Origin of the sequence: Guyparkeria hydrothermalis, assembly GCF_023555375.1 — a bacterium.
GTDB lineage: Bacteria > Pseudomonadota > Gammaproteobacteria > Halothiobacillales > Halothiobacillaceae > Guyparkeria > Guyparkeria hydrothermalis.
The window spans coordinates 378,649-492,047 of the sequence record NZ_JAJSEE010000002.1 but is presented as its reverse complement, the minus strand read 5'-3'; the positions used below and the strand labels follow the sequence as shown (position 1 = coordinate 492,047).

Genomic DNA, 113,399 nt, shown 5'->3' with positions numbered 1-113,399 from the left:
CGTGCAGGTGTGCAACGAGCGCGCCCCGGAAATCGCCGCGGACATGAGCCAGGAAAGCGGTTACACCCTGCGTCGCACCAGCCTCAAGCCGCGCGCCACGCCACCCACCGACTGGGAGCGCGCGGTGCTCGAGGAATTCGAGGCACGCAAGGCCAACGGGACGCCAGTCGCCGAGATTGCCTGGCACGAGGTCAAGGAGATCGACGGCGAGCAGCAACTGCGCTTCATGAAGGCGATTCCCACCGAGGGCGTCTGCCTGACCTGCCACGGTCAGGACGTCGACCCGAAGCTCAAGGCCGAGATCGACCGCCTCTACCCGGACGACCAGGCGACCGGGTTTGCCGAGGGTGACATCCGCGGCGCCTTCTCGATCAGTGCGGCGCTCGAGCAGTAACCCCCCTAGGGTAGGTCTGCACCAGCGGCCCAACGACAAACGCCCCGGCGTGGCCAACCACGCCGGGGCGTTTTTCATGGCGAAGGCCAAGTGGCGGGTCAGTCTTCCGGCGTCTCGACGTCGTCCTGTGCCGGCACCTTGCCACCCGGTCCGTCGGGCTTCTGGCCGCGACGGGAGTTGCGTTCCGATTCGGTCTCGTAGTCCTCCGCCACGCGCTCGTCCTTGAGCAGGTGCACGTTGGCCGGGGGCGAGGTGCCGTCCTTGTCCACGCCGAAGTACAGCGTGGTGTGCGGGAACGGGATCTCGATGCCGGCCTTGTCGAAATACATCTTGACCAGGCGGTTGTAGGCCCGCCCGACGGCCCACTGGTCGCCCGGCGTGGTCTTGATCATCACCCGGATATTGACCGAGCTGTCGGCCAGCGCGGTGACCCCGGGGATCTCGACCGGCTCGAGGATGTGGTCCTTCCAGTCGGGATCAGCGGCGAGTTCGTCGAACGCCGCCTTGAGCTGGGCAATCGCGTCGTCGATGTTCTCGCGGTAGGCGATGCCGTACTCGCCCTTGTGGTAGGCGTACTCGCGCATGTAGTTCGAGACGATATCCACCGACGAGAACGGGATGACGTGCACGGTGCCCGACAGGTCACGCAGCGACACCGAGCGAATCGACAGGCGCTCGGCCGTGCCGGTCACGCCGGCGGCGGTGATCACGTCGCCGGTGTTGATGGCGTTCTCGATCTGGATGAACACCCCGGTGATCACGTCCTGAACCATCTTCTGCGCGCCGAAGCCGATCGCCAGGCCCAGCACGCCGGCACCGGCGAGCAGCGGGCCGATGTTCACTCCGAGCTCCGAGAGGATGATCATCGCCGTGATGGTGATCAGGGCAATGGCAATCGCGTTGCGGAACAGGGACAGCAACGTCTGCAAGCGCGCCGAGGGCATGCCGGCATCGCTGTTGAGCTTCGCCTCGATCAGGCCGGTGGCCACCAGCCAGACCATCAACGCGATGATCAGCACGATCGAGATATCGATCACGGCGGCGAGCATCCAGCGTCCGCTGTCGCTGGCCAGCCAGGCGAACATGTCGACCAGGTTCCAGACCGAGAGCACGCCGAACAGCGCGACGATCCCGATCACCACCCGGACGATGCGCAGGATCAGCGGCACGTAGGTGTTCAGGCGCAGTTGCAGGGTCGGCATCCGGTGCAGCCATCGTTCGGGCACGCGCACCCCTCGGCCGATCCACTGGGTCAGCATGGCGGCAATGAAGATGGATGCACCGACGATGATCGCGGTGTTGAAGGTCGCCAGGGCGACGAACGGCAGCGATTCGCCGGGCCGGGTGATCGCCACGACGAACACGCCGGTGGCATAGATCATCGCCAGCCAGTGCCAACTGACGGCCAGCAGGCGAAAGGCCCAGGAGGCCACCGGCTGACGGCTGCGCTCGGCGCGCGTCAGCAGCGCGCCGCCCACCATTCCACGCGCCTTCCACAAGCGGCTCCAGGTATAGGCGAGCGCCAGGACGGCCACGCCCCAGCCGACCGCGCTGGCGAGATCGTCGCGCTCGGCAAGCTCGATGGCCGGCACGAGCAGGATGCCGGCGTAGCCGGTGAACCAGATCACGCGTGACAGCCAACCCGACCAGAACCGCGAATCATCCTCCGACAGGCGGAACAGGCGCAGGCCGGGCGATGCCGGGGCGAAGGCCGTGCCGATCAACAGCCGGGCCGCCTCGACCACGACGAACGCCTGCAGGGCCAGCCCCAGGACCGCGCCGGTGGTCTTGTCGCCGTCGGCCAGCCACCACACGCTGGCCTGGGCAGCCACGTAGGCGATGGCGAGCAGGACGACGCCGAGCGCGAGACTCGCGAGCACCGCGACACCGGTGCGGAACAGGCGATGCCGGGAGTTCGCCGACCGCGCGTAGGCATCCAGGCGGCGCCACACGCCGCCCAGCAGCCGTCGGCCGATCGCGAGCACCAGGTAGGCGATCACGAGCGCGGCCAGCACCCGCCAGGCAATCTGGCCGACCGCCACCCAATCGACGTCGACCCCGCCCTTGACCAGCCGCGAGCCCGCCCCGGCCATGTCGGCCACGGTACTGGAGACCACGCCCACCAGCCCCGAAGCGATGCCGTCGGCAATACCGGAGGCGTCCGCCGCCTGTTCGGCGTCGCTCGCCGCCCCATCGTTCGAGGATTCACCCTCGCCGGCGGACAATCGTTCGAGCTCCGCGATCAGCTCGTCGCGCTTGGCCGGATCCTTGAGCAGTTCGAGCAGACCGGCGTAGGGCCCTTCCGCGCTCGAGTCGGAACTGGAGTCGGCACTTGCCGTCCCATCGCTGGCCGCGGCCCCGGCTTGGCCACCCGCCTGCTGAGCGAGCGCGGGCCCGGCAACGATCAGCAGCAGCGAAACCACGAGGGCGCGCCACGTGGACAGCCTCGTCGACAGCCAGGCAGACACGTGGCGTCCGGGACGCTTGGCTTGTGGAACGGGGGCAGATGGCATGTAGGACGTCTCCGGCATGGGTCAAGGATCGTTGGACGATAACGGCAGCAAGCCTAGCAAAGGAATGCACCGGCAGCCGGCCGGGGCCGTGAAGGGGCTCAGCCGGCCCCACCCTCGTGGAACCACTCGTGGATGCGGGCGGCCAGCGTCGGCGAGATGCCCGGCACCTTGGCCAGCTCGGTGACACTGGCGCCCTTGAGCCCGCGGATACCGCCGAAATGCTTCAACAACGCCTGGCGACGCTTGCCGCCCACGCCGGGAATGCGCTCGAGGTCGGACTGCGTGCGCGCCTTCTGGCGGCGGGCCCGGTGACCGGTGATCGCGAAGCGATGCGCCTCGTCGCGCACCTGCTGGATCAGGTGCAGGGCCGGATCGTGCGGACTCAGGTGATCCTCGGTGTAGAGCCCCGGCGAGCCGAGCAGCGGCTGGACCAGGGTTTCCTCGCCGGGGCGTCGCTCCGGGCCCTTGGCGACCCCGATCACTCGCACGCGCCCGGCAAGCTCGCGTTCGGCCAGCACGTCGACCGCCTGGGCGAGCTGCCCCTTGCCGCCGTCGATCAGGAGCACGTCCGGCAACACGCCGGACTCGCGCACGGCGCGGTCGAAGCGGCGCGTCAGTGCCTGACGCATGGCGGCGTAGTCGTCGCCCGGCGCGATCCCCTCGATGTGGTAGCGACGGTACTGGTCCTTGCGTGGCCCATCCGGGCCGAACACGACGCAGGAGGCGACCGTCAGCTCGCCCTGGGTGTGGGAGATGTCGAAGCACTCGATGCGCTCGATCCGGTCCATGGCCAACCATTCGCCCAAAGCCTCGAAGCGACGCGTCAGCCCGCGACGACTGACCAGTCGTTCGTTGAGCGCGATGCGGGCGTTCTCCCGCGTGTCCTCGAGCCAGGCACGCGCCTTGCCCCGCCGGGGCACCAGCAGATCGACCCGGTGCCCGGCCTGTTCGGCGAACACGCCGGCCAGCCATTCCGCGTCCTCGGGCAGGTGATCGCACAGGATCCGCCGGGGCAGGTCGCGGTCGCTGTAGTAAAGACCCAGGAACCCGCTGATCACCTCGGCGGGATCGGCGTCGGCGGGCACGTCGGGGAAGAAGTGCCGCGTGCCCAGGTGTCGGCCGTCGCGAATGGTGGCCACGCCCACCGCCGAGATCCCCTGCTCGCTGACCAGCGCGATCACGTCGGCATCCCCGGACATGCCGGTGATCCCCTGCTGCTGGCTGACCGCGCGCAGCATGCCGATCTGGTCGCGCAGGGCGGCCGCCTTCTCGAAATCGAGATCGGCGGCTGCTTTCTCCATACGCGCGACCAGGTCGTCGATCAGCTTCTGGCTGCGCCCGGAGAGGAAGGCCATCGTGTCCTCGACGTCCTGGCGGTATTCGGCCTCGTCGACGTAGTCCACGCAGGGCGCCTTGCAGCGCTCGATCTGGTATTGCAGGCAGGGGCGCGAGCGGTTCTTGAACACGCTGTCCTCGCACTGTCGCACCTTGAAGACCTTTTCGAGCAGGTTGAGGGTCTCGCGCACCGCACCGGCCGAGGGATAGGGCCCGAAATACCGCCCCGGACGCTTGCGCGAGCCACGGTGGTAGGCCAGACGCGGGAACCGGTCGTTGGTGGAGACGTAGATCCAGGGATAGCTCTTGTCGTCACGCAGCAGGACGTTGTAGCGCGGCCGATGGGCCTTGATCAGGTTGCTCTCCAGGAGCAGCGCCTCGGCCTCGGTCTGGGTGGTGGTGATCTCGACGTCGGCGACCTGCTCGACCAGACGGCGCGTCTTGATCGCCGCGGGCGTGCCGCGGAAATAGCTGGAAAGACGATTCTTGAGGTTGCGCGCCTTGCCGACGTAGAGGATCTCGCCATCGGCATTCAGGAAGCGATAGACGCCGGGGCGCTCGGTCACGGAGGCCAGGAAGGCCTTGGCATCGAACCGGTCGGTCATCGAAACGGGACCGGTATCAGGCGGAGAGAACGGTGCGGCCGGCCTTGACCGCCAGTCGCAGCAGGTCGATATCGGTGCTGACGCCGAGTTTCTCGTGGATGCGGGCGCGGTAGGTGCTGATCGTCTTGGGGCTGACGCAGAGTGCCTCGGAGATCAGGGTGTTGTTCTTGCCCTCGAGGATCATGCGCAGCACCTGCTGCTCGCGGCTGGAGAGCACCTCGAAGGGATCTTCCTCGGGCCGACCGTTCTGCAGGGCGATTTCCTGGGCGATGCGGCTGGAGACATAGCGCTTGCCGTCGGCCGCCTTGCGGATGGCGCTGATCAGCTCGTCCGGGTCGGCGTCCTTGGTGACGTAGGCGTGCACGCCACAGTCGAGCACCTGGCGCGCCAGGGTCACGTCGGCCTCGGCGGTCAGGGCGACCAGGCCGAGGCGGGGATGGGCCTGGTGGGCCCGCTTGAGGCACTCGTAGCCGCCCATCCCGGGCATATGGATGTCGCAGAGGATCGCGTCGATCGCCTCCGTGCGCAGCTTGTCGAGCGCCCGCTCGCCGCTGTCGGCCTCGGCGACCACCTCGATGTCACGCACCCCGCCGATCAGGTGACTGATCGCGGCACGCACCATCGTGTGATCATCAACAATCATGACCCGAATCATCGGCAACCCTTCGTCTTGGTACGGACCAGCCCGTGTCGATTCCTCACCGTGCCTGGACTTCCGGCAGACGACCAGACCGGCCGCCTTCCCGCGCCCGGCTCCCACTCTCCCGCCACGCGCCACCCGGGGTGACGCCGACCAACCGGCAATTTACCACTGACTGTAGGGATTTTTAACCAGCGAGACGTTGTAGTACCTGGCATCGTGCGAGACCTCCTCGCCCAGCCAGGCCGGTCGGGCGAACGGCTGGTCGACGTGGTCGAGCTCCACCTCGGCGACGATCAAACCGTCGTTCTCGCCGTGAAACTCGTCGATCTCCCACAGGTGCTCGCCGTAGGTGACGAAATGCCGGGTCTTGTCGATCACCGGCCCGGTGGTCAGGTGATCGAGCATCCGTTCGGCGTCCGCCAGCGGGATCTCGTACTCGAACTCGTCGCGCGAGATGCCGAGCGTGCGGCTCTTGATGTTGAGCCAGGCCCGATCGCCGGCAATCCGTGCGCGCACGGAGACCGGCCCCTGGTCGTTGAGGTAACCCTGCACCATGCGCTCGGAGCGCTCGATCTGGTTACGCCAGGCCTCATCGGTCAGCAGGAACTTGCGTTCGATTTCCTTGGCCATGCGCGTCTCCGGGACGTGACTTGTGACGTGGTGGGCGCTCAGTAACGCAGCAGCGCCGACCCCCAGGTAAACCCGCCACCGAAGGCCTCGGTGAGGATGACGTCGCCGCGCTTGATGCGTCCGTCGCGCACCGCGGCGTCCAGCGCCAGCGGCACGGAGGCCGCCGAGGTGTTGCCGTGCCGGTCGACGGTCACCACCACCCGGTCCATCGACATGCCCAGCTTGCGGGCCGTCGCCTGGATGATGCGGATGTTGGCCTGGTGCGGCACCAGCCAGTCGATCTCGTCCGGGCTCATGCCGGCGGCCTCGACGGTCTGGTCGACGATGCGCCCGAGGGTGTTGACCGCCATGCGGAAGACCTCGTTGCCACGCATCTCGATGAAGGCGGTGCCGTCGGCCAGCCGCTCGGGATCGGTGGTCTCGGGGTCGGGCTTGGCGGTGGTCAGCAGCGACTCGTAACTGCCGTCGGCGTGGATGTCGGTGCGGATGATGCCGGGCTCGTCCGAGGCCTCCAGGACCACCGCGCCGGCGCCGTCGGCGAACAGCACACAGGTGTTGCGGTCCGACCAGTTGACGATGCGCGAGAGCGTCTCGGCACCCACGACCAGCGCGCAGCGGGCCGCGCCGGTCTTGATGAACTTGTCCGCCACCGACAGGGCGTAGACGAAGCCGGTGCAGACCGCCTGCACGTCGAAGGCCGGCGGGCCGTGGATGCCGAGCTTCTGCTGCAGCAGGCAGGCGGTCGAGGGGAAGGTGCGATCGGGCGTGGTGGTCGCCACGATGATCAGGTCGACCTCTTCCGGCACCCGGCCGGCGGCCTCCAGCGCCCGGCGGGCGGCCGGCTCGGCCAGGTCGGAGGTCAGCTGGCCGTCGGCGGCGATGTGGCGCTGCTCGATGCCGGTGCGTTCGCGGATCCAGCTGTCGGAGGTATCCACGATCTGCTCGAGATCGTGGTTGGTCATGACCCGTTCCGGGAGGTAGCTACCGGTACCGGTGATGCGCGAATACGTCATGCCTGGGAACGCTCCTGCAGCAGTGTCTCCAGGCGCTGGTCGATGCGTCGCGGCACGTCCTTCTCGATCTCCCTCAGCGCGACGTCCAGCGCATTGCCGAAGGCATCCACGTTGGCCCCGCCGTGGCTCTTGATCACGATGCCCTGCAGGCCGAGCAGGCTCGCGCCATTGTAGCGGCCCGGGTCGACCCGCTTCTTCAGCCGGGCCAGTACCGGCATCGCCATCAGGGCGGCCAGCCGCGAGAACACGCCACGCTTGAACTCCTGGCGCAGGAAGTGGCTGATCATCTTGGCCACGCCCTCGCTGCTCTTGAGCGCGACGTTGCCGACGAACCCGTCACAGACCACCACGTCGACGCCACCCTTGTAGATGTCGTCGCCCTCGACGAAGCCGATGTAGTTGACCGGCCCCGCCTCGAGCCGCTCGGCAGCGCTCTTGACGGTATCGTTGCCCTTGATCGCCTCGGCGCCGACGTTGAGCAGGCCGACCCGCGGCGAGGGGTTGTCGTCAAAGGCCTCGACCAGCACCGAGCCCATCACCGCGAACTGGAACAGGTGTTCGGCATCGCAGTCGACGTTGGCGCCCAGGTCGAGCACGTGGGTGTGGCCGGATTCGTTGGGCAGCGCGGTGCAGATCGCCGGGCGTTCGATGCCCGGCAGGGTCTTGAGGACGAACTTGGCGGTCGCCATCAACGCGCCGGTGTTGCCGGCGCTGACCGCGGCCTGGGCGCGGCCGTCCTTGACCAGGTCGATCGCCAGCCGCATCGAGGAGGACTTCTTGGTCCGCAGCGCGATCGCCGGCGATTCGTCCATCGCGACCACCTGGTCGGCGTGAACGATCTCGACCCGGTCGCGGTCGACGCCGCCCTGCTCGGCGAGGTGCTGCTCGATGGTGGCCTGGTCGCCGACCAGCAGCAACGCCGCCGACGGATGGCGCGACAGGAAACGGGCGGCGGCACGAACCGTGACCTCCGGTCCGTGATCGCCGCCCATGACATCAATTGCGATCTGGCTGGTCATCGACACCCCTTGCCCACGAAAGGACCGCGCATGACGACGCTACCCGAGTCACCGGCACGAAGCCGGCGCGGGCAGGCGCTGCCGCCCGACTGGCGGGCGGCACGCGGGCAGTCGGCGAAGGAAATCAGGCGTTGTCGCCGGACTTGGTGACCACGCGACGGCCACGGTAGAAACCGTCCGGAGTGACGTGGTGACGGCGATGGGTCTCGCCGCTGGTCGGATCGATGGACAGCTGGGTGTTCTTCAGGCTGTCGTGGGCGCGGCGGGAGTCGCGCTTGGCGCGGCTGACCTTGTTCTGCTGTACGGCCATGGTTTTCTACCTCCAAAATGATCAAGACGCGCCGGGGCGCGCCTGCTAGCTTTCACGTTTTCCCTTTCCGTCACGGCGAGTCCACCGTGACACGAATTCAGTCTTTCCCGCCGGGACCCTTCTTCAGGGCGGCCAGCGCGGCGAACGGATTGTCGCCCTCGTCCTCGGCCGGCTCGGCCAGCTGCCCCGACTCGTAGGGCCGATCGGACGAGATCGGCCCGCAGGGCGCGTCGTGCACCGGCATCAGGGGCACGGCCATCAGCAGCTCGTCCTCGATCAGGTCGAGCACCTTGACGCGCCCCTCGCGCCCCAGGATCACCGGCTCGGCATCCGTTTCCACGTGCTCGGCCTGCTCCTCGCTGAACACGAAGCTCAACCGGGAGGTCGAGGCGACCGGCTGCACCACCGTCTCGCGACAGCGGGCGCACTCGAGCGCAAGCGAGGCCTTGATCGACAGCTCGGCGGCCAGCGGGTGCACCCCCTGCCCCTCGAAGAAACGCAGCCGGTAGGCGAGCCGACCGGCCTCGGGGGCCAGGTCGCGGCAGCGCGGCAGCGCCGCGATCGGCACCTCGCCAACCCGCTCGTCGCCCGACCGGCAGGCGGCGCGCACGTCGAGCGGCACGCTCAGCTGCTTGGCATCGGTCTGGCTGTCGTCAGTCGACATCGGCAACGTCCTGCGCTGGCAGACCGGGACGCACCACGGCGCCAACGGCCTTGCAAGCGGGAATCTTAATCCGCTAAGTTTACCGGCTTCTTATGCTTTCGCCAAACACTATGCCGCAGCACAAACCCAGCCTCGTCCTCGCCTCCGGGTCGGCCACCCGCCGTCAGCTGCTCGACCGACTGCAGCTGCCCTACTCGGTCGATCCCGCCGACATCGACGAGACCATCGCGGCGGACGAACCGGCGGCAGACGCCTGTCGCCGACTGGCCCGCGCCAAGGCCGACCGGGTCGCCGGGCGCCACCCGGATGCGGTGGTGCTGGGCTCCGACCAGCTGCTGGCCTGGCGCGGCGGCATCCTGGGCAAGCCCGGCGATGCCGAAACCGCTCGCCGTCAGCTCGCCGAGATCGCCGGCCAGACCATCGCCTTCCACGTCGCGGTCAGCCTGGCCTGCCCCGACGGGCGGCACCTCGACTGGCACGAGACCGTCGAGGCCCGCATGCGCGAGCTTTCCGAGGCGGAAATCGCCCGCTACGTCGAGATCGAACAGCCCGTCGACTGTGCTGGCAGCATGCGATCCGAGGGCCTGGGCGTCTGCCTGGTCGAGCGCATGGACAGCCACGATCCGAGCACGATCCTTGGCATGCCGCTGATCGCCGCCGCGCGCCTGCTGCGCGAGGCCGGCCTCGACCCGTTGCGGCGCTGAGCCCGGCTCACCCGCACCCCACCCAGCCGCTGGCAACGTCCGTTTGACGACCCCGCCCCCTTGCAGTAAAACCAGCGCTCCCCCAACCCACCAAGGATGCCGACGTGACTCTGCTTATCGCCGCCCTGCTGGGCGTCATTCAGGGCGTCTTCATGTTCCTGCCGGTCAGCTCGACCGCCCACCTGGTGCTCACCCAGCACTGGCTGATCGAGAAGGGCCACGACCTGCCGCCGCCGGATAGCCCGGAGATGATCCTGTTCGACCTGGTGGTGCACGTCGGCACCCTGGTCTCGATCGTGGTGGTCTTCTGGCCGAGCCTGTGGCGCTTCACGCAGAACACGGCGAACGGTGCCCTGCACTGGGCATCGGCCGAGGGGCGTCACGAGGGCATGCCGCTGTACGTGCGGCTGTTCCTGCTCGGGATGCTGTCGGTACTGGCGACCGCGGCGATCGGCTTGGCCCTCAAGGCGACCTTCGAGCACGTCTTCGCCACCCCGATCATGATCGCCTTCACGCTGATCCTGACCGGCATCCTCTTGTGGTGGACGGACAAACTCGGGCCACGGCGGCGCGGGCTCAAGGGCATCAACGCCAAGGTGGCGACGGTGATCGGCGTGGCCCAGGGCTTTGCCCTGGTCCCGGGGCTGTCGCGCAGCGCGATGACCATCGTGTTCTCGCTGTTCACCGGCCTCAAGCGCCGCTGGGCCGCCGAATACAGCTTCTTTCTCGCCATCCCCACCATCCTGGCCGCTACCCTGGTGCAGAGCCTGGAGGTCTGGGGCGAATTCGGACTCAACGGCGTCAGCCTGGCCGCACTGGCCGTGGGCTTCGTCGTCGCGGCCCTCGTGGGCATCGTCTTCCTCAAACTGGTGATCTACTTCCTCTACCGCGCGCAGCTCAAGGTCTTCTCCTTCTACGTCTGGCTGCTGGCCGCGGCCATCCTCACCGGCTGGATCGACCTGCCGGCCTGATCACAGCAGACGCCAGCCGGTTACCGAGGCGTCCTTGCCTCAACCCGGACCAATCCGTTGGCCCGACAAACCACCGGCCTGACGGGCCACGATCCAACTCCCACTCCGGGGACCAGGACGTGAGGTTCAGTACCCCAGCCGCTTTCGGGCGATCTGGTGCAACTCCGGGGTCGCCGCCGCGCAGACGGTAGTGGTATCCAGCCCCACGCCATTGCCCTCGAGATCGGTGAACACGCCACCGGCCTCCTGGACGATCACCGACAGCGCCGCGATGTCGAGCACGTTGACGTCGGATTCGACGATCAGGTCGATCGCTCCGCGGGCCAGCAGGTGGTAGTGGTAGAAGTCGCCGTAACCGCGGGTGCGGTTGACCTCGGCGACCAGCGTCGCCAGACCCGCCCAGCCGACCGGCTGCTTGGCCAGCGTCGACAGGTTGCCCACCGACAGCGTCGCGTCGGCAAGCGTGTCGATCTGGCTGACGCGCGCGGCGCGATCCTTGAAGAACGCCCCGCCGCCCTTCTCGGCGTAGGCGTACTCGCCGAACACCGGCGCGCTGGAGACACCCAGGATGATCTCGTCGCCCTGCATCAGTGCGATCTGCGTGGAGAAGAACGGGTACTCGCGCACGAAGCTCTTGGTGCCGTCGATCGGGTCGACCAGCCAGGTGAACTCCGCCTCGGGGCGCGTCTTGCCGGTCTCCTCGCCGTAGAAGCCGTGGTCCGGGAAGGCATCCAGGATCACCGCCTTGATCGCCTTCTCGGTCTCCACGTCCGCCACCGTCACCGGCGTGGCATCTTCCTTGATCTCGATCTCGACGTTCTGCTGCCAGTAGCGACGGACGACGGTTTCGGCGGCGCGGGCGGCAGCCAGCGCGGTTTCGAGGTATTGGCTCTGCATGACGCGTTTCCTGGTTTTCTTCTGGATTTCGTGCCGGATACCGGCGTGATGGGCGGCATTGTACCCGAGCTCCCATCCCGCGCGAGTCAGCGCCGCATGCCGCGCAGCCACTTGAAGACATTGATCAGGGAGGACAGCGCCTGGGCGACGTAGGTGAAGGCCGCCGCGCGCAGGATACGGCGCGCCGGGCGGCGGTCGGCCCGTTTCAACAGCCCCGCCTCCTTGAGCATCGGCAGGGCGCGGTTGAAGCTGGCATCCAGTTCGGTGGGCAGGGTCGCCAGATGGGCGAAAACCGGCACGGCCATGGTCATCACGCCGGCGGCGAACATGATCAGACCGGCGAGTGGCCCCTTCTGGATCACCGAGACCACGGGGATGGCGACCAGGATCCAGCCGGCGATGCGCTGCGCCCACTGGGTGCGCTCGACCACCTCCTGGCGACGCAGGAACGGCGGGTACTTCTCGGCGTCCTGCAAGGCGTGCCCGACCTCGTGGGCGGCCACGGTGATCGCCGTGAGCGACCGGCCCGAGAAGTGGGTCGGCGACAGGCGCACGGCCCGGTCGGCAGGGTCGTAGTGATCCCCCGATTTGGTCTGCTCGACCAAAACGTACTCGAGGTGGTGCCGGTCGAGCAGGTAGCGGGCCAGATCGGCGCCGCTGAAGTCGAAGCGATCCGCCGGCTCGCTGTGACGCCGCATCACCTGCCCCACCCACCAGCCGGGCAGGTAGGAGAGCGCGGCCATCAGGCCCAGGCCAATGAGCAGACCGATACCCATCAGCGCTCGGGCCGCCCGCGATCGATCTGATAGATCAGGTCGCCCGACTGCGACTCGGCACCGCTGGAGAGCTCCAGGTGCAGGAACTTGTTGATGCGATAGCGCGTGATCACCTCACCGACCCCGTCGAAAACGCCCACGGCATAGCGGACCAGCAGATTCTCCCCGATGCGCTTGCCCACGCTCAAGCGCGTGCCACCAACCCCGTCGTCGGAGGTCAGCCCGATCTCGTCGAAACCGAACACGCTGTTGATCTGCTGGGCCAGGTCATCGCCCTGGCGAATGCCGAGCCCGGCGATGGCATTGAGCAACAGCGAGGCATCGGCATCGCTGCCCGCCGACAGGCGTCGTCCGGTCAGCAGCAGCGAGAGGGCATCGCTGGGCGAGGTCGGCGGGCGCGAGAACACCTCGGTCTCGGGGGATTCCAGCTCGCCGGCGATCGACAGGCCCACCACGGTGCCATCCTCGTCGTCGATCTCGCGGGTGGCCACCACGTCCAGGCCGGGCGCGGTCAACGGTCCCGTGAATATCAATCGGCCGCGCTCGACCGAAAGCGTTTGCCCATAGGCCTCGTAGCGCCCGTCCTCGAGGCGGATCTCGCCGAACGCCCCCGGTGATTCGCCCGGTCGCAGGCGCATGTCCAGCCCGCCGGTCAGGCGCGTGGCGAAGCCCTGGCCGCGCAGGCTGACCTCGTCACCGAGGATTACCTCGATATCGCCGGTGAGCGGATACGCCGCGCCTTGCGCCTCGGTCTCCTCGCCCACGATCACCAGGTCCTCGGAATTGCCGCGGGCGTTCTCGGGCAACTCCCCCAGGTTGGCGATCGCCAGCGGCACATGGATCGCCCCGCCGATACGACCGCCATCGGGGGCCAGGTCCAGGGAGATATCCGGGCGCGCGTCTACGGCCAGGGTCGGCAGACGCAGCACCGGGATGGCCTCGCCGGCCAACGTGGCCGCCAGCTGCCAATCATCCAGCGCCGACAGCCGACCGCCGCCATCCAGCGTGATCCGTCCGCGGCTTCGGGGCGACTCGGTCTCGTCGACCCGTCGCGCCGAGAACACCGGCCGGGGCGGAGTCTCGGCCTCGCCCAGCAATTCCCCGTCAAGCGACAGTGCACCGTCCGGGTCGACGGTGAGCTCGAGACGTCCGTCACGGTATTCCGTGCCGGTCGGGATCGAGGCAAAGGCCAGCTTCTCGGCCCGCAATCGACCGGACAACCGCGGGGCATCCAACCGCCCGGCGGCGACCAAGCGCCCGCTCAGCGTGCCCGCCAGGTCACTGACCGGCACGTCGAGCGGCCCGAACAGTCGGTCGGCCAGGTCGAACAGGCGCGCCAGGTCCGCCTCGTCGATCGCCATCTCGCCGTCCAGCGTGCCGTCATCCAGGCGGGCCTCGCCCTGCCCCTCGAGCACGAGCCAGTCCTCGATGCCTGCCTGCAGGGAGGCGTCCACCCGCTCGTCGGCGAGACGGACCGACAGCTCGGCGTCGTCATAGGCGATCACCGCGTCATTCCCATCGCCATCCGGTGTGGCATCTGCAGCCTCGAGATCGTCTCGACCGGCAAACCGGATCTCGCTGGCCGGCAGACGCAACGCCACGTTCACCGAGCGCCCGGCCTCGTCCAGGCGGCCTTCGGCGTCGACCGAGACGCGTCCCGGCCAGTCGACCGCGTCCGTCGCCGCGGGCCACTGTTGCAACAGGGCCGCCAGCGCGAGATCACCCTCGAGCCGGGCGCTGAGCTGCGGCCCGGCACGCTCGCCGGTCAGGCACAACGCGCCGGCCTGCTCGGCGTCGAGGCCGGGCACGTCGGGCCGCAGGCACAGCGACTCGAGCCGCTGCGCCGCCGGGCTCACCGACAGGTCGGCCGGCGCACGCAGTCGCCAGGGGTGCCCGGCGGACAACCCCAGATCCAGCCGGGTCAACTGGCCCTGCCAGCCCATGGCGTCTGCGGCCTCTCCATCGCCGGCCTGCTGCCAACCGCCTCGCGCGCCCAGCCTCAACTCGACCGGACCATCAATCGCCAGCGTGGCCCGATGCGCGGACGGACTGCCCTCCGCCGTGAACGCCACTCGATCGAACAGCGTCTCACCGCCGGCCGGGGCAAGCGCGCCGGTATCCAGCGAGACCTGCATGCGCCGCTCGACCAATGCGGACTGCCCGTCGGCCGGGTCGATCACCGCCGAGGCTCTTGCCCGATCGAGGGCGTAGCCCGCCAGTCGCAACCCGTCGATGCGGGCATCGAGCCGGCCCGCCGGGGCGAGTATCGGCCCCGAGGCAGCCACCTCGACGTCGATCGCACCGCGGGCCGTTCCGGGCTGCAGGGGCGACAGGTCCACCCCGGGCAGCTGCTCGACGAGATCCCAGGGCAGTACCGCCAGATCGGGCACGGCAAGCCTGCCCTGCACGCCATCGAGTTGCCATTGCGCCCAATCGGGGTCGAGGTCCACTGCCCCGGAGGCATCCAGCACTGCACCCGGCGCGTTGAGGGTCAGCGACTCGAGCGCGAGACGACCGGCGTCGAGCTCGGCGCCAAGCTCAAGGGTCACGGCCCGCCGCGGGCGGTCATCCCGACGCTCGACCAGCTCCAGCCGGCCGTCCTCGAGCCGTGCGCGAACGGCCGACAGCCACTCGGCGCCGGTCAGGGGTTGGTTCCAGTCCGGCAACTCGGCCTCCAGTCGCCCGCCACTGGCCAGGTGAACCGGGTACGTCCCGTCCGCCCCGCCGGCCAGCGGCAAGGCGTCGATCTGCCAATCGGCGCGCAAACGACGGTCGGCATCGAGACGACCATCCAGGCGCAGCTCACCACCCCCGGCCCGGCCCGACACCCGTGCCTCGGCCTGCGTGTCGTCGAGGCGCAGCTCGATATCGACGGTCTCGATCGACTCGCCTGCCAGATCGCCTGACAGGTCGTCCACCGACACCGATCCCTCGACCGGCAACCAGCCATCGACCATCTCGAGCGCGGTGGCAAAATCAAACGAAAGCGACCCCGGTGTCCCCGGTGCCGCCCAGGCCGGGTTGAGCGACTCGCCCCGACCGGTCAACTCGAGCCGTGCGGTCGGCGACCACTCGGCCGAGCCGGAGAACGCCAGTCGCCCACCCAGCCCGTCGGCGACCAGCTGCTCGATCGTCAGCCGGTCTTGATCCAGTTGCAGGCGACCACAGAGCGCGGCCGGCAGGCCGTCCGCCCCCATCCAGACCAATCGGGGATGGAGATCGAGTTCCCCCAGCAGATCGCCATTGGCGTCGATCTGGCCGGACAGCCAGCCCTGCGGGTGATCGAGCAAGACATCGGCATGGCCGATCAGGGCCATGTCGCCGGCCGGCTCCAGCGCCACGGCGGCGCGCGCATCCAGCCGGATGCCGTCGGGCAGGCGCAGGTCCAGTTCGTCGAGGTCCACTTCCAGGCGCGGACGTTCGGCACGGGCATCCAGCAACGCCGCCAGTCGTCCGCGCGGCACCTCGTAGCGCCGCTCGCCCTGCACGACCACCAGCCGATCGACGAGCACCCGCTCGAGCACCAACGACAGCGGGGGCAGGGACAGGTCGGCCGGATCGAACGGCTCGCCGGCAGGGGCCGCAGGATCGGATGGCGGCAGCTCAAGGTGGACGTCGCGCACGGCAAGTTCCGGCAGCCGCAGCCCGCCGCGCCACAAGGCCGCGGGATCGATCTGCACACGGGCCTCGCCGATCGTGGTGCTGGCGCCCTGCTCCGGTGCCCACTGGATCTCGTCGAGCGCCAGCCCGCGCCAGAGGGTGCCGCGGGAGGCGCCGACCGACAGCGCCGGCAGGTGGCGCTCGGCCTGGGTCAGTGCCCACTGCACCCCGCCGGGGGTCGCGGTCAGCCACCAGCCGGCAACGGCCGCGAGGATGACCAACAGCACGGCGGACCAGCCGGCGATCAGCACCAGCCGCCGCAGCCAGGCCAGCGATGTCAGGAAGGCCGATGCCGTGCTCAAAACGCCGCCCCCAACCCGAGGTGCAGCATCGGCAGGCCATCGGTGCCGTCGAGCGGCTGGGCAAGATCGACCCGCAGGATGCCCACCGGCGAGCGCCAGCGCACCCCCACCCCGGCCCCGGTCTTGAGCTCGGCCTCGGGGTCGGTGTAGGCGTTGCCGGTGTCGACGAAGGCGGCGACGTACCAGTCATCGCCGACCACCGGGACCATGGCCTCCAGGCTGCCGGCCAGCAGGTACTTGCCGCCGGTGCGCGTGCCGTCCTCGTCGCGGGGCGAGAGCGACTCGTACTCGTAACCGCGCACCGAGCGGTCGCCGCCGGTGAAGAAGCGCAGCGAGCGCGGCATCTTGTCGAACTCGTCGGTCACGATCACGCCGGCCTCGCCCCGGGCAGCGAGGATCCAGTCGCCCACCGGCAGGTAGCCGCCGGCAAAGACCCGACCGCGGACGAAGCTCGCCGCCGAGGCGACCGGCTCGGCCGCCCCCTGCAGGGAGACATCGAACACCACGCCCTCGGTGGGAAACAGCGGGTCGTCGAGCCCCTGGTACCCTAACCGGCCACCTACGATGGCAAAGCCGTTCGATTCGGCTGGGTCGTCACCGTAGCGGGTGCGATCGAGCAGGTACTCGGTGAACAGCGAGCGCGTCCACGGATCGGTCTCGCGCACCCACTGCACGCCGGTGGCCGCCGCGGTTGTGAGGATGTCGTTGTTGTCCTCGCGGGTGACCCGCGCGTAGATGTCGAACCGCTCGCGCAGCGGGTCGGTGGCCCGCGGGATGGTGTAGCTGGTGTCGAGGCGCTGCTCGATCGCGGAGAGCTCGGTGCGCGCCGACCACTGGTGACCGCGCTTGTTGACGTAACGGCGCGTGACCTTGGCTCCCACGCGCGGGCCGACGTCGGTGGCGTAGCCGGCGCGCAGCTCGTAGGAGGTGCGCGGGTTGCGGTAGGTGGTGATCTCGACCGGCACCTCGCGATTCTCGCGCTCGTCGAGTTTCGGGCGCACCGCGACAGACTCGAAGTACGCCGTGCCGGTGAGGTTCTGGTTCATCGCGAGCAGGTCGCGGCTGGTGTAGGGCGCGCCCTCGGGCACCCCGGTCAGGCGCCGGGCCAATTCGGGCTCGAGGATCGACTGCTCGATCGTCACCTCGCCGAAGCGATAGCGCGGCCCCGCCTCGAGCGTGAGCGCGATGCGTGCCGATTGCGTGGCCGGGTCGACCGCCAGTTCGCGGCGCGTGTAGCGCGCGTCGAGGTACCCCGCCTTCTGCACCCGACCGAGGATGCCGTCGCGCAGGGCGTCGTAGCCGGCCTGATCGAGGGGGTCCCCGGTCGAGGGGCGCCGCTCGGCGACGAACTCGCTGACCGACTCGATCTCCTCGATCGCCTCGGGCAGCTCAATGCTCACCGACTCGACGGTGGTTACCGGCCCGGCGTCGATGTCGAGCGCCGGATCGCGGCAATCCTCACGCGACTGGATCGACGGGCGGATGGTGGCGTTGAAGTGCCCGTAGGCCTGCAGGGCCTCCTCGGCCGCCTGACTGGCGGCATCGAGGTAACGCCGGATATGCGCGGTGCTGGCCTGGCAGGAAAAACCGATGCGCGGCACCGACAGGCCGACGTTGGTGACCAGGCGGGTCTCCGACAGGCCGGTGAGCTGCAGCTGGGGGCTGGCCGCGGCGACAAGGCCGGGCAGGAGCAGCAACGCCGCGGCCAACCCGCGGGTGACCCGCCTGTCGACCGCTCGCCCGTTGCCGCCCCGGCTTCCCTGGCCACCTGACCGGACCCCGTGGTCCGACATGGCGGGCTACACCACCTCGGCGAGATCGCCGTTGCGTTCCAGCCAGGCGCGGCGGTCGGCGGCGCGCTTCTTGGCGAGCAGCATGTCGAACACCTCGATGGTGTCGTCGCCCTCGACCTTCAACTGCACCAGCCGGCGGGTGGCCGGGGCCAGCGTCGACTCGCGCAGCTGCACCGGGTTCATCTCACCCAGGCCCTTGAAGCGGGTGACCTGGATCTTGCCGCGGCGCTTTTCCGCCTCGAGGCGATCGATGATGCCGTCGCGCTCGTGTTCGTCGAGCGCGTAGAAGGTCTCCTTGCCGATGTCGATGCGATACAGCGGCGGCATGGCGACGAAGACGTGCCCGGCATCCACCAGCGAGGGGAAGTGGCGCAGGAACAGCGCCGAGAGCAATGTGGCGATGTGCAGACCGTCGGAGTCCGCGTCGGCGAGGATGCAGACCTTGCCGTAACGCAGCTTGGAGAGATCGTCCGAACCCGGCTCCAGGCCCAGTGCCACGGCGATGTCGTGCACCTCCTGGCTGGCCAGCACCTGGGAGGGATCGGTCTCCCAGGTGTTCAGGATCTTGCCACGCAGCGGCATGATCGCCTGGAAATCGCGGTCGCGGGCCTGCTTGGCCGAGCCGCCGGCCGAATCGCCCTCGACCAGGAACAGCTCGGTGCGCGAGAGATCGGTGGAGGCGCAATCGGCCAGCTTGCCCGGCAGCGCCGGACCGCTGGTGACCCGCTTGCGGGCGACCTTCTTCTCGCTCTTGATGCGGCTCTGGGCCGACTCGATCGCGATCTGGGCGATCTTCTCACCCGTCTCCGGGTGCTGGTTGAGGTAGAGCGACAACGCGTCCTTGACGACGCCGCTGATGAAGGTGGCCGATTCGCGCGAAGACAAGCGCTCCTTGGTCTGGCCGGCAAACTGCGGGTCGTGCAGCTTGGCCGAGAGCACGAAACGCACCCGCTCGAAGACGTCCTCCGGCGACAGGCGCACCCCTCGCGGCAGCAGGCTGCGGAACTCGCAGAACTCGCGGATCGCCTCGGTCAGCCCCTGGCGCAGCCCGTTGACGTGCGTGCCGCCCTGCAGGGTGGGGATCAGGTTGACGTAGCTCTCGGTCAGGCCCTCGCCCGGTTCGGTGGCCCAGACCACGGCCCAGGCCACCTCTTGCGCACGACCGCCGTCGGGGGCCTTCATGTGACCGATGAACCCTTCGGCCGGCAGCACCTCCTGGCCGGCGACGCTCTCGAGCAGGTAGTCGCGCAGGCCGTCGGCGTAACACCAGTCCTCGCGCTCGCCGGAGGCCTGGTCGGTGAGACTGACCTTGAGGCCCGGGCAGAGCACCGCCTTGGCCCGCAGCACGTGGCGCAGGCGGGCCATGTTCATCCGTGGCTGGTCGAAATAGCTGGTGTCCGGCCAGAAGGTGAGCGTGGTGCCGGTGTTGCGCTTGCCGACCGTGTCGATCACCTCCAGCGGCCGGGTGACCTCGCCGTGGGCAAACTCGATGCGATGCAGCTTGCCGTCACGCTTGATCTCGACCACCAGGCGATTCGACAGGGCGTTGACCACCGACACGCCCACGCCGTGCAGACCACCGGAGAATTGGTAGGACTTGTCCGAGAACTTGCCGCCGGCGTGCAGGCGCGTGAGGATCAGCTCCACCCCGGAGATGCCGTGTTCGGGATGCACGTCCACCGGCATGCCACGACCGTCGTCCGACACCGTCAGCGCGCCGTCTTCGTGCACGATCACGTCGATCGAACCGGCGTGGCCGCTGATCGCCTCGTCGACGCTGTTGTCGATCACCTCCTGAGCCAGGTGGTTGGGCCGCGAGGTGTCGGTGTACATGCCCGGGCGCTTTCGTACCGGATCGAGGCCGGTGAGCACCTCGATCGAGCCGGCGGTGTAATCGGATCGTTCAGCCATAATCAACCGTGCATTCCCTGGGTGGTCGACGCCATGGCGGCCTGGCTGGCCGCCGACGTGCTGCCACGGACCACCCGTCGTGGCCCGTCGCATGAGGGGTCAAAGTGTACACGCCCGCCCGGGGCCTGACACCGGCGCCGTGGCCGATCCCGGCGGCAACCTTGAAAACCCGCCCGGCCATCACCATGTCGGGGCGCAGTCGAACCAACACCCACGAGGATCATCCGACCATGAGCGAAAGCGCGCACGTCTTTTCCGTCACGGCCCAGACATTCCACGAGCAGGTGGTGGAAGCCTCGCGGGAAACCCCCGTGCTGGTCGATTTCTGGGCGGAATGGTGCGGCCCCTGTCGCCAGTTGATGCCGTTGCTCTCGCAGGTCGTCGAGGGCATGGCCGGCCAGGTAAAGCTTGCCAAGGTCGACACCGAGGCCGAGCAGGAGCTGGCCCAGCAGTTCGGCGTGCGCAGCCTGCCCACGGTGATGATGTTCGTCGGCGGCCGGCCGGTCGACCAGTTCCAGGGTGCCCTGCCCGAGGGGCAGATCCGCGAGTTCATCGGCCGCCACGTGCTCTCCGAGATCGACAAACTGCGCCGCGAGGCCCAGCAGGTGCGCGCCGCGGGCGCCATCGACCAGGCCATGGACCTGCTCAAGCAGGCCAACCGGCAGGAGCCGGGCAACGTCGAGGTGCTGCTCGACATCGCCGACGTGATCGCCGAGCAGGGCGACCTCGACCAGGCCTGGGAGATCCTCGAGTCGCTGCCGGTCGACGCGGCCAACCGCGAGGACGTGAAGTCGTTCAAGGCCCGCATCGGCATGGCGCGCTCGGCCCAGTCCGGCCCGCCGGAAGACGAACTGCGCACCCGCATCGAGAAGGACCCCAAGGATTGCGAGGCCCGCGAGGCGCTGGCCGCCAAGCTCGCCATGCGCAACGACATCGAGGAGGCGCTGGAGCAGTACTACCAGATGATGCTGCGCGACCGCGGCTACAACGACGATGCCGGCCGGCGCGGGATGATCGACCTGTTCGAGCTCCTGGGCAACGAACACCCGCTCACGCGCCAGTACCGCCGCAAGATGTTCGGCCTGCTGCACTGACGTCGAGCTTGCACAGCGCTTGGTGACCAACGTGGGAGCGCCTTCAGGCGCGAAACCATACGCAGGCACCATTGCGTATCGCGGCTAAAGCCGCTCCTACGGGATACGCGGCGCGCAAGGTGGCCGGCGGATTTCCACGATCCCCCCGCTCGTTCTCTTCCAGCTTCTGCTTCCGGCTGTCGTCTCCAAGCGTCGGCCGACAGGCCGCGCCCCTGCTAAGGTCCGTCCATGCACGCCCATCACCACCATGACGTCAGCGATGCCGCCGGGCGGGCCCTGGGCATCGGCATCGTTCTCAACCTCGGTTTTGTCGTCATCGAGGCGATCGCCGGGGTGCTCGGGCAATCCATGGCGCTGCTGGCCGACGCGGCCCACAACCTCGGCGACGTGCTGGGGCTCTTGCTTGCCTGGGGCGCCAATCGCCTGACTCGACGGATCGCCTCGCCCCAGTTCAGTTACGGGCTGGGCAGCAGCACGCTGCTCGCCGCGCTGATCAACGGGGTAACGCTGGCGCTGGTCTCGCTGTGGATCCTCTGGGAGGCGGGCATGCGCTTGGCCGACCCGCCGGCCGTGCATGGGCTGCTCGTGATTGGCGTTGCGCTTGCCGGGGTCGTGGTCAACACCACCACCGCCTGGCTGCTGATCTCGGGGCAGAAACACGACCTCAACCTGCGCGGCGCCTTCCTGCACATGGCCGCCGACGCGGCCGTCTCGGTGGCCGTGGCGGTTTCCGGCCTGATCGTGCTGCTGACCGGCTTTGCGTTGATCGACCCGCTGCTGAGCATCCTGGTCAGTCTGGTCATCCTCGTTCCGGCCATCGGCCTGGTGCGCCACTCGCTGCAACTGGTGCTGCACGGCGTGCCCGAGGACGTCGACCTGGCCGAGGTCGAACGTCACCTCGCCGCCCTGCCCGGCGTGACCGATCACCACCATCTGCACGTCTGGGCCCTGTCCACCCGCGAGACCGCGTTGAGTGTTCACCTGGTGATGTCCGATCCGCCCGCCGACGGCGATGCGTTCCTGCACGAACTCCAGTTGGACCTGCGGCAGCGCTTCGGCATCCAGCACGCCACGGTGCAGATCGAGCGAGGCAGCTGCCCCTGCCCGATCGACGCTTAAACCGAAGGACACTCGGTAATCGTGCAGAGATTCCCTAACGCAGCTGCAGCCGGTCGAAGTGCGCCTCCAGTGACTCGCGGGCGCACTCGGCGTCCTTGTCTCCGCCGGGTGCCCCACTGACGCCCAGCGCACCGATGGTCGAGCCCGCCGATTCGATCGCCACCGCCCCGTCGAGCACGAGGATGCCGTCGACGTGATTCATCTCCATGCGGATGTCCTCGCGGTTGGCGCGAAACGCCCCGGAATCGATCCCCGACAGGATCACGGCACGGGCCTTGTCGGTGGCGATCTGGCGGGTAAACCGCGGCGCGTGCGTGGCGCGCATCATCACCTGCGGATCGCCCGACGGGTCGACCACCACCGCGGTGACCGAATAGCCATTGCGCGTGCAGGCGGCAACGGCCTCCTCGGCGATGTCCGCGGCCAGTCCCATCCCGATCCGATCGCTCGTGACCACGTCACCGACGCCGTCGGCGTGCTCCTCGGCGGGGACGGCGGTGGCGACTGACATCAGCGCGGGCATCAGCACCGGCACCAGCACTCGACCTATCGACACTCCCCTCATGGCAAAACCTCCGCTATGGTTGTGACACTCGTACCCGTTCGAGCGTAGGGGAGATCTGTACGAATGCCATGCCACTCTGGCTTGGCGAGTCGTTCGTGATCAAGGCGCGAGGTCGCCGGCGTGCCGGTGGCCACGTCAAGACATCGCAACGCGGAGCACGGGCGACTCGCCAAGCCCCGCAGGGCGCGTCTTGAGCGCAGAGCGATATGGCATTCGTGCAGACCTTCCCTACCCGTCCAGCCCAACCCCGGAGTGACCATGGGCGATCACGATCCGACCAACCTCCCCGAAGACGCCCGCGAGGCCCTCGTCGCCCTGCGCGAGATCGCGCCCTTCGACCGCATCGACCCCGGCGTGCTGTCGCGGTCGATGCGTCGCGGTCGAATCCGTCGGCTCGAGCGGGGCGAGGTACTGCTCGAGCCGCGCATGGGCCCGCCGAAGACGTTCTTCGTGCTGCTCTCGGGGCGGGTGGACGGCCTGGTCGACGGCTCCGACGGCCATCCGGTCTGGTCGCTGGGCCGGGGCGACAGCTTCCCGCTCGGGGCACTGATGGAACGCCGACCGGTCAGCACCCGCCAGGTGGTCGCCGACGCCGGCCAGGCCGTGGCCCTGCCGGCCGACGCCTTCGAACGGCTTCGGCGCGAGAGCGAGGCCTTCGACGATTTCTGTACCCGACGCATCGGCCACCTGCTCACCCGCGGCCCGGTGGCCGAGGAGATCGAGGGCGACGCCGGCGGATCGGGCGCCCTGCTCGACCCGGCCACCCCCATTCGCGCCCGCATGGAGGCCCGCACGCTGACACTCGATGGTGGCACCACCCTCGCCGAGGCGGCCCGCGAGCTCGAGTCCCACGGCGGCGAGGCGATCCTGGTGCGCCTGTCCGACGGTTTCGGCATCGCCACGCTGCGCGATCTGGCCTTCCGCGGCCTGACCCGGCCGGCCGACACCACGCTGGCCGAGATCGCCACGCGCGACCCGGTCGGCATCGATGCCGACACCTCGCTGCTCGAGGCGGCCGTGAGCCTGGCCGAGCACGGCTTTCATCACCTGCTGGTAACCGAGCGGGGCCGCGACGAGCCCCTGGGCGTGCTCGACGAGGGCGCACTCTACCGCGTCAACGCCATGACCCCGGGCCTGCTGCACCAGCGGATCGGACGCGCGCGCGATATCGAGGCGCTGGCCGACATCCGCCACGAGGTGCCGGGTATCGTCGGCGCGCTGCTCGAATCCGGCTCGGGATTCGCGCCGATCAGCCGGATCGTGTCCGGGATCAACGATGCCATCGCCCGGCGGGTGATCGGGCTGACCTTCGAGGACGCCCCCCTGCCGGCGGAGCTGGAGTGGTGCTGGCTCACCTTTGGCAGCGAGGCGCGCTCGGAACAGACGCTGGCCACCGACCAGGACAACGGGCTGGTCTTCGATGGGCCGCTCGACCCGCAGACCGCGCGCGACCACCTGCTGCCACTCGCCCGCCGCGTCAACGAGGCCCTGGATCAACTCGGCTACCCGCTGTGCCCGGGCAACATCATGGCGGGCAACCCGGATCTCTGCCTGTCGGTCGACGAATGGGGCACGCGCTTTCGCGGCTGGATCGACCAGGGCACGCCGGAGCACCTGCTCAAGGCCAGTATCTTCTTCGACGCGCGCGGACTGGCGGGCAGCCAATCATTGTTCGAGCAATGGGCGAGCGCCTGGCGCGAACCGGCCAGGAAGAACAGCCGTTTCCGTCGCCAGCTTGCCGCCAACGCCCTGCGCAACCAGCCACCGCTGACCCTGTTCGGCGGGTTCCGCACTCGCTCGCGCGGCGGTCAGCGGGGCATCGACATCAAGACCGAAGGCGCGACGCCGTTCGTCGATGCCGCCCGCATCGAGGCGCTGGCCGAGGGCGCACAAGCGACCCGGACCGACCAGCGCCTGGCGCTGGTGCCCGAACGTGCCTTGCCGGCCGACGACCTGACCGCCGCCTACGACTTTATCCAGCGCCTGCGACTGCGCCACCAGTACGCGCAGATCCAGCGCGGCGAGTCGCCGGACAACCTGATCGACCCGGATCGACTCGACGGGCTGACCCAGCGGCTACTCAAGGAGTCCTTCCGTATCGCCCGCAAGCTCCAGCAACACCTCGCCATCGCCTACCAGCTCTGAGCCGGACGCGGGCCTTGTCGGCCACCCGGTCGGCACCGCATTTCCCTATGCCCCATCACGAAAACTGAGGTTCCCTTTTGCCTCACGGTTCCAGTAGGCTTACCTTGCTCCGGGGTCCGGGCGTGGTGGGTGCGTGATACCCGCCAGGCCCCGACCTCGGCGGGCGGGGAACCTCTGCACGAATGCCATGCCGCTCTGGCTTGGCGAATCGTGCGTGATCAAGGCGCGATGTCGCCGGCGTGCCGGTGGCCACGACAAGGCATCGCAACGCGGAGCACGGGCGACTCGCCAAGCCCCGCAGGGCGCGTCTTGAGCCGAGCACCTGCTGCGTTGCCGTCCTTGACAAGGGGACACCCTTGCGCGGCGGACGGTCGCCTTGCATCTGCCCGGCTCAAGGCGCGCAGAGCGGTATGGCATTCGTGCAGAGGTTCCCAGGGAAGACATAAAACGTTCGGACTCAACCGAAACTCGAGGAGCCACTTATGGAGCAACGTTCCAACCGCGCCGATTACTGGCGCGCCAACCTGAAGGTACTGTTCGGCTGTCTGGTCGTCTGGTTCCTGGTGTCCTACGTATTCGGCATTCTGCTGGTCGATACGCTCAACCAGATCTCGCTGGGCGGCTACCCGCTGGGCTTCTGGTTCGCGCAGCAAGGCTCGATCTTCACCTTCGTGGTGCTGATCTTCTTCTACGCCTGGCGCATGAACGCCATCGACAAGAAATTCGGCGTCGCCGAAGACTGATAACGCAGGAGCCCAAGACACATGGAACTTCAGACCCTGATTTACCTGGTGGTTGGCGCCACCTTCTTGCTTTACTTCATCCTCGCGATCGTCGCCCGCGCGGGCACCACCAGCGAGTTCTACGTCGCCGGCAAGGGGATCAACCCCGTCGCCAACGGCATGGCCACGGCCGCCGACTGGATGTCCGCCGCGTCGTTCATCTCGATGGCGGGCCTGATCGCCTTCAATGGCTACTCGGCCTCGGCCTACCTGATGGGCTGGACCGGCGGCTACGTGCTGCTGGCGATGCTGCTCGCGCCGTACCTGCGCAAGTTCGGCAAGTTCACGGTGCCGGAATTCATCGGTGACCGCTTCTACTCGAACACCGCGCGCGTCATCGCCGTCATCGCCCTGCTGGTCATTTCCCTGACCTACGTCATCGGCCAGATGAAGGGTGTCGGCGTGGCCTTCTCGCGCTTCCTCGAGACCTCGGTGGAAGTGGGCCTGTTCGCGGGCATGGGCATCGTGTTCGTCTACGCGGTTCTCGGCGGCATGAAGGGCATCACCTACACGCAGATCGCGCAGTACGTGATCATGATCTTCGCCTACACCGTCCCGGCGATCTTCATCTCGCTGCAGCTGACCGGCCACTTCCTGCCGCAGACCGGTACCGGCGCCGAGCTGGCCGACGGCTCCAACCAGTACCTGCTGCAGAAGCTGGACATGGTCCTGGTCGACCTGGGCTTCGCCGAGTACACCGGCACGCCGGACCTGATGAACACCTTCCTGCTGACCCTGGCACTGATGATCGGTACCGCCGGTCTGCCGCACGTGCTGGTGCGCTTCTTCACCGTCCCGCGTGTGCGTGACGCCCGGAAGTCGGCTGGCTGGACCCTGCTGTTCATCGCCATCCTGTACACCACTGCCCCGGCCGTCGGCGCCATGGCGATGTGGAACACCCTCAAGACCGTGCAGGACACCGACCAGATCGGCTCACCGGAGGGCAACCTGCTCTACGCCGAGCGTCCGGAGTGGATGAAGAGCTGGGAGACCACGGGCCTGCTGTCCTGGGAAGACAAGAACGGCGATGGCCGCATCCAGTACTACAACGACAAGAACGAAGAATTCGCGGCCATGGCCGAGGAAGAGTACGGCTGGGAAGGCAGCGAGCTGACCGTCGACCGCGACATCATGGTGCTGGCCAACCCGGAAATCGCCAACCTGCCGAACTGGGTCATCGCCCTGATCGCCGCCGGTGGTATCGCGGCCGCCCTGTCGACCGCGGCCGGCCTCCTGCTGGCGATCTCCTCGGCGATCTCGCATGACCTGCTCAAGGGCGTGATCAAGCCGGACATCTCCGAGAAGGGCGAGCTGATGGCCGGCCGGATCGCGATGACCGTCGCGATCATCATCGCCGGCTACCTGGGTCTGAACCCGCCGGGCTTCGCCGCCCAGGTGGTGGCACTGGCCTTCGGTCTGGCGGCGAGCTCCCTGTTCCCGGCGCTGATGATGGGGATCTTCTCCAAGCGCATGAACAAGCAGGGCGCCATCGCGGGCATGCTGGCCGGTCTGACCATCACCCTCGTGTACATCTTCTGGTACAAGGGCTGGTTCTTCATCCCGGGCACCAACATGCTGCCGGACAACGCCGACAACTGGCTGTTCGGCATCAACCCGACCTCGTTCGGTGCCATCGGCGCGGCCATCAACTTTATCGTGGCAATCATCGTCGCGAAGATGACCACCCCGCCGCCGCACGAGATCCAGGAGCTGGTCGAGGACGTCCGCGTCCCGCGCGCTTCCTGATCCAGGCGCCTGCCGACCGGTCCAGCCGGTCGGCCCCAAACGACAAAACCCCGGGCCTGGCCCGGGGTTTTTTTATGTCTGCCAACGTCCGAGGTGGGCGAGGACGGTCAGCGCCCGCCGGCGATCACCCAGCCGGTGATACCGGCAAACATCAGGATCACGCCCGCCGGTGCCAGCATCAGCAGGTCCATGAACTGGCGCTTGTCTTCCTCGCTGGTAAAGACGATCGGACCGAGGCCACCAACCACCCCGACCGTCGACAGGATCGCGCCGAGCACCAGCATCGCCTTCGACAACCGGGCGAAGCCAGGTTGGCGGGACGGCGCCTCGAAACGGTAGGGGTCACCAATGCCCGGCTCGAATTCGTCCTCGGGCGGATTGGCGGGTTTCTTCTCGGAAGGATCGGTCATCGTGGCACCCTGGTGCGGCGTTGGGAAAATTCGGGGACGCGGCTGGCGCCGCCATTTTCCCCGGAAGGGAATCCTAGCAGGCCCGATGCGCCGCGCCGAGTCTCGCGAGGCCACGGCGGGCTTTTTGCTAGACTGCCCACCTGGCTTTGTCCGGCCGGGTCCGCCACGCGGGCAACCGCCGGTCGTGGACACCTCCCGGCCAACCGTACATCAGACACGAGGAACAACACCGTGCTCGAATTCTCCGTAAAGAGTGGCGCCCCGGAAAAGCAGCGTACCGCCTGCCTGATCGTGGGCGTCTTCGAATCCCGTCGCCTGACGGCCGCGGCGGAGACCATCGATCAGGTCAGTGACGGCTTCATCACGGCCATCACCCGGCGCGGTGACATGGACGGCGAGCTGGGCGACACCCTGCTCCTGCACGGCGTACCGAACATCCAGGCCGACCGGGTGATGCTCGTCGGCCTGGGCAAGGAACGCGAGCTCGATACCCGTGGGCTGGTGAAGGCGACGCGTGCGGCCGTCGAGGCGCTGCATCACCGCGGTACGGCCGAGTGCGTCAGCCACCTCTCCGAGATCGACGTGCGCGGCAGCAGCATGGAACAGGTGCTTCGCCAGAGCATCATCGCCATCGACGATGCCCTGTACCGCTTCGACGAACTCAAATCGGAGCGCGACCTCGGTCCGCGCCGCCCGCTGCGCAAGGTGACCTTCATCCTGCCGACCCGGCGCGAGTTGATGGAGGCCGAACGCTACGTCCGCGAGGCCACCGCGATCAGCAACGGCATGCGCATGGCCAAGAACCTCGCCAACATGCCGGGCAACCTGCTCACGCCCACCACCATGGCCGAACACGCGCGCAAGATGACCGAGACCCACCTGCACCTGTCGGTGGAAGTGCTCGACGCCTCTCGGATGGAGTCACTGGGCATGAACGCCCTGCTCGCCGTGGCCAAAGGGAGCAGCGAGCCGCCCAAGATGATCGTGATGGAGCACATGGGCGCGGATGCCGACACGCCGCCGATCGTGCTGGTCGGCAAGGGCGTGACCTTCGACACCGGCGGCATCTCGCTCAAGCCCGGCCCGGACATGGACCAGATGAAGTTCGACATGGGCGGTGCCGCGGCCACCATCGGCGTGATGTCGGCGGTCGCCGAGATGCAGCTGCCGATCAACGTGGTCGGCATCGTCCCTACCGTGGAGAACATGCCCGACGGCGCGGCATTGAAGCCCGGCGACGTGATCCGCAGCATGTCGGGCCAGACCATCGAGGTACTCAACACCGACGCCGAGGGTCGGTTGATCCTCTGCGACGCCCTGACCTACGCGGCACGCTACAAGCCGGCGGCGATCGTCGATATTGCCACCCTGACCGGCGCCTGCATCATCGCTCTGGGCCGCCACCCGAGCGGGCTGCTGGCGAACCACGACCCGCTGGCCAAGGAACTGCTCCGCGCCGGCGAGACAGCCAACGACCGCGCCTGGCAGCTGCCACTGTGGGACGAGTACCAGGACCAGCTGAAGAGCAACTTCGCCGACATGGCGAACATCGGCGGGCGCGAGGGCGGCAGCATCACCGCCGCGGCCTTCCTGTCGCGTTTCGTCAAGGAGCACCACTGGGCGCACCTCGACATCGCCGGTACGGCCTGGAAGGTTGGTGATGCCAAGGGCGCCACCGGCCGGCCGGTCCCGCTGCTGGCCGAATTCCTGATGCAGCGAGCGCGCCAGCACCAGGAAGGCAACAACGGCGGCGGAGCCGCCTGAGCCGCCAACCTCGCCCCCGGAATGGCAAACACCCCCGGCATGGCCCAAGCCATGATCGGGGGTGTTTTTCGTTATCGCCCGGATCGATCGCTCGACCCGGCACGCGGATTCGGGCCGTTCAGCCCTCCGAAGCGGCCCGCGCCAGGTTGCGACGACGCTGCTGGCGCTTTTTCTCGGGCAGGTTGTCGAACAGGCGATCGCGCAGGGCGACGAAGAAACGCTCGACGTCCGGGATGCTCACGCCGGGCACGTCCACCTCGGCGAAGGTGCGGGCGTAGAGCTTCTCGGCGCTTGCCCGGATCTCGTCGATCAGCGGCAGGGAACGCTCGGTCAGGCGAATGATCTTGCACCGTCGGTCGGTCCCGCACTGCACCCGCTCGACCCATTCGTCGCGCGAGAGGCGATCGATCATCGCCACCAGCGACGGTCCCTCGATACCGAGTTCCTCGGCCAGTTCCGACTGGATCAGGCCTTCCGGGTACAGCGACAGGATGGCCATGGTGCGCCACTTGGCCTGACTCAGGCCATGATGGGCAAGCTCATGGTCGAGTAATTGCCGCCAGAGTTGGTCGACCCGATGCAGCAGCACGGGCACCCGATCCTCGGCGCAGATGTCGAATTCCGTTTTCGTATCGCTCATGCGGGACCCCTTGATTGTCTCGCCGACCTAGGTCGATCAGCGTCCGCTCATTTTGCCAGCCCCGCCACCCACCTCCAACTATTAGCCAGTGAATCCATATGCCCTGAAGGACGGTCTGCACGCATGCGATACCGCTCTGCGCGCCTTGATCACGAACGGCTCGCCAAGCCAGAGTGTCATGGCATTCGCGCAGACCTGTCCTAAGCAGATACAAAAAGACCGCCGGCTGCCGAGCGGCAGGGCGGTCAAAAGCAATCGAGGGGCGAATCGAATCCCCCCTCACCGCAGGGATCAGGCACGTCGGGTGGTCACTCGCTGAAGATCACGTCCGCCGTCACGCCTTCGCTGGCGGCGAACTGCTTGAGGCGACGCACGGCCTCGAGCTGGATCTGGCGTACCCGTTCGCGGGTGCAGCCCAGGAGACTACCCACCTGCTCGAGTGTGGCCGGCTCGTGACCACGCAGCCCGTAGCGGCGCATGAGCACCTCGCGCTGCTTGCCGTCGAGCTTGTCGATCAGCCGATCGAGCAGGTGCATGACGCCATCGTCCTGCAGCTCGTCTTCGGGCAACTGGCTGTTCTCGTCGGGCACCATGTCCAGCAGGGAGAACTCGCCGTCGCCCTTGAGCGGGCTGTCGAACGAGGATTCGCGCTCGTTGTAGGACATGACCTTGAGCACGTCCTTGACCGGCTTGTCGAGGTGCTCGGCGATCTGCTCGGGGCGCACGTCGCCGTTCTGGCTCTGGGCGATCTTGCGGGCGGCCCGGTTGTAGGAATGCACTTCTTTGACCACGTGGACCGGCAAACGCACCGTGCGTGCCTGGTTCATGAGCGCGCGCTCGATGGTCTGGCGGATCCACCAGGTGGCGTAGGTGGAAAAACGGAACCCGCGCTCGGGGTCGAACTTCTCCACCGCCCGCATCAGGCCGAGGTTACCTTCCTCGATTAGGTCGAGCAGGTCGAGACCGCGATTGATGTAGCGGCGGGCAAGCTTGATCACCAGACGCAGGTTGCAGACGATCATCTTCTGACGCGCCCACTCCTCGCCGGCCTGTGCGCGGCGGGCGAAGTCGACTTCCTCGGCGGGCGTCAGCAGGCGTTCGGTCTCGACGTCCTTCAGGTAGAGGCGAACCGGATCGGGGGCCTCGGAGTCGGCCACGTTGAAATTGCGCGCAAACTCCGACGATTCGCTCGCACCCGCCTTCTTCGCCTCGCGAGGGTCGATCGTGGATTCCGCCGGAGCGGCAGCCAGCTCATCCACCTTGGCGGGATCGACCTGGGTAATGCTGTCGTTGACGATTGCCTGTGCCATGTCCTGCTCCCTCGTTTGGTTGCGATTGTCGTTGAGCCAATCTGTGTACAACCTTTGCACAATCGTTTGGGGCGATCAATCCCTATGGAATCGAATAAAACAACATTACAATTTCGATTTATTGAGATTTAAGCCAGACAAGCAGCTGGATCGGGCGTCTGCAAGTGCGCATGCCGCACGCGATGGGGCGCATAGGTGTACAAGACATGTACACAGGTTTACACCCCTCCGATCAATCCATCGATCGCGTCCCTGATGATTGCGACATGGGAACCCGGTCAAAGTTTTTCAAGCCGTCGCGGTGTCACGGCGACGAAGGCCGGTGGACGATCGGCGTGAACGCTAGTGGCGGGTATCACGACACGAACGGCGGCGACGAGAAACGCAAACCGAAGGAGGGCTGGACGCCCCGCGGGAGACGAACCGCATTGGCGGTCGACAGCCAACCGATCGAGGGGGCCCGTCCAACCGGCGCTGGATAGGGCTTATGGCAGGTAACGCTCGGGATCGACCGGCTTGCCCTGCCGCCGGATCTGGAACAACAGGTGACCGCCCCGCTCCGGCTTGCGGTGATCCCGCGCGCCGACCCGGGCGATGGTCTGGCCGGAACGGACCTCGTCACCCTCGGCGACGGCAAGGCTCTTGTTGTAGGCATAGGCCGAGAGCCAATCGGCGTTGTGCTTGACGATCACCAAGTTGCCGTAACCCGGCAGCCCATCACCGGAATAGACCACTCGACCGCCAGCCGCCGCCCGCACCGGGGTGTCGATGGCCGCCGCCAGGATCACGCCTTTCTGGGCCGGCGCTCCCTCGGGGAAACGGTGCAGCACCCGGCCTTCCAAGGGCCACTTCCAGCTTACCGGCGAGGCGGCCGGCGTCGAGCTTCTCGGCTTGGTCGCGTTGGACGCCGTCTTGACCGGCGTCCTCGAGGCGGCGGGGGCACTGCTGCGCCCGGCACTGATCGCACCGCCTCCACCGGGCGGGCTCAGCCGCAGGCGCTGGCCGATCTTTAGGTGGCGAGGGTTGGAAATGCCGTTCCAGCGGGCCAGGCGTTGCCAGTCGAGATCGTTGGCCACGGCAATCGAATAGAGGGTGTCACCCCCCTTGACGTAATACACCGGCTGGCCACGCTCCCAGCTGCGGTAGTCGGTGGGCGTGGCGCAGCCCTGCAGCAGAAACAGCCCTGACAGCAAGCCCACCGCCGCCAGTCGGCGCAGACGCGAGGATGCGAGGACGGGGCCAGCGATACGCATGCGCTACATCAACTGCCAGATACCGATGGCGACCAGCAACGCGGCCACGAACAGCCAGCCCAGCCACTCGATGTAGCGGCGCAGCGTGGGCGCAATGCGGGGCCCCGCCCAAGCCACCAGGCCGGAGACGAGAAAGAAGCGGGAGCCGCGACCAACAAAGGACGCGACCACGAAACCCAACGGATTCATCGTCAAGGCCCCGGCGGCGATGGTGAACACCTTGTAGGGGATCGGCGAGAAGCCGGCCACCAGCACCGCCCAGAAGCCCCACTCGGCGAACCAGTCGCGGGCCCGGTCGAACCCCTCGGCGTAATGCGACTCGGCCAGCCAGGGCTCGATCGCCTCGATCGCCCAGAAGCCGATCAGGTAGCCCAGCACCCCACCGAGCACGCTGCCGAGCGTCGCGATCAGGGCGAATCCCCACCAGCAGCGCGGCCGCGCCAGCGCCATCGGCATGAGCATCACGTCCGGCGGGATGGGGAAGAACGAGGATTCCGCGAAGCTCAACGCGCCAAGCAACGCCGGCCCCCGGCGATGGGCCGACCAGGCCAGGACACGGTCATACAGGGGGCCGAACAGCCTCATGGACACCTCGGGTCGACAGGTTGATGCGCCGGGACGATGCGGTTGGTCATGCAAGCGAACCCGGCAGGAGTGGCACGAACGACACCAGATCGTACCAGCGCGTCTGGTACTCGTTGTCGGCCAGTCGAGTGATCACGGTCAGCTTCTGCCCCCCGCCCTGCGCACCGACCGGGATCACCAGCCGCCCCCCGATGGCGAGCTGCTCCTTGAGCTCCGGGGGCACGGCATCGGGTGCGGCCGTCACCACGATGGCCTCGAACGGCGCCTGCGAAGGCCAGCCCTTGAAACCATCACGATGCATGTAGCGGATATTGAGCAGCCCCAGCGCGCGATGCCGAGCCTTGGCCTGCTCGAGAAAGGCACCGATACGCTCGACGGTGAACACCGATTGGCACAGCTGGGCGAGCACCGCCGCCTGGTAGCCCGAGCCGGTGCCCACCTCCAGCACGCGCCTGAGACGCGGCTCGCCGGCCATGACCAGCTCGGTCATGCGCGCCACGATGTAGGGCTGCGACAGGGTCTGTCCCTGGCCGATGGGCAGGGAACAGTCCTCGTAGGCCCGCACGCTCTGCACCTCGTCGACAAACGCCTCACGCGGCACGGCCGCCATCGCATCGAGCACCGGCTGGGCACGAATCCCCTGCGAGACCAGCCGGTCGAGCATGGCCTGGCGCGCCCACTGGTAGTTGCGTCGAATCACGACCCCCGCCCTCAGGCCAGCCACTGCTCGACAGCCGGCATGGCCTCGTGGCGGGTCATATCGAAATGAATCGGCGTTACCGACACCCAGCCCGCCGACAGGGCGTGGAAATCCGTGCCCTCGCCGGCATCCTCTGCTTCGCCGGCCGCGCCGATCCAGACGATCTCGCGCCCGCGCGGGTCGGTGTCCTTGACCAGCTGGCCGGAGGGGTGGCGCCGACCCAGCCGCGTGGCTCGCACCCCGTGGATTTGCTCCAGCGGCGCATCGGGCACGTTGACGTTGAGCAAGGTGTAGGCCGGCAACGGGTGGTTGCCGAGCCGACGAATCAGCCACTCGACCCAGTGGGCGGCGGACTCGAGGTATTCGGGCGCGAAGGACTGGCAGGAGGCCGCGATCGCCGGCAGACCCAGTGCCCGCCCCTCGCTGGCCGCCGCGACCGTGCCGGAATACAGCACGTCGTCACCGAGGTTCGCGCCGTGGTTGATGCCGGAGACCACCAGGTCGGGCATCTCGGGCAGCAAGCCCTTGATGCCCAGGTGAACGCAATCCGAGGGCGTGCCGTCGATCACCCACAGCCGCTCCTCGAGCTGGCGCGGGCGCAACGGCCGGGAGAGCGTGAGGCTGTTCGACGCCCCGCTGCGATCTCGATCCGGCGCGACGATCGTCACCGTGGCGAAACGAGCCAGGCGTTCGGCCAGCACGTTCAGGCCGGGGGAGAGGTAACCGTCGTCGTTGCTCAACAGGATGTGCATCGATTGCTCGTCTTAGGAATGGGATAGCGACAAGGATACCGCCTGCCGGGCACCAATTCAGCAGGCACCCGCGGTTCGAAGGCGTGCAGGCCGCCCGCGGTGGAGGCTATGATGCGCGCATGAACGACGAGTCCCGCATCGATCCGGAAGATCGCGCCCTGTTCCTCGACGCCGTCGGCCCGGTCGACCCGATCGAGGACGAGCGGGTCGAGCCCGAGCGCCCGCGGGTCAGCGCCCGCCCGCGGCCCGAGGCCGACTTCGACCAGATGGTCGACGCCTTCGGCGTCAGCGACCTGGCAGACGCCCCCGAGCAGGGCGAGCAGGTGCAGTACGTCCGTCCCGGGGTGCAGAAGGCCATCCTGCGCAAGCTCAAACGCGGCGGCTACAGCGTCTCCGCCTCGCTCGACCTGCATGGACTGACCGTCGAGCAGGCGCGTCAGGAAGTCGGTGACTTTATCCGCAGCGAACGCGGCCAGATGCGTCGCTGCGTGCGTATCGTTCATGGCAAGGGCTACCGTTCGGCCGACGGCCAGCCGGTCTTGAAGACCCTGCTCAATCGCTGGCTACCCCAGCGCGACGACGTGGTCGCCTTCTGCTCGGCGCCACCGCACGACGGTGGCACCGGCGCACTCTACGTGCTGCTGCGGCGCCTCAGCCCGGGCGACTGACGCTCGACCGACTCCGGCTCAGTCGTCGCCGGACGGTCGGGACCGGTCGACCTGGAACGGCAGGCGCAGCAGATAGGCGCCCTCGGTACTGCGAATGCTCAGATTGGCGAGCCAGTCGCTGCGATCGGTGGTGCAGACCGGCAGGATCACCTCCGCGCGGTACTGCCCGTCGGCCAGTCGATCCAGCCGGTAGGCATTGATGCCCATGTCCATGCCGACCATCTTGAAATCGACCCGGATCTCGCCGACCGCCTTGCCGGTCTCGCCTTGCGGCACGACGCGGAACACCGCCTTTTCCAGCGGCACGACGGTTTCCGGCAGGCTAACGAGGAACGAACCCAGCCCCTCGATCGCGACCTCGCACCCCTCGCCCTTGAGCTCGCAATCGGTCGGTACCGCCACCTCGGTCAACGACCCGCTCACCGGGGTGTCGGTGGTCAGCTTGCCCGGTGCGCGCCCCCACAGGTAGGTCAGCACGCCGAGGACCAGCAGCGTGGCCACCAGCCATTTCGCCTGTTTCATGCTCATTGGGTCTCTCCTCTCTCCGCGAACCGCGCACACCAGAAGGCCGAGATCGAGGCCACGCCGAACCCGCCACGCCGCCAGATGCGCGGCAGGTCATCCGGCCCGACCCCGCCGAGCGCGTACACCGGCATGGGGGCGGCCGCCGCGAGGCCCGCGAACGCCGCCCAGCCCATGCCCGACGCCCCCGGGTGCGTTGCGGTCTCCCGCAGTGGCGAGACGGTGATCAGGTCGACGGCCAATTCGATGGCCCGTTCGAGGGTGGCGCGATCGTGTACCGCGGCGCTCACCAGGTGACCGCGCGCCTGCCTCTCCCGCACGGCGTGGGCAGACATCGAAAGCAGCCGGGCGTGGTTGAGATGCAGCCCGACACGCGGGTCCAGTCCCTCGGGCCACGGCCGGTCACCAGGCGGGTTGACCACCGGCCAGTGCCCGGCCGCCAGCACGGCCCGGGCCAATGCCGGCCACGGCAGGTCGGCGTTGGCGGCATCACCGGGCCGCAGGTTGACCAGCATCGGCGCCGGCAGTGACGGCAGGCGGGATTCGACGCCCGCCTGCCAGACAGTCACCCCGTCGGCGCCAACCGGGGGCGTAATGGCAAGGCAGCGCGGCAGGACCAGGGCGTTGACCAGGCCACGATTGGCCGGCGGCATGGCCGCCAGCCAATCGGCGCGCGCGTCACGATCGAGCGGCTCGGCCGCCAGCTGCTGTCCCTCGACCGAGCGCGGCTGTCCCGTCCAGCGGGTGACCTCGAAGCCGATCAAGCGCAGATGGCGGTCGGGGTAATCCCAGTTGAGCGTGATCACCCGCCGGGCGCGCTGCACCCGGATGCCGATTTCCTCGTCGAGCTCCCGAGCAAGTGCGTCCCGCAGCGCTTCGCCTGCCCGACGCTTGCCCCCGGGGAAGGCGCGCAACCCGGCCAGGTGCTTGCCGTCGGGGCGGACCTCGGTCCAGACGCGGCCGTCCGGCTCGCGCAGCAATCCCAGGACGATGTCGGTCCGCGGCCGGTCCATCGCGCTCAGGAGCGGTACTCGGCGTTGATCTTGACGTAGTCGTAGGAGAAGTCGCAGGTCCAGACCTGATCGACGGCCGTGCCGCGGCCGAGATCGACATGCATGGTGATCTCGGGCTCGGCCATCACGGCAGCCGCCTCGGCCTCGACGTATTCGGGGTCGCGCCCGCCGTCGACCACCACGCGCACGTCGCCCAGCCACAGGCTGACGTTGCCGACGTCGAGGTCGTCAATGCCGGCGTAACCGACCGCCGCGAGAATGCGGCCCAGATTGGGGTCGGAGGCGAACAGCGCGGTCTTGACCAGCGGGCTGTGCGCGATCGCCTTGCCCACCAGGCGGCACTCGGCCCGGTCGCGCCCGCCACTGACCTCGATGGTGACGAACTTGGTCGCCCCCTCGCCGTCACGCGCCAGGGCCTGGGCGAGAAAGACCGCCACCTCGGCGACCGCGTCACGCAGCGGCGCGTAGTTCGGGTCGTCGATGCCGGTGACCTCGAGGCTGCCCTCCCGACCGTTGGCAATCAGCATGAAGGCATCGTTGGTGGAGGTGTCGCCGTCGACGGTCACCCGGTTGAAGCTCTCCTCGGTCACCTCGTCGAGGATCGACTGCAGTACCGATTTCGGCACCCGGGCGTCGATACCCATGTAGCCGAGCATGGTGGCCATGTTGGGATGGATCATCCCCGAGCCCTTGGCGATGCCGGTGATCGTCACCGACGCCCCGCCGATCAGGCGGGTCAGCGAGCGCCCCTTGGGGATGGTGTCGGTGGTCATGATCGCCGAGGCGGCGCGCAGCCAGTTGTCCTCGACCGCCTCGGCCACCGCCTGGGGCAGCGCGTCGATGAGCTTCTCGGAGGGCAGCGTCTCCATGATCACGCCGGTGGAAAACGGCCAGACGGCCCGATCGTCGCAGCCCAGGCGATGGGCCAGCGCGTGGCAGACGGACTCGGCACGCGCCATGCCGTCGGCGCCCGTGCCGGCGTTGGCATTGCCGGTGTTGATCACCAGTGCCCTCGGGGCGACATCGCTCTCGCGCCGCTCGCGGCACATGATGACCGGCGCGGCGCAATAGCGGTTCTGGGTGAACACGCCCGCCATGGTCGCCCCCTCGGGCAACAGCATCACGGCCAGATCGTCACGGTTGGCCTTGCGCACGCCGGCCTGGGCGATACCGATGCGGATGCCGGGAATCGGACGCAGCTCCCCGGCGGCCGGGGCGGTCAATCCAACGCTCATGCCTTGCTCTCCTGACTTGCTGTGCTTTTCAGCCGCCGAAGGCCATGTTCAGCAACTGGTTGGCCGACGTGCCGTTGAGTTCGAGATTGCCCTGACGGAAATCGACGGTGGTCGCGACCACGCCGTCCTCGACGCGGACCCAGCCCTGCGCGACCAGCGGCGCGAGCTGCTCCTCGACCACGCCGACACGCTGACCACGCGCTGCCGCGGATTTTTCCAGCAGCGCAATCGGCATCTCAAGACTGCCCTCGATCACCAGGGCGCTGACCATGGCCATCCACATCATCGGATTGGGCTCGCCCTTGCTCATGCCGGCGGGCAATTCCGCGGCCAGCCGGATCTCGGTGTCACCCTCGGCGGTCGTCGCCCGCAACGGCTCGAGCGCAATCCGGGGACCGTGCTGCATCAGGGCGGGCAGTTCGGCCATCACGGCATCCGTGAATGCCTCGTCGATCGCCGCCCCTCGCGCGGCCAACGCCTGCAAGGTCTCCATGCGTTCGACCAGCGCACGCACCGCGCCGGCATCGAGCCGCTCGACCGCCAGTCGCATCTGCGCATCGCTAAACGACTCGTCCTGGATGACCGCGTCACCGACCTGGTAGTCGACCGCAAACCCCCAGCGGTCCTCCTCGCGCGCCGAGTCGAATCGCAGGACGAAGTCCTCGACCCAGCCCTGCTCGCTGTCCTGGTCGATCTCGAGGCGATCGAGCTCGAAACGCCCCTCGCTGTCCCAGACGAACCCGTCCTCGGCAACCTGGCCGGAGGCGATCAGGCGCAAGCCCTCGGAGACGACGGCCGAACCGGCCTCCACGCCCTCGGCCTCGTCGTCGATCGCCAGTCGTTCGCCCTCGAGGCGATAGTCGAAGCGGCCATCGGCCTTGGTGTCGAGCCGAATGTCGGCCCCGGAGAAATCGACCCCGTCCCGTTCGACCGACGGGATACGACCGGTCGAATGGCTCGCGCCGGTCGGGTACAGGGCCGTGGCGAGGGTGAACTCGGCATCGTCACCGAACACCTCGGCCAGCTCGTCGCGCAGCTCCGGGTCGGCCGGCTCCCAGGTCGTGTGAACGGTGGCGTAGCGCCCGTCGATGCCGGGCAGCTGGTCGATGCGATGGGTCAACATCACGCGCACCGGCTCCTGCTCCGGCAGACGCAACCACAACTCGGACTCGGCACGGGACTCGAGATAGCCACGCTGGTAGTCGGTCACCTCCAACTCCAGCGCATCACGCGTCCCCGGGAAGCGCTCGACCTCGGCCAGCGTGTTTTCCATGACGTGGCCGGTAACGAACGGCGCCGCGGCCAACACCGCCACGAGCACGACCAGCACGGCAACAATCAGACGTTTCATTCCCTGTCTCCTGAGCAGACGTTGTTACCGGCAGGCGCCCGCCGGCTTGATCAGAGCTTGCCGCAGCAGTGCTTGTACTTCTTGCCCGACCCGCAGTGACACGGATCGTTGCGACCGATCTTGGGGTTCTCGCGGCGCACCGGGCGCGTGGGGGGCTCGTTGCCGCCCTCGGCCTGCCCGGACGGACGGGCGGGTGCGGCCGGCTCCTCGGGCTCGGCGAAGGTCGACACCGACTCGTGGCGGGTGCGCAGCTGGCTCGGGTCGACGCGCGGGTTGTCGACCAGCTCATCGAGCATGGAGTTGATGTCCTCCTGCTCCATGCCCTCGGGGGCGGCGATCTGCAAGCGGGTGAGCGTGCGGACGATCTCGTAGTTCATGTCGTCGAGCATCTTGCCGAACATCTCGAACGCCTCGCGCTTGTACTCCTGCGTCGGGTTCTTCTGCGCGTAGCCGCGCAGCCCGATGCTCTGGCGCAGGTAGTCCATCGCCGCGAGATGCTCCTTCCACTGGGCATCGAGCACCTGCAGCAGCACGCCCTTCTCGAACTGGCGCATGTTGTCTTCGCCGACCAGCTTTTCCTTGGCCTCGTAGTGGCGCTGGGCGGTGTCGATGATCTTGTCGAGCAGGGTCTCGTCGTGCAGATCGTCGTCCTCGTCCAGCCACTTCTGGATCGGCAGGTCGAGGCCGAAGTCGTCCTTGAGGTGGGCGGTCAGACCCTCGATGTCCCACATCTCCTCGAGCGCACCGAACGGCACGTAGCGACGGAAGCGCTCGGCGAGCACCTCGCGTCGCATCGACTCGATGATCGGGCGGGTGTCGGTGGTTGCCATGACCGCGCGACGCTGCTCGTAGATGACCTTGCGCTGCTCGTTGGCGACGTTGTCGTAGTCGAGCAGGTGCTTGCGCATGTCGAAGTTGTGACCCTCGACCTTGCGCTGGGCGTTCTCGATCGCGCGCGAGACCCAGGGGTGCTCGATGGCCTCGCCCGGCTTCATGCCGAGCCGCTTCATCAACCCGGAGACGCGATCGGACGCGAACACCCGCATCAGGCTGTCCTCGAGCGACAGGAAGAAGCGGGTCGAACCCGGATCCCCCTGACGACCGGCACGGCCGCGCAACTGGTTGTCGATCCGGCGCGATTCGTGACGCTCGGTGCCCACGACGTGCAGGCCACCGGATTCCAGCACCTGCTCGTGGCGCTTTTCCCACTCGCGACGCACGCGGTCGCGCTCCTCGTCGGAGGCGTCCGGGCCGAGCTCGAGCAGTTCCTGCTCCAGATTGCCGCCCAGCACGATGTCGGTGCCGCGGCCAGCCATGTTGGTGGCGATGGTCACGGCACCGGGTCGACCGGCCTCGGCGATGATCTCGGCCTCACTCATGTGGTTCTTGGCGTTGAGCACGTTGTGCGGCACGCCGGCCTTCTGCAGTGCCTCGGAGACAAGCTCGGAGGCCTCGATCGAGGCGGTGCCGACCAGCGTGGGCTGCCCGCGTTCGCGCGCGGCCTGCACGTCCTTGGTGATGGCCTCGAACTTCTCCTGCGCGGTGAGGAAGACGAGATCGCCATGGTCGATGCGCTGAATCGGACGGTTGGTCGGGATCTGCACCACGTCCAGGCCGTAGATCTCGCCCAGCTCGCGCGCCTCGGTCTCGGCGGTACCGGTCATGCCGGCCAGCTTCGGGTACAGGCGGAAGTAGTTCTGGAAGGTGATCGAGGCGAGCGTCTGGTTCTCGGGCTTGATCGTCACGCCCTCCTTCGCCTCGATGGCCTGGTGCAGGCCCTCGGACCAGCGCCGCCCGGCCAGCGTGCGGCCGGTGAACTCGTCGACGATGATCACGTCGTCACCCTTGACGATGTAGTCGACGTTGCGCTTGTAGATCGCGTGCGCCCGCAGCGCCGAGGTCAGGTGCGAGAGGAGCATGATGTTGTGCGAATCGTAGAGCGACTCGCCTTCCTCCAGCAGCCCGGCCTGGACCAGCAGTTCCTCGGCCTTGTCGAAGCCCTGCTCGGTGAGGAAGACCTGCTTGTTCTTCTCGTCGACGGTGAAGTCGCCGCGCTCCTCGTCGGTCAGCGGCGGCTCGTCGTCCTTGGGCTCTTCGCGCGCCTGACGCTTGAGCTCGGGGATCAGGCCGTTGATGGTGTGATAGGTCGCCGAGGAATCGGCCGCGGGGCCGGAGATGATCAACGGGGTGCGCGCCTCGTCGATCAGGATCGAATCGACCTCGTCGACGATCGCGTAGACCGGATCGCGCTGCATGATCTGCTCGGACGAGAACGCCATGTTGTCGCGCAGGTAATCGAAGCCGAGCTCGTTGTTGGTGGCGTAGGTGACGTCACACTGATAGGCATCGCGCTTGGCGCGTGCATCCATCCCCGGCACCACCGTCCCAACGGTCAGCCCCAGCGCGGTGTAGATGCGCCCCATCCACTCGGCGTCACGCTTGGCGAGGTAGTCGTTGACCGTGACGACGTGCACGCCCTTTTTGGTGATCGCGTTGAGGTAGACGGCGAGCGTCGCGACCAGGGTCTTGCCCTCGCCGGTCTTCATCTCGGCGACCTTGCCCTCGTGCAGGACCATGCCACCGATCAGCTGGACGTCGAAGTGCCGCATGCCCATCACGCGGCGGCTCATCTCCCGGCAGACCGCGAAGGCCTCGGGCAGCAGCGAATCGAGGCTCTCGCCGTCGGACCAGCGCTGGTGGAATTCCTCGGTGCGTCCCTTCAGCTCCTCGTCGGACAGGGCCTGCGTCGCCTCCTCGAGGGCGTTGATCTCCGTGACGCGTTTCCTGAGCTTCTTGACCTGACGGTCATTGCGCGTACCGAAAACCTTGGCTGCAAACGATGCAATCATGTCCTATCCCATGTTTCGACAAACCGCGCCGAGCCGGCGCGCGAAAAGTGAGGAACCGACGGGGTCGGCAGGGCCGGATGACCGGCCGAAAAGGCGGCCGCTCGGCGGTCGGTCCGACGAGAAAAATCACCGGACCGGGACCGCGCGCAGAACCCGAACGATTCCTTGGCAAATGCGCTGAATCTTACGGCAGATGCGTGGATAATGATAGGCGGCGGGCCGTTGCTGGCGCCCGTCACAACCCCGTCACGAAGGCCGCGCGATGAATCTCGAACGCTACCGCCTGAACAACCCCGCCCTGGCCGGCATTCTCGACCGGGTCGCGCTCATCCGGGCCTACCAGGCCATCATCGATGGCCTGGTCTCCGGGCGCTCGGGTCAGGCGGTACAGGTCATCAACGTCGATGAACACACCCTGACGCTGGGCGTGGGCAGTGCCGCGATGGCAAGCCGGATGCGTTTCGAGGCCCCCGACCTGTTGGCCCGCCTGCATCGCGCGCTCGACGCGCATCCCGGCGCCCCCCGGCCAGCCTCGATCCGGGTGCGCGTGGCCCCGGCCAACGCCCCGACGCGACGTGAACGCCCCCGGGTCGAGCGCGAGCCGTCACGCACCGGCAGCCAGGCCCTGGACGTGCTTGCCTCGGTGCACGAAGGCGAGGAGCTCGCCCGCGCGCTGCAGCGTCTGTCCCGCGCCATCAACCCCGACGACGCGAACCACTGACCCGCCGAACGACGGGGCCGAAAAGCCGGAGCCTGGCGACCCCGTCGAAACGACTCAATCGCGTCGACAGTCGGCGCTCAGCAGGATCACCCCGCCGCACGGCAACCACGCCGGCCAGTGTCGCTCCAGCCAGCGGGCGAAGCGACCACCGCCCGGCAGGACGATCGCGGTTTGCACGCGTATGCGCGCAACCGGCAAGCCCTCGAACAGTCGCCGGGCGTCGGCCGGTGTGTACCAGCGTGCCCCGGCGTAACCGCCACGACCGCCATCCCAGCCCTTCTGACACCAGAGCAGGCTGTTGCGGTTGAGCACCCCGATGACCACCCGGCGGCGCGCGACACGGACCATCTCGGCCACCGCCGCGGCGTCCTCGTCGATGAAGTCGAGCACCGTAATCGCCGTAACCAGGTCGACGGCCTTGTCGGCATGCGGCAGGGCCCGGGCATCGGCGCGCTCGTAGCAGGCACCCGTTCGATCCTGGTCACGGGCATACGCCAACCAGTCGGCATCGATGTCCGCGCCGACCACCAACCCGTCGATCGACGCGCCCAGCGCCCGGGTGAAGAAACCGGTGCCGCAACCGACGTCGAGCAACGACTCCCCCGACCGGGGCGAGAGACAACCCCGGATCAGGGCCGTCTCGCGCTCACCGATCCACTGCCCGTGACCGGATCGATACCACTGGTCGTAGTCGGCGGCATTCACGGCACACCCCCTCCGGTCGCGACGGCAGCCGGGTCGATCAGATCGCCTGGCGATCGAATGCCGAGGGATTGAGTCGTTGCGGCAATCGCCCGTTGCGTACCAGCCCCTCGATCCGGGTGAATACCTCGGCGCGCCCGAAGGGCTTTTTCATGAAGTCGTCCGACCCGAGCCGGTCGAGCACCATGCGGGCCATCGACTGCTCGTCGCCACTGATCATGATCACGGGCACGTCCGCGGTCGCCGGGTCCTGGCGCAGTCGGCGCAGGGCGGCAAAGCCGTTCATGCCGGGCAATAGGATATCGAGGAAGATCAGGTCGGGCGGGTACTGGCGGGCGAGTTCCAGGCCGGTCTCGGCATCGCCGGCGACGATCGGCTCGAACTCGTTCTGGCTGAGCATCCGGCTGAGTATCTTGACCACCGTCTTGGAATCATCGATGACCAGGATGCGCAGACCGCGCGAGGCCTCGTAACGACGACCGCGACGACGGTCCGCAGACTTGGTACGCAGCCCCAGCAGGCTGCCCAGGCGAGGCATGTAGCCCATGGCACTTCTCCTTGTGGTTGGTTGCTACCGCCGGTCTTCCCGACCGGCGAGCGTTCGACGATCCTGTCGATACAAATCGCGAGGTAGTTTTACCCAAGCGGCCGCCCCTGTCCACCGGGCGACCGCATCCGGCCGGGGCAAAAAAGAAGACCCGGCATCAGCCGGGTCTCGTCGGTCGCACTTCACGCCCTGATTTGCGTGGCCCTGGTTTGCGTCGCGCTGGTTTCGGCCAACGTGGCCTCACTCAGCAATCTGTGCCGCCGGGCGGGAGAACGACACCGGGGGCGGCTCCTCGTTCTCGAAGGTGACCACCTCGTAGGCCGACTCCCGGGCCAGCAGCGCGCGCAGCAGCTGGTTGTTCAGCGCATGGCCCGACTTGTGGCCGGTGAAGCTGCCGATCACGCTGCAGCCGAGCAGGTAGAGATCGCCGATGGCATCGAGGATCTTGTGCTTGACGAACTCGTCGCCGTAACGCAGGCCGTCCTCGTTGAGGATGTGCTCCTCGCCGACCACGATGGCGTTGTCGACCGAGCCGCCCAGCGCCAGGTTGCGCGAGCGCATCATCTCGAGATCGCTCATGAAACCGAAGGTCCGCGCCCGGGCGACTTCCTTGACGAAGCTGGTCGAGGAGAAGTCGATTTCCGCCAGGCGAGCGGACTTGTCCAGCACCGGATGGTTGAAGTCGATCGACATGGCCACGCGGAACCCCTCGTGCGGATCAAAGCGCACCCAGCGGTCACCGTCGACCACCTCCACCGGCTCGAGGATGCGGATGAATCGCTTGTGGGCGTCCTGCTCCTCGATGCCCGCCGACTGGATCAGGAAGACGAACGGACTGGCGCTGCCGTCCATGATCGGCATTTCCGGGCCGTCGATCTCGACCACGCAGTTATCGATCCCCAGACCGGCCAGCGCCGACATCAGGTGCTCGACGGTGGAAATCTTGACGCCATCCTTGACCAGCGTCGTCGACAGCTGGGTTTCACCAACATTGAAGGCGTGACCCGGGATCGTCGCATCGTTGCCGAGATCGACCCGGTGAAAGACGATGCCGCTGTCCACGGGCGCCGGGCGCAGCGTCAGGCGGACCTGCTCGCCGGTGTGCAGACCGATCCCCGTGGCGCGGATGGTGTTTCGAAGTGTGCGTTGCTGAACCAAGATCGTGAGAACCCAAGCCGGTAAATCGGATAATTATCGCACGCTTGTGATGGGATAAAAACCGTGCGGGTCACGGCGTGACCAGCGGTCCGACGGGGGCGCAAAAAAGAACCCCGGCATGGCCGGGGTCTCGGTTACGTCACGCACCCGTCGACGGGTCTGACTGTCAGGCGAGCAGCCGGTTCAATCGACTGACGAAGTCGGCCGAATCGGCTAGCTTGCCGCCTTCGGCGAGCATCGCCTGCCCGTAAAGCACGTGCGCGAGGTCGGCGAAGCGCGCCTCGTCGGACTCGCCCTCGGCCTGCTGGAGCAGCCGGTGGTCGGGATTGATCTCGAGGATCGGCTTGGTCTCGGGCATCGCTTGCCCGGCCTGCTCGAGGATGCGCTGCAGGTGCAGGCTGACGTCGCCCTCGTCGGTCACCAGGCACGCCGGGGATTCGACCAGGCGACGCGAGCGGCGCACGTCCTTCACTTCCTCGCCCAGGGTGTCCTTGAGTCGCTTGATCAGCGCCTCGTGCTCCCGCTTCTCCTCCTCGGACTCGTCCTCGTCTTCCTCGTCGACGTCGATCTTGGCCTTGGTGACCGACTTGAGAGTCTTGCCGTCGAACTCGGTCAGGTGGGCCATCACCCACTCATCGACGCGGTCGGAGAGCAGCAGCACCTCGATGCCCTTCTTGCGGAAGATCTCCAGGTGCGGCGAGGCAAGTGCGGCCTGGTAGGAGTCGGCGATGATGTAGTAGATCTCGTCCTGGTCCTCGGGCATGCGCTCGATGTAGTCGGCCAACGAGACCGTCTCCGCGTCACTCGCACCCTCGTCCTGCCCCTTGGTGGAGGCGAAGCGCAGCAGGCCGGCGATCTTCTCCTTGTTGGCGACGTCCTCGCCGACGCCCTCCTTCAAGACGCGGCCGAAGGTCTGCCAGAAGTCGGCGTACTTCTCGGGCTCGTTCTTGGCCATCTTCTCGAGCAGCGAGAGCACGCGCTTAACCGAACCGGAACGGATGGTGTCGAGCACGCGGTTGGACTGCAGGATCTCGCGCGAGACGTTCAGCGGCAGATCGGCCGAGTCGATCACACCACGGACGAAGCGCAGGTAGCGCGGCATCAGCTTGTCGGCGTCGTCCATGATGAACACGCGCTTGACGTACAGCTTGACGCCATGGCTCTGCTCGGGCTCGAACAGGTCGAACGGCGCGCGCTTGGGGACGTAAAGCAAGGAGGTGTATTCGACCTTGCCCTCGACCTGGTTGTGCGCCCAGGCGAGCGGCGGCTCCCAGTCGTGGGAGACGTGCTTGTAGAACTCGGTGTACTCCTCGTCCGTGATCTCGCTCTTCGGCCGGGTCCAGAGCGCATTGGCGTCGTTGACCGTCTCCCAGCGCCCCGGGATCTCGGTCTCGTTGCCGTCCTCGTCCGTGTCGGTCTTGGGTGGCACCCACATCTGCACCGGGAAGTTGATGTGATCCGAGTACTTGCGGATCACCGAGCGCAGGCGGAAGTCGTCGGCGAATTCCTGCTGGTCCTCGCGCAGGTGCAGCACGATGCGGGTGCCCCGCTCGGGCTTGTCGACCGTCTCGATGGTGTATTCGCCCTCGCCGGTGGAGGTCCAGCGCACGCCGTGCTCGGCACCGACGCCGGCGCGGCGGGTGATCAGCTCGACGTGGTCGGCGACGATGAAGGCCGAGTAGAAGCCCACGCCGAACTGGCCGATCTGGTTTGCATCCTTCTGCTTGTCCGCCTCGAGCTGCTCGAGGAAGGCCTTGGTGCCCGAGTGGGCGATGGTGCCGATGTGCTCGACCACTTCCTCGTGGTTCATGCCGATGCCGTTGTCATCGATGGTGACGGTCTTCTTCTCGGCATCGAAGGAGACCCGCACGCGCAGGTCCTTGTCGTCCTCGTAGAGGCCGTCATCGGCCAACGCCTCGAAACGCAGCTTGTCGCAGGCATCCGAGGCATTCGAGATCAGCTCGCGGAGAAAGACCTCGGGATTGGAGTACAGCGAGTGGATCATCAGACGAAGCAGCTGCTTCACCTCGGTCTGGAAGGCATGCGTCTGGGCTTGACTCATGGAAGCGGTTCTCCGTGTTGTCGCTCGGTTTCGAATACGGCGGACGGTCGCACCAGGCGGTCGCCGTCAACGCGGTGGAGATAGGGACGTCGGGCGGGATTTCAAGGCCATCGCGGTGACCCACTCGGACGAACGCAGCTCAGTAGACGATCCGCATGGGCAGACCGCAGGCATCGCGCGGCGGGTCGCTCGGCAGGCAGGCGCCCGCACCGGCCGCGTGTCGACGCGCACTCCAGAGCACGGCAAAGGCATCGAGCATGTCGTCCTCCTTCACCCGGGTGCCGGCCAGCTGGGTCACGGCCGAGTCGATCGCCGGCGAGCCGAAGGCCTCGGCGATCAATGCCCGACGGCGATAGATGCCTTCGATACGGTGCTTGGAAGCCGGCAGCGGTTCGCCCCGGTTCATGGCGAGGAAGGAAAGCTCGGGGTGCACCTCGACCACACGCTCGCGCCAGGCGAGGTCACGGCTCAACAGCTCGTCGAGTTCGCGAACCTTCGCGAAGAGGTTCCAGGCCTGCGCGGACACGCCCTTTCCACCCGATTGCCGGGAGAGCGAAGAGGCCTCGGCGTGCGTGGTGGCCGCCAGGGCCGGGCGCAACGGGGCGGGAAAGACCGATGAGCCCCTCGCGCCGAGCAATCCCCTCGCCTCTCGGTCGCATGCGCGCGGCTCGTCGTCCGACAAGCCGATCGGCATGTCGATGCCCACCCGGCGCAAGTCGGCAAACTTGCCCAGCAGGTCATCGAGGCGCGGGGCGACCAGCGCACGCACCGTTGACGTGGAGCCCCTTTCATCGACCTGCTCCTCTACCTGGGCGATTGCCACCCACCCGCCGGGGCAACCGTCGATCCCGACGATCCACTGCTCACTCATGGCTTCTCCGGTCGACGCAGGCCGCTTTTACCACGCCTGAAAAAGCGAAACCCCCGTCACCGATGGTGCGGGGGTTTCTGGTCAGCCCTGGGGCTGGGTCGGCCGAAACGGTCAGCCCAGACGCTCGCGGATACGAGCGGCCTTGCCGGTACGACCACGCAGGTAGTACAGCTTGGCGCGACGGACGTCGCCGCGACGCTTGACCGTGATCGAGGCGATCTGCGGGCTGTAGGTCTGGAAGACACGCTCCAGGCCCTCGCCGTAGGAGATCTTGCGCAGGGTGAACGAGGAGTTCAGGCCGCGGTTGCGCTTGGCAATCACGACACCCTCGAACGCCTGCAGACGCTCACGGTCACCCTCGGTTACCCGAACGTCGACGGAAACCGTGTCGCCGGGGCCGAACTCCGGCACCTCGCGGGTCATTTGATCGGCTTCGATTTTCTTGATGATCTCGCTCATTTTCCGCCACCTGTTATCAATCGCGTGTCTGTTGGCCGGGGTCGTCATCGCTGCCCGCGAGCCAGTGTCTTTCCAGTGCCGCCCGCTCGTTGTCGGTCGGCCCGTGTTGCAAAAATAGGTCCGGTCGCCGCCGGGCCGTGGTCATCAGGGCCTGCTCGGCCCGCCACTCGGCAATCCGCCGGTGATCGCCGCTGGAGAGCACCGCCGGCACCCCGCGGCCCTCCCACTCCGGCGGCCGCGTGTAGTGCGGGTGATCCAGCCGGTCGGCCTCGAACGAGTCCTCGACCACCGACTGCGCGTCCCCGACCACGTCGGGCAGGCGACGGGCGATCGCATCGACCACCACCATTGCCGCCAGCTCGCCCCCGGAGAGCACCAGGTCGCCGAGGGAGTACTCGACGTCCACCCGGGAGTCGAGTATCCGCTGATCGAAGCCCTCGTAGCGGCCACAGACCAGCACCAGTGGCTGTTCCCTCTCGGCCCAGTCGGCGATCACGTGACGATCGAGCCGCTGCCCCTGGGGCGAGAGCGCCACGACCAGCGGCCGCGCCGCGTCGGTCTCGGCCACCGCCGCGTCGATCGCCCCACTGATCGGGCCAGGCTGCAACAGCATGCCCGGCCCGCCGCCGAATGGACGATCGTCGACCCGACGGTTGCGATCGGTCGACCAGTCGCGCGGGTTGTAACCCGCCACGGTCAGCCTTTCCTTCTCGATCGCGGAGCGGACCATGCCGCAGCGGTTCCCCGCGTCCACCAGTTCGGGGAACAGGGTCACCACCGAAATCCGCATCAGAAGTCGGGGTCCCAGTCGACCTCGATCCGACGCTCGTCGAGGTCGACCGCGTGGATGACCTCGTCGGGGAGAAAGGGAATCAATCGTTCCCGATCCCCCTGGACGACCAGCACGTCGTTCGCGCCGGTCTCCATCATGTCCTTCACCTCACCCAGCACCTGGCCGGAGAGGTGCACCACCTCGCAACCGATCAGGTCGCGCCAGTAGTACTCGTTCGGGCCGGCCGGCGGCAGTGCCTCGCGGTCGACCACCACCTCGGCCCGTCCCAGCGTCTCGACCGCCGTGCGGTCGTCGAAGCCGGCGATCTTGACGGTCACGCCCTTGGGGTGGACCGTCAGCTTCTCGAACTGCGCCGGGCGCGTCTCGCCGCGCTCGGTGCGCAGGGTGACGTCACGGTACCGCTTGATGTTCTCGATCGGTCGAGTGAACACCTGCAGCCACACCCAGCCCTTGATCCCGTAGGGACGACCGAGCTGGGCGATGACGACCGGATCGACCGGTTCCGTCGACGCCGTCACCGCTTACTCGGCGGCAGCAGTCGCCTGCTTCTTGCTCTGGCGGACCAGGGAAGCAACGCGCTCGCTGGTCTGCGCACCGCGATCCTGCCAGAAGGCGAGGCGGTCGAGGTCCAAGCGCAGACGCTCTTCCTGACCACGGGCGACCGGGTTGAAGAACCCGAGACGCTCGACGTACGAGCCGCTGTCACGCGCGTTGCGCTTGTCGGTGACGACGACGTGGTAGAAGGGCTTCTTTTTGGCACCAGTACGAGCCAGACGAATCTTGACCATAACGCTTAACGATTCCTGTTGGAGTAGTGACTGCCAGACTGCGTCGACGACGACGCCGGCCAGCCATCTGACCGATCTCGCAGCCTCGGCAATTCACCGAGGGAAATTCAAGTGGCGCGATTTTACGGATTTTTGCGCAGAAATAAAGACCTGCGACCCACCGATTTTTCGGCGGGCGGGTCGAAACGAGGCCGGGACCGACGCTCAGGCGTCGTACGGGTCCCGCAACACGATGGTTTCCTCGCGGTCCGGCCCGGTCGAGATCAGGTCGACCGGCACGCCGGTCAGCTCCTCGATGCGGCGGATGTAGGCGCGCGCCTCGGCCGGCAGGCCGTCGACGTCCTTCACGCCGACGGTGGTCTGCGACCAGCCTGGCATCGACTCGTAGATCGGCACGCAGCGCGAGTAGGTGTCGGCCGAGAACGGCGCGCTCTCGATGCGCTGCCCCTCGATCTCATAGCCGATGCATATCCGCACCTCTTCCATGCCGTCGAGCACGTCGAGCTTGGTCAGGCACAGGCCCGAGAGGCTGTTGATCTGCACCGCCCGGCGCAGTGCCACGGCATCGAACCAGCCGCAGCGACGCGCCCGACCGGTGGTCGAGCCGAACTCGTGGCCACGCTTGGCCAGCCGCTCGCCGATCTCGTCCTCGAGCTCGGTCGGGAACGGCCCGCCGCCTACGCGCGTGGTGTAGGCCTTGGTGATGCCCAGCACGTAGTCGAGCTCCAGCGGCCCCACGCCACTGCCGGTGGAGGCCCCGCCGGCGGTGGTGTTCGAGGAGGTGACGTACGGGTAGGTGCCGTGATCGATGTCCAGCAAGGTGCCCTGGGCGCCCTCGAACATCAGGTTGCGGCCTTGCGCTCGCATCTGCGCGAGCGTGCCCGGCACGTCGCCGACCATCGGCGCGAGGATCTCGGCCTGGGCCAGCAGGCGATCGAGCGTCTGCTGGAAGTCGATCGCCTCGGCGCCGAAGTACTGGCGCAGCACGAAATTGTGGTAATCGAGCACCTCGCCCAGCTTCGCGGCCAGGCGCTCGCGGTGGAAGATGTCCTCGAGGCGGATGCCGCGCCGCGCCACCTTGTCCTCGTAGGCCGGACCGATACCGCGGCCGGTGGTGCCGATCTTCTGCTCGCCGCGGGCGTGTTCGCGCGCCTTATCGAGCGCGACGTGATGCGGCAGGATCAGCGGGCAGGCCTCGGAAAGCATCAGGCGATCGGAGGCCGGCACGCCGCGCGACTCGAGCTGCTCGATCTCCTCGATCAGCGCGTCCGGGGCCAGCACCACGCCGTTACCGATCAGGCACTTGACGCCTTCGCGCAGGATGCCCGAGGGAATCAGGTGCAGGACGGTCTTCTCGCCGTCGATCACCAGGGTGTGACCGGCGTTGTGCCCGCCCTGGAAGCGTACGACCGCGCCGACGTTCTCCGTCAGCAGGTCGACGACCTTGCCCTTGCCCTCGTCGCCCCACTGGGACCCGAGGACGACCACACTCTTACCCATGGTCCTATTCACCCGTTAGCTGCCAAGTTTGTGTTTGTCCGTCATCGACGGCGACCAGCTGCGCGGCGCCGTCGGGAATCGATTTCGTCGTGATCACGCGGTAGCCCTTGCCGCGCAGGTCGGCCACCGCCCGGTCGAGGGCCGCGTCGTTGAGGCGCGCCGGTGCGTAGACCGTCGGGCCCGCCGGCGCCTCGTCATCGTCCTCGCCCAACAGGTCGCGCAGGTCGAGCGAGAAGCCCAACGCCGGACGCGAACGGCCGAACACCTGGCCGATATCGTCGTAGCGACCGCCGCGGGCAATCTCGCGCCCCATGCGCGGCGAGTAGGCCGCGTAAACCAGCCCGGTCTGGTAGTGGTAGCCGTGCAATTCGGACAGGTCGACCAGCACCTCGCCGTCGACACGGGCATCGATGGCCTCGGCCACGGTGGCCAGGCGATCCAGCGCGGCCCGCCCCTCGGCATCCAGCAGCCCGTTCAGGCGCTGTACGGCGGACTCGAGCGTGGCCTGCCAGGGGCCGTGCAGGTCGCAGAGTGCCTCGATCGCCTCGACGAGCGATGCCTCCAGCGACCAGCCGGCGAGCGTCTGGCGAATCTCGGGCACGGCCTTGCGGGTCAGCGCGTCACGCAGCTGATCCTCGCGCGCCTCGTCGAGGCCCGCGGCGCGCACCAGCGCGCGGAAGACGCCCACGTGCCCGAGATCCAGCGTCATCTGCCGGCAGCCGCCGACCGCCAGCGCCTCGGTCATCAGCGAGATGACCTCGACGTCCGCCTCCGGGCCGTCGCTGCCGAACAGCTCGGCACCCACCTGCATCGGCGCGCGCGAGCCGCCCAGCCCGTCCGTCTTGGCACGGATCACCGTGCCGATGTAGCACAGCCGGCGCTCGTCGACCGACGGCAGGCTGTGGGCATCCATCCGCGCGACCTGCGGGGTCATGTCGGCACGCACGCCGAGCTGGCGACCGGACAGGCCGTCGGTGACCTTGAGCGTCTCGAGGTCGAGGTCCTCGCCGGTGCCGACCAACAGGGTGTCGATGAACTCCACCATCGGCGGAACGACCAGCTCGTACCCCCAGCGATCGAAGGTTTCGAGCATCCGGGTGCGAACGCGCTCAATGCGGCGTGCCTGCGCGGGCAGGACCTCGTCGATGCCGGCCGGCAGAATCCAGGGGGACTGATTGCTCATTGCTGTTGCAGGGTGTCGAGTGTGTCGTGGACGAAGGGCCGAGGCGGGACACGGCACGGGGCAAAACCCGCGTATTGTAAACGCGGCACACAAAAAACCCCAGCCCGGGCTGGGGTTCTTCTATCGGGACGGGGTGCGGACTACCCCCAGACCCAGAGCGCAAGCCCGAGCAGGAGGATCACCAACGCGATGATCCGCATGCGCGAATCCGGCGTCAGGGCGATCTGCGCGACCGCCTGGCGGTAGGTCCGCGGGCTGATGAACGGCAGCAGCGCCTCGATGATCAGCACCAGGCCGAGCACCCGCAGCAGGTCGTCCATCATGGCCGCTTACCGCGCCGGCAGCGCGGCGTCGCCCGACTCGCCCGTGCCGTTCGGCGACTCGAAATAGCGGAAGAACGGGCTGTCCGGGCTGAGCACGAAGGTGTCGCTGCCGTTGGCAAAGACCTTCTGGTAGGCCTGGATGCTGCGATAGAAGGCGAAGAATTCCTCGTCCTGGCCGAACGACTCGGCGTAGATGCGCGCCGCCTCGGCATCGCCCTCGCCTCGGATCTCGTCGGCCTCGCGCTCGGCCTCCGAGATGATCACCACGCGCTGGCGATCGGCATCGGAGGTGATGCGCTTGGCCTGCTCCTCACCGCGCGAGCGGATCGCCTTGGCCACCGTCGAGCGCTCCTTCTCCATCCGCGAGTAGACCGACTCGCGCACTTCCTGCGGCAGCTCGATGCGCATGATCCGCACGTCGACGATCTCCAGACCCAGCCCGGAGATGTCCTCGTTGGTGGTCTCGATCACGTTGCGCATGAACAGGTCGCGATCCCCGGACACCACCTCGGCGATGGTCCGGCTGGAGATCTGGCTCTTCATGCTGTCCTTGACGATCTGGTTCAGACGGCTCTCGGCCACCGACTCCTGACCGCGGGTCGCCCGGTAGAAGTCGGCCGGGTTCGTGATGCGCCACTTGATGTAGTAGTCGACGATCAGGTTCTTCTTCTCGCTGGTCAAGAACCGCTCCGGCGGCGTGGACAGCGACAGGATGCGCGTGTCGAACAGGCGCACCGAGTTCACGAACGGCAGCTTGAAGTGCAGGCCGGGCTCGAAGTCGGTCTCGACGATTTCACCCAGGCGGAACTTCACGCCCTCCTGGTATTCGGCCACCTGGAAGGTCGCGGTCGCGTAGAGGAACACGATCACGACGATGATCGGCAGCAGCAGGCGCGTCACCCAGTTCATTCGGACCCCCTGGTACGCAGACCGGAACGGTTGTTGTTGGAACTGCCCGAATTACCTTCGAACGAGGTGCTAGTCGAGAGCGACGGCACCGCCAGCGGCGCGCCACCGCGCAGGTCGGAATCCTGCATGACGTTGCCCTTGGTACCGGACGGCAGGTTCAGGATGTTGTTGGCGTTGTCCGGGTCGACCACGATCTTGTTGCCCTTGGCGTAGATCTCGCCGAGCGTGTCGATGTAGATCCGCTCGCGGATGATCGACGGGGCGATCCGGTAGGACGCCAGCAGCGCATCGAATCGCGCGGCCTCACCCTGGGCCTGGTTGATGACGCGGGACTGGTAGCCCTTTGCCTGCTCGAGGATCTGGGCGGCGTCACCACGGGCGCGCGGCACCACCTGGTTGGCGTAGGCCAGCGCCTCGTTGATGTAACGCTGCTCGTCTTCGCGGGCGCGAATGGCGTCCTCGAAGGCCGGCTGGACCGGCTCGGGCGGCTGGACGTCCTGCAGGTTGACCGAGCGGACGTTCAGGCCGGTCTGGTAGGACTCGAGCAACTCCTGCATGCGGGTGCGCACCGCGTCGACGATCTCGACCCGGCCGTCGGTCAGCACGTAGTCCATGCGGCTCGAGCCGATGACCTCGCGGATCGCGCTCTGCATGACGTCCTGCAGCGTGCCGTTGGGATCGCGGACGTTGAACAGGAACTCGACCGGATCACGCACGGTGAACTGGCTGGAGAGATCGACGTCGACGATGTTCTCGTCGTTCGTCAGCACCGTCATGCTGAGCTCGCGGTCGCGGTATTCGTCGACGTTGACGGTGATCACGTCCGAGATCGGGTACGGCGGATGCCAGTGCGGCCCCGGACCGGCGGTGCTGGTGTACTTGCCGAAGGTCAGCACGACGCCGCGCTGGCCTTCGTCGACGATGTAGATACCGGAGATCAGCCAACCGATCAGCACGATGCCGATGATCGCCAGGATCCCCTTGGACCCACCGGCATTGCCCATGCCGCCACCGCCGCCGAAGCGGTCCTTCAGGCGTCCGAGGGCATCGTCGATGTTGGGCGGCTTACCGCCCCGGCCGCGGGGATTCGACCAGGGATCTTTACCGCCACCCGGCTCGTTCCAGGCCATGGGCTTCTCCAGTGATTGCCGCCGGCGAATCCGGCGGGCAGTGGGTATGCGTGAGGTTTCGTGACATCCACCCCGCCCGACGGGCGGAAAGCAGCGCCAAAGTGTAGTGGCCGTGGCCGGACGTGGCAACCGCCGTCAGTGTCCGGGCTCGCGGTCGGCCAGGACCACCTCGAAGGGCTCGGGCGGCGCCGGCTCGGGGGCATCGAGCACCATGTCGGCCAGTGCCGGTTCCTTTTTGAGCAACTGCCCCCAGCGGGCCACCGGCAGATTGATCTCCAGGTGCCAGCCATCCTCGTCGACCGATTCCTCGAGCACGGCGCCCTCCCCCTGCAGCTGGGCGTAGAGGCGGCCGTCGGCCATGGGGATGAACAGCCGTCGCGTGACGCTGCTCGGCTCGAGTCGCTCGGCCAGGGCCTCGCGCAGCTCGTCGAGCCCGAGCGATTCCTTGGCCGACACCCAGACGCGGCTGGGCAGGCCGGCGGCATCGCGATCGACCCGCACGGCACCGTCTTCGAGCTGATCGATCTTGTTCATGACGGTCAGGCGCGGCATCTTGCCCGCGCCGATCTCCTCGAGCACGACCTCGACGTCCTCGATCTGCCGATCGCGCTCCGGCGAGGCGGCATCGACCACGTGCAGGAGCAGGTCGGCCTCCAGCGTCTCCTCGAGGGTGGAACGAAACGCGGAGACCAGCTCGTGCGGCAGGTGACGGATGAAGCCGACCGTGTCGGCGAACACCACCGTCAGTTGCGGGTTCATCTCCACCCGGCGCAGCGTGGTGTCGAGCGTGGCAAACAACTGGTCGGCGGCGAAGGACTCGGCCACGGTCAGGGCGTTGAACAGGGTGGACTTGCCGGCGTTGGTGTAGCCGACCAGGGCCACGGTGGGCACGTCCGACTGCTGACGCCCCTTGCGCCCCTCGGCCCGCTGGCGACGCACCCGCGCGATACGCTCCTTGAGCTGCTTGATGCGTCCGCCGAGCAGGCGACGGTCCATCTCGAGCTGGGTTTCACCCGGCCCGCGCAGACCGATCGACCCGCCGCGCTGGCGCTCGAGGTGGGTCCAGCCCCGCACCAGGCGCGTGGCCAGGTGGTTCAACTGGGCCAGCTCGACCTGCAGCTTGCCCTCGTGCGAGCGGGCGCGCTGGGCGAAGATGTCCAGGATCAACCCCGTCCGATCCAGGACGCGGCACTTGACCAGCCTCTCGAGGTTGCGCTCCTGGGAGGGCGAGAGCTGGGCGTTGACGATCACCAGTTCGGCCTCGTGCGCGGCGACCAGCTCGGCCAGCTCTTCGGCCTTGCCCTTGCCGATGAACAGGCGCGGGTCCGGGGTCTGACGGTTGACCGTGCTCTCGGCGAGGATCTCGGCGCCGGCCGAACTGACCAGCTCGCGGAACTCGGTCAGGTCCTCGTTGGAATCCACCGCGCGCTGCTCGACGTGCAGCAACACGGCCCGTTCACCGCCCTGGTGGCGCTCGAAGAACTCCATCGGGGTTATTCGTCGCCCCCGCCGTCACGCCCCTCGCCCTTGGGCTCGGCATCGATGGTCACCGGCCGGGTCGGCACGATGGTGCTGATCGCGTGCTTGTAGACCAGCTGGGAGACGTTGTTCTTCAGCAGCACGACGAAGTTGTCGAACGAATCGATCTGGCCCTGCAACTTGATGCCGTTGCGCAGGTAGATGGATACCGGAATGTGCTCTCGGCGCAGGGTATTGAGAAACGGTTCTTGCAGTGACTGGCTTTTGGCCATGGTGATTCCTCTTGTTGGTTATCCGGCCTCTCAGGCCGGTCGGCCGTTCTCGGCGGCCTGTGGACCCCGTTGACACGACCGCCGCGACGAGCGGGCAATGGCCGGAACGATGGGGACGCCTGTCGGCAATTCAATCAATGAGAAGTGTAGGGGGAATTATCCACCGGTGACAGACCGGCCGGTCCTGGGGCGCGCCGCCACGTCTCGCGCCCCCTTCAAGATGCCTTCCCGGCGATAAAGTTCATTATGCGTGATTCGACCCGATCGACCGCCTGGGCGTCCACCGCCTCCCAGTGCGGGGCCGAACGCAACCAGGTGCGCTGGCGCTTGGCCAACTGGCGGGTGGCCGTGATCGCCCGCTCGCGCATCGGGTCGAAGCCCCATTCGCCGGCCAGGTGTGCCCAGGCCTGCCGATAGCCGACCGCGCGCATCGAGGGCATCCCGGGGTGCAGGTCACCCCGGGCATACAGGGCCTCGACCTCGGCGAGAAAACCGGCCTCGAGCATGGCATCGAAGCGCTCGGCCACCGCCCGGCGGGTGTGCGCGGTGCTCGGCGGCCACAGCGCCACCGCCAGCAGCCGCTCGTCGGCCAACGGCGAGACCGGCGGGTGTTCCTGCTGCCAGTCGCTCAGGCTCTTGCCGGTGGCACGAAAGACCTCCAGCGCCCGGCCGATGCGCTGCGGGTCGGTCGCGTGGATGCGCGCGGCGGCCACCGGATCGACTTCGGCGAGCTGGCGATGCATGGCCGGCCAACCGCTTGCCGCCGCCTCCTCGGCCACCGCCTCGCGAATGGCCACATCGGTCGGCGGCAGGCGGGAAATCCCCTGCAGCAGCGCCTGGAAATACATCATCGTTCCGCCGACCAGCAGGGGCACGCGCCCGGCATCCCGGGCCGTGGCAATCGCGGCCAAGGCATCGCGGCAGAACTGCTCGACGCTGTAGGTCTCGGCCGGGTCGCGGATATCCACCAGCGCATGCGGGTAGCGCGCCAGCAGCCCGGCCTCCGGCTTGGCGGTGCCGATGTCCATGTCGCGATAGATCATCACCGAGTCGACCGAGATGATCGACACGGGAAGCCGGTCGGCCAGACGCATGGCCAGCGCGGTCTTGCCCGAGGCGGTCGGCCCGGCGATGGCCACGATCGGCAGCACGTTCGCGTCCACCGTCACTGCCCCCGCATGAACCAGCGATCGAGCTCCTCGATCGTCAGTCGACGCCAGGTCGGCCGACCGTGGTTGCACTGGTCACTGCGCTCGGTGCGCTCCATGTCGCGCAGCAGGGTATTCATCTCGGGGACCGTCAGACGGCGATTGGCCCGCACCGAGCCGTGACAGGCCATGGTGGAAAGGATCTCGTCGATGCGGTCGCCCACCAGCGCGCGCGGCACGTCGTCACCGGCCAGCGGCACGCGGCGCATCTCGGCGAGCATCTCGCGCACCAACGTTTCGATGTCCGCCTCGCGCAGCATCACCGGCACCTCACGCACCCGGACCCGCTCGGGCCCGATCCGATCGAGCACCACCCCGGCGGCGGCAAAGGCCTCCTGCCAGGTCTCGAAGGCCTCCGCCTCGGCGGGTGAAACCGCGATATCCACCGGCAAGAGCAACGGGGCGACCGACAGCGCCCGCTCGCGCCAACCCTGCTTGAGACGTTCGTAGGTGACCCGCTCGGCGGCGGCATGGGCGTCCACGATGATCAGCCCGTCGCGGTTGCGCGCCAGGATGTAGATCTCGCCCAGGTGGGCGATGGCATACCCCAACGGGGGGATTTCGGCATCCGCCGGCAACGGTTCGGCGACCCGGTCGCCCGCGCCCTCACCAGCCCGGCCCTGTTCGAGTAGGGAGAAGTAACCCTGTGCCGAGCGCCCGCCAAGTGATCCGCTAGACGATCGGCCGGGCGCCCCACCAGTCGCAAACGACGGCGCGGCACTGGGACCCGGCGCGCCGCCGGCGATGGGCATGGCGGACGCCATCGCTTCGCCCGCGCCCGGGGAGACGGCGCCGCCGGGGGTCGCCAGCGCCCGATGCACGGACTGGAACAGGAAGTCGTGCACCCCGCGGGCATCGCGAAAGCGCACCTCCGCCTTGGTCGGATGTACGTTGACGTCCACCGTCGCCGGGTCGAGGCGCAGCGAGAGCACGTAGGCCGGGTGTCGCGCGTGGTGCAATACGTCGCTGTAGGCGCGGCGGATCGCGTGGGCGACCAGTCGATCCCGGACCACCCGGCCGTTGACGAAGAACAGCTGCTGATCGGTCGACGCGCGGGCGTACTGGGGACTGGCGACCAGCCCCTGCAGCGCAAACCCCGAGGCGGCGGCATCGATCTCGCGCGCCTCGTCGAGAAAGCCGCGCCCGAGCACCGCGGCAATGCGCTGCTCGATCGAATCGAGGTCGACCGCCGGCAGATCGAACACCACCCGGTCGTTGTGACTCAGGCGAAACGCGACCTCGGGGTTGGCGAGCGCGAGCTTACGCAGCAGCTGGTCGACGTGGCCGAACTCGGTGCGCTCGGTGCGCAGAAACTTGCGGCGCGCGGGCACGTTGAAGAAAAGATCGCGCACGTCGACCAGCGTGCCGGGTTTCGCCGGCGTGGGGCGGGGCTCGTCGAACACGCCGGGGGCCAGCTCCCAGCCGTGCTCGTGATCGGCAGTGCGCGAGACCAGCCGCAGGCGGGAAATGGACTGGATGCTGGCCAACGCCTCGCCGCGGAAGCCGAAGCTGGCGACCGCCTCGAGATCATCGAGATCGCGGATCTTGCTGGTCGCGTGGGGCGAGATCGCCAGGGGAAGCTGCTCGGGCGGCATGCCGTGGCCGTTGTCGCGCACGGACAGCTGCTTGACCCCGCCGGCGACGACCTGCACCTCGATCCGGTCGGCACCGGCATCGAGGGCGTTTTCCACCAGTTCCTTGATCACGCTGGCCGGCCGCTCGACCACCTCGCCGGCGGCGATCTGGTTGACCAGGGACTGTGGCAGTTGGCGGATCTCGGCCATGGGGCTCCGGGCAAAGCCGCCATTGTCACCCCGTGTCTCAGCTCAAGACAAGGAGAACACCGACTCGGCCTCAGAGCATCGCGTAGCGGGTGCCTTGCGGGGCGTGCGCCGTGTAGTAGCTGTTCACGCCCTCGAGGATCGACTGGGCGATCTGGCGCTGGTAGCTCGACGAGCGCAGACGCTGCTCTTCCTGCGGATTGCTGATGAAGGCGCTCTCGACCAGGATCGAGGGGATATCCGGCGACTTGAGCACGGCAAACCCGGCCTGCTGCACGTCGTGCTTGTGCAGCTTGGCGATGTTGCCGATGCGCTGGAGCACCCGGTCGGCGAAGTCGAGACTCGATTCCAGCGTCTTGGTCTGGGCCAGGTCGAGCAGTACCGAGGCGACGTCCTCGTCGTGACCGGACAGCGACGCCCCGCCGACGAAGTCCGCGCTGTTCTCCTTGGCCGCCAGCCAACGGGCGGCCTCGGAACTGGCCCCGTTCTGGCTCAGGCAGTAGACCGAGGCCCCCTTCGCCGAGGCGAGACGGAAGGCATCGGCGTGCACGGAAATAAACAGGTCCGCCTCGTGCCGACGGGCGATCTCGGTGCGTTGGCGCAGCGGGATGAAACGGTCGTCGTCACGGGTCATCACCGGGGTCAGGCCCGGCGTGGCCGCGATCAGGTCGCGCAGCTGCAGGCCGATGTTGAGCACGATGTCCTTTTCCCGCGTGCCACGGCGGCCGATGGCGCCGGGGTCCTTGCCGCCGTGGCCGGGATCGATCGCCACGACCAGGTCGCGGAACGCGCCCGACCCGGACTGCAACGTGGACTCCTGGCGGGGGACGTCCGGGCGCTCGGCGATCACGGTATCCGCGCCGCCGCCGTGAGGCAGGTCGACCACCAGTCGGTGCGACCCGCCACCCGTGGGCGGCAGGATGATGATCTGCGGGCGGGCCCGTTTCTTGAGATCGAACACGAGGCGCAGGTCGTGGCCGTTGCGTACGCCCACGCGCAGCCCCTTGACCACCGGCGAGTCCGGCGTCGACGGCAGGGAGACATCCTTCAGCCGGGTCGAATGGATGTCGATGACCGCGCGTGCCGGGTTGTCCAGCAGCAACGTATCGAAGTCGACCGGGTTGGAAATGGCGAAGACGTAGCGGGTAAAGCCCTCGTGGCGGCCCGCCTCGACGCGGGAAACCTCGGCGGCCCGGCCGGCCAGCGCCGGACCGGCCAGGGGAAGGCCGAACGCCGCCGCGCCGGTGCCAAGCGCCATGCGCAGGAAGCGGCGGCGGTCGGCAGCAAGCAAGGCAAGCGCGTCACGGGCAGATTGGGATGAGTTGTTCATGCTCCACCTCTGGCAACACAGCCCCAAGAACGTGTCGTGCAACACGGTTCCTACAGTGTGCGCCAAAAGGGATTTTTTTCAACAATTGCAAGAAGATAGCGCGTACTTCTTAACCCGATACGAGGAGCGGGCTTACCAAATATGGCACCCGGGCCAGGAGATAAGCACAAGATGATGTGCTTTTGGCTGGCGTTGAAAAAACACCACACCCGGCGATAACGCCGACTCAATCGGCCGCAAGTCGCGCCAGCCAGGCCTCGCCCAGCGGGGTCGCCGCCCGGCAGACAAGATCACGTCGGTCCGGACGACTCGCCTCACCCGACAGCGATAGCTCGAGGTCCGCCTCGAGCTCGCCGACGGCCTGGCTGAGCCACTCGACCAGGAACAGCGCCTGGTCCGCCTCGTCGCGCACGCCGAGGTAGTCGAGCTCCTCGGGGTCGGCCAGCCGGTAGAGATCGAGATGCAGCACGCGGCCGGGTCCCCCCGGCGGCGCGGTCACGTCGTAGGGCTCGACCAGCGTGTAGGTGGGGCTGCGAATGGTGCCGCTCACCCCCAGCGCACGCAGGAACGCCCGGGCGAAGGTGGACTTGCCCGCGCCCAGCTCGCCGCGCAGTGACAACAGGCCCGCCGCGGGCGCCACCGCGGCCAGGCGCGCGGCAAATGCCTCGACCGCCGCTTGATCGAGCGCGTGGTGGCGTTGCTCGGCCATGGACGCCGTCATTGTCCGCCCTGCCCCGGTGGCGCGCCATTCGCGCAGCGGGCCCGGCGCCAGCCCGACCCGGGCGACACGATGCGCCCCTGCTCGCCCGAGCGGCCGTTGAGGCGGTCGCGGATTGCGCCGAACAGGTCACTGGCGGCCATGCCCCACTCGCCGTGCGCCTCGGCCTCGACCTCGCCCGCTTCGGCGTGCAGGCAGACCGCGAGCTCCATCGCGGCAAACCGCGACAGTCCCATGCCCAGCAGGGCACCGAGCAGGCCGGCCAGCACGTCACCGGTGCCCGCCGTCGCCAACGCGGCACTGCCCCGTTGGCACACCGCAAGGCGATCGCCATCGGCCAGCACGCTGCCGGCCCCCTTCAGCACCACCGCGCAGCCGAGTCGCTCGGCAATCGAGCGCGCTGCCCCGAGGCGGTCGGTGTTGATGGCGGCGGTATCGCACTCGAGCAGCATGGCCGCCTCGCCCGGGTGCGGCGTGATCACCGCCCCCCGGTCACGCAACGAATTCGGTCCCAACAGGCGCAGGGCATCGGCATCCACCACCAGCGGCAAGGGGCAGTCGCGCAGCGCACGCCAGACGGTCATCGCCCAGCCGTCACGCCCCAGCCCGGGCCCGACCACGATACTGGTCGCCATCGAGGCCAGGCGCAGCAGGTCATGGGCGCTGTCGACGCCATGCACGATCAACTCGGGCCGGCCGATGTTGAGCGTGGCGGCATGATCGGGATGGGTGGCGACGATCACCTTGCCGGCCCCGGCACGCAGGGCCGCCTCGGCGGCCAACCGGGCGGCGCCGGGCATGCCGCGGTTGCCGGCGGCGACCAGCACGGTGCCGAAACGCCCCTTGTGCCCATCGGCCGAGCGCGGGGCAAGGTGAACGCCACCCGCCAGCAGGTCGAGCGGGATCTCGTCGGCCGGCTCGGGGGCGTGACCGAGATCGGCCAGTACCCGCTCGCCACAGACTGCCACGGCCGGGCCGGTGCTCAGGCCACGCTTGATGCCGAGGAAGGTCACCGTGCAGTCGGCCCCCAGGGTTCGCGGATCGACCGCGCCGCGGTCGGCATCGACACCCGAGGGCAGATCGACGGCCAGCAGGCCCGGACGCTCGTCCCGCGAGTCGGTCACGGCCGCCACGCGCTCGAGGAAATCGGCCGGCGCGCCCTCGATGGCCCGATCGAGACCGATGCCGAACAGGGCGTCGACGACCACGTCGGCCGCGCGCAGCGCCTCGTCGATAGCGGTCGGTTCGGTCCGCACCTCGATGCCGGGGACGGCCGTCGAGAGCGCCGACCAGGCATGCGCTGCACTGCCGTGAAAGCCTGGTTGCTGCCAGCCGAGCAGATCAACCATCAGGCCGGCCTCTCGCGCCAGCCGGGCGATCACCAGCCCATCGCCGCCGTTCTGCCCCGGCCCGACCAGCACGGCCAGGTGCCGGGCGGCTGGCCAGCGGCCGCGCAGCTCGGCAAACACCGCGCCACCGGCACGCTCCATCAGGCCATAGGCATCCACCCCGCCGGCGAACAGGGCTCGTTCATGCGCCTGGATGGCCACCACCGACCAGGCACGCGTCAGGCCCGGGTCGGCGTCGGGACGAATGATCCGAGGGGTGGCAGTCACGTGACGCTCCGTCCCGATCAGCCGAGGATGTCCGGGCGCGGCAGGAAACCGAGGGCATCGAAGGCGCGCTGCAGGGTCGGCCGGGCACGCTCGGCGGCGCGCTCGGCGCCCTTGGCGAGGATGGCATCCAGCCCGGCCTCGTCGGCACGGATCTCGCGGTAGCGCGCGGTGATCGGCTCAAGGTGGGCGATCACCGCCTCGCCGGTCTCGACCTTGAGCTTGCCGTAGCCCTCGCCGGCCAGGCGGCTCTCGATCGACTCGATCGACTCGTCGCCGAAGATCGACAAGAGCGTCATCAGGTTGGACACGCCCGGCTTGTTCTCGGGGTCGAAGCGGATCTCCATGTCCGAGTCGGTCACTGCCTTCTTGAATTTCTTGAGGATCTTCTTCGGCTCGTCGAGCAGGGCCACGTAACTGGCCTCGCTGGGATCGGACTTCGACATCTTCGCGGTCGGGTCCTGCAGCGACATCACGCGCGCGCCCGCCTTGGGGATGAACGGCTCGGGCACGGTGAAGATGTCGCCGTAGAGCTTGTTGAAGCGCATGGCCAGATCACGGGTGAGCTCGAGGTGCTGTTTCTGGTCGGCGCCGACCGGCACGTGCGTGGCCTGGTAGAGCAGGATGTCGGCGGCCATCAGCACGGGGTAGTCGAACAGGCCGGCGTTGATGTTGGCCTGGTGGCGCTGCGACTTGTCCTTGAACTGGGTCATGCGCTCGAGCTCGCCCATGTAGGTGTAGCAGTTGAGCACCCAGCCGAGCTCGGCGTGCGCCGGGACGTGCGACTGGACGAACAGGGTGCTCTTGTCCGGGTCGAGCCCGCAGGCGAGATACAGGGCGAGGAAGTCGTAGCAGCGCGAGCGGAACTCGGCCGGGTCCTGGCGCACGGTGATCGCGTGCAGGTCGACCAGCATGAACAGCGCGTCGTGCGTGTCCTGCATGTTGACCCAGTTGCGGATCGCGCCGACGTAGTGGCTGATCAGCAGTTGCCCGGAAGGCTGGATGCCGGAGAGCACCACCGGCGGCTTGTCGTTCTTGGACATAGGTTGCGGGTTCTTCAGGCTGATGAACGGATGGATTGAGCCGGGTCGATCCGGTACGCCACGGGTCGGCATGCGGCGCCCTCCCGGGCAAGGCGGCTCATCATAGCAAAGGCCCGCGGCGGGTCATCCCGGCCCGCTCCTGCTATACAGGAGGGAAAGCCACCCGGGGATGCCCAGACGATGCCGGCGATTCTCTTCGACATGGACGGCGTGCTCTACGTCGGCGACCGCCCCATCGACGGGGCGGCCGAGACGCTGGCGTGGTGCCGTCGACACGCCATTCCGTTCCGGTTCGTCACCAACACCACCTCTCGACCCCGCGCGGCCCTGGTCGACAAGCTCGACGCAATGGGCATCGAGGCCCGGGCAGACGAGATCATCACGCCACCGGTCGCCGCCCGCCAGTGGCTGTCACGACACGTCGACGGGCCGGTCGGCCTGTTCGTCCCCGAGGCCACCCGGGCGGAGTTCGCCGATTGCATCCCCGCCTCTCCCCACGACCAGCGCGTTGCGGCCATCGTGCTGGGCGATCTGGGCGAGGGATGGGACTTCGCCACCTACAATCGCGCCTTCCGCTGGCTCAAGCAAAATCCGGACGCGCCACTGGTCGCGCTCGGCCTGACCCGATTCTGGGAGGCCGAGGACGGCCCACGTCTCGACGTCGGCCCGTTCGTGCGCGGGCTCGAGTACGCCATCGGACGCGAGGCGATCGTGCTGGGCAAGCCCAGCGCGGCGTTCTTCCAACGGGCCGTAGAGCAACTGGGGGTGCCCGCCGAACAGACCCTGATGATCGGTGACGACATCGTCGGCGACATCGGCGGCGCCCAAGGCGCCGGCCTGCGGGCACTCCTGGTCCGCACCGGCAAGTTCCGCCCGACGGATCTCGACGGCGATATCTCGGCCGACGGGGTGATCGATTCGATCGCCGACCTGCCGACCTGGTGGGAGCGCGAGTCGCCGCCATGACCACCGACCAGGGCCTGCTGTTCGCCATCCTGGGGCTGACGCTCGCGGGATTCGCCTGGGGGCGGCTGCGCTACGACGTGGTCGCCCTGCTCGCCCTGCTGGCGACCGGACTGACCGGGCTGGTGCCGCCCGCGGCCATGTTCAGCGGGCTGTCGCACCCGGCGGTGATCACCGTGGCGGCGGTGCTGATCCTCAGCCGCGCCCTGATCAACGCCGGGGTGATCGACGTGCTCGCGCGCCGGCTGACGCGGGTGGGTGACCGCCCCATGGCCCAGGTAATCACCCTGACCGGGGTGGTCGCGCTGAGCTCGGCGTTCATCAACAACGTCGGCGCGCTGGCGCTGTTCATGCCGGTAGCCGTCTGGATGGCACGGCATGCCGGCCGCTCGCCGTCGTTCCTGCTCATGCCCCTGGCCTTCGGCTCGCTGCTCGGTGGTACGCTCACCCTGATCGGCACGCCGCCGAACATCATCATCGCCACCTACCGGGTTGACACCGGCGCACCGGCCTTCGGCATGTTCGACTTCCTGCCGGTGGGGCTGGCCATCACGCTCGCGGGCATCGCCTTCATCGCCCTGGTCGGTTGGCGGCTGACGCCCTGTCGCAGCCAGTCGGCCGACAACGGCGAGTTGTTCGAGATCGAGAACTACCTGACGGAGGTGCGCGTGCCCGAATCAAGCAGCTACGCCGGGCGCAGCGTGCACGAACTGATCGACTCGGTCGCCGAGGAGACCGACGTGATGGTGACCGCCCTGCTGCGCGAGGGCGAGCGCCGACGGATGCCCTCGACCTACGAGGTGCTCCGGCCCGGCGACATCCTGCTGATCGAGGCCGATTCCGACGGTCTCCAGGCGTTGATCGACGTCACCGGGGTGGAACTGGCGGCCGGCGAAACCGCCGAGAGCGAGGAAGAAACCGACAAGACCGCCGGCGAGCTGACCCTGGCCGAGGCGATCGTCGCGCCCAACTCGAGGCTGGTCGGGAACTCGGCGGGGGCACTCGACCTGCGAGAGCGCTACGGGGTGAACGTGCTGGCCGTCGCCCGACAGGGCAGGCGATTGAAACAGCGCATCAGTCACATCCGCTTTCTGCCCGGCGACATCCTGCTGCTGCAGGGGCGCGAGGAGAGCCTGCCCGGCGCGATGAGCCGACTCGGCTGCCTGCCGCTGGCCGCGCGCGGACTCAATATCGCCCGTCCTCGTCGCGTCGCGCTGGGCGCCAGCATTTTCGTCGCCGGCCTCGCCCTCGTCGCCTTCGACCTGTTGCCGGTGGCCATGGCGCTGGTCGGCACCGCCGTGGCGATGGTGATCGCCGGGCTCCTGCCCTCCGACGATGCCTATCGCGCCATCGACATGCCGGTGATCGTGCTGCTCGCCGCCATGCTGCCGGTCGGCCAGGCGCTGGAAACCACGGGCGGCTCGGCCCTGATCGCCGAGACCCTGCTGGTCGCCGCCGACCACCTGCCCGCGTTCGCCACCCTGGCGCTGCTGATGACGGCGGTCATGCTGCTGTCCAACCTGGTCAACAACGCGGCAGCGGCCGTACTCGCCGCACCGATCGGCATCCAGATCGCGCAGGGCATGAACGCCTCGCCCGACCCGTTCCTCATGGCCGTGGCCATCGGCGCCTCCTGCGCCTTCCTCACGCCGATCGGCCATCAGTCCAACACGCTGGTCATGGCGCCGGGCGGCTACCAGTTCGGGGATTACTGGCGCATGGGATTGCCGCTATCCCTGTTGGTTATCGTCGTGGCCGTGCCCATGATCCTGTGGGTCTGGCCGATGGCCGGGTAACCGGCCGAACCGGTCGACAGACCGCCCCGAGACGACGTCGGTCGGGTAGAATCGGCACCCGGCCACCGGCGTCATGACCGACGTCGGCATTCACTGCACGGATACGCTTGCCAACCCGGCAAGGTTCTTTTATCCTACGCGGCCTTTGAATTGACCCGCCCGCGTGCCGGCCGCCGTACAGGCTCCGATCCCTTTGGCACGCGCGCAAACAAGACGAGTCGCTCAGGAGACAATCATGGCCCGAGTTTGCCAAGTAACCGGGAAGCGCCCGGCGGTCGGTAACAACGTATCGCACGCGAACAACAAGACCCGGCGTCGGTTCCTGCCCAACCTGCACAAGAAGCGGTTCTGGGTAGAGAGCGAGCAGCGCTTTGTCAGCCTGCGTGTTTCCAGCCACGGCCTGCGCACGATCGACAAGGTCGGCATCGAGACGGTCATCGCCGAGATGCGTGCCCGCGGCGAGAAGGTCTGAAACACCGCTTACCACCCTATTTAGACAGGTAACACGACATGCGCGACAAGATCCGACTGGTATCCACCGCTGGCACCGGCCACTTCTACACGACCGACAAGAACAAGCGGAACATGCCGGAAAAGATGGAAATCAAGAAGTACGATCCGGTAGTACGCAAGCACGTCATCTACAAGGAAGCCAAGATCAAGTAAGAGCGTCTGGCCGTCCCCGGACGGCCGACCTCTGCTGATCGGCCCTTGACGGACCCCGCGAGGACACCTCGCGGGGTTTCTTCGTGTCATGCCGGAACTTCCCGAAGTCGAGACCACCCGACGCGGCATCGAGCCGCATGTCGTCGGGCAACGCATCGAAGACGTCATCGTGCGCGACGCCCGCCTGCGCTGGCCGGTGCGCGCGGACCTGGGCGACTTCCTGCGCGCTCGCCCCGTCGAGGCAGTCGAGCGCCGCGCCAAGTACCTGCTGCTGTGCCTGGACCGGGGGGATCGGATACTGATCCACCTGGGCATGTCCGGCAGCCTGCGCCTCGATGACCCGGCCAACCCGCCGCGCAAGCACGACCACGTCGAGTGGCGCCTGGCCAACGGCCGGGCGCTGCGCCTGCACGACCCCAGGCGTTTCGGTGCCGTACTGACCGATCACGCAGACGACCCGCATCGGCGCCTGCGCAACCTCGGCCCCGAACCGCTCGATCCCGACTTCGACGGCGCCTATCTCGCCGGCCGGTTTGCCGGCCGACGCGTGGCCGTCAAGCAGGCGATCATGAACGCCGACATCGTGGTGGGCGTGGGCAATATCTACGCCTCGGAGGCCCTGTTCCTGGCGGGCATCCACCCCGGGATGCCGGCAGGCCAGCTTGCCCCGGATGCCTGCGACGCCCTGGCCGCGGCCATCCGCCAGGTACTTGCCGCAGCCATCGAGCAGGGCGGCACGACCCTGCGCGACTTCCTCGCCCCGTCGGGCACGCCCGGCTACTTCCGCCAGACACTCAACGTGTACGAACGCACCGACCAGCCTTGCCGCCGCTGCGGGACGCCGGTCGAACGCGTGGTCATGGGGCAGCGCTCGACGTGGTTCTGTCCGGCGTGTCAGCCGGAAGACTGAAGAGGTCGGAGCTCAGACCGATGTTCGCGAGGCCCAAAGAGGCCTCAATCATGTCGTCTGACCTCTCATTTCTTCTCTCCGACTTCTCTCCCTATTCCGGCTCGATCTCGAGCAATTCGCGCACAATCGCGTCCACTTCCTCGGTATCCCAGATGATCCCGGCATTGACCGAGTAGTGGATGCGCCCGTCGGCGGCGACCAGGAACGAACTCGGGAAGGCGAAGGCGTCGTACTTGGCCGCGACCGCGCCGTCCGGGTCGACCGGCACGGGGAAGGAGACGTCGAAGTCCTGCATGAATTCGCGCAGGTGCTCGGGCGACTGCTTGAAGGCGATGGCGTAGATCTTGAGCCGATCCGGGTAGCGGCTCGCCAGGCGTTCCATCGAGGGGATCTCCTCGACACAGGCCGGGCACCAAGTGGCCCAGAAATTGACGATCTGCACGCCGTCGAAATCCGGGTCCAGCCGCTGGGGATTGCCCTCGAGGTCGGTAAGCTCGAATGCCGGCGCCTCCTGCGGCTCGACCGGTTGCAGGCCGGTCTGGCGATCCACGGGCGTGGTGCGTTCGGGGTCGATCGGGCGCACCTCGGTCGGGTGCGCCGCGGCGGCGAGCAGCGGGATCGCCCGCAGGATGTCGTCGGGCAGTGACTGCACCGCGCGCGCCTCGGCCGGATCGTCCATCACGCGATCCAGGTGCTCGAGGGTCTCGGGCTGCGGCTCGTCGAGGTGCATGTGGTAGTAGTCACGCACCTCGGGCACCACCTGGACGAACAGGTCGCTGCCGGCGGCGAGAAAACGCTCGCGCAGGTCGAGCAGGCGGTGGCGGTACACGCCGCGCTCCGGCTGGAGCAGCATCACCGGCAGGTTGGTGGCATCGATGATCGAGAACAGCTCGGGCTCTTCGCCCGCGACCGGCGCGCCCCGGTACAGGCTGGGGAAGATCAGCACGCCCCCGGCCAGCGCCTCCGGGTCGTCGCTGCGCTCCTGCCACCAGCGCATCCCGCGCAGGGTCGGCACCGCCATCCGGTCGGCGGCCACCACCACGGTGGGACGCCCCGCCTCGACGGCCCGTTGGATCAGCGACCCCACCGGCTCGCCGTCGATGTTGCGCACGTTGAGGTCCGAGCGCGGCAGGAACAGCGAATCCATCACGTCGACCATCCAGACCGTCGCCCCGCGACGCGCCAGGGCGAGCGCCACGCTCTCCGGGCCGGGCAGGTCGCCGTACTGATTGACCACCCAGAGCACCAGCGGCCCGTCCTCGGGCGCGCCCTGTGGCGGCTCGATCACCCGGACGTCCAGCTGATCGCCGCCCTCGCCCAGGGGAATCGCCAACTCGGCCCGGGCCGGCCCCACCAACATCACCAACAGGACCGCCAGCAACCCTTGATGCCACGCCATGCGAACGCCCCACTTCATCGCTGTCCTCCGGGTCACCGCGCGCATCGCATCGCGCGCCGCGCTCTCGTACAATAGCCAACGGCCCGAAAACCCACCGGGCCGCAAATCCTTAGCATGCTAGCAGTTGAACGCCCATGACACACTCGGCCCCCGCCGTTTTCGAAACGCAAATCGACGCCCTGGAACTGATCCACCGCGGCAAGGTGCGCGATCTCTACCGCATCGACGACGAGCGGATGCTGATCGTCACCACCGACCGGGTCTCGGCCTTCGACGTGATCCTGCCCACCCCGATCCCCGACAAGGGTCGGGTACTGACCGAGATCTCGCGCTTCTGGTTCGAGAAGAGCCGCGACCTCGTGCCCAATCACCTCTGCGAAGCGCAGGATCTCGCCGCCATCGTTCCGGACGAGGCACAGCGCGCCCAACTCGTCGGCCGCAGCGTGATCGTGCGCAACCTCAAGGCCCTGCCGATCGAGGCGGTGGTGCGCGGCTACCTGATCGGCTCGGGCTACAAGGACTACCAGGCAACCGGCGCGGTCTGCGGTATCAAGCTACCCGAGGGGCTGCAACTGGCCGACAAGCTGCCCGAGCCCATCTACACCCCGGCCACCAAGGCCGACGTGGGCGACCACGACGAGAACATCGATTTCGCCGAGACCGAGCGCCTGATCGGCCCCGAGATGGCCGCCCAGGTGCGCGATACCGCCATGCGCCTCTACCGCCTGGCCGCGGACTACGCCGCCAAGCGGGGCATCATCATCGCCGACACCAAGTTCGAGTTCGGCCTCGACGAACACGGCACGCTGCACCTGATCGACGAGGCGCTCACCCCGGACTCCTCGCGCTTCTGGCCGGCCGACGAGTACCGCCCGGGCATCAGCCCGCCGTCGTTCGACAAGCAGTTCATCCGCGACTGGCTCGAGACCCTCGACTGGGACAAGACCGCCCCCGGACCGGCCATCCCCGACGAGATCATCGCCCAGACCCGCGAACGCTACCTGACCGCCTACCGCCGCCTGACCGGCGAGGACCTGCCGGGCCTCGCATGAGCACGCGCGACCCGGATCCACGCGGCTGGGTGGTGCTGGCCACCGATACCGGGGTCGGCAAGACCGTGGTGTCCTGCGCGCTTGCGCGCCTGCTGATCGACCACGGCCTGCTGCCACGCGTGCGCAAACCCGTGGAAACCGGCTGCGAGCTCCACGACGGGGAACGACAACCGGCCGACGGCATCGCCCTGCGCGAGGCCGCCGGCAACCGCGAAGCGCTCGAGGCCGTCTGCCCGATCCGCTACCTCACCCCGGTCGCCGCCCCGGAGGCGGCCCGTCGGGAAGGCGAAACCCTGCAGTTCAAGCGCGACCTGGCCCCGATCCTCGACCGGACCCAGGCCGGCCTTGCGCACGACGAACGCCTGATCATCGAAAGCGCCGGCGGCCTGCTCTCACCGCTGGCCGACGATGCGCTGAACGTGCGCCTGGCCGAGTACACCGACCTGCCGGCCCTCCTGGTCACCCCCGACCGGCTGGGCACGCTTTCCTCCACGCTCACGGCGGTCGAATCCCTCCACCAGCGCGACATCCCCGTCGCCGCGATCGTCCTCAACCGGCGTCCCGAGGACCCCACCGGCCCGGACTGCCCGGACAACGCAAGCGCCTTGCGCGAGTGGTTGCCCCGCCTCGTCCCCACCCCGCCGCCGGTGATCTCCTTCCACGACCCCCAGCGCCCTGACGCCCTGCTTCCCCTGCTCGACCGCTGACCCGATCCCCGTTCGTCAGGTCCGGGCTGAAACCACCCCCACCCTCCTCATCGACACCACACGCTTGGCATAAGCCAGGCTTATGTTGCATAGTGCTTACCTAATAAGTACATTTAATCCGGACATAACTCGGGATCGAGTACGCCATTGTTCGCGCCAGGAAGGCGATCGATCGAGGGGGAGAACAAATGACCAGACGACTCATCAGGGGCGCGACACTCGCCCTGGCGACAGGCGGCGCCGTTGCGGCCCTGCCACTGCACGCCGAAACCACAACCGCCACCGACCCCAGGGGGCTGATGGCCGCCCAGACCTGCGCCGGCTGTCACGGCACCAAGGGGTACATCGAGGACTCGGCCTACGTGCCGCTGGCCGGCATGCCGCGCGAGCGGTTCATCACGGCCATGGAGTCGTTCGCCGACGGCTCGCGCCCCTCGACCCTGATGGGGCCGCTCGCACGCGCCTTCACCGACGAGGAAATCGCGGCCATGGCCGACTACTTCGAAGCCCAGCCGAAAGAGCGCGCCCGAGCGATTGACCCGGCAAGTGACCAGACAACGGGTCAGGCCCTCGACCCGGAGGAGAACTGAGCCATGAATCGCCGTGACTTTCTCAAGATCCTCGGTGCCGGCACCGCCGCCACCTCCTCTCTCGCCGCCCCGTTGGCCCGTGCCGAACGCGCGCCGCGCGTTGTCATCGTCGGCGGCGGTGTGGGTGGGGCAACCACCGCCAAGTACCTCAAGCTCTACGCCCCGCATGTCAACGTGACCATCATCGAGCCCAAGCGCGAATACCAGCGTCCATATGGCTCCTCCGAGGTGATCACCGGCCAGATCGAGCTCGAGGACATCGTGATCTCCTACGACGACCTCAAGACCCGCCACGGCATCGAGTTCGTCCACGACACCGTGGAAGCGATCGACTTTGAGGCCAAGCAGGTCCGGACCGCCGGTGGCCAGCGCCTCGGCTATGACCGCCTGGTCGTCTCGCCCGGCGTGTCGTTCGACTTCGAGGCCATCGACGGGCTGACCGCCGAGCTCGCCGAGACGCGCCTGCCGCATGCCTGGGATGCCGGCGACCAGTTGCTGGTGCTCAAGGAGCAACTCGAGTCCCTGCCCGAGAACCCCACCGTGGTGATCGGGCCGCCGCCCAACCCGTACCGCTGCCCGCCGGGGCCCTACGAGCGCGCCGGCCTGATCGCGCAATGGCTGCTCGACCGCGGCGACACCCAGGCACGCGTGGTGATCCTCGACCCGAAGAACGGCTTCACCACCGACTACACCATGCTGCACGCCTGGAACGACCTCTACGACTTCAACATCCCGGAACCGGCCCGCTCGAAGTACAGCGACGAGGAATGGGCGCAACTGACCGTCCACGACAATCCCGGGCCGATCGAATGGGTGATGGGCGACATGGGTGGGCGCATCCTGTCGGTGGATGCCGAGACCATGACCGTCGAGGCCGAGGCCGGCACCTTCCAGGCCGACCTGATCAACATCATCCCGCCGCTGAAGGCCGGGCGGATCGCGATCGACCAGGACCTGGCCGACGACTCGGGCTGGTGCCCGGTCGACCAGCGCACCTTCGAGTCGACCCGACACGCCGACGTGCACGTGATCGGTGACGCCTGCATTGCCGGGGCCATGCCGAAATCCGGCTACGCGGCCAACAGCCAGGCCAAGGTACTGGCCATCCAGCTCAAGGCCCTGCTGGCCGGCAACGATCCGGTCGAGCCGGTGTTCCAGAACACCTGCTACGCGCTCGCCGGCAACACCGAGGTGGGCATGTTCGTCGCCGACGTGTTCCGCATGGACGGCGACACCATCGCCCGCGTCGACGAGCAGCGCTACCTGCCGTTCGATGCCACCGAGGCGGAATACCGACTCGCCGCGCTCTACCAGCACAACTGGATGAAGGCCTTCACCGAGGACTGCTTCTCATGAACCGGCCCCACGTTCAAAGGAGGATCCCGACATGGATCTGATCGGACTCTTTCCCACCTGGTACGAGCCGGCGATCGGCTCGGGCTGGGTGATCGGCTTGATCGCCACCATCCACGTCCTGTTCTCGCACACGGCCGTGGGTGCCGCGATCCTGTTCGCGGTACTCGCCTGGATCGGTGCACGGGACAACCGGCCGGAACTGATCGACTTCATCAAGAAGTACGGCCTGTTCCTGCTGGTCTTTTCCTACATCCTCGGCTCGATCACGGGCCCCGGCATCTGGTATTCGACCACCGTCGGTAGCCCGCGCGGCATCTCGGCGCTGATCCACAACTTCGTCTGGAAATGGGCGACCGAGTGGGTCTTCTTCGTGATCGAGGTGATCGGCGTCTACATGCTGGTGTATCTGGCCGGCAAGCTCGAACGCCGCACCTACATGAAGGTCGCCGTGATCTTCGGCCTGACCTCCTACACCACCATGCTGGCGATCGTCGGCATCCTCTCGTTCATGATGATGCCAGGCCGGCCGGAGCAGTGGTTCGCCGAGGGCGGCTACCTCTATGGTTTCTACGGGCCGAACACCTTCGCCCAGCTGATGATCCGCACCGCCTTCATGTTCACCATGACGGCCGTGGTCGGCGGCATCGTCGCCGCCGGGCTCAAGGACGAGGTCTTCAAGCGCTGGCTGCTCAAGCGCCTGGCCATCGTCGGCGGGCTCTCGGCGATCGTCGGCATGTCGCTGTACCCCTGGTACCTGGGCACGCTGCCGAGCATCGCCCACCTGGTGATGGAAAACCGCCTGCCGGATTACTTCACCCCGTCGATCCTGATCGTCCTGGGCGCGATGCTGGCCTACTTCGCCATGACCTTCTTCCGCCCGAAGCTGGTCACCGCCACGGTCGCCGGTTTCGCCACGCTCGCGATCCTGGTCCTCGGCCTGTGGCCGGGCGAGACGGTGCGCGAGTCGGTGCGCAAGCCCTACATTGCCGGTCAGTACCTGTACTCCAACCAGGTCATCGGCCACGACGTGCCGGGCATGGGCGTGAAATCCGAGATCCCCACGCTGGAGAAGGTGGGCTTCACCCACGCCCACGTGTTCTGGCCGGACTCGCAGAAGGAGATCACCCGCGAGAACACCATGGAAGTGGGCCGCAACCTCGCGATCACCGCCTGCAGCAACTGCCACTCGCTCTCCGACACCGGCATCCGTCCGCTGAAGAACTACTTCCCGAAACAGGCGGATGTCGAGGGTATTCGGACCTACCTGCTCGGGGCGTTGGCGACCGGCAACACCATGTACATGCCGCAGATCCCGCTCCAGGACGACGAGGCCGAGGCCCTGGCCGTCTTTATCGCCAGCCTCAACGACCCGGAGGCCGCCGAGGCCTACCTCGATGGCGAGACCACCGCCCTGCTCGACACTTCCAGCCGTGAGGAGGACCAGTAATGGATACCGCCATGCTCTACGCCCTGCGCGACCCGCTGGGCATCCCGGCCCACCCGCTGATCTTCCTGATCCTCGGGGTAGCCACCTGGGCGCTGCACATCGCCGCGGTGCACGTGCTGCTCGGCTCGTCGGTGCTGGCGATCCGCGGGGCACTGTCGAAAGACGACCACTGGCGCCGGCTGGCCGACGCGATGGTCAACACCGCCAAGGTGGCGGTCTCGGTCGCCATCGTGATCGGCGTCGCACCATTGCTGTTCGTCCAGGTGATCTACGACCCGTTCTGGTACACCTCCAACGTCCTCTCGGCGTGGTGGGTGATCGGGTTCATCTTCATCCTGATCGTCGCGACGCTCGCGCTGTTCATCTTCTACGCCCTGAACCACGGCCTGCGCACCCACAAGACCCGCTGCCCGGGCTCGATGATCCTCGCGGTGCTGCTGTTCCTGGTGGTCGGCTTCATCATGCACGCCCTCTCGGTGCAGATGCTCGAACCGGATCAGTGGAAGGAGTGGTACGCCCCGAACGGCGTGATCGACGCCTCCGGTCGGTCGATCCATGCCTTCGACCCGTGGCGATTCGGCTTTTTCATCGCCCTGTCGATCCCGGTCATCGGCATCTGGCTGTTCGGCTACCGCCGTTACCTGCAGGGCCGCCACGAGGCGGGCACGGGCTACCTCGACTTCCTCAAGCGCATGGGTACCCGCCTGGGCGCGGTCGGCACGCTGGTGGCGCTGGTGCTGCTGGTCGGCTGGATGCGCGGCCTGCCCGAGGACATCGCCGGGTTCGCCACCGGCATCTGGCCGATCGCCGCGGCCGCCGCGCTGATCGTCGCCGCGGCCTTCCCGGTGCTGCTGGGCCGGCGACTCGACCGAGGGCTGTGGGGCTACACGCCGATCCTCGTCGCCACCGTCGCCATGATCGTGATCGCCACCATGCGCGAGGCGGTGCGCTGGGTGACGCTGTCCGGCGTCCACGGCTACAACCCGCTGGATTACAAGATCACGATGGACTGGTACTCCACCGGCCTGTTCTTCCTCACCTTCGGGGTCCTCGGCGGCGCGGTGGTCACCTACCTGCTGACCGTCGCCTGGCAGGCCGGCCAGACGGAAGGCACCTACACGCCGTCACGCGCCGTCAACCGCATCGGCACCGCCGGCATCGTCCTGCTGCTGCTGTGGATCGCCCAGTACTTCGGTTTCGGTCTCTGGACCGCCTACGCCTGAGAAGGAGTCACGAGATGACACGCAATCATCCCATTCGATGGGCCAACGCTGCCCTCGCCGGCGCCGTTCTCCTCGGTGTGGCGGTATCCGGCGCGCAGGCGGCCGAGGCGTCGAAAGACGTCGTCAAATGGTCGCCGGCGAGCTGGCACCAGGCCATGCGCGCGATGCCCACCGGCGACGCGGCACGCGGCAAGGACCTGCACGACCAGCGCTTCTGCGCCTCCTGCCACGGCGAGCACGGCGAATCGCTGACCGGCAACTGGCCGCATCTCGCCGGCCAACGCGCCGAGTACACCTACAAGCAGCTGGTCGACTACGCCGAGCACCGCCGCCGCGAGGACAACCGCGCGCAAATCATGACCGTGGTCAGCGAGAGGCTGAGCAAACAGGACATGGCCGACCTGGCCGCGTTCTACGAGCAGCAGGGCCTGCCGGACCGGGCCAAGCCCAAGGCCGCCCACCCCGCACACGACCTGGTCAGCGTCGGCGATCCCAGCCGCCTGATCACGCCCTGCGCGGCCTGCCACGGCAGCAACGGCTCGGGCGGCATCAACGAGTCGCCCAGCCTGCGCGGCCAGCCACGCGACTACTTCGTCCGCACCATGGAGCTGTTCCGGGACGGCGCGCGTCACAACGACGTCGCCAAGGGCATGGCCCAGTTCGCCACGCCGCTGACCGACGAGGAGATCGCCGCCCTGGCGGACTACTACGCCGTGGATTGATCGACCCCCATCGCCAACCGAACAGGCCGCGCCCGGGGTGAACCGGTTGCGGCCTTTTTCATGCCGCTGATAAAGCGCGCGTCGGGATTGCGGCCAGACCGAACGCTATCCCGTCGGCACAAGAAAGGCCGCGCTTGCGCGCGGCCCGATGACCCGCCCTGACGATCGCGGGGCGACCCGCGGGCGGCGCGTCAGCGCACCACCAGCAGCGGCACATTGGCCTTCATGATCATCTTGGTGGTGGTACTGCCCAGCACGAGGTAGCGGATCGGGCTGTGACCGTAGGCGCCCATGGCCAGCAGATCGATGTTCTTCTCCTCGATGTACATGGAGACTGCCTCGTCGACCTTGCCCTGGCGGATGGCGACCTGCGTGGAAAAGCCGGCCTTCTGCAGCCGGGTATTGGCCGCCTGGATCTTGTCCCAGTTGGCCTGCTTCTCCTCGCCCACCATCAGGAGGTGCACCGGCAGGCCCTGCAGCAGCGGGGTGTTCGCCGCCATCTCGACGAGCTTGTAGGCCGTCGGGCTGCCGTCGTAGGCGATCAGGAAGCTCTCGGGGCGCTTGAAGGCGAGCGGCGTGACCAGGGTGGGCTTGTGGATCATCGACAGGATGCCGGCAAGATGGCTGCCGACATGCATGGCCACCGCGTCGCCGTCCTTGCCCTGCTTGCCGAGCACCAGCATCTGCATGGCGTCCTCGAGCTCGAGGATCACCTCGGTGATGTCGCCGTTTCTCAGCAGTTCGGCCGGCTCGTCGAAGCCCCGGTCACGCGCCCGGGAAAGCACGTCGGCCAGCAGGGCCCGGCCGCGCTCGCGCTCGAGCTTGCCGCGCTTCTCCTCCAGCTCGACCATCTCCTCGAGCAGCTTCTCGCGCCCGCCGAGGGTCATGTTGCCGGAGAGATCGGTCTTGGCCGGGGCGTGCGGGTTGCTGATCGCGTGCAGGAAGGTCAGCGGGGCGGCCAGTGCCTGCGCGGCCCAGACGGCGTAGTCGCTGACCGCCTCGGAGGAACGCGAGCCGTCGATGCACGCGAGTACCTGGTCCTTGTTGTCGCTCATGTTCTCGGTTCCCATGTCAGTGCCCCATCAGCTTCTCGGCCGCGTCCGGGTCGTTGTGCACGCCGTGCCGGTCGACGATCGTGGCGGTGGCCTGGTTCATGCCGATCACCTCCACCTCGATGCCTTCCCGGCGGAAGTCGACCACCACCTTGTCCAGCGCGCGCACGGCCGTGATGTCCCAGAAGTGCGCCTTCGAGAGGTCGATGCTCACCTTATCCACGTCGTCCTTGAAATCAAACGACTCGAGGAATTTCTCGGTCGAGGCGAAGAACACCTGGCCGATCACCTCGTAGGTGCGGTGGCGCGGGTCGTTCGGGTCCTCGGACAGGCGCGAGGAGACGTGCATGAACTGGCCGACCTTGTTGGCGAAGAACATCGCCGCCAGCAGCACGCCGGTCAGCACCCCGTAGGCGAGGTTGTGGGTAGCCACGGTGACGATCACGGTCATCACCATCACCACGTTGGTGCTCATCGGGTGCTTCTTGAGATCGCGGATCGAGCCCCAGCTGAACGTGCCGATCGAGACCATGATCATCACGGCGACCAATGCGGCCATCGGGATCATGGTGAGCACCGGCGAGAGGAACACCACCAGGATCAGCAGGAACAGGCCGGCGACGAAGGTCGACAGGCGCCCGCGACCACCGGACTTGATGTTGATCACCGACTGGCCAACCATCGCACAGCCAGCCATGCCGCCCATCGAACCGGAGACGATGTTGGCGATGCCCTGGCCCTTGCACTCGCGCGCCTTGCTGGTCTTGGTGTCGGTGAGCGTATCGAGCAGGTTCTGCGTCATCAGCGACTCGAGCAGGCCGACCACCGCAATCGCCGCCGAGTACGGCAGGATGATCATCAGCGTCTCGAGGTTGAGCGGGATGTCGGGCAGGAAGAACACCGGCAGCGTGTCCGGCATCTCGCCCATGTCGCCCACGGTGCGCACGTCGAGGTTCATGAACCAGGCGATGACGGTCAGCACCACGATGGTGACCAGCGGTGAGGGGATCGCGGTGGTCAGCTTGGGCAGCCCGTAGATGATCACCAGACCCGCCGCGGTCAGCGCGTAGACGTGCCAGGTGACGTTGGTCAGCTCGGGCAGCTGGGCCATGAAGATCAGGATGGCCAGCGCGTTGACGAAGCCGGTCATCACAGAGTTGGAGATGAACCGCATCAACCGATCGAGCCGGATGTAGCCGGCCGCGATCTGCAGACCCCCGGCGAGTATCGAGGCGGCGAGCAGGTACTCGAGCCCGTGGTCCTTGACCAGGGTGATCATCAGCAGCGCCGTGGCCGCGGTGGCCGCCGAGATCATCCCGGGTCGGCCGCCGGTGAAGGCGATCACCACGGCGATGGCGAACGAGGCGTACAGGCCCACCTTGGGGTCGACGCCGGCGATGATCGAGAAGGCGATCGCCTCCGGAATCAGCGCCAGGGCCACCACCAGCCCGGAGAGCAGGTCTCCCCGGATATTGGAAAACCATTCCTGCTTGATGCGGTACCAGTTCATCGTGACTCTCTGTCCAGCGGATTCGTTTTCGGCAGGCCCGCCGGCCGCCGGACCCGCCACGATCGCCTTGTGCGATGACGACACGATGTCTCGCCCCGCCATCCGGCGAGGAAACACGCCGCCCGGCAACGCGGGCAGCCAGCGCCGTTACCCCGGCGCAATCGAGTTCGATAAGGACGAGTCGGACGAACGGCGGGAACGCCCTCGCGATGGGCCTCGCGGCGGGCTCAGAGGGCGGCGCAGTCCTGCAGACAAGGCCGCGACTCTATCAGATCAGCGGGTTGGCTTCACCCGGCGGCCAAGGCGAACGGTCACCGTCCGGGTCAGAAGCGACGCACCAGCTCCCAGTTGATCGAGTAGGCATCGTAGCGCCCCGTGGTCTGGGATCGGTCGCTGTAGGAGGCGCTCAGGCGGCTGTACCAGTCGCGGTAGATGCCGTTGATCAGTTCCACGGAGACGTCGGTGCCAAACTCGTAATCCGACAGGCTGTCGTCGGTGTGCCAGCCCGGGCTGACGGTGACGTTCAGCCCGTCGTCGTCGGAGAACTTCCAGTAACCGACCACCGTGAGCGCAAAGCGACGGTAGTTCGACGGGTCGTAGTAGCCGTTGTCGAGATCACGGTCGTAGTCCTGCCAGTGAGCCGAGACACCCAGATCGAGGTTGAGACGCTCGGTGCGCAACATGGCCCGGTAGGGATTGACGAACAGCTCGTTGCGGCGGTTGCCGTCGTTGAGCCGACCGTGGGCGACCTCGGCATTGACGAAGTGACGCAACGTCGGCTGCCAGTGGATGCGGGCGCGGTGATCCCGCATGGCGAGCCCCAGCGAGGCGGACTTGGGCGAGATGTCCCAGACGCGACGGGTCGCCGAGAGGTCCACCCACAGGTTGTCCAGCGGGCGCAGGTCGGCATACAGGCCGTAGAGGCCCACGTCGCCACCGCCCCCGTCGATGCTGGCCACCCCGGCGTCCGCGCCGATCTCCAGCAGCGGGCTGAATCGATGGCGTGCCCCCACCCAGGCCTGCTCGATGTCGACCGAGGTGTCGCCCTCCACGCCGACGAACGGGCTGCCGGCCTTCGCGCGGATATCACGGTGCTCGGCCCGACCGTAGAGGTAGGTTTCCGGGGTCAGCGACCAACGCCCCTTGATCGCCAGGCGGCGCAGGCTGATGTCATCGGCGTCGTCCCGGAAGCCGGCCTCGATACCGACATTCGAGCGCAGGAAGGCGTGCGTGCTGCGAATCGCGTCGCGCGTGTCCTTCGACTCCGGGCGCAGGCGCTTGAGCGGCTCCAGCGCCGCGATCGCCTCGCTGTGGCGAGGCTCGCCACGCAGGATCAGCATGCGCGTGTAGAGGTGCTCGTAATCGTTGGGATTCGCGGCGAGCAGCTCGTCGTTGAGCTCTCGTGCCTCGGTCGGGCGATGCGCCCAGGCCAGCAGGCGCGCGCGCCGGGCGGCCCAGTCGTCGTCCTCCCCGTGCACGTCGTGGTACTGATTGAGTGCCTCGGCGGCAACCGCGTAGTTGCCGCGCCAGGTCTCCACCGTGGCGTAGTCGAGCAGGGCCTCGGGGTCGTCCGGGTGGGCGGCGAGGTAGTCTCGATACAACGCGACCGATTCGTCGAGCTCACCCATCCCGCCAAGCGCGCGGGCATAGGCCTTGAGATCGGCGGCGTCGCCGGTGATGGCATGGACCCGTCCGGAGATCTCGGCCACCGCGGCCGTGTCACCGGCCCAGTTGGCCTGCCGCGCGCAGGTGCGCAGGATGGCGACATCCTCGGGCGCGAGATCGGCGGCGGCAAGGCAGTGCTCGAGCGCCGCTGCCGGCCGGTCGGCCTGTGCCCAGGCCGCGCTGGCCGCGAGACGCATATCGGGCTCGTCCGGCTCGACGGCCACGGCTTGATCGAGTGCCTCGGCGGCCGAGACCGGCTGGCCGTCACGGGCCAGCACGTCGGACAGGCGGCGCCAGAGATCGACGCGCTCGGGATCGGCCTCGAGCGCGCGACGATAAATCTCCGCGGCTGCCCCCCAGTCCTCGCGCATCTCGGCGCTGACGGCCGCATCGGGTATCGACTGGGACCAGGCCGGCGTCGGACCGAGGACCACGGACGTCAACAGGGCCGCGGCCAACGTGGTGGTTGCCAGGCGTCCTGCCGGCCCGGCATGCCGGCCGGCCAACCGTGCGCCCACCGTTCCGGGGCGGCAGGGAAAACGTGTCATTTGCGCCATTTTCTGTTCCCCGTAATCCAGAGATCCGTGGCGAAGCGCCCGATCGTGACCAGGTCGTACAGGAGGCTCGCGTAGCGGATCGGGGTCATCAGGATGCCCTGGATGAATGCCTTCACCCGCCGTCCCTTCGAGATGGCGGTGAGGATGCCCACCGCAATGGCCATCTCGGCGATTAGGGTGACGATCAGCGGCTCCCAGAGCTGCAGGATGATCATCACCAGCAACGCGGTCGGGAAGGCGATCTTCTCGAAGGCTGCCAGGAAGGGAATCCAGCCGGCCGGGCGACCCTCGCGTTGGGTGTGAGCCACGCCGAACGGCTGACGATATGCCTCGCGAATCTGGCGGCGGGCCACCAGCTCCTTCATGGCCGGATCGTGCTTCTCGCGGTAACGGTGTCGCAGGCGTCGCAACAGCTTGAACGGGCTGCCCAGCAGGCCGTCGAAGTAGTAGCAACTCTGCAGGAAGGACGACGACCACATGTAGATCTGCCGCGGCAGGTTGCGCATTTCCGGCTCGAGCGAGTGGGCCGTGACGTCCTGGAGCTGGACGTTGCGATAGCCCTCGTTCATCAGCGCGAAACCGATGAAGATGTCCTCGGAGTTGGTCAGGTCGTCGCCCAGCACCGGCTCGTACTTGTCGAACAGATCCTTGATGTACTTGCGGCGGTAGGCGACCGCGCAGCCCACCGGGTTGGTGATGCTGCCGAAGAACTCCATCTGGCCGACGTAGACGAACCGCTGCAGGAACGTGTAGAGCTGCTGGCGATACAGGGCGGTGAGATTGCGATTCACCCGGTGCCACCAGCCACCCTGCGGCTGGTGCAGGTCAACCTCGTCGTGCGCCTCGAGAAACGCGTGGATCGCCGGCTCGTCGATCCGACGGCGGCGGTCCTTCTCGCGCGTGGGCAGGATCACCCCGCAGGCGCTGGCGATGCCCGCGCCCTTGTAGAGCTCCTCGACGGTACGCGCGATGTAGTCGTCGGCGTCGAGATAGGTGTCGGCGTCGAGGATGAACTCGACGTCGGCATCGTACTCGCGCGACTGGCGCTTGATGGTGGGCGTCTTGCCGATCGGGTGGTCGCGCTTGATCACGGTCAGCGGCATGCCGTGATGATCGGCGAAGGCGCGGGCGTACTCGATCGTCCGGTCCTTGCTGCCGTCGTCGACCAGGATGATGTTGCGCGGCTGCTTGGTCTGTCGGCGCACCGATTCGAGGGCGAGCACCACATTGGCCTGTTCGTTCAACGCCGGTATGACCACGTCGACGACCGCCTCGTGCCAGTCCTCGGCCGGGTTGGGGTCGATCTTGTCCGGTCCGCGCAGCAGCCCGATGATGCTCAGGACCGCGCTCGGACTCAAAACGAAGTAGGGGGTGGTTGCCATGCGCCCTCCTCAGGAGCCGTTAGCCTGCCGGACCCGGTCGATCAGATCGTCCAGGGTGGCATCCAGTGTCCATTTCGGACGGTAGTCGATCAGCCCGTGCAGTCGGGTCAGGTCGGGGCAGCGATGCGGAATGTCCACGTATTCCTGCCCGTAGGCCTGTTCGTAGGGCAGGCGCTCGATCGTCGAGCTCGAACCGGCCCGCTCGATCACCCGGCTGGCCAGGGCATTGATGGACAACTCATGGTCGCCGCCGACGTTGACGATCAGACCCTCGGTATTCGCCTTCGCCGCCAGCTCGTCGAGCATCACGACGGTGTCACGCACGTCGGTGAAGGCACGGCTCTGCTCGCCGTCGCCGAATACGGTCAACGGCTGGCCGGCCACGGCCTGCCCGACGAAGCGCGGCACCACCATGCCGTAGCGACCCGTCTGGCGCGGGCCGACGGTGTTGAACAGGCGCACCACGGTGACCGGGATGCCCTTGACGCGGGCGTAGGAGAGGGCGAACGCCTCGTCGGCCAGCTTGCTGATGGCGTAGTTCCACCGCGGCGGCGCCTCCGGCTGGATGATCAGATCCATGTCCTCGGCCAGCCGCGCATCGAGACGGGGACCGTAGACCTCGGAACTCGAGGCCACCAGCACCTGCGGCTTCCAGCCACAATGATCGACGGCACGTAGCAGGCGCTCGCAACCGGCGATATTGGTCGCCATCACGCCGATGGGCTGTTCGAGTACGCGGAACACGCCGACGACGGCCGCCATGTGATAGATGCGATCGGCCCAGCCCACCGCCTCCGGCAGCTCGGACCAGGTGACGATGTCGGCGTGGGTAAAGCGGAATTCGGCGGAATCGAGGTGCTGGGCCAGGTTGTCGCGCGACCCGGTACTGAGGTTGTCGACGACATGCACCCGATCACCCCGAGCGAGGTGATGATCGACCAGGTGCGAGCCGATGAATCCGGCACCGCCAGTGATCAGAACGTGCATTCCGGGCCTCCATTCGTCCCCGATTGCCGGGGGGCGCGCGGACAGCGAACCCTGCCATCCGGTTAGCCGAAGTATAGCCGAGCGGGCCAGCGCCACATGTCGTTTTTGCACCACACGGTCATACGCCGGCGGGCTGCCTGACGCCGTTGATTCGCCCTGCTATCTTCACCACACAGACTGCCTGACCGGCACTCGCGGGACAAACCCGTCATGGCCTAGTCGCCCCCCCACGGCTTGCTGGCCATACCGACGCAGGCCAACCTCAACCTGGAGGACCGTCCGATGAGCGAACCGACCGTCAACCGCCCTGCCCTGGCGCTGTGGATGATCGCCAGCCTGGCCGTGGCTGCCCTGCTGCTGTGGCTCGGCGTGGGCCTGCACCCGCCGGGGGCCGAGAGCGCACGCACCCTGCCGGCCTCGCCGCTGACCGGCGCGATGGGTTTTGCGTTTCTGCTCGCCTGGGCGGCGTTTGCCTACGCCGCGTCGATCACGACCCCGCACCGGGGCGCGGAGCACGCCGGCCTGGGGGCCTCGCTGCTCCTGCCGCTGGCCGTCGTGGTACTGCTGGGCGCCGAACAGTCCCTGTTCGCCCTCCTGCTGGCCGCGGTCTGGCTGGCGACATTGATCTGGACGGCCTGGACCCTGGCCCGGCGCGAGGCGTTGGCCGGCCTGATGATGCTGCCGGTGATCGGCAGCGCGATCGCAAGCCTGCTCTTGTCGGTCACGCTCTGGGTCCTGCCCTGACCGGCGGCGATTGCGGACGCCGTCAATACCGCCGCAGCCCCCGACGGGCCCGCCGAAACGACCAAGGCCGCCGAATCACGTCTCGGCGGCCTTGTTAATGAAATGCGGCACGGCATTCGTGCAGCGTTTCCTTACTGGGGTGACCCGGCAACTCAATCCTCGCGCCAATGCAGGTCGAGCCAGCAGCGTGGCAGCGGCTCCCCGGACGGGAATTCCAGGTCCTCCTTCTCGAAGGATTCCTCGTCCTGCATTTCCTCGCCGGCGTGCTGTCGCCCCATCACGCTCGGCAACGCCGGGTCGGCGAGGGTTTCCAGATCGATGATCTCGATCATGTCGTCGTTGTCCTTGCGCTTGAGAAACATGCGCCAATCTCCTTGGTCGGGACGTTGTCGAAAAAAGACGTTGTCGGGCCACCTGCCCCGGTCGGAATCAGAGTCGCTCCGGCAGGGCCGCGCGAATGTCCTCCGGCGACCGAGCGGAAAAATCCTTGGCCTGGTCGGCCACCAGCGCGGCCTGCAGGCCCTTGCTCATCTCCCCGCGCAACAGGCCGAGAAAGTCGGGCGCAGCCATCAGGTAGAAACGCTCCATCCGCCCCTGCTGCAGCGCCTGGTCGAGTTCGGTCATCACCTCGCGGGCAAAGCGCTTGGCCTCCACGTCCCGGACGCTGTTGGCCGGTTCGTAGGCATGCAGCGCATCGCCCTTGCGGTCGGTGGTCGAGCCCGGCCGGTCGCTCTCGAGGTCCGCGTCCGACAGCCGGGCGGCGGAATTGGACAGCGAGACCAACTCCTCGAGCGCCCCCCTTGGAACCGGCTGACTGGAGGGGTGCACCTCGTTACCACGATAGGCCCCTTGATTGTCGCGGACGGCGAGAAAACGCGCCCGTGCCTCATCGGCAACCACTACCCAGGTACTCATCGGCCCGACCTCCTTGATTTGTCGTGTTGACCTACCCCGAGTGTATACGCAGAACCCGCCCCCTGCCGCGCGATCGACGGCCCCGATTCATCCACCCCGGCCCGGTTGCCGATGCCCGGGTCAACAACGAAAAAACCCCGCCACGAGGCGGGGTTGTCGGTCCATGCGGCAATGCGGGACTCAGTAGAGCTGCGCCGGGTTGACCGAGGTGGCCCCGTCGTCCACGTACATGCCGTACTCCTTCATCGAGCCGTCGTAGAGCGCGGCCTGCTCGTTGCCCATGATCTCGCTGGCGACGAACCACAGACCGGAGGCCAGGTTGCCGGAGTTGCAGTAGGCGATCGCGGCACCCTCGGCGTCGATCTGCTTGAAGTCCATGATCGAACGATAGCTCGATTCCGGCAGGAAGTTGGCCGCGGCGCCATCGGCGCGCACCAGCACGTCGGTGGGCACGTTCTTGGCGCCGGGCAGGTGGCCGGGCACGGTCTTGGACTTGCTGAACACGCCCAGGTACTGGTTCGGCGGACGGGCATCCAGCAGCTGGACCTTGCCGTTGGAATCGACCGCCTCGCGAACCTCGGCGTAGGTCGCCAGGATCTCGTCACGCTCGTCGGTCGCCACCCAGTCGCCGGCCTCGACTTTCTCCGGCTGCCCGGTCTCGGCATCGAAGCCCGCGGCCAGCCAGTTCGCCAGGCCACCGTCGAGCAGGGCCATGTCGTCATGACCGAAGTACTTCATCTGCCAGTACAGGCGGGTGGCCTTGGTGTAGTCCGAGCCGGACAGGCCCAGCGGCACGATCACCACGGTGTCGTCCTGGTCCACGCCCAGTGCCTGTACGAAGGCTTCGAAGTCGGCCTTCTCGGGAATCAGCTTGCCGACCTTCTTGCCGTTCTCCATGCGCTCGACGCGCACCTTGCCCCAGTCGACGAACCGGGCACCCGGCACGTGACCGGACACGACGGACACGACCTTCTTGCCCTTGACGGTCTCGTATTTCGGCGCCATCGCGAACGCCTTCTCGGACCCGGCAATCTGCAGAACGGTGACCTGATCGAGGTTGTCATTCAGCCACTGCGGGTCGACCACCGGACCCGGCACGTCCAGTGCCCAGGCCCCTTGCGCGACGGCCAGCGCGGCCGCCCCGGCGGGAACAGCGAGAAACCGCTTGAAATTCATATGACTCAACTCCTTCTTCGTGCATCAAAAAGCGGCGCCAGCCGACGCCGGAAAAGCCGCCCTCAACCGGGCGGGGAAACCAGTTGCGATTGCATCCGATCGGCTCGCCGCGACCAGTCGACCAGTACGGCCTCCATGTCCAGCGGGCATTCGCTCAGGACGTGCCGATCACGATCGTCGAGCACCTCCGGGTCGGGCCACCGCCCCGACTCGTCCGTCAGGGCGCGGTCCCGTGCCGCCAACAGGTCCTGGATCTGCGGCATCACCAACGCGACCAGCGCACTCAGCCACCGCCCGACCAGCCACGACGGCCGCGCCCGATTGATCTCGAACTCGGTCGGCAATCGGTCGAGCAACGACTCGGCGGGTTGCACCGCCTCGCCCGTCACCCAGCCATTGGTGGTGAACAGGCGCTGCGGCCGCCCTTGGCGGTCCATCGAGACGGCGACCACGTGGGCGAAGTCCGGCTCGCCGTCGACGGCCATGAACAGGTGGAAGTGACCGTGCTCGTTCGCGGCCCACTCGGCCGGGTCATGCGCGTGGTAGTAGAAGCGCGCGCCGCTGACGGGGTCGCGCGCATCGTCGTCGGGAAAATGGGCCCAGTAGTCGAAACCGTCATCCGGGTGATCCCGGAACAGCTCGGTGAGAACGGTCTGGTGATCGGCGGCAAGCGCCGCCTGGATCGAGCGCCACTCATCGCTCGCCGCCAGGCCGGCCTCGAGCCAGTCCTCAGGCAGTGGCTGGGCAGGCGTCACGGGCGTCAAGCCGATTCAGACCGCGCGATGGGACAGGTCACTGACCGCCCGGGGCACAGGGGTTGCCCCCGCGGGTCGACGGGGCGCAGGGATTGCCACCACGAGCCGACGGGGCACAGGGGTTACCGCCACGCGCCGACGGGGCGCAGGGATTACCACCACGCGCCGACGGGGCACAGGGGTTGCCGCCACGCGCCGACGGGGCGCAGGGATTACCACCACGCGCCGACGGGGCGCAGGGATTACCACCACGGGCCGACGGGGCACAGGGGTTGCCACCGCGAGCCGACGGGGCGCAGGGATTACCACCACGGGCCGACGGGGCACAGGGGTTGCCACCGCGAGCCGACGGGGCGCAGGGATTACCACCACGGGTCTGGGCCGCGGCCGACATCGGCAGCATGGTGGTCGCGGCGAGCGACGCACCGACGGTGAGTGCCATGGCCGGCATGGAAAGCTTGAGTGCTCGACGGGCACGCGCCTGTCGGGCCAGTTTCTTGGAATCCATCTGATTCAATCTCCTCTGACTAAAGCGGCCGGCCCTAGGCCGGCGCGCAACATCACGCCATTTCGTCGATTCAGTCGGTCTCGCCGCGGCGACCAGCGCTGGCCTCACGCCCCAGATCGTGACCGAGCTCGTCGCTCTCACCGGGGTCGCGACCCTCGGTGATGTCCTCGGCGGAGTAGACGCCGTGGCTACGCTGCTCGAGCGCGCGGCCGACAAGGAAACCACCCGCCAGCATCAAGAGCATCGCGGCGACCACCAGCCAGGGCGAGACGCCCAGCCACTCCGGTACGGTACGCGCTTCCAGCGCCGTCCCACCGACGACCGTCTGGATGAAGTCACTGTCGTAGACGCCGGCGAATGCCCAGACACCGACGATCATGCCGAGCATGAACACCAGGCCATCGATCCGACCACTGCCAAATCCGACCACCGAGGTGCCGGGACAGTAACCGCCGATGGCAAACCCGGCGCCGATCAGCACGGCACCCAGCACGGTGCCCCAGAGATACATCTCGGCCACGTAGAACCCTTGCGAACCGAAGGTGTTGTTCACCTGCAGCAGCAGGATGCCGATCGCGGCGACGATGATCGCCGTGAACATGACCTTGAAGACCGACCAGTCGGTCAGGCGGAACTGGGCGGTGAGCTTGCAGGGGGAGCCGAAGCCGGCCTGCTCGAGCACGAAGCCGAACAGCAGGCCGGTGGCCAGTGCGGTACCCGCGGTGCCGTAATCCATTACCAGACCCTCCGCATCAACAGGCTGATCACGATCCCGACCACGAAGAACACGATCAGGAAGACGAAACCGGCCACGCCCAGCATGGCGGTGTTGGAGAGGCCGACACCGCTGGTGCAGCCGGCGGCCAGGCGCGAACCGAAACCGGCCAGCAGGCCGCCGCCCAGGGCGAGCAGCAGACGCGGTGCCACGCCGATCCGGCCCGAACCGCGGTCGACCTTGACGCGAAACCGCCCCGAGGAGACCGAAGCGAGGATGGCACCGATCAGGGTGCCGATGGCGGCCACCACGATCCACGCCGCCAGCGGGTTGCCCTGGGCCATGCCGCCGAGATAGGCGTTCTCGCGGGTGGCCTCGGGGGCCACCTGCAGACCGATCTCGGTGGCCACGCGGGCGAAGGCACCGGACGAACCCATGCCGTTGCCCACCAGCACGAAGGTGAGCAAGACGACCAGGCCGAGCACGATGCCGGCGATGAAGGGGGGCCATAACGGCCGGACTTGGCAAGACATTCCCTGCTGGACCTCCTGGAATCAGCTAATGCAAAAAAATCCATTCAGGCCCGCGCGTCCCGCGGGCCGGTCGACAATCGTTGTCGGGCGGCAGGCTTCCCGCCTGGCATACCGCCGGGGCGACTCGCTAGAACGCGGCCGCTTCGGCCTCGAGAAACGCCAACGAGGCGTACTTGCCGATGTTCTCGTCGAAGCCGTTGGTGACCGGGGCATAGTGCTGCACCCGCTCGTCCTCGAGCGCGTAGGCCTTCGCCTCGCTCGGCGCGACCATGTCGGCCACCGCCTTCTCGGCCGCCTCGTAGATCCCCCGGAAGAAGATCCGGTTGTGCTCGATCAGGTCGTTGGCCGGGAAGCCGTGTGCCGGGATCCAGTAGGCGCCCGGCACGTTCTGCTCGAGGGCGTCGAAGGCCTTGAAGGTGCCGAGGAAACTGCCGTCGTCCATGAACGCGATGCGGTTGTTCATGGCGATGTCGCCGACGTGGACGATCTTCTTCTCCACCAGCTCGAGGCTGATGTCCGACGGCGTGTGCGCGGTGCCGTAGAAATGCACGCGCACGGTGAGATCGCCGAAATCGATCTCGTCGCCGTGACCGACCACCTTGTTGGGCGGGGTGACCACGGTGCCCTCGATGGCGTTGCCGGTGGAGCGCTCCATCAGGCTCACCCAGAACTCGCCCTGGTTGGTGCGAATCGCCGAGGCGGTCTTTTCGTGCGCGTAGATCGGCACGTCCGGGTTCTCGTTGACGAAGGCGTGGTTACCCAGCCAGTGATCGCCGTGGTAATGGGTATTGAAGACCGCCGCGATCGGCTTGTCGGTGAACTTGCGGATCTGGCGCAGGGCCATCCGGCCGATCTGAAGCGAGGCGCCGCTGTCGATCACCACCACGCCCTTCTCGGTGATGGCGAAGGTGACGTTGCTCATCATCCCCTGGTTTTCCTCGGAGGGGAAACCCCAGGGCGAAACGATCACGTAGACGTTGTCGGTGATCTCGGTGGCCGGGATATCGGGCATCGGCGGCCCTTCGATCACCAGCTCCTCCTCGGCGAACACACGCGAGGACCAAGCCAGGGGCGCGGCCGCCACGCCGGCGGTGACCCCGATGTTGCGCAAGAAACGACGGCGCGATGCCAGGAATTGCTCTTTGAATTCCATTGCCTTCTCCTCCAGTGTGCCCGCTTTCGTCGTCGGGGGATCCACGCCGGACCACCCGTTCGATACGGGCGATCCGCGGACGAGCAGGCCGCGTTTATTAGCTGTTTCTAAATAATGATCGCCGTGCCCCGAAATTTCAACGTCCCGGCGATCGACTTTGTTGATCCGACGTCAAGTTTGCTTCTGTCCATGGTGTCGGGCAACTACACTATGATGCCTCATTGATTGACGATAACCGCGATTTCATGTCCTGCGCCCATCACGACCAGTGCATCGACGATGCCCTCGCCCGCGCCGAGGCGATCTGCGCGCGCTCCGGCGCCCGCCTGACCCCCATCCGGCGCGACGTCCTGCGCGAGGTCTGGTCGAGCCACGAGGCGACCAAGGCCTACGACCTGATCGAGCGCCTTTCGCGGCACGGCGAGCAGGTCAAGCCGCCCACCGTCTACCGGGCGCTCGACTTCCTGCTCGAACAGGGCCTGATCCATCGCATCGAGAGCCTCAACGCCTTCGTCGGCTGCGAGCACCCGCAGGAACCCCACCAGGCCATCCTGATGATCTGCGAGCGCTGCGGTGACATCCGCGAGGAAGACAACGCCGCGGTGCACGCCGCCCTCGATGACCTCGCCAGGCAGACGGGCTTCGCGCCCCGCTCGGCGGTGATCGAACTGCGCGGCCTGTGCCGCGCCTGCCAGACCGCTCATTGAAGCCCGAGCGTCCCACCCGACCCCCTTCAGCCAGTGATAGGCCCCGCATGAGCCCAGCGCCCAACGCCAAGACCATCGACGCCCTGCGCCGCGACCAGATCATCGACTGCGAACTGCTCGGCCAGCGCCTGACCTTTCACTCGACCTGGGGGCTTTTCTCCCCGCGCGAGATCGACGCCGGCACCCGCCTGCTGCTCGAGCACACCCCGGTCCCGCCGGCCGGCAGCATCATCGTCGACCTGGGCTGCGGCTACGGACCGATCGGCGCGACCATGGCCAAGGCCTGCCCGGACGGCCGGGTGATCCTGCTGGACAAGGACTTCGTCGCGGTCGACTACGCCCAGGGCAACCTCGGGCGCAACCGGCTGGCGAACGCCGAGGCGCGGTTGTCCAACGGCCTCTCGGCGGTGGATGGCGAGGGCTTCGACCGGCTCTACTCGAACGTGCCGGCCAAGGTGGGCAAGGAGATGTGGCAGATCATGCTGTTCGACACCTGGCGGGGCCTCAACCGGGGCGGCGAGGTCTGGTTCGTGTCGATCAACGGGCTGCGCGAGTACTTCAAGCGCACGATGAAGGAACAGTTCGGCAACTACGAGAAGGTCAAGCAGGGCAAGACCTACACCGTGCATCGCGCCGTGAAGGAATAGCCCCAGGGGAAACTCTGCACGATTCGATGGCATCTCTGGCTCGCGGATTTGCTCGCAATCGAGGCGCCGGACCGAAGACGGGCTCGTTGCCCGTCGAGGGACGGCAACGACGAGTGCGGGCAAATCCGCGAGCCCCATCCGGGCGGGCCTCCAAGGGTGCATCTGTGGCGTCGCGGGGTTCGTCCGTGAACCCCGCCCTTCGGGCCGGCTCGCGCCGGCCGGATCGGCGTCGTGCCGATCCGGTCCAGCCCTTGGTAAAGGGCGACGGCCCTTCACGGCGGACGGCGCCTTGCATCTGGCCCCTTGGAGGTCCCGCAGAGACGTCATCGAATCGTGCAGAGTTTCCCCAGGGAAGCGGACACCGAGAGACGGCGTCAGCCATCTCTCGGGGTGTCTCACACAACGCGCTTGCGGATGCGGTAGATCGCGTGCTCGCCGAACCAGTTGGGCAGCGCGCGCAGCAGCGGCGAGCTGCGGCGGTTCTGGTCGACCACGGCCCGGTCGAGGATCTCGATCCCCAGCCCCTCGCAGAGCGACTCGAAGTCGCGCAGGGTGCACAGATGGATGTTGGGGGTGTTGTACCAGGGGTTGGGCAGCGCCTTGGTGGTCGGCATCATGCCCTGCACGCCCAGCTGCCAGCGGTTGCGCCAGTAACCCATGTTGGGGAACGTCACGATGCCCTCCGAGGCGATATCGAGCATCTCGCCGAGCAGGCGCTCGGGGTGCCGGATCGCCTGGATGGTCTGGCTGACCACCACGTAATCGAAGCTCCTCGCCTCGAACCAGTCGCGAATGCCGTCGTCGAGGTCAGCCTGGATGACGTTCAGGTCGGCGGCCACGCCGCGCGCGACCCGCTCGTCGTCCACCTCCATGCCCACGCCACGCACGCTGCGCTCGGCGATCAGGTGACGCAACAGCGCCCCGTCGCCGCAGCCCAGGTCGAGTACGCGGGCATCCTCGCGGATCCAGCCGGTGACGATATCCCAGTCGGGACGGTTCATGCGCGGCCCTCCTCGGTCAGATCACGGGCGATGTTGTCGAAGTAGCCACGCAGCACCTGGTGGTAGTAGGGAATCGGCATCAGGAAGGCATCGTGCCCCTGGTGCGCCTCCACCTCGGCGTAGGAGACCGACTTGCCCGAGGCCAGCAGCGCGCGAACGATCTCGCGCGAGCGGGCCGGCGAGAAGCGCCAGTCCGAGGTGAACGACACCACCAGGAAACGGGCCGTGGCCGGCGCCAGCGCGGTGGCGAGATCGTCGTCGGCCTCGGCGGCCGGGTCGAAGTAGTCCAGCGCCTTGGTCATCAACAGGTAGGTGTTGGCATCGAAGCGGTCGACGAAGCTGGTGCCCTGATAGCGCAGGTAGGACTCGACCTGAAACTCCACGTCGAAGCCATACTGCACCTTGCCCGAGCGCAGCTCGCGGCCGAACTTGGCGCGCATGGCATCATCCGACAGGTAGGTGATGTGGCCGAGCATGCGCGCGAGCATCAGCCCGCGGCGCGGGATCACGCCGTGCTCGGCGTAGCGCCCGTCGTGGAAGTCCGGGTCGGTGATGATCGCCTGGCGCGCCACCTCGTTGAAGGCGATGTTCTGCGCCGAGAGCTTGGGCGCCGCGGCGATCACCACCGCGTGGGCGATCGCCTCCGGGTAGCTGATCGCCCACTGCATCACCTGCATGCCGCCGAGACTGCCACCGGTGACCGCCGCCCAGCGCGAGATGCCGAGCCGGCGCATCAGGGCGTGCTGGCTGTTGACCCAGTCGCGCACGGTCAGGATGGGGAAGTCCGGGCCGTAGGGGCGCCCGGTCTCCGGGTTCTCGGAGAGCGGCCCGGTCGAGCCCTTGCAGCCACCCAGGTTGTTCACGCAGACGACGAAGAAGCGATCGGTGTCGATCGGCTTGCCCGGGCCGATGGCGGTGTCCCACCAGCCCGGCTTGCGGTCCTCGGGGCGATGCCGACCGGCGGCGTGGTGGTCCCCGGACAGCGCGTGGCAGATGAGCACGGCATTGTCGGCGCGCTCGTTGAGCTCGCCGTAGGTCTCGTAGACCAGGTCATAGCTCTCGATACGCCGACCGCAATCGAGCAGCAGCGGCGTGTCGATGCGCGCGGTCTGCGGCTCGACCAGCCCTACCGAACCCGGCTGGGCGCTTGCACCGTGAACCGCGGCGTTGTCTGTCGTGGATGCGCTCATCAACGTCCCCTTGGCATTCATCCCGTCGCGTTCAGCCCATCAGCATGTTGCCGACCACCATCTGGGCGACCTGGATGATCAGCAAAACGGCCAGCGGCGAGAGATCGATCCCACCGATCGGCGGCAGCACGCGGCGGACCGGGTCGACCACCGGGTCGGTGAGATCGGCGAGAAAGGCGACGCCCGGCGAGCGGTCGTTGCCCAGCCAGGAGGCCACCGCGCGCAGCAGCACGGTCCAGAAGAACAGGTTGGTCACCGTCAGGAAGGTGAAGTAGACCGTGCCGATGAACACCCCGGTGCCGGTCATGCCCACGCCCTGCATCGCGGTGATCGCCCAGACCATCAGCGCCACCATGACCACGCCGAACACCAGCGCGGCCAGGTCGTGGCGACCGACCGGCTTGATCACCGTGCGCAGCGGGTTGAGCACCGGGTCGGTGATCTTGACGATCGCCTGGGTCACCGGGTTGTAGAAATTCGCCCGGAACAGTTGCAGGAAATACCGGGCGAAGGCGACGAAGGCCACCAGCTCGAAAAGCACCCGGATCAGGAAAACGCTCGGATCACCGAAGCTACCGCTCATCTGAAATCACTCGACAGGTTGTTGGTTGGCGGCCGACGGGCCGCCCCGACTGGGATCGATTCAATCCGCCGCGCGCTTGTCGACGTCGGCCGCCAGCTCGCGGCTGCGATCGCGCGAGGCACGAATGGCGCGGGCGAAGGCATCGCGCACGCCCGCCTCGTCCAGGGTCGCGATCGCCCGCTCGGTGGTCCCGCCCGGCGAGCTGACCCGGCGGCGCAGCTCGGCCGGCGAATCGTCGGCCGCCAACGCGAGCTTGGCGGCACCGAAGACGGTCTCCAGGGTGAGCAGGCGCGCCACGTCGGGCGCCATGCCCATGCCCTCGGCCGCCGACTGCATCGATTCCATCAGGTAGAACACGTAGGCAGGGCCGCTGCCGGACAGCGCGGTGACCTCGTCGATCTGCGCCTCGTCCTCGAGCCACTGGACCACGCCCACCGCACGCATCAGCGATTCGGCATCGCTGTGCTGCTCGCGGCTGACCGCCTCGGCGGCGAACAGCCCGGTGGCACCGCAGCCGACCATCGACGGGGTATTGGGCATGGCACGCACGATCGCGGCGTGGCCGTTGAGCCAACGGGCCAACGCGGCCACCGGGATGCCGGCGGCGATCGAGACCACCAGCTGGCCGGCGGCCAGCTGCGGCGCGAGACCCTCGGCGACGGTCTGCATCACCTGCGGCTTGACCGCCAGGACCACCAGCTGCGCCCCGTCGATGGCCGCGTGGTTGACCTCGGTGACCTCGACACCCAGCTGGTCGGCGAGTCCGCGACGCCGATCGGCATCCGGCTCGGCGACCACGATCGAGGGCCGGGCGCCGGCCGGCGCGTCCTTGAGCATGCCGCCAATCAATGCGGCGGCCATGTTGCCACCACCGATGAACGCTATCCGCGAGGCATTCATTGTCTCACCTGCCAGCTGTACGTGAACGGGAACGAAGGCCTAAGAAAATAACACGAATGGCGACCGGGAACGGCCCGGACACGTTCAGTCTCGTGGCCCGAACAGGGCGGTACCGACGCGCACGATCGTGGCCCCGGCGGCGATCGCGGCCTCGAAATCGCCGCTCATGCCCATCGAGAGATCGGGCAGGGGCTCGGGCAACGAGCGGTTGAGGGCGGCCAGTTGCTCGAACACCGTCGTGTTACCGGGCCGCGGGATGCACATCAGCCCGCGCAACTCGAGCGTGGGGGACTCGGCGCAGGCGGCGACGATGGTGGGCACGTCCGCCGGGTCGGCGCCGGACTTGCTCTCCTCGCCGTCGACGTTCACCTGGATCAGGACCTTCAGTGGCGCCAACGAGGGATCGCGCTGCTCCCCCAGGCGCCGGGCAACCTTGACGCGATCGACGCTGTGGACCCAGTCGAAGTGCGCGGCGATCGCGCGGGTCTTGTTCGACTGGATCGGCCCGATGAAATGCCAGGTCAAGGACAGGTCGGCCAGTTCGGACTGCTTGTCGAGGGCCTCCTGCAGGTAGTTCTCGCCGAAGTCGCGCTGGCCCAGCTCGGCCAGTGCCCGGATCGCCTCGACCGGCTGGCGCTTGCTCACGGCCACCAGCCTCACCTCGCCCGCCGGCTCGGACCGACTCTCAGCGGCGGCGGCAATCCGCCCGACGATGCCGCGGTATGCGCTTTCTCGATTTCCCATCTTGCACCTTGTGCGTGTTCGTTTCACCTTGTCTGCAACGAAGGCCGAGCCCCGTCACCACGGGGCCTCCGGGCCTTCGACAGGCACCACCAATGGACTTGTAACGGGGCCTTCCCCCGCAAAGGACGATCGCATGGCCGAATCCCGAGATATCGACTCCCTGCTGATGTTCACCGTCAAGAACGGGGCATCGGACCTCCACCTGTCGGCCGGCGAGCAACCTCGCGTGCGCATCGACGGCGACATCCGCAAGGTCAACGTGCCGGTGATGGAACACAAGGATGTCCACACCATGGTGTACGACATCATGAACGACCGGCAGCGCAAGGAGTACGAGGACAATCTCGAGGTCGACTTCTCCTTCGAACTGCGCGGCCATGCCCGTTTCCGTGTCAACGCCTTCAACCAGAACCGCGGCGCGAGTGCGGTGTTCCGCACCATCCCGAGCAAGGTACTCACCCTCGAGCAGCTCGACGCGCCCAAGGTCTTCCAGGACCTGTGCGACTACCCCAACGGCATCGTGCTGGTCACCGGCCCGACCGGCTCGGGCAAGTCGACCACGCTCGCGGCAATGGTCGACTACATCAACGACCACCGCAACGACCACATCCTCACCGTCGAGGACCCGATCGAATTCGTCCACGACTCGAAGAAGTGCCTGGTCAACCAGCGCGAGGTCCATCGCGACACCCACAGCTTCAACGCCGCCCTGCGCTCCGCGCTACGCGAAGACCCGGACGTGGTCCTGGTGGGCGAGCTGCGTGATCTCGAGACCATCCGACTGGCGCTGACCGCCGCGGAAACCGGTCACCTCGTCTTCGGCACGCTGCACACCAACTCGGCGGCCAAGACCATCGACCGGATCATCGACGTCTTCCCGTCGGCGGAGAAGGACATGGTGCGCGCGATGCTCTCCGAGTCCCTGCGCGCGGTCATCTCGCAGACGCTGCTCAAGAAGATCAGCGGCGGGCGCGTCGCGGCGCACGAGATCATGCTGGGCACGCCGGCCATCCGCAACCTGATCCGCGAGAACAAGGTCGCCCAGATGTACTCAGCGATCCAGACCGGCCAGGCCCAGGGCATGCAGACGCTCGACCAGAACCTCAAGCAACTGGTCAGCCGCGGCGTGGTCTCCAAGGAGCTGGCTCGGGGTCGGGCGAAGAACAAGAACGACTTCATGTAACTGCCACGCGCCGGGGCAACCGCGCGGGCCGACGCCAGCCGTGGCCGGCCATAAATTGTGCGCTCGCCCCGCTCACTCGATCCGCAGCGACCAGCACGTGCTGGCCAGGCGGAGAACGCAAGCCGGGAACTTACGATGGACCGTCAGCAAGCAGCCAACTACGTACAGGCCCTCCTCAAGCGGGCCGTCGAACGCGACGCCTCCGACCTGTTCGTCACCGTCGGCGCCCCGCCGTCGGCCAAAATCGACGGCAAGGTCGTCCACCTGACCGACCAGAAGCTCTCGGTGGAAAACACCCAGATGCTGGTCCGCTCGATCATGACGGACAAGCAGGTGGCCCATTTCGAGGAGTCCCACGAGGCGAACTTCGCCATCGCCCTGCCAGGGATCGCGCGCTTCCGTGTCAACGCCTTCATGCAGCGTGGCTCAGAGGGCATGGTCCTGCGGATGATCCGCTCGGACATCCCCAATTTTGCTGATCTGAAATTGCCGGACGTCCTCGGCGAGATCGCCATGACCGCACGCGGCCTGGTGATCTTCGTCGGCGCGACCAGCTCGGGTAAATCGACCTCGCTCGCGGCGATGCTCGATTACCGCAACGAGAACTCGCGCGGGCACATCGTCACCATCGAGGACCCGATCGAGTTCGTCCACAAGCACAAGGGCTGCCTCGTCACCCAGCGCGAGGTGGGCGTGGACACCGAATCCTTCGCCGCGGCACTGAAGAACACCCTGCGCCAGGCCCCCGACGTGATCCTGATCGGCGAGATCCGCGACCGCGAGACCATGGATCACGCCATCGCGTTCGCCGAGACCGGCCACCTGTGTCTGGCCACGCTGCACGCGAACAACACCAACCAGGCGCTCGACCGCATCATCAACTTCTTCCCCGAGGAGCGACGCCAGCAGTTGCTGATGGACCTGTCGCTCAACTTGAAGTCGGTGATCTCGCAGCGACTGCTGAGAAAGACGGATGGCGAGGGCCGGGTGCCGGCCGTCGAGGTGCTGATCAACACCCCGCTGATCGGCGACCTGATCTTCAAGGGCGACGTCTCCGAGATCAAGGAAGTGATGAAGCGCTCGCGCGAGCTGGGCATGCAGACCTTCGACCAGGCGCTGTTCGATCTCTACGACAGCCACCAGGTCGACTACGACGAGGCCATCAGCAAGGCCGACTCGGTCAACGACCTGCGCCTGCGCATCAAGCTCGAGAGCAAGCGCGGCCTGCCCAAGAGCCGCCAGGACGATTCGGAAGACGACCTCAAGGTCGAGGCCGACTGAGCCGCCCCACGACCTCAACAGGACGCTGACACATGAGCCAACTGAGCCTCGAACCCTACCTGAAGCTGCTCGCCGACAAGGAAGGCTCCGACCTGTACTTCTCCAGCGGCACGACGCCGGCGATCAAGATCCAGGGCGAGATGCGCTTCATCGGCAAAGACCGGCTGCGCAGCGGCCAGGTCGAGGAACTGGCGCGCTCGGTGCTCAACCAGCACCAGATCGACGACTTCCTCGAGAACCTCGAGCTCAACGTCGCCCTGTCGCGCCCGGGCATCGGCCGTTTCCGCATGAACGTCTTCATGCAGCGCGGCGAGTGGTCGCTGGTGATCCGCTACATCCAGGCGGAGATCCCGCGTGCGGCCGACCTCAACCTGCCGATGGTGGTCGAGGACCTGATCACCGAACGCCGCGGCCTGATCCTGGTGGTCGGCGCGACCGGCTCGGGCAAGTCGACCACGCTCGCGGCCATGATCGACCACCGCGCGGAGGCACGCCCGGGGCACATCCTCACGGTCGAGGACCCGATGGAATTCGCCTTCCGGCACCGCAACTCGGTGGTCAACCAGCGCGAGGTAGGTGTCGATACCCGCTCCTACGCCGCGGCCCTCAAGGAGGCCCTGCGTGAGGCACCCGACGTGATCATGATTGGCGAGGTACGCGACCGGGCGACCATGGAACACGCACTGGCCTACGCCGACACCGGCCACCTGTGCATCAGCACCCTGCACGCGACCAACGCCAACCAGGCGCTCGACCGGATCATCCGCTTCTTCCCCTCCGAGTCGCGCGACCAGCTGCTGATGGACCTGTCGCTCAACCTCAAGGCGATCATCTCGCAGCGTCTGATCATCGGCAGCGGCGGCAAACGCCTGCCGGCCGTCGAGATCCTGATCAACACGCCGCTGGTCTCCGACCTGATCAAGCGCGGCGAGGTCGACGCGATCAAGGAATCGATGGAGAAGAACGCCTCGGCCGGCACCATGACCTTCGACATGTCGATCCTGGATCTCTTCAAGAAGGGATTGATCTCGCGCGACGAGGCGCTGGCGAATGCCGACAGCCGCAGCAACATGGAATGGCTGATGAGCTTCGGCAGCGGCCAGGACGAGCTCAAGGCCGCTGCCGCCGACTCCAGCGGGATCAAGAGCGACAAGTCCGACAGCGACGAACTGCCGCCGCTCGACTGAACCCCGCGAACCGATCGCCGGCTTGCGTTTGCGCCGGCCGGACAGGATAATTGCCCCCGGTGTGTCCCGCCGCTATTCCTGTAGCCTTCAGCGTGTCGGGAAGGGCTTAGCCGCAAGGCATGGCTCGCCGGTAATGGCAACGCCCTTGCCAAGAGCCATAACGCCGCGGATGAGCCCTGCCCGGCTCGCCCAACGGGAGCCCGGTTGAATCGGCACTGTCGATTCAACCGGGCGCTGAAGGTCACAGGAATGGCGGCGGGACAGACCAATCCTGCGGGTGTAGCTCAATGGTAGAGCAGAAGCTTCCCAAGCTTAAGACGAGGGTTCGATTCCCTTCACCCGCTCCAGTTTTCCCGGACGCCGCCCCCGATACCGCCCCACCCCATGGGGGCGTCACGGGGTCTGCCTGACTCCGCCATGGCGGGAATCGGGCCGTGTCCGAGCCAGGTGGCATCGTCTTCCCGTGAGCTCGACCCGCTTCGACATCATCGTCGTCGGCGCCGGCATCGCCGGCCTGACCAGCGCCCTGGCCCTCGAACGGGACGGCGCCTCGGTGGTCGTGCTCGATCGCGATCGCGCCGGCACCGAGGCCTCCTGGGCCGGTGGCGGCATCCTCTGCCCCCTGTATGCCTGGCGCTACCCCATGCCCGTCCTGCGGCTCGCCGCCGAGGGCATGCGCCGCTACCCCGCCCTGCTCGACTCGCTCGACTCGCCCGTCGACCCCGAACGTTGGGTCACCGGCATGGAAATCCTCGACCCGATCGGTGACGGCGAGACGGTCGAGTCGATCGGCGCGACGCTCGAATCCGTCGGCATCGCCCACCAATGGCGTCGGCAGGCCGAAACCCATGCCCTATGGCTGCCCGAGGTGGCCAACGTGCGCAACCCCTACCTGCTGGACGCGCTGACCGACACCCTGCACGCACGCGGCATCGCGCTGCGCGAGCACTGCGCGGCCGAGGGGTTGCTGCTGGAGAACGGGCGCGTGACCGGGGTCGCGACCGGCCAAGGCGAACTGCAGGCCGACCGGGTCGTGGTCACGGCCGGTGCCTGGAGCGAGTCGCTGATCCCGGGGCTGCCAGACGGCAGCCTGTTCCCGGTCCGGGGCCAGATGCTGCGCCTCGAACCGCGTGCGGAGAACGGGCTCGATCGCATCCTGATGGACGGCGGGGTCTACCTGATCCCGCGCCGCGATGGCTCGGTGGTGATCGGGTCCACGGTGGAAAACGCAGGATTCGACAAGACGGTGGACGAGGCGGCCCAGGCGCGACTGCACGCCACGGCCTGCCGCCTCTGGCCGCAACTGACCGGGGCGCGGATCACCCATCGCTGGGCCGGTCTGCGCCCGGGCTCGGCCGACGAACTCCCGCTGTTGGGAGAACACCCGGCCATCGGCGGCCTCTGGGCCAACACGGGCGGCTATCGAAACGGCCTGGCCATGGCGCCCGCCGCAGCGGAACTACTCGCCGACCGCATGGCCGGGCGCGAGACTCGCCTCGACGCGACGCCCTACCGCCTCGAACGCCTGATCGACGGCTGAATCCGCCGGTCGCAACTCAGAGGGCGTCTTCGTTCTCCTCGCTGGTGCGAATGCGCACCGCGCGCTCGACCGGCGAGACGAAGATCTTGCCGTCACCGATCTTGCCCGAATAGGCCGCCTTGACGATGGCATCGACGACCGAGTCTTCCTGGTCATCGCTGATGACCACCTCGAGCTTCACCTTGGGCAGGAAGTCGACCACGTACTCGGCGCCACGATAGAGCTCGGTGTGCCCCTTCTGCCGGCCGAAGCCCTTCACCTCGGTGGCGGTCAGGCCGTTGATGCCCAGGTCCATCAGCGCGGTACGCACGTCGTCCAGCCGAAACGGCTTGATAATCGCTTCGATCTTCTTCACGTCGCTATTCTCCAGGTCGAGGGGATTTCCCCACAGTGTAATGCACCGGCCGTCGCCGTCAGGCGAGATCGATCGGATCGACGTCGATCGACCAGCGCAGCCGCCCCCCCAGGCGTCGACTGCCGACCGAGTCATCCACCGCCCACAAGGCACGATGCAGTGTGCTGCGCACCTGCGCGAGCAGCAACAGCTGAAAGCGATAACGCCCCGCCCGCCGTGCCAGCGGTGCCGGCACCGGCCCCCAGACGGCCAGCTCGTCGCCGAAGCGCTCACGCAACTGGTCGGCGACGCCCGCGAGAAAGCCTCGCGCGGCATCGGCCTGCGGCGCGTCGGCGCGAATCAACCCGGCGAAGCGCGTCGGCGGCAACTCCGCCTGTTCCCGTTCGACCAGCTGGGCGGCCATCACCGCCTCGTAGTCCTCGGAAAGCAGACGGCGCAGCACCGGATGCTCGGGATCGTGTGTCTGCACCAGCACCTCGCCGGGACGCTCGGCGCGCCCGGCACGCCCGGCCACCTGCAACAGCGACTGGGCGAAGCGTTCCGGCCCGCGAAAGTCCGAGGCGAACAGCGCCTGGTCGGCGTTGACCACGCCCACCAGGGTCACGCCGGGGAAATCATGCCCCTTGACCAGCATCTGGGTGCCCACCACCAGGCGGGCCTCGCCACGGGCGATGCGGGCAAGGCTGTCGGCCATCACCCCCTTGCCGGCGGTGGCGTCGCGGTCCAATCGCACGATACCGAACCCCGGAAAACGGGCGGCGAGCACGTCCTCCAGCTGCTCGGTGCCCATGCCGCGCACCGAGAGCGGCGCCTGGCAGGACGGGCAGTCCGCCGGCACGCCTTGCTCGAAGCCGCAGTGGTGGCAGCGCAACCGCCCGATCTGCCGGTGCCAGGTAAGAAACGCGTCGCAATGCGGGCAGCCGGCCACAAAGCCGCAGGCATGACAGACCAGGCTCGGGGCATAACCGCGCCGGTTGAGATACAGCATGACCTGCCCCCCGGCGAGCAGGTGGCGCTCGATCGCGCGCAGCAACGCCGGGGAGAGCCCCGCGACCATCGTCTGGCCACGCACGTCCAGGCAATGGATCGCCGGCATGGTCGCCCCGCTCGCCCGTTCGGTCAGCCGCAGGTGGCCGTAGCGACCGTCCCAGGCATGGCGCAGGCTCTCGAGCGACGGCGTGGCCGAGCCCAGCAGGATGGGAATGGCCAGTTGCCGTGCCCGCCAGACCAGCACGTCGCGGGCGTGGTAAAGGAAGCCCTCCTGCTGCTTGAGCGCGGCATCGTGCTCCTCGTCGACCACGATCAGGCCCGGCCGGGCCAGCGGCACGAAGGCCGCCGAGCGTGTACCGATCACCAACCCGGCCGTGCCTGCGGCCACCGCCCGCCACGCCGCCAGCCGCTCGCCGTCGGCCAGCCCCGAGTGCAACACGGCCGGGCGCACCGACAGCCGCCGGGCAAAGCGATCGATCAACTGCGGGGTGAGCGAGATCTCCGGGACCACCACCAGCACCTGGCGACCGGCGGCCAGCTCGCGCTCGATCAAGGCCAGGTAGACCTCGGTCTTGCCACTGCCGGTCACCCCGTGCAGCAGCCAGGCCCGGAAGCCCTCGCCGGCCGAGACGATGGCGTCGACGGCGCCTTGCTGCTCGGCGTTGAGCGCGGGCGCCGCCTCGCTCCCCGGCTCGACGGGCACGGACCACTCGGCGGGTGCGGTCATCCGGGTCGGCTCGGCCCAGCCCTTCTCCACCAGCCGACGCCGCACCGCGGCCGGCCCCAGCTTCGCGACCGGCACCGGCCCGGCTGACGTCACCAACCGCGACAAGGCCTCGCGTTGCCGCTCGCCTTTCGCCTCACCCGCCTCCAGCGCCGACCGACCGGCCGGGGTCGAGACCAGTGCCTCGACCTCGAGGCGACGCTCGCCGCGCAGGGCCTTGGGCAGGGCGGCGAAGACGACCTCGCCCAACGGGTGGTGATAGTAGGCGGCCGCCCAGCGCAGGCAGGCCAACGTGCGATCATCCAGCAGCGGCGCCTCGTCGAGCACCTCGAGGATCGGGCGCGTCTCCTGCTCACCCTCGGCCGAGGCCGGTTCGATCACCACGGCCACCCGCTCGGACTGACCGAACGGCACCCGCACGCGCACCCCGGGGGCGGGGCCGGCGTCAAGATCGAAATGGTAGGTAAACCCGCCGAAGAAGGGACCCGGCACGACCACCGTCCAGCAGGTCGGAGTCGCGGCATGAGAGGGATTGGCGGTATGATGGTGATCCATGTCCGGCAGGATACCGCAGCGCCTGTCCGCGGTGGCCGCTCGTGGTCAGCGGCGACGGGATTGTTCTTGACTACACCCACCGGTATGGCATAATCCCGCGCCTTGAACTGATGTTTCCATCACGTTTCACCAGATTTATAGCCGAATTCGAGGAGTTTACCCGTGGCCAATACCGCTCAAGCCAAAAAGCGCGTTCGCCAGGCTGAGAAAGCCCGCCAGCACAACATGGCGATGCGCTCGCAGGTACGCACCGCCTACAAGGCCGTCATCAAGGCCGTTAAGGACGGTGATGCGGACAAGGCGCAGCAAGCTTATCGTGAAGCCCAGCCGATCCTGGACCGGATGGTGACCAAGCGCATTCTCAAGCGCAACACGGCTGCGCGTCGCAAGTCGACCCTGGTCAACCGCATCAAGTCCATCTGATCGCGCGCCGGGTTGCCGGCGCCCGGCAACCCGGTGCAGCAAAAGGCCCCGCTCTCGAGCGGGGCCTTTTTTCATTGCCGCAAACGAAACGGGCCGACTCAGTCGGCCACGCCGTACTCCTTGCGGTAGTTGGCCATGGCCTCGGCCGATTCGGCCAGGTTCGCATCGCTGGCACAGAACTCGATCAACCCGTCGAGATTGGCAATCGCGACCACGTCGAGGTCGTGGTCACGCTTGAGCTCGCCGATCGCCGACAGCTCGCCCTGGCCCCGCTCCTGTCGGTCCATCATCACCGCCACGCCCACGGCGGTGGCGCCATTGGCGCGAATCAACTCGAGCGACTCGCGGATCGCCGTGCCCGCGGTGATCACGTCGTCGATAATCAGCACCCGACCGGAGAGCGGCGCGCCGACCAAGTTGCCGCCCTCGCCGTGATCCTTGGCCTCCTTGCGATTGAAGCACCACGGCACCGGCTCGCCGGTCCGCTCGGCCAGCGCGATCGCCGTGGCCGCCGCCAGCGGGATGCCCTTGTAGGCCGGACCGAACAGCACGTCGAACTCGATCCCGGCATCCAGGATCGCGTCGGCATAGAACCCGCCCAGCGCAGAAAGCGCCTGGCCGTCCGCGAAGGACCCGGCGTTGAAGAAGTAGGGGCTGACGCGCCCGGACTTGAGCGTGAACTCACCAAACCGGAGCGCCTGGTGCTCCACGGCAAACTGGACGAAGGCCTGACGGAAATCCTGCACGGGTCGATCTTCCTCGTGTTACGTGAACATATAGCTAGGGAAACTCGGATGGGGGCTCTACGCGCACTGGATGCCCCTAGTATTTTGCCAGCCAGATCAGCCCGGCCAGCACCAGCAGCGACATGCCCCAGAAGGCGAAGGACCAGCGCATCGACCGGCGCGCGCGGGTCTTTTCCGGCCAGTGCCGCGGCGAGATGCCCTTGAGCACGAACACCAGCTTGGCCGAAAGATTGATCGCCGCGATATTGATCGCCAGCATCAGGCCGGCGGCAATCGCATTGTCCCATTGCCCCCAGCCGACGAACAGCCCCAGGGCCGCGGCCGGCGGCATCAGCGCCACGGCCACCATCACCCCCACCAGGCCGGCCGCGGCCCCCGAGGTCAGCGACAGCACCGCCGCCGCCCCGGAGGCCAGGGCGAGGATCATCGCCGGATAGCTCACGTCGGTGCGATCGAGCAGCTGACTGTTGGTGACCGGATCGAGCACCAGCCCCATCAACAGGGCCAGGCCGACCGACAGGGCCAGGCCGGCCAGGTTCGCGGCAATCGCGCGCCGGGACAAATCGGGGTCCCCAAGCGTGGTGCCCAGCGCCAACGCCAGGTTGGGGGCCAGCAACGGCGCGATCACCATCGCCCCGATCACCACCGCGGCACTGTCCTCGAGCATGCCCATCGCGGCGACCACCGCCGACAGCCCGCAGAGCAGCAGGTAGGTCGAGGTGATGGCGCCACCCCCGGCGACCTCGGCGTAGAGCTCCTCGCGTGAGCGCGAGGCGGTCGAGCGCCGCGACTCGGCCTCGCCCTCCTCGTCGCCGGCGGCGGGCAGGGTCGCCTGCAGGCCGAAGATGATGATGCGCGCGTCCTCGCAGCGATCGAGAATCTGCTGCAGGTCGTCGAGCACCTCCTGCTGGCCCTCGGGCCGCACCACCAGTTCGGTGGAAAAGCGCTCGTCCTCGAACGAGGAGGTACGCCACCAATCGACCACGTCGTGCGAGTCGGCAATGCGGGCGATCGCGGCCTTCTCGCTGGCCGGCGCAACGATTTCGATGATCTTCAGGGCCACGCGGGGATCCTTGCGCTAGGGACGGTTCTGCGCGCAAAGCGCGTATGGCAGTCGTGCCGACCGTCCCGATGGGAAACGTGGCGCAAACCATAACCGAAAAAGGCCACCGGCGTCGCCACCGGTGGCCCTTGAGTCAGAACGATCGAGCGGCTTGCCCGCGGCGATCAGCCCTTGCCGAGGGTGAGCTCGCCGTCGCGCACGTCGACCGCGACCGTCTCGCCGGGCAGGTACTCGCCCTTGAGGATCGCCTGGGCCAGCGGGTTCTCCAGGCGATGCTGGATGGCCCGCTTGAGCGGCCGCGCCCCGTAGACCGGGTCGAAGCCCGCCTCGCCCAGCGCATCCAGAGCGGCATCCGTGAGCGACAGCCCGATCTCGCGGTCGGCGAGACGCTTGCGCAGATACTCGATCTGGATGTCGACGATCTTGCGGATCTCGCTGCGATCGAGCGGGTGGAAGACCACCACGTCGTCGACCCGGTTGATGAACTCGGGGCGGAAGTGCTGGCCGACGATCTCGAGCACCTCGGTCTTCATCTGCTCGTAGTCGGCATCCTGACCGGCCAGTTCCTGGATGCGCTGCGAGCCGAGGTTCGAGGTCATCACGATCACGGTGTTGCGGAAGTCGACCGTGCGCCCCTGACCGTCGGTCAGGCGCCCGTCGTCAAGCACCTGCAACAGGATGTTGAAGACGTCCGGGTGGGCCTTCTCCACCTCGTCGAGCAGGATCACGGAGTACGGCTTGCGGCGCACCGCCTCGGTCAGGTAACCGCCCTCCTCGTAGCCGACGTAGCCCGGGGGCGCCCCGACCAGGCGGGCCACGGAGTGCTTCTCCATGAACTCGGACATGTCGATGCGCACCATCGCCTCCTCGGTGTCGAAGAGGAAGGTCGCCAGCGCCTTGGTCAGTTCGGTCTTGCCCACGCCCGTGGGGCCGAGGAACATGAACGAGCCGTTGGGGCGGTTGGGATCGGACAGCCCGGCGCGCGAGCGACGGATCGCATCGGATACCGCCTCGACCGCCTCGGACTGACCGATGACGCGCTTGCCGAGCGCCTCTTCCATGCGCAAGAGCTTGTCCTTCTCGCCCTCGAGCATCTTGGAGACCGGGATGCCGGTCCAGCGCGAGACCACCTCGGCGATCTCCTCGGCACCAACCGTGCTGCGGAACAGCTTGGGCTTCTCGGTCTCGCCCTGCTCTTCCTGGGTCTGCGCCTCGGCCAGCTCGCGCTCGAGCTCGGGGATGCGGCCGTACTGCAGCTCGGACATGCGGGTCAGATCGCCCGCCCGCCGCGCGGTCTCCAGCTCGGTGCGCGCACGATCCAGCGCCTCCTTGATGTGCGTGGTGCCGGCGACCGCGGCCTTCTCGGACTTCCAGATCTCCTCGAGGTCCGAGTACTCGCGCTCGAGCGTCTCGATCTCCTCCTCGAGGTTGGCCAGGCGCTTCTTGGAGGCCTCGTCGGACTCCTTTTTAAGCGCCTCGCGCTCGATCTTGAGCTGGATCAGGCGCCGCTCGAGGCGGTCCATCGATTCGGGCTTGGAGTCGATCTCCATGCGAATGCGGCTGGCCGCCTCGTCGATCAGGTCGATCGCCTTGTCGGGCAGCTGCCGGTCGGTGATGTAGCGCTGTGAGAGCTGGGCGGCGGCGACGATCGCGGGATCGCCGATTTCGATGCCGTGGTGGACCTCGTAGCGCTCCTTCAAGCCGCGCAGAATCGCGATGGTGTCCTCGGTGGACGGCTCGTCGACCAGCACCTTCTGGAAGCGGCGCTCGAGCGCGGCGTCCTTCTCGATGTACTGGCGGTACTCGTCGAGCGTGGTCGCGCCGATGCAGTGCAGCTCGCCGCGGGCCAGCGCCGGCTTGAGCATGTTGCCGGCATCCATCGCCCCGTCGGCCTTGCCGGCCCCGACCATGGTGTGGATCTCGTCGATGAACAGGATCACCCGCCCCTCGGCCTTGCCGATGTCGTTGAGCACCCCTTTCAGGCGCTCCTCGAAGTCGCCGCGGAACTTGGCGCCGGCCAGCAGCGCGCCCATGTCGAGCGCCAGCACGCGCTTGTCCTTGAGGCCCTCGGGCACCTCGCCGTTGACGATGCGCTGGGCCAGCCCCTCGACGATGGCGGTCTTGCCCACGCCGGGCTCGCCGATCAGCACCGGGTTGTTCTTGGTGCGCCGCTGGAGCACCTGGATGGCGCGACGGATTTCCTCGTCGCGGCCGATGACCGGATCGAGCTTGCCCTGCTCGGCGCGCTCGGTCAGATCCATGGTGTATTTCTCCAGGGCCTGGCGGGCGTCCTCGGCGTTGGGATCGTCGACCGACTGGCCGCCACGCAGCTTGTCGATCGCCTGTTCGATCGCGCCCTTGGAGGCACCGGCGCGACGCAATGTCTCGCCGAGCTCGCTCTTGTCCTCGATCACGGCGAGCACGAACAGCTCGCTGGAGATGTACTGGTCACTGCGCTTCTGCGCGAGCTTGTCGGTGACGTTGAGCAGGCGCGAGAGATCGTTGGAGATGTGCACCTCGCCCGCCTCGCCGCCGGAGACGGCGGGCTGCCGGTCGAGCATCTCACCCAGTTGCGAGCGCAGCAGGTTGACGTTGATGTCGGACTGCGTCAGCAGGTGACGCACGGTGCCGCCTTCCTGGTCGAGCAAGGCGACCATCAGATGGACCGGCTCGATGAACTGGTGATCTTGGCCCACGGCCAGCGACTGCGCATCGGCCAGCGCCATCTGGAACTTGGCGGTCAGTTTGTCCATCCGCATTGAAAGCACCTCGTATGCCGTCGGAATTCGTGTAACTGCCTAGGAATGTAGGCACGGCATCGGGGTATTCAAGAGGCGGGACGCCCGGTGCCGGTTCGCGGCGGCTCAGTTCCCGCTGATCGCGACCGGACCCTCCGGCTCCGACTCGGGCGTTCTGTCGGCGGGCGCACTCGGACTGACGGCGGACAAGCCATCCCATTCGATCACGTCGAGTGAACCGTCGGCGTGCTCGACCAGCGCCGAACAGCCCTCGACCCAGTCGCCGCTATTGGCATAGGTGACGCCGTCGCATTGGCGCAGATTGGGATGGTGGATGTGGCCGCAGACGATGACGTCAACGCCCTCGCGCCGGGCGTGGGCCAGGGCCGCCGCCTCGAAGCGCGCGACATGGGCCCGAGCCCCCGGCACGCGCGTCTTGATCGCGCGAACCAGCGACCCGTGCCGATCGCCGCGCCCCAGGTGATGGCCTGGGCGGCGGCCCAAGAGCTGCTTCAGGCGGCGGCGCAGGCGATCCAGTCGCAACAGCCCGCCATAGCCGAGATCGCCCAGCCAGCGGGCCGGTGAGGAAGGGGCAATCTCGTCATCGAATTCGTCGCCGTGCAGCACCAGCGCGCGACGACCGTCGGCCAGCGTCAAGTGCAGCTCCCTGTGCAACGACACCCCGGCGAACGTCTGACCGACGAAGGCGCGAAAGCACTCGTCGTGGTTTCCGGGCACATAGGCAACCCGCGTACCGGCCTCGACCAGGGCCTGGAGCCGGCGGAACAGCTCGCTCTTTTCCGCCGACCACTGCCAGCGGCGGCGCTGCATCTGCCAGACGTCGAGCAGATCGCCGTTGAGGATCAGGGTGTCGCAGTGAACGGTGCCGAGGAACTCGAGCAGCCGGTCGGGGCGGGCGTCCGGCGTGCCCAGGTGGACGTCGGAGACGATCACCGTGCGGTAATGATGAAGAGTGGGACGGGATGGCGGGCAACTGGGCAGGCGAGTCTGCATGGGGCACCTCCGGCAATGGCCACCCCACCGTTATCCCAGCGGCGCGTGACCGGCGCGTGTCAGCCCGGTCACGATTCGACGACAGTCAGGCTTACCGCTCGCGCAGGTCCGCGTGCCGGCTCACGAGCCGGTCCAAGAACAGGATGCCGTCGAGGTGATCGATCTCGTGCTGGGCGATGCGCGCCTCGAAGCCCTTCATCTTGAAGGTGACCGTGCGCCCCTCGATGTCCTGGGCGGTCAACTCGATGGTCTCGGCACGGATCACCTTGCCGGTGTAGTCGGGGATGGACAGGCAGCCCTCGCGGCCGACGGCAAAGCCCTTCCAGTTGGTGATCGCCGGGTTCACCAGCACCAGCGGGCCGTTGTTGTCGACCGGGCGCTTGGCGCGGGTCGCGTCCACCAGGCACAGGCGCTGCATGCGCCCCACCTGGGGGGCGGCGATGCCGACCGCCGACGGCCCCTGGTCGGCCGTGTGCTGCAGGTGCTCGGCGAACTCGCGCAATTCCGGGTCGAATTGCTCGACCGGCTCGCAGACCGTTTTCAGGCGCTCGTCCGGGTAGGTCAGGATCGGCAGCGGCTCCACGCTCACCCCCGCATCGTCTCGAGCGGGGTGACGCGCACGGTCAGCCCCTGGTCGGCAAAGCGCGCCACGCACTGCTCGATCGGCTCGATGCCCTGACTGCTCTCGCCGTCGATCTGCATGATGTAGATCGGCTTGTCAGTCGACCCGCCCACGTCGGAGCGCAGGTCGAGGATGTTCATGCCGGCCTCGAGCAGCGCGGCGGTCACATCGGCGACAATCCCGCTGCGATCGGCACTGTGCACGGTGACCGAGACATCGGGCTCGCGGTGCTGGTGCAGGGCCGCGTCGATCTCGTCGACGTGCAGCTTGAGGCCGAAATCGGCGCGGGTGGATTCGAGCAGACCGGCCACCTCTTCCGGGTTGCCGGCGCCGCGCACCATCATCATGATCGCGAACTGGTTGCCCAGGCGCATCATCGCCGTCTCGCCGAGTTCGGCGCCCACGCCGAACAGCACCCGCGTGACGTGGGCGACGATGCCGGGTCGATCCGCCCCGACCAGGGTCAGCAGAAGCCAGGGTTGATTCATGTCGGTCGTCCTCTTGATCCGTCGGTTTCGCGCCAGACCAGGGTGGCCATCCGGCCGGTCTCGCCCTGGTCGCGGCGATGCGAGTAGAACAGCTCGGGCAGGGCGTAGGTATCCCGCTCGCCGCCGAACACGCGGGTAATCCCCTGTCGACGCAACCGCGAGCGGGCCAGCGCGAACAGGTCGGCGTGGTACTTGCCGGTCTCGGCGGCCGCCCGGAAGGCGGAGGCGTCGGCCGGGTACTCGCGCATGAAGGCCTCGCGCACCTCCTCGCCGACCACGAAATGCGCCGGGCCGATCGCCGGGCCCAGCCAGGCCATCAAGCCGTCGCCGGCCACGGAAAAGCGGTTCACGGTGCGCTCGATCACGCCGGCGGCCAGCCCGCGCCAGCCGGCGTGGGCCACGGCCACCTCGCGGCCGTCGTGGCTGGCGAGCGTCACCGACAGGCAGTCGGCCGTCAGCACCGCCAGCACCTCGCCCGGCCGGTCCGTGTAGGCGGCGTCCCCCTCGGGGCGATCGGTGGGCACGTTCGGCCCGACCACCGTGGTGCCGTGGGTCTGGTTGAGCCAGCGCGGCGCCTCCGGCAACCCGAGCATCTCGGCGAGATCGCGGCGATTGGCCGCCACGGCCTCGGCGTCGTCGCCGACGTGGGTCGCCAGGTTGAAGCCGTCGAACGGCGGACGGCTGTGACCGCCGATGCGGGTGGTCACGCCGGCACGCACGCCGCCCGGCGCCGGCCAGGTGGCCTCGATAAAACGACTGCCCTCGGGGGCGTCAGTCGGGATCCGCGACATAGATAACCTCGGCCTCTCCGTCGTCAACGCCGTCGCGATAGTCGCGCAGCAATTCGATCAATTCGTCCATGTCCTCGGGCAACGGGGCCTCGAGCGACAGCGTCTCGCCGGTCTCCGGGTGCGTGAGCGTCAGGCGACGCGCGTGCAACGCCTGGCGACCGAAGTCGCGCAGCACCTCCACCAGCATGTCCTCGGCGCCCGGCGGCAGGCG

108 protein-coding genes and 1 tRNA gene (2 of these 109 only partly in view) are annotated in these 113,399 nt (G+C 67.7%); 32 read left to right on the top strand and 77 right to left on the bottom strand.

Annotated features, from left to right (window positions below; genetic code table 11):
- A protein-coding gene (locus tag LV475_RS04925) for a Tll0287-like domain-containing protein (RefSeq protein ID WP_250105848.1) crosses the window boundary here: on the top strand, positions 1-394 show its 3' portion. It extends 203 nt beyond the left edge of the window; only the last 394 of its 597 coding nucleotides appear in the window; its start codon lies beyond the left edge, outside the window; its stop codon occupies positions 392-394.
- A gap of 98 nt (positions 395-492) precedes the next feature.
- On the opposite strand, the gene LV475_RS11130 is transcribed toward LV475_RS04925, so the two are convergent.
- The 8 genes from LV475_RS11130 to LV475_RS04885 all read right to left on the bottom strand — a co-directional run bounded on the left by LV475_RS11130 (position 493) and on the right by LV475_RS04885 (position 9,126).
- Positions 493-2,862, bottom strand: a complete 2,370-nt coding sequence (locus LV475_RS11130; protein WP_136866398.1) for a mechanosensitive ion channel domain-containing protein — start codon at positions 2,860-2,862, stop codon at positions 493-495.
- A 143-nt stretch (positions 2,863-3,005) separates the two neighbouring features.
- Positions 3,006-4,847 carry an excinuclease ABC subunit UvrC gene (gene uvrC, locus LV475_RS04915; RefSeq protein ID WP_136866399.1) on the bottom strand — a complete coding sequence of 614 codons (1,842 nt, stop codon included), beginning with the start codon at positions 4,845-4,847 and terminating at the stop codon, positions 3,006-3,008.
- A 16-nt stretch (positions 4,848-4,863) separates the two neighbouring features.
- Positions 4,864-5,490, bottom strand: coding sequence for a response regulator (locus tag LV475_RS04910; RefSeq protein ID WP_169303541.1), 627 nt, complete (start codon positions 5,488-5,490; stop codon positions 4,864-4,866).
- Positions 5,491-5,652: 162 nt separating this feature from the next.
- On the bottom strand, positions 5,653-6,120 hold the full coding sequence (locus LV475_RS04905; RefSeq protein ID WP_136866401.1) for a CYTH domain-containing protein: 468 nt from the start codon (positions 6,118-6,120) through the stop codon (positions 5,653-5,655).
- A 38-nt stretch (positions 6,121-6,158) separates the two neighbouring features.
- The gene (locus tag LV475_RS04900) at positions 6,159-7,133 is read right to left on the bottom strand and encodes a beta-ketoacyl-ACP synthase III (RefSeq protein ID WP_136866402.1); all 975 of its coding nucleotides are present in this window, start codon (positions 7,131-7,133) and stop codon (positions 6,159-6,161) included.
- Positions 7,130-8,158, bottom strand: a complete 1,029-nt coding sequence (plsX, locus tag LV475_RS04895; RefSeq protein ID WP_136866403.1) for a phosphate acyltransferase PlsX — start codon at positions 8,156-8,158, stop codon at positions 7,130-7,132. The genes LV475_RS04900 and plsX overlap by 4 nt, the downstream gene beginning before the upstream one ends.
- 118 nt (positions 8,159-8,276) lie before the next feature.
- Complete coding sequence (rpmF, locus tag LV475_RS04890; RefSeq protein ID WP_136866407.1) at positions 8,277-8,462, bottom strand: 50S ribosomal protein L32; 186 nt, start codon at positions 8,460-8,462, stop codon at positions 8,277-8,279.
- A gap of 97 nt (positions 8,463-8,559) precedes the next feature.
- On the bottom strand, positions 8,560-9,126 hold the full coding sequence (locus tag LV475_RS04885) for a YceD family protein (RefSeq protein ID WP_136866409.1): 567 nt from the start codon (positions 9,124-9,126) through the stop codon (positions 8,560-8,562).
- Positions 9,127-9,236: 110 nt separating this feature from the next.
- Here LV475_RS04885 and LV475_RS04880 point away from each other — a divergent pair, with 110 nt between their 5' ends.
- Positions 9,237-9,830 (top strand): Maf family protein, encoded by a 594-nt coding sequence (locus LV475_RS04880; protein ID WP_250105847.1) that lies wholly within the window; start codon positions 9,237-9,239, stop codon positions 9,828-9,830.
- Between the two features lie 104 nt (positions 9,831-9,934).
- The gene (locus LV475_RS04875; protein WP_136866410.1) at positions 9,935-10,801 is read left to right on the top strand and encodes an undecaprenyl-diphosphate phosphatase; all 867 of its coding nucleotides are present in this window, start codon (positions 9,935-9,937) and stop codon (positions 10,799-10,801) included.
- A 126-nt stretch (positions 10,802-10,927) separates the two neighbouring features.
- Here the strand turns inward: LV475_RS04875 and LV475_RS04870 are convergent, their stop codons facing one another.
- From LV475_RS04870 to parE, 5 genes are all read right to left on the bottom strand, one after another.
- The gene (locus LV475_RS04870) at positions 10,928-11,698 is read right to left on the bottom strand and encodes an inositol monophosphatase family protein (RefSeq protein ID WP_136866412.1); all 771 of its coding nucleotides are present in this window, start codon (positions 11,696-11,698) and stop codon (positions 10,928-10,930) included.
- Between the two features lie 86 nt (positions 11,699-11,784).
- Entirely contained in the window at positions 11,785-12,474 is a 690-nt protein-coding gene (locus tag LV475_RS04865; protein ID WP_169303542.1) for a zinc metallopeptidase, read from the bottom strand.
- Positions 12,474-16,436, bottom strand: a complete 3,963-nt coding sequence (locus LV475_RS04860) for a translocation/assembly module TamB domain-containing protein (RefSeq protein ID WP_250105846.1) — start codon at positions 16,434-16,436, stop codon at positions 12,474-12,476. Before LV475_RS04860 ends, LV475_RS04865 begins: the two co-directional genes overlap by 1 nt.
- Positions 16,433-18,229 (bottom strand): autotransporter assembly complex protein TamA, encoded by a 1,797-nt coding sequence (locus LV475_RS04855; RefSeq protein ID WP_250105845.1) that lies wholly within the window; start codon positions 18,227-18,229, stop codon positions 16,433-16,435. Before LV475_RS04855 ends, LV475_RS04860 begins: the two co-directional genes overlap by 4 nt.
- A 6-nt stretch (positions 18,230-18,235) precedes the next feature.
- Positions 18,236-20,140 (bottom strand): DNA topoisomerase IV subunit B, encoded by a 1,905-nt coding sequence (parE, locus tag LV475_RS04850; protein ID WP_250105844.1) that lies wholly within the window; start codon positions 20,138-20,140, stop codon positions 18,236-18,238.
- A gap of 230 nt (positions 20,141-20,370) precedes the next feature.
- Here parE and trxA point away from each other — a divergent pair, with 230 nt between their 5' ends.
- Positions 20,371-21,234, top strand: coding sequence for a thioredoxin (trxA, locus tag LV475_RS04845; RefSeq protein ID WP_169303543.1), 864 nt, complete (start codon positions 20,371-20,373; stop codon positions 21,232-21,234).
- A 228-nt stretch (positions 21,235-21,462) separates the two neighbouring features.
- On the top strand, positions 21,463-22,353 hold the full coding sequence (locus LV475_RS04840; RefSeq protein ID WP_136866419.1) for a cation diffusion facilitator family transporter: 891 nt from the start codon (positions 21,463-21,465) through the stop codon (positions 22,351-22,353).
- A gap of 34 nt (positions 22,354-22,387) precedes the next feature.
- Here LV475_RS04840 and LV475_RS04835 read toward each other — a convergent pair whose 3' ends face one another.
- Positions 22,388-22,909 carry a GlcG/HbpS family heme-binding protein gene (locus tag LV475_RS04835; RefSeq protein WP_250105843.1) on the bottom strand — a complete coding sequence of 174 codons (522 nt, stop codon included), beginning with the start codon at positions 22,907-22,909 and terminating at the stop codon, positions 22,388-22,390.
- 267 nt (positions 22,910-23,176) lie between these two features.
- Here LV475_RS04835 and LV475_RS04830 point away from each other — a divergent pair, with 267 nt between their 5' ends.
- The 3 genes from LV475_RS04830 to LV475_RS04820 all read left to right on the top strand — a co-directional run bounded on the left by LV475_RS04830 (position 23,177) and on the right by LV475_RS04820 (position 27,591).
- Positions 23,177-25,063, top strand: coding sequence for a DUF294 nucleotidyltransferase-like domain-containing protein (locus LV475_RS04830; RefSeq protein ID WP_156574791.1), 1,887 nt, complete (start codon positions 23,177-23,179; stop codon positions 25,061-25,063).
- Between the two features lie 482 nt (positions 25,064-25,545).
- A complete protein-coding gene (locus LV475_RS04825; protein WP_125197755.1) occupies positions 25,546-25,806 on the top strand; it encodes a DUF4212 domain-containing protein in 261 nt (86 codons plus the stop codon).
- A 21-nt stretch (positions 25,807-25,827) separates the two neighbouring features.
- Positions 25,828-27,591, top strand: a complete 1,764-nt coding sequence (locus LV475_RS04820) for a sodium:solute symporter family protein (RefSeq protein WP_136866425.1) — start codon at positions 25,828-25,830, stop codon at positions 27,589-27,591.
- A gap of 107 nt (positions 27,592-27,698) precedes the next feature.
- On the opposite strand, the gene LV475_RS04815 is transcribed toward LV475_RS04820, so the two are convergent.
- Entirely contained in the window at positions 27,699-28,001 is a 303-nt protein-coding gene (locus LV475_RS04815) for a hypothetical protein (RefSeq protein ID WP_136866427.1), read from the bottom strand.
- A gap of 231 nt (positions 28,002-28,232) precedes the next feature.
- Here LV475_RS04815 and LV475_RS04810 point away from each other — a divergent pair, with 231 nt between their 5' ends.
- A complete protein-coding gene (locus LV475_RS04810) occupies positions 28,233-29,765 on the top strand; it encodes a leucyl aminopeptidase (RefSeq protein ID WP_136866428.1) in 1,533 nt (510 codons plus the stop codon).
- Between the two features lie 118 nt (positions 29,766-29,883).
- Here LV475_RS04810 and LV475_RS04805 read toward each other — a convergent pair whose 3' ends face one another.
- The 6 genes from LV475_RS04805 to surE form a co-directional block, all read right to left on the bottom strand.
- On the bottom strand, positions 29,884-30,405 hold the full coding sequence (locus tag LV475_RS04805) for a MarR family winged helix-turn-helix transcriptional regulator (protein WP_136866429.1): 522 nt from the start codon (positions 30,403-30,405) through the stop codon (positions 29,884-29,886).
- A gap of 308 nt (positions 30,406-30,713) precedes the next feature.
- The gene (rpoS, locus tag LV475_RS04800; RefSeq protein WP_136866432.1) at positions 30,714-31,715 is read right to left on the bottom strand and encodes an RNA polymerase sigma factor RpoS; all 1,002 of its coding nucleotides are present in this window, start codon (positions 31,713-31,715) and stop codon (positions 30,714-30,716) included.
- Between the two features lie 485 nt (positions 31,716-32,200).
- Positions 32,201-32,968, bottom strand: a complete 768-nt coding sequence (locus LV475_RS04795) for a peptidoglycan DD-metalloendopeptidase family protein (RefSeq protein ID WP_136866434.1) — start codon at positions 32,966-32,968, stop codon at positions 32,201-32,203.
- A gap of 3 nt (positions 32,969-32,971) precedes the next feature.
- Positions 32,972-33,553, bottom strand: a complete 582-nt coding sequence (locus LV475_RS04790; RefSeq protein WP_136866437.1) for a YqaA family protein — start codon at positions 33,551-33,553, stop codon at positions 32,972-32,974.
- Between the two features lie 46 nt (positions 33,554-33,599).
- Entirely contained in the window at positions 33,600-34,253 is a 654-nt protein-coding gene (locus LV475_RS04785; RefSeq protein WP_282097226.1) for a protein-L-isoaspartate(D-aspartate) O-methyltransferase, read from the bottom strand.
- 11 nt (positions 34,254-34,264) lie between these two features.
- Entirely contained in the window at positions 34,265-35,005 is a 741-nt protein-coding gene (gene surE / locus LV475_RS04780) for a 5'/3'-nucleotidase SurE (RefSeq protein WP_136866440.1), read from the bottom strand.
- A 119-nt stretch (positions 35,006-35,124) separates the two neighbouring features.
- Here surE and LV475_RS04775 point away from each other — a divergent pair, with 119 nt between their 5' ends.
- Positions 35,125-35,673 carry a Smr/MutS family protein gene (locus LV475_RS04775; protein ID WP_136866441.1) on the top strand — a complete coding sequence of 183 codons (549 nt, stop codon included), beginning with the start codon at positions 35,125-35,127 and terminating at the stop codon, positions 35,671-35,673.
- Positions 35,674-35,691: 18 nt separating this feature from the next.
- Here LV475_RS04775 and LV475_RS04770 read toward each other — a convergent pair whose 3' ends face one another.
- From LV475_RS04770 to secA, 5 genes are read right to left on the bottom strand one after another with little or no spacing between them, the layout of a single operon-like run.
- On the bottom strand, positions 35,692-36,201 hold the full coding sequence (locus LV475_RS04770; protein ID WP_136866443.1) for a hypothetical protein: 510 nt from the start codon (positions 36,199-36,201) through the stop codon (positions 35,692-35,694).
- Positions 36,198-37,208 carry a thiamine phosphate synthase gene (locus LV475_RS04765; protein WP_136866445.1) on the bottom strand — a complete coding sequence of 337 codons (1,011 nt, stop codon included), beginning with the start codon at positions 37,206-37,208 and terminating at the stop codon, positions 36,198-36,200. Before LV475_RS04765 ends, LV475_RS04770 begins: the two co-directional genes overlap by 4 nt.
- Positions 37,209-37,213: 5 nt before the next feature.
- Positions 37,214-38,443 carry a bifunctional glutamate N-acetyltransferase/amino-acid acetyltransferase ArgJ gene (gene argJ / locus LV475_RS04760; RefSeq protein ID WP_136866447.1) on the bottom strand — a complete coding sequence of 410 codons (1,230 nt, stop codon included), beginning with the start codon at positions 38,441-38,443 and terminating at the stop codon, positions 37,214-37,216.
- A gap of 28 nt (positions 38,444-38,471) precedes the next feature.
- Positions 38,472-39,794, bottom strand: coding sequence for a DUF945 family protein (locus LV475_RS04755; protein ID WP_136866449.1), 1,323 nt, complete (start codon positions 39,792-39,794; stop codon positions 38,472-38,474).
- 50 nt (positions 39,795-39,844) lie between these two features.
- Positions 39,845-42,643, bottom strand: coding sequence for a preprotein translocase subunit SecA (gene secA / locus LV475_RS04750; protein WP_250105842.1), 2,799 nt, complete (start codon positions 42,641-42,643; stop codon positions 39,845-39,847).
- A gap of 262 nt (positions 42,644-42,905) precedes the next feature.
- Here secA and LV475_RS04745 point away from each other — a divergent pair, with 262 nt between their 5' ends.
- Positions 42,906-43,364: a DciA family protein gene (locus LV475_RS04745; RefSeq protein ID WP_250105841.1), complete on the top strand. Its 459-nt coding sequence runs from the start codon at positions 42,906-42,908 to the stop codon at positions 43,362-43,364.
- A 54-nt stretch (positions 43,365-43,418) separates the two neighbouring features.
- On the opposite strand, the gene LV475_RS04740 is transcribed toward LV475_RS04745, so the two are convergent.
- The 22 genes from LV475_RS04740 to trpS all read right to left on the bottom strand — a co-directional run bounded on the left by LV475_RS04740 (position 43,419) and on the right by trpS (position 65,305).
- The gene (locus LV475_RS04740) at positions 43,419-44,069 is read right to left on the bottom strand and encodes a class I SAM-dependent methyltransferase (RefSeq protein WP_250105840.1); all 651 of its coding nucleotides are present in this window, start codon (positions 44,067-44,069) and stop codon (positions 43,419-43,421) included.
- Positions 44,070-44,106: 37 nt separating this feature from the next.
- Positions 44,107-44,613: a response regulator gene (locus tag LV475_RS04735; RefSeq protein WP_250105839.1), complete on the bottom strand. Its 507-nt coding sequence runs from the start codon at positions 44,611-44,613 to the stop codon at positions 44,107-44,109.
- Between the two features lie 240 nt (positions 44,614-44,853).
- Entirely contained in the window at positions 44,854-45,771 is a 918-nt protein-coding gene (gene lpxC, locus LV475_RS04730; protein WP_136866457.1) for a UDP-3-O-acyl-N-acetylglucosamine deacetylase, read from the bottom strand.
- Positions 45,772-45,937: 166 nt separating this feature from the next.
- Positions 45,938-47,833: a molecular chaperone HtpG gene (gene htpG, locus LV475_RS04725; protein WP_250105838.1), complete on the bottom strand. Its 1,896-nt coding sequence runs from the start codon at positions 47,831-47,833 to the stop codon at positions 45,938-45,940.
- 139 nt (positions 47,834-47,972) lie between these two features.
- A complete protein-coding gene (locus LV475_RS04720; protein WP_136866461.1) occupies positions 47,973-48,704 on the bottom strand; it encodes a DUF429 domain-containing protein in 732 nt (243 codons plus the stop codon).
- 111 nt (positions 48,705-48,815) lie between these two features.
- Positions 48,816-49,163: a 50S ribosomal protein L19 gene (rplS, locus tag LV475_RS04715; RefSeq protein WP_136866463.1), complete on the bottom strand. Its 348-nt coding sequence runs from the start codon at positions 49,161-49,163 to the stop codon at positions 48,816-48,818.
- Positions 49,164-49,179: 16 nt separating this feature from the next.
- Positions 49,180-49,953 carry a tRNA (guanosine(37)-N1)-methyltransferase TrmD gene (gene trmD / locus LV475_RS04710; protein ID WP_156574827.1) on the bottom strand — a complete coding sequence of 258 codons (774 nt, stop codon included), beginning with the start codon at positions 49,951-49,953 and terminating at the stop codon, positions 49,180-49,182.
- The gene (rimM, locus tag LV475_RS04705) at positions 49,953-50,474 is read right to left on the bottom strand and encodes a ribosome maturation factor RimM (protein ID WP_250105837.1); all 522 of its coding nucleotides are present in this window, start codon (positions 50,472-50,474) and stop codon (positions 49,953-49,955) included. Before rimM ends, trmD begins: the two co-directional genes overlap by 1 nt.
- A 3-nt stretch (positions 50,475-50,477) precedes the next feature.
- The gene (gene rpsP, locus LV475_RS04700) at positions 50,478-50,744 is read right to left on the bottom strand and encodes a 30S ribosomal protein S16 (protein WP_250105836.1); all 267 of its coding nucleotides are present in this window, start codon (positions 50,742-50,744) and stop codon (positions 50,478-50,480) included.
- Positions 50,745-50,948: 204 nt separating this feature from the next.
- Complete coding sequence (locus tag LV475_RS04695) at positions 50,949-52,244, bottom strand: adenylosuccinate synthase (protein ID WP_250105835.1); 1,296 nt, start codon at positions 52,242-52,244, stop codon at positions 50,949-50,951.
- 4 nt (positions 52,245-52,248) lie between these two features.
- A complete protein-coding gene (locus LV475_RS04690) occupies positions 52,249-53,427 on the bottom strand; it encodes an ATP phosphoribosyltransferase regulatory subunit (protein WP_250105834.1) in 1,179 nt (392 codons plus the stop codon).
- A gap of 140 nt (positions 53,428-53,567) precedes the next feature.
- Positions 53,568-53,750 carry a DUF2065 domain-containing protein gene (locus tag LV475_RS04685; protein ID WP_136866473.1) on the bottom strand — a complete coding sequence of 61 codons (183 nt, stop codon included), beginning with the start codon at positions 53,748-53,750 and terminating at the stop codon, positions 53,568-53,570.
- Positions 53,751-53,756: 6 nt separating this feature from the next.
- Positions 53,757-54,659: a protease modulator HflC gene (hflC, locus tag LV475_RS04680; RefSeq protein ID WP_136866476.1), complete on the bottom strand. Its 903-nt coding sequence runs from the start codon at positions 54,657-54,659 to the stop codon at positions 53,757-53,759.
- Complete coding sequence (gene hflK / locus LV475_RS04675; protein WP_136866479.1) at positions 54,656-55,789, bottom strand: FtsH protease activity modulator HflK; 1,134 nt, start codon at positions 55,787-55,789, stop codon at positions 54,656-54,658. Before hflK ends, hflC begins: the two co-directional genes overlap by 4 nt.
- Before the next feature lie 135 nt (positions 55,790-55,924).
- Positions 55,925-57,277 (bottom strand): ribosome rescue GTPase HflX, encoded by a 1,353-nt coding sequence (gene hflX / locus LV475_RS04670; protein ID WP_156574829.1) that lies wholly within the window; start codon positions 57,275-57,277, stop codon positions 55,925-55,927.
- Positions 57,278-57,282: 5 nt separating this feature from the next.
- Positions 57,283-57,540 (bottom strand): RNA chaperone Hfq, encoded by a 258-nt coding sequence (hfq, locus tag LV475_RS04665; protein WP_156574831.1) that lies wholly within the window; start codon positions 57,538-57,540, stop codon positions 57,283-57,285.
- 215 nt (positions 57,541-57,755) lie between these two features.
- Positions 57,756-58,703 carry a tRNA (adenosine(37)-N6)-dimethylallyltransferase MiaA gene (gene miaA / locus LV475_RS04660; protein WP_156574832.1) on the bottom strand — a complete coding sequence of 316 codons (948 nt, stop codon included), beginning with the start codon at positions 58,701-58,703 and terminating at the stop codon, positions 57,756-57,758.
- Between the two features lie 2 nt (positions 58,704-58,705).
- A complete protein-coding gene (mutL, locus tag LV475_RS04655; RefSeq protein WP_250105833.1) occupies positions 58,706-60,532 on the bottom strand; it encodes a DNA mismatch repair endonuclease MutL in 1,827 nt (608 codons plus the stop codon).
- A 70-nt stretch (positions 60,533-60,602) separates the two neighbouring features.
- Positions 60,603-61,859 carry an N-acetylmuramoyl-L-alanine amidase gene (locus tag LV475_RS04650; protein WP_136866489.1) on the bottom strand — a complete coding sequence of 419 codons (1,257 nt, stop codon included), beginning with the start codon at positions 61,857-61,859 and terminating at the stop codon, positions 60,603-60,605.
- Between the two features lie 226 nt (positions 61,860-62,085).
- Positions 62,086-62,568: a tRNA (adenosine(37)-N6)-threonylcarbamoyltransferase complex ATPase subunit type 1 TsaE gene (gene tsaE / locus LV475_RS04645; protein WP_156574836.1), complete on the bottom strand. Its 483-nt coding sequence runs from the start codon at positions 62,566-62,568 to the stop codon at positions 62,086-62,088.
- 8 nt (positions 62,569-62,576) lie between these two features.
- Positions 62,577-64,193 carry an NAD(P)H-hydrate dehydratase gene (locus tag LV475_RS04640; RefSeq protein ID WP_250105832.1) on the bottom strand — a complete coding sequence of 539 codons (1,617 nt, stop codon included), beginning with the start codon at positions 64,191-64,193 and terminating at the stop codon, positions 62,577-62,579.
- A 17-nt stretch (positions 64,194-64,210) separates the two neighbouring features.
- On the bottom strand, positions 64,211-65,305 hold the full coding sequence (gene trpS / locus LV475_RS04635; RefSeq protein ID WP_231505765.1) for a tryptophan--tRNA ligase: 1,095 nt from the start codon (positions 65,303-65,305) through the stop codon (positions 64,211-64,213).
- Positions 65,306-65,413: 108 nt separating this feature from the next.
- On the opposite strand from trpS, the gene LV475_RS04630 reads away from it, so the two are divergent.
- From LV475_RS04630 to mutM, 5 genes are all read left to right on the top strand, one after another.
- Positions 65,414-66,199, top strand: coding sequence for a TIGR01458 family HAD-type hydrolase (locus tag LV475_RS04630; protein ID WP_250105831.1), 786 nt, complete (start codon positions 65,414-65,416; stop codon positions 66,197-66,199).
- Positions 66,196-67,992, top strand: a complete 1,797-nt coding sequence (locus tag LV475_RS04625; protein ID WP_250105830.1) for an SLC13 family permease — start codon at positions 66,196-66,198, stop codon at positions 67,990-67,992. The genes LV475_RS04630 and LV475_RS04625 overlap by 4 nt, the downstream gene beginning before the upstream one ends.
- Positions 67,993-68,227: 235 nt before the next feature.
- Entirely contained in the window at positions 68,228-68,464 is a 237-nt protein-coding gene (rpmB, locus tag LV475_RS04620; protein ID WP_125197716.1) for a 50S ribosomal protein L28, read from the top strand.
- A gap of 38 nt (positions 68,465-68,502) precedes the next feature.
- Entirely contained in the window at positions 68,503-68,658 is a 156-nt protein-coding gene (gene rpmG, locus LV475_RS04615; RefSeq protein WP_136866501.1) for a 50S ribosomal protein L33, read from the top strand.
- 88 nt (positions 68,659-68,746) lie between these two features.
- Positions 68,747-69,568, top strand: a complete 822-nt coding sequence (gene mutM / locus LV475_RS04610) for a bifunctional DNA-formamidopyrimidine glycosylase/DNA-(apurinic or apyrimidinic site) lyase (protein WP_250105829.1) — start codon at positions 68,747-68,749, stop codon at positions 69,566-69,568.
- 91 nt (positions 69,569-69,659) lie between these two features.
- On the opposite strand, the gene LV475_RS04605 is transcribed toward mutM, so the two are convergent.
- Positions 69,660-70,967: a TlpA family protein disulfide reductase gene (locus LV475_RS04605; RefSeq protein WP_136866506.1), complete on the bottom strand. Its 1,308-nt coding sequence runs from the start codon at positions 70,965-70,967 to the stop codon at positions 69,660-69,662.
- A gap of 134 nt (positions 70,968-71,101) precedes the next feature.
- On the opposite strand from LV475_RS04605, the gene LV475_RS04600 reads away from it, so the two are divergent.
- The 7 genes from LV475_RS04600 to LV475_RS04570 all read left to right on the top strand — a co-directional run bounded on the left by LV475_RS04600 (position 71,102) and on the right by LV475_RS04570 (position 78,064).
- Complete coding sequence (locus LV475_RS04600; RefSeq protein WP_136866508.1) at positions 71,102-72,019, top strand: phosphoribosylaminoimidazolesuccinocarboxamide synthase; 918 nt, start codon at positions 71,102-71,104, stop codon at positions 72,017-72,019.
- Entirely contained in the window at positions 72,016-72,726 is a 711-nt protein-coding gene (gene bioD / locus LV475_RS04595) for a dethiobiotin synthase (RefSeq protein WP_136866510.1), read from the top strand. Before LV475_RS04600 ends, bioD begins: the two co-directional genes overlap by 4 nt.
- A gap of 188 nt (positions 72,727-72,914) precedes the next feature.
- Positions 72,915-73,316 (top strand): c-type cytochrome, encoded by a 402-nt coding sequence (locus LV475_RS04590; protein WP_211238783.1) that lies wholly within the window; start codon positions 72,915-72,917, stop codon positions 73,314-73,316.
- Between the two features lie 3 nt (positions 73,317-73,319).
- Entirely contained in the window at positions 73,320-74,672 is a 1,353-nt protein-coding gene (locus tag LV475_RS04585) for an NAD(P)/FAD-dependent oxidoreductase (RefSeq protein WP_250105828.1), read from the top strand.
- Between the two features lie 31 nt (positions 74,673-74,703).
- The gene (locus tag LV475_RS04580; protein WP_250105827.1) at positions 74,704-76,119 is read left to right on the top strand and encodes a c-type cytochrome; all 1,416 of its coding nucleotides are present in this window, start codon (positions 74,704-74,706) and stop codon (positions 76,117-76,119) included.
- Complete coding sequence (locus tag LV475_RS04575) at positions 76,119-77,342, top strand: hypothetical protein (RefSeq protein WP_250105826.1); 1,224 nt, start codon at positions 76,119-76,121, stop codon at positions 77,340-77,342. The genes LV475_RS04580 and LV475_RS04575 overlap by 1 nt, the downstream gene beginning before the upstream one ends.
- Positions 77,343-77,356: 14 nt before the next feature.
- Entirely contained in the window at positions 77,357-78,064 is a 708-nt protein-coding gene (locus LV475_RS04570; protein ID WP_136866516.1) for a c-type cytochrome, read from the top strand.
- A gap of 191 nt (positions 78,065-78,255) precedes the next feature.
- Here LV475_RS04570 and LV475_RS04565 read toward each other — a convergent pair whose 3' ends face one another.
- From LV475_RS04565 to LV475_RS04545, 5 genes are all read right to left on the bottom strand, one after another.
- Positions 78,256-79,119, bottom strand: a complete 864-nt coding sequence (locus LV475_RS04565) for a universal stress protein (RefSeq protein WP_250105825.1) — start codon at positions 79,117-79,119, stop codon at positions 78,256-78,258.
- Between the two features lie 16 nt (positions 79,120-79,135).
- Positions 79,136-80,626: a SulP family inorganic anion transporter gene (locus tag LV475_RS04560; protein ID WP_136866520.1), complete on the bottom strand. Its 1,491-nt coding sequence runs from the start codon at positions 80,624-80,626 to the stop codon at positions 79,136-79,138.
- A gap of 323 nt (positions 80,627-80,949) precedes the next feature.
- Entirely contained in the window at positions 80,950-82,839 is a 1,890-nt protein-coding gene (locus LV475_RS04555; RefSeq protein ID WP_250105824.1) for a surface lipoprotein assembly modifier, read from the bottom strand.
- Entirely contained in the window at positions 82,836-84,230 is a 1,395-nt protein-coding gene (locus LV475_RS04550; protein ID WP_136866526.1) for a glycosyltransferase, read from the bottom strand. Before LV475_RS04550 ends, LV475_RS04555 begins: the two co-directional genes overlap by 4 nt.
- Positions 84,231-84,239: 9 nt before the next feature.
- The gene (locus tag LV475_RS04545) at positions 84,240-85,217 is read right to left on the bottom strand and encodes an NAD-dependent epimerase/dehydratase family protein (RefSeq protein ID WP_136866529.1); all 978 of its coding nucleotides are present in this window, start codon (positions 85,215-85,217) and stop codon (positions 84,240-84,242) included.
- Positions 85,218-85,499: 282 nt separating this feature from the next.
- Between LV475_RS04545 and LV475_RS04540 the strand changes: the two genes are divergently transcribed.
- Positions 85,500-85,961, top strand: coding sequence for a hypothetical protein (locus tag LV475_RS04540; protein ID WP_136866532.1), 462 nt, complete (start codon positions 85,500-85,502; stop codon positions 85,959-85,961).
- Positions 85,962-86,113: 152 nt separating this feature from the next.
- On the opposite strand, the gene LV475_RS04535 is transcribed toward LV475_RS04540, so the two are convergent.
- The 8 genes from LV475_RS04535 to LV475_RS04500 all read right to left on the bottom strand — a co-directional run bounded on the left by LV475_RS04535 (position 86,114) and on the right by LV475_RS04500 (position 91,716).
- A complete protein-coding gene (locus LV475_RS04535; RefSeq protein ID WP_136866534.1) occupies positions 86,114-86,323 on the bottom strand; it encodes an acetyltransferase in 210 nt (69 codons plus the stop codon).
- Positions 86,324-86,390: 67 nt separating this feature from the next.
- The gene (locus LV475_RS04530) at positions 86,391-86,876 is read right to left on the bottom strand and encodes a host attachment protein (protein WP_136866537.1); all 486 of its coding nucleotides are present in this window, start codon (positions 86,874-86,876) and stop codon (positions 86,391-86,393) included.
- Between the two features lie 180 nt (positions 86,877-87,056).
- A complete protein-coding gene (locus LV475_RS04525) occupies positions 87,057-88,052 on the bottom strand; it encodes a sulfurtransferase (RefSeq protein WP_136866538.1) in 996 nt (331 codons plus the stop codon).
- A gap of 62 nt (positions 88,053-88,114) precedes the next feature.
- Positions 88,115-88,807, bottom strand: coding sequence for a DUF6969 family protein (locus tag LV475_RS04520; protein WP_136866539.1), 693 nt, complete (start codon positions 88,805-88,807; stop codon positions 88,115-88,117).
- A 37-nt stretch (positions 88,808-88,844) separates the two neighbouring features.
- The gene (locus tag LV475_RS04515) at positions 88,845-89,315 is read right to left on the bottom strand and encodes a hypothetical protein (protein ID WP_250105823.1); all 471 of its coding nucleotides are present in this window, start codon (positions 89,313-89,315) and stop codon (positions 88,845-88,847) included.
- A 70-nt stretch (positions 89,316-89,385) separates the two neighbouring features.
- On the bottom strand, positions 89,386-90,051 hold the full coding sequence (locus tag LV475_RS04510; protein ID WP_250105822.1) for a DUF6691 family protein: 666 nt from the start codon (positions 90,049-90,051) through the stop codon (positions 89,386-89,388).
- On the bottom strand, positions 90,051-90,563 hold the full coding sequence (locus tag LV475_RS04505; protein ID WP_136866542.1) for a YeeE/YedE thiosulfate transporter family protein: 513 nt from the start codon (positions 90,561-90,563) through the stop codon (positions 90,051-90,053). Before LV475_RS04505 ends, LV475_RS04510 begins: the two co-directional genes overlap by 1 nt.
- 127 nt (positions 90,564-90,690) lie before the next feature.
- On the bottom strand, positions 90,691-91,716 hold the full coding sequence (locus LV475_RS04500; RefSeq protein WP_136866543.1) for an MBL fold metallo-hydrolase: 1,026 nt from the start codon (positions 91,714-91,716) through the stop codon (positions 90,691-90,693).
- A 245-nt stretch (positions 91,717-91,961) separates the two neighbouring features.
- Between LV475_RS04500 and LV475_RS04495 the strand changes: the two genes are divergently transcribed.
- Positions 91,962-92,423: a transcriptional repressor gene (locus LV475_RS04495; RefSeq protein ID WP_136866555.1), complete on the top strand. Its 462-nt coding sequence runs from the start codon at positions 91,962-91,964 to the stop codon at positions 92,421-92,423.
- Between the two features lie 47 nt (positions 92,424-92,470).
- Positions 92,471-93,070 (top strand): class I SAM-dependent methyltransferase, encoded by a 600-nt coding sequence (locus LV475_RS04490; protein WP_136866544.1) that lies wholly within the window; start codon positions 92,471-92,473, stop codon positions 93,068-93,070.
- Between the two features lie 395 nt (positions 93,071-93,465).
- On the opposite strand, the gene metW is transcribed toward LV475_RS04490, so the two are convergent.
- The 5 genes from metW to LV475_RS04465 all read right to left on the bottom strand — a co-directional run bounded on the left by metW (position 93,466) and on the right by LV475_RS04465 (position 97,488).
- Positions 93,466-94,071 (bottom strand): methionine biosynthesis protein MetW, encoded by a 606-nt coding sequence (metW, locus tag LV475_RS04485; protein WP_136867776.1) that lies wholly within the window; start codon positions 94,069-94,071, stop codon positions 93,466-93,468.
- Positions 94,068-95,261, bottom strand: coding sequence for a homoserine O-succinyltransferase MetX (gene metX, locus LV475_RS04480; RefSeq protein ID WP_136867775.1), 1,194 nt, complete (start codon positions 95,259-95,261; stop codon positions 94,068-94,070). Before metX ends, metW begins: the two co-directional genes overlap by 4 nt.
- 31 nt (positions 95,262-95,292) lie before the next feature.
- Entirely contained in the window at positions 95,293-95,844 is a 552-nt protein-coding gene (locus LV475_RS04475; RefSeq protein WP_136867774.1) for a YggT family protein, read from the bottom strand.
- A gap of 60 nt (positions 95,845-95,904) precedes the next feature.
- Positions 95,905-96,744 (bottom strand): pyrroline-5-carboxylate reductase, encoded by an 840-nt coding sequence (gene proC / locus LV475_RS04470; RefSeq protein WP_284047202.1) that lies wholly within the window; start codon positions 96,742-96,744, stop codon positions 95,905-95,907.
- Between the two features lie 84 nt (positions 96,745-96,828).
- Complete coding sequence (locus tag LV475_RS04465; protein WP_250105820.1) at positions 96,829-97,488, bottom strand: YggS family pyridoxal phosphate-dependent enzyme; 660 nt, start codon at positions 97,486-97,488, stop codon at positions 96,829-96,831.
- A 133-nt stretch (positions 97,489-97,621) separates the two neighbouring features.
- On the opposite strand from LV475_RS04465, the gene LV475_RS04460 reads away from it, so the two are divergent.
- From LV475_RS04460 to LV475_RS04440, 5 genes are all read left to right on the top strand, one after another.
- Complete coding sequence (locus LV475_RS04460) at positions 97,622-98,671, top strand: type IV pilus twitching motility protein PilT (RefSeq protein WP_136867771.1); 1,050 nt, start codon at positions 97,622-97,624, stop codon at positions 98,669-98,671.
- Positions 98,672-98,806: 135 nt separating this feature from the next.
- Positions 98,807-99,952, top strand: coding sequence for a PilT/PilU family type 4a pilus ATPase (locus LV475_RS04455; protein ID WP_136867770.1), 1,146 nt, complete (start codon positions 98,807-98,809; stop codon positions 99,950-99,952).
- A gap of 32 nt (positions 99,953-99,984) precedes the next feature.
- On the top strand, positions 99,985-101,139 hold the full coding sequence (locus LV475_RS04450; RefSeq protein WP_136867769.1) for a PilT/PilU family type 4a pilus ATPase: 1,155 nt from the start codon (positions 99,985-99,987) through the stop codon (positions 101,137-101,139).
- Between the two features lie 273 nt (positions 101,140-101,412).
- Positions 101,413-101,486 (top strand) — tRNA-Gly (locus LV475_RS04445).
- A 116-nt stretch (positions 101,487-101,602) separates the two neighbouring features.
- Positions 101,603-102,679 (top strand): NAD(P)/FAD-dependent oxidoreductase, encoded by a 1,077-nt coding sequence (locus LV475_RS04440; protein WP_169303664.1) that lies wholly within the window; start codon positions 101,603-101,605, stop codon positions 102,677-102,679.
- Positions 102,680-102,695: 16 nt separating this feature from the next.
- Here LV475_RS04440 and LV475_RS04435 read toward each other — a convergent pair whose 3' ends face one another.
- Together LV475_RS04435 and LV475_RS04430 are read right to left on the bottom strand one after the other, a co-directional pair.
- The gene (locus tag LV475_RS04435; RefSeq protein WP_136867767.1) at positions 102,696-103,034 is read right to left on the bottom strand and encodes a P-II family nitrogen regulator; all 339 of its coding nucleotides are present in this window, start codon (positions 103,032-103,034) and stop codon (positions 102,696-102,698) included.
- A gap of 58 nt (positions 103,035-103,092) precedes the next feature.
- The gene (locus LV475_RS04430) at positions 103,093-105,303 is read right to left on the bottom strand and encodes a primosomal protein N' (protein ID WP_250105819.1); all 2,211 of its coding nucleotides are present in this window, start codon (positions 105,301-105,303) and stop codon (positions 103,093-103,095) included.
- 162 nt (positions 105,304-105,465) lie between these two features.
- On the opposite strand from LV475_RS04430, the gene rpsT reads away from it, so the two are divergent.
- The gene (gene rpsT, locus LV475_RS04425) at positions 105,466-105,726 is read left to right on the top strand and encodes a 30S ribosomal protein S20 (RefSeq protein WP_058574633.1); all 261 of its coding nucleotides are present in this window, start codon (positions 105,466-105,468) and stop codon (positions 105,724-105,726) included.
- 98 nt (positions 105,727-105,824) lie between these two features.
- Here the strand turns inward: rpsT and pyrE are convergent, their stop codons facing one another.
- The 8 genes from pyrE to rluD all read right to left on the bottom strand — a co-directional run.
- On the bottom strand, positions 105,825-106,472 hold the full coding sequence (gene pyrE, locus LV475_RS04420) for an orotate phosphoribosyltransferase (protein WP_136867765.1): 648 nt from the start codon (positions 106,470-106,472) through the stop codon (positions 105,825-105,827).
- Positions 106,473-106,548: 76 nt separating this feature from the next.
- Positions 106,549-107,535, bottom strand: coding sequence for a TIGR00341 family protein (locus tag LV475_RS04415; protein ID WP_136867764.1), 987 nt, complete (start codon positions 107,533-107,535; stop codon positions 106,549-106,551).
- A 164-nt stretch (positions 107,536-107,699) separates the two neighbouring features.
- Positions 107,700-110,288, bottom strand: coding sequence for an ATP-dependent chaperone ClpB (gene clpB, locus LV475_RS04410; protein WP_136867763.1), 2,589 nt, complete (start codon positions 110,286-110,288; stop codon positions 107,700-107,702).
- 111 nt (positions 110,289-110,399) lie between these two features.
- Complete coding sequence (locus LV475_RS04405; RefSeq protein WP_136867762.1) at positions 110,400-111,287, bottom strand: UDP-2,3-diacylglucosamine diphosphatase; 888 nt, start codon at positions 111,285-111,287, stop codon at positions 110,400-110,402.
- Between the two features lie 91 nt (positions 111,288-111,378).
- Positions 111,379-111,870 (bottom strand): peptide deformylase, encoded by a 492-nt coding sequence (gene def, locus LV475_RS04400; RefSeq protein WP_136867777.1) that lies wholly within the window; start codon positions 111,868-111,870, stop codon positions 111,379-111,381.
- Between the two features lie 2 nt (positions 111,871-111,872).
- On the bottom strand, positions 111,873-112,397 hold the full coding sequence (locus tag LV475_RS04395) for a glycine cleavage system transcriptional repressor (protein ID WP_156574897.1): 525 nt from the start codon (positions 112,395-112,397) through the stop codon (positions 111,873-111,875).
- Positions 112,394-113,188, bottom strand: coding sequence for a peptidoglycan editing factor PgeF (pgeF, locus tag LV475_RS04390; protein WP_156574898.1), 795 nt, complete (start codon positions 113,186-113,188; stop codon positions 112,394-112,396). The genes LV475_RS04395 and pgeF overlap by 4 nt, the downstream gene beginning before the upstream one ends.
- Positions 113,169-113,399, bottom strand: partial view of a 23S rRNA pseudouridine(1911/1915/1917) synthase RluD gene (gene rluD / locus LV475_RS04385; RefSeq protein ID WP_250105818.1) — the end only. Its footprint extends 762 nt past the window's final position; 231 of the gene's 993 nt are visible here — the last part of the coding sequence; the start codon falls outside the window, past its right edge — the gene reads right to left on this strand; it ends in the stop codon at positions 113,169-113,171. The genes pgeF and rluD overlap by 20 nt, the downstream gene beginning before the upstream one ends.

What these genes read in the sequence shown, in the direction of transcription:
- rplS (WP_136866463.1), bottom strand. Translation starts at nt 49,163, where the DNA reads ATGAGCGAGATCATCAAGAAAATCGAAGCCGATCAAATGACCCGCGAG.
- LV475_RS04795 (WP_136866434.1), bottom strand. Translation starts at nt 32,968, where the DNA reads ATGCGTATCGCTGGCCCCGTCCTCGCATCCTCGCGTCTGCGCCGACTG.
- LV475_RS04605 (WP_136866506.1), bottom strand. Translation starts at nt 70,967, where the DNA reads ATGGCGTGGCATCAAGGGTTGCTGGCGGTCCTGTTGGTGATGTTGGTG.
- mutM (WP_250105829.1), top strand. Translation starts at nt 68,747, where the DNA reads ATGCCGGAACTTCCCGAAGTCGAGACCACCCGACGCGGCATCGAGCCG.
- rpoS (WP_136866432.1), bottom strand. Translation starts at nt 31,715, where the DNA reads ATGGCACAGGCAATCGTCAACGACAGCATTACCCAGGTCGATCCCGCC.
- LV475_RS04820 (WP_136866425.1), top strand. Translation starts at nt 25,828, where the DNA reads ATGGAACTTCAGACCCTGATTTACCTGGTGGTTGGCGCCACCTTCTTG.
- LV475_RS04475 (WP_136867774.1), bottom strand. Translation starts at nt 95,844, where the DNA reads ATGAGCGGTAGCTTCGGTGATCCGAGCGTTTTCCTGATCCGGGTGCTT.
- LV475_RS04755 (WP_136866449.1), bottom strand. Translation starts at nt 39,794, where the DNA reads ATGAAACGTCTGATTGTTGCCGTGCTGGTCGTGCTCGTGGCGGTGTTG.
- LV475_RS04910 (WP_169303541.1), bottom strand. Translation starts at nt 5,490, where the DNA reads ATGATTGTTGATGATCACACGATGGTGCGTGCCGCGATCAGTCACCTG.
- LV475_RS04865 (WP_169303542.1), bottom strand. Translation starts at nt 12,474, where the DNA reads ATGGGTATCGGTCTGCTCATTGGCCTGGGCCTGATGGCCGCGCTCTCC.
- uvrC (WP_136866399.1), bottom strand. Translation starts at nt 4,847, where the DNA reads ATGACCGACCGGTTCGATGCCAAGGCCTTCCTGGCCTCCGTGACCGAG.
- rpmB (WP_125197716.1), top strand. Translation starts at nt 68,228, where the DNA reads ATGGCCCGAGTTTGCCAAGTAACCGGGAAGCGCCCGGCGGTCGGTAAC.
- metX (WP_136867775.1), bottom strand. Translation starts at nt 95,261, where the DNA reads ATGAGCGCATCCACGACAGACAACGCCGCGGTTCACGGTGCAAGCGCC.
- LV475_RS04535 (WP_136866534.1), bottom strand. Translation starts at nt 86,323, where the DNA reads ATGTTTCTCAAGCGCAAGGACAACGACGACATGATCGAGATCATCGAT.
- rpmF (WP_136866407.1), bottom strand. Translation starts at nt 8,462, where the DNA reads ATGGCCGTACAGCAGAACAAGGTCAGCCGCGCCAAGCGCGACTCCCGC.
- LV475_RS04855 (WP_250105845.1), bottom strand. Translation starts at nt 18,229, where the DNA reads ATGTCGGACCACGGGGTCCGGTCAGGTGGCCAGGGAAGCCGGGGCGGC.
- LV475_RS04565 (WP_250105825.1), bottom strand. Translation starts at nt 79,119, where the DNA reads ATGAGCGACAACAAGGACCAGGTACTCGCGTGCATCGACGGCTCGCGT.
- LV475_RS04500 (WP_136866543.1), bottom strand. Translation starts at nt 91,716, where the DNA reads ATGGAATTCAAAGAGCAATTCCTGGCATCGCGCCGTCGTTTCTTGCGC.
- LV475_RS04530 (WP_136866537.1), bottom strand. Translation starts at nt 86,876, where the DNA reads ATGAGTACCTGGGTAGTGGTTGCCGATGAGGCACGGGCGCGTTTTCTC.
- hflC (WP_136866476.1), bottom strand. Translation starts at nt 54,659, where the DNA reads ATGAACTGGGTGACGCGCCTGCTGCTGCCGATCATCGTCGTGATCGTG.
- LV475_RS04505 (WP_136866542.1), bottom strand. Translation starts at nt 90,563, where the DNA reads ATGTCTTGCCAAGTCCGGCCGTTATGGCCCCCCTTCATCGCCGGCATC.
- LV475_RS04885 (WP_136866409.1), bottom strand. Translation starts at nt 9,126, where the DNA reads ATGTCGACTGACGACAGCCAGACCGATGCCAAGCAGCTGAGCGTGCCG.
- LV475_RS04805 (WP_136866429.1), bottom strand. Translation starts at nt 30,405, where the DNA reads ATGAGCGATACGAAAACGGAATTCGACATCTGCGCCGAGGATCGGGTG.
- LV475_RS04625 (WP_250105830.1), top strand. Translation starts at nt 66,196, where the DNA reads ATGACCACCGACCAGGGCCTGCTGTTCGCCATCCTGGGGCTGACGCTC.
- LV475_RS04825 (WP_125197755.1), top strand. Translation starts at nt 25,546, where the DNA reads ATGGAGCAACGTTCCAACCGCGCCGATTACTGGCGCGCCAACCTGAAG.
- LV475_RS04560 (WP_136866520.1), bottom strand. Translation starts at nt 80,626, where the DNA reads ATGAACTGGTACCGCATCAAGCAGGAATGGTTTTCCAATATCCGGGGA.
- LV475_RS04545 (WP_136866529.1), bottom strand. Translation starts at nt 85,217, where the DNA reads ATGCACGTTCTGATCACTGGCGGTGCCGGATTCATCGGCTCGCACCTG.
- LV475_RS04580 (WP_250105827.1), top strand. Translation starts at nt 74,704, where the DNA reads ATGGATCTGATCGGACTCTTTCCCACCTGGTACGAGCCGGCGATCGGC.
- LV475_RS04685 (WP_136866473.1), bottom strand. Translation starts at nt 53,750, where the DNA reads ATGATGGACGACCTGCTGCGGGTGCTCGGCCTGGTGCTGATCATCGAG.
- trxA (WP_169303543.1), top strand. Translation starts at nt 20,371, where the DNA reads ATGAGCGAAAGCGCGCACGTCTTTTCCGTCACGGCCCAGACATTCCAC.
- LV475_RS04745 (WP_250105841.1), top strand. Translation starts at nt 42,906, where the DNA reads ATGAATCTCGAACGCTACCGCCTGAACAACCCCGCCCTGGCCGGCATT.
- LV475_RS04650 (WP_136866489.1), bottom strand. Translation starts at nt 61,859, where the DNA reads ATGAACAACTCATCCCAATCTGCCCGTGACGCGCTTGCCTTGCTTGCT.
- LV475_RS04570 (WP_136866516.1), top strand. Translation starts at nt 77,357, where the DNA reads ATGACACGCAATCATCCCATTCGATGGGCCAACGCTGCCCTCGCCGGC.
- LV475_RS04465 (WP_250105820.1), bottom strand. Translation starts at nt 97,488, where the DNA reads ATGGGAAATCGAGAAAGCGCATACCGCGGCATCGTCGGGCGGATTGCC.
- LV475_RS04720 (WP_136866461.1), bottom strand. Translation starts at nt 48,704, where the DNA reads ATGAGTGAGCAGTGGATCGTCGGGATCGACGGTTGCCCCGGCGGGTGG.
- tsaE (WP_156574836.1), bottom strand. Translation starts at nt 62,568, where the DNA reads ATGGCCGAGCAACGCCACCACGCGCTCGATCAAGCGGCGGTCGAGGCA.
- surE (WP_136866440.1), bottom strand. Translation starts at nt 35,005, where the DNA reads ATGCACATCCTGTTGAGCAACGACGACGGTTACCTCTCCCCCGGCCTG.
- LV475_RS04540 (WP_136866532.1), top strand. Translation starts at nt 85,500, where the DNA reads ATGAGCGAACCGACCGTCAACCGCCCTGCCCTGGCGCTGTGGATGATC.
- LV475_RS04395 (WP_156574897.1), bottom strand. Translation starts at nt 112,397, where the DNA reads ATGAATCAACCCTGGCTTCTGCTGACCCTGGTCGGGGCGGATCGACCC.
- htpG (WP_250105838.1), bottom strand. Translation starts at nt 47,833, where the DNA reads ATGAGTCAAGCCCAGACGCATGCCTTCCAGACCGAGGTGAAGCAGCTG.
- LV475_RS04830 (WP_156574791.1), top strand. Translation starts at nt 23,177, where the DNA reads ATGGGCGATCACGATCCGACCAACCTCCCCGAAGACGCCCGCGAGGCC.
- bioD (WP_136866510.1), top strand. Translation starts at nt 72,016, where the DNA reads ATGAGCACGCGCGACCCGGATCCACGCGGCTGGGTGGTGCTGGCCACC.
- LV475_RS04495 (WP_136866555.1), top strand. Translation starts at nt 91,962, where the DNA reads ATGTCCTGCGCCCATCACGACCAGTGCATCGACGATGCCCTCGCCCGC.
- LV475_RS04585 (WP_250105828.1), top strand. Translation starts at nt 73,320, where the DNA reads ATGAATCGCCGTGACTTTCTCAAGATCCTCGGTGCCGGCACCGCCGCC.
- LV475_RS04525 (WP_136866538.1), bottom strand. Translation starts at nt 88,052, where the DNA reads ATGAATTTCAAGCGGTTTCTCGCTGTTCCCGCCGGGGCGGCCGCGCTG.
- LV475_RS04900 (WP_136866402.1), bottom strand. Translation starts at nt 7,133, where the DNA reads ATGACGTATTCGCGCATCACCGGTACCGGTAGCTACCTCCCGGAACGG.
- LV475_RS04695 (WP_250105835.1), bottom strand. Translation starts at nt 52,244, where the DNA reads ATGGGTAAGAGTGTGGTCGTCCTCGGGTCCCAGTGGGGCGACGAGGGC.
- LV475_RS04455 (WP_136867770.1), top strand. Translation starts at nt 98,807, where the DNA reads ATGGACCGTCAGCAAGCAGCCAACTACGTACAGGCCCTCCTCAAGCGG.
- hfq (WP_156574831.1), bottom strand. Translation starts at nt 57,540, where the DNA reads ATGGCCAAAAGCCAGTCACTGCAAGAACCGTTTCTCAATACCCTGCGC.
- hflK (WP_136866479.1), bottom strand. Translation starts at nt 55,789, where the DNA reads ATGGCCTGGAACGAGCCGGGTGGCGGTAAAGATCCCTGGTCGAATCCC.
- parE (WP_250105844.1), bottom strand. Translation starts at nt 20,140, where the DNA reads ATGGCTGAACGATCCGATTACACCGCCGGCTCGATCGAGGTGCTCACC.
- LV475_RS04905 (WP_136866401.1), bottom strand. Translation starts at nt 6,120, where the DNA reads ATGGCCAAGGAAATCGAACGCAAGTTCCTGCTGACCGATGAGGCCTGG.
- LV475_RS04575 (WP_250105826.1), top strand. Translation starts at nt 76,119, where the DNA reads ATGGATACCGCCATGCTCTACGCCCTGCGCGACCCGCTGGGCATCCCG.
- LV475_RS04840 (WP_136866419.1), top strand. Translation starts at nt 21,463, where the DNA reads ATGCACGCCCATCACCACCATGACGTCAGCGATGCCGCCGGGCGGGCC.
- proC (WP_284047202.1), bottom strand. Translation starts at nt 96,744, where the DNA reads ATGAATGCCTCGCGGATAGCGTTCATCGGTGGTGGCAACATGGCCGCC.
- rpsP (WP_250105836.1), bottom strand. Translation starts at nt 50,744, where the DNA reads ATGGTCAAGATTCGTCTGGCTCGTACTGGTGCCAAAAAGAAGCCCTTC.
- LV475_RS04630 (WP_250105831.1), top strand. Translation starts at nt 65,414, where the DNA reads ATGCCGGCGATTCTCTTCGACATGGACGGCGTGCTCTACGTCGGCGAC.
- LV475_RS04510 (WP_250105822.1), bottom strand. Translation starts at nt 90,051, where the DNA reads ATGGATTACGGCACCGCGGGTACCGCACTGGCCACCGGCCTGCTGTTC.
- LV475_RS04590 (WP_211238783.1), top strand. Translation starts at nt 72,915, where the DNA reads ATGACCAGACGACTCATCAGGGGCGCGACACTCGCCCTGGCGACAGGC.
- LV475_RS04870 (WP_136866412.1), bottom strand. Translation starts at nt 11,698, where the DNA reads ATGCAGAGCCAATACCTCGAAACCGCGCTGGCTGCCGCCCGCGCCGCC.
- hflX (WP_156574829.1), bottom strand. Translation starts at nt 57,277, where the DNA reads ATGGAGTTCTTCGAGCGCCACCAGGGCGGTGAACGGGCCGTGTTGCTG.
- LV475_RS04775 (WP_136866441.1), top strand. Translation starts at nt 35,125, where the DNA reads ATGAACGACGAGTCCCGCATCGATCCGGAAGATCGCGCCCTGTTCCTC.
- LV475_RS04460 (WP_136867771.1), top strand. Translation starts at nt 97,622, where the DNA reads ATGGCCGAATCCCGAGATATCGACTCCCTGCTGATGTTCACCGTCAAG.
- LV475_RS04690 (WP_250105834.1), bottom strand. Translation starts at nt 53,427, where the DNA reads ATGAGCAATCAGTCCCCCTGGATTCTGCCGGCCGGCATCGACGAGGTC.
- LV475_RS04555 (WP_250105824.1), bottom strand. Translation starts at nt 82,839, where the DNA reads ATGACACGTTTTCCCTGCCGCCCCGGAACGGTGGGCGCACGGTTGGCC.
- LV475_RS04490 (WP_136866544.1), top strand. Translation starts at nt 92,471, where the DNA reads ATGAGCCCAGCGCCCAACGCCAAGACCATCGACGCCCTGCGCCGCGAC.
- LV475_RS04430 (WP_250105819.1), bottom strand. Translation starts at nt 105,303, where the DNA reads ATGGATCACCATCATACCGCCAATCCCTCTCATGCCGCGACTCCGACC.
- LV475_RS04790 (WP_136866437.1), bottom strand. Translation starts at nt 33,553, where the DNA reads ATGAGGCTGTTCGGCCCCCTGTATGACCGTGTCCTGGCCTGGTCGGCC.
- LV475_RS04600 (WP_136866508.1), top strand. Translation starts at nt 71,102, where the DNA reads ATGACACACTCGGCCCCCGCCGTTTTCGAAACGCAAATCGACGCCCTG.
- pgeF (WP_156574898.1), bottom strand. Translation starts at nt 113,188, where the DNA reads ATGTCGCGGATCCCGACTGACGCCCCCGAGGGCAGTCGTTTTATCGAG.
- LV475_RS04735 (WP_250105839.1), bottom strand. Translation starts at nt 44,613, where the DNA reads ATGGGCTACATGCCTCGCCTGGGCAGCCTGCTGGGGCTGCGTACCAAG.
- mutL (WP_250105833.1), bottom strand. Translation starts at nt 60,532, where the DNA reads ATGGCCGAGATCCGCCAACTGCCACAGTCCCTGGTCAACCAGATCGCC.
- metW (WP_136867776.1), bottom strand. Translation starts at nt 94,071, where the DNA reads ATGAACCGTCCCGACTGGGATATCGTCACCGGCTGGATCCGCGAGGAT.
- LV475_RS04880 (WP_250105847.1), top strand. Translation starts at nt 9,237, where the DNA reads ATGCCGCAGCACAAACCCAGCCTCGTCCTCGCCTCCGGGTCGGCCACC.
- LV475_RS04550 (WP_136866526.1), bottom strand. Translation starts at nt 84,230, where the DNA reads ATGGCAACCACCCCCTACTTCGTTTTGAGTCCGAGCGCGGTCCTGAGC.
- LV475_RS04765 (WP_136866445.1), bottom strand. Translation starts at nt 37,208, where the DNA reads ATGGACCGGCCGCGGACCGACATCGTCCTGGGATTGCTGCGCGAGCCG.
- clpB (WP_136867763.1), bottom strand. Translation starts at nt 110,288, where the DNA reads ATGGACAAACTGACCGCCAAGTTCCAGATGGCGCTGGCCGATGCGCAG.
- LV475_RS04405 (WP_136867762.1), bottom strand. Translation starts at nt 111,287, where the DNA reads ATGCAGACTCGCCTGCCCAGTTGCCCGCCATCCCGTCCCACTCTTCAT.
- LV475_RS04450 (WP_136867769.1), top strand. Translation starts at nt 99,985, where the DNA reads ATGAGCCAACTGAGCCTCGAACCCTACCTGAAGCTGCTCGCCGACAAG.
- trpS (WP_231505765.1), bottom strand. Translation starts at nt 65,305, where the DNA reads ATGCCGACCCGTGGCGTACCGGATCGACCCGGCTCAATCCATCCGTTC.
- trmD (WP_156574827.1), bottom strand. Translation starts at nt 49,953, where the DNA reads ATGCGGATTTCGGTGGTGACCCTGTTCCCCGAACTGGTGGACGCGGGG.
- argJ (WP_136866447.1), bottom strand. Translation starts at nt 38,443, where the DNA reads ATGAGCGTTGGATTGACCGCCCCGGCCGCCGGGGAGCTGCGTCCGATT.
- LV475_RS04770 (WP_136866443.1), bottom strand. Translation starts at nt 36,201, where the DNA reads ATGAGCATGAAACAGGCGAAATGGCTGGTGGCCACGCTGCTGGTCCTC.
- LV475_RS04515 (WP_250105823.1), bottom strand. Translation starts at nt 89,315, where the DNA reads ATGGATTCCAAGAAACTGGCCCGACAGGCGCGTGCCCGTCGAGCACTC.
- secA (WP_250105842.1), bottom strand. Translation starts at nt 42,643, where the DNA reads ATGATTGCATCGTTTGCAGCCAAGGTTTTCGGTACGCGCAATGACCGT.
- LV475_RS04815 (WP_136866427.1), bottom strand. Translation starts at nt 28,001, where the DNA reads ATGACCGATCCTTCCGAGAAGAAACCCGCCAATCCGCCCGAGGACGAA.
- rpmG (WP_136866501.1), top strand. Translation starts at nt 68,503, where the DNA reads ATGCGCGACAAGATCCGACTGGTATCCACCGCTGGCACCGGCCACTTC.